The following is an 89378-nucleotide window of genomic DNA, read 5'->3' on the forward strand; positions in this document are numbered from 1 at the left end:
TGCCGAACACGACGATCGCGATGACGGGCACCGCGATCCACTTCACCCACCAGGGCATTCCCGCGAATATCTCCCGCACCGCCATCGTCCCTACCTCGTCTCTGTGAGTTCCTGCTTCGATGCTAGAGGTGTCGCGGCCGGCTGAGGGGGCCGCGATCCCTTGAACTCCCCTGATCGATCCCCTAGGGATCCCCGAGACGCGGCCCTGCCCCCGGGCCGGTGCGGCCCTGCCCTCGTCGCGTGCGGCTCAGCCCTCGGGCGGCGAGAAGACCACCATCACGCGCAGGTCCTCCGTGATGTGATGGAACTTGTGGGCGGTGCCGGCAGGTACGTACACGACACTTCCTCTGCCCACCTGCGTCGTTTCCATGCCCACGGTGATCGAAGCGCGCCCGCTGACGACGAGGTAGACCTCGTCCTGCTGGTGCGGCTGCTGTGGGTCGAGTTCACCGGCGTCCAGTGCGTACAGACCGACAGACATGTTCCGTTCGCGGACGAACTGGAGATAAGCACCGTCGTTGGCGGCCCGTTCCGCCTCCAGTTCGTCCAGTCTGAATGCCTTCATGGCCCGTCCGCCCCTTGCCTCTGTCCAGCCGGTGTCCGCCACCGATCATGTCTGCCACGATCAGACACATGAAGAATTTCGTAGTCAAGACGATCGCCAACGCGGGTGCGCTGGCCGTGGCCATCTGGCTGCTCCACGACATCACGCTGACCGGCGGCAGCACCGGCCGCAAGGTACTGACCCTGATCGTGGTCGCGCTGATCTTCGGCCTGGTCAACTTCGTGGTCAAGCCGGTGGTGAAGCTGCTCACGCTGCCGCTCTTCATCCTCACCCTGGGGCTGATCACCCTCGTGGTGAACGCCCTGATGCTGCTGCTGACCTCATGGCTGGCCGATGTGCTGAATCTGAGTTTCCATGTCGACGGCTTCTGGACCGCCGTCCTCGGCGGCCTGATCATTTCGATCGTGTCCTGGGCGCTGAACGTCGTCCTGCCCGACGAGGACTGACCACCTGGTGCCTGAGACAGTGACGGCAGGACCGGTGACAGACCGGGGAGAGAAGCGAGGACACGTAAATGAGCACGATGGGCGACGGAACCCGGGCGGTACGTGCGGGTCTGCCGGAACCGGAGCAGTACGAGCCCACTCTCCCCGGTCCGGTCTTCGCCGCGCACTTCCACCTGTCCGGCGAGCCGACCGGGCCGTACACCTACGGCCGTGACACCAACCCGACCTGGACCCACCTGGAGCGGGCCATCGGCGAGCTGGAAGCGCCGGGCGAGAACGTCGAGACCACGGTCTTCGCGTCCGGCATGGCGGCGATCTCGGCGGTGCTGCTGTCCCAGGTACGCACCGGCGATGTCGTCGTGCTCCCCGACGACGGCTACCAGGCCCTTCCGCTGGTACGTGCGCAGCTGGAGGCCTACGGCGTCGAGGTGCGCACCGCCCCGACCGGGGGCGATGCCCAGCTGGCCCTTCTTGAGGGGGCGCGGCTGCTGTGGATCGAGACCCCGTCGAACCCCGGGCTCGACGTCTGTGACGTGCGCCGGCTCGTCGAGGCGGCGCACGCGGGCGGCACGCTCGTCGCCGTGGACAACACCCTCGCCACTCCGCTCGGCCAGCGCCCGCTGGAGCTCGGAGCCGACTTCTCGGTGGCCAGCGACACCAAGGGCATGACCGGGCACGGCGACATCCTGCTCGGTCATGTGACCTGCCGGGATTCCGAGCTGGCGGCGGGAGTGCGGCGCTGGCGCAAGGTCGTGGGCGCCATCCCGGGGCCCATGGAGGCCTGGCTCGCTCACCGCTCCCTGGCCACACTGGAGCTGCGGATCGAGCGGCAGTGCGCGAACGCCCTACTGCTGGCCGAGACCCTCGCCAAGCATCCCGAGGTGAGCGGGCTGCGCTACCCCGGGCTGCCGGCCGACGCCTCGTATCCGAACGCGGTGCGGCAGATGCGGCGCTTCGGATCCGTCGTGTCGTTCGTGCTGGCGGACCGCGGCACCGCCGAGCGGTTCCTGTCTGCGCTGCGCCTCGCCGAGGACGCCACGAGCTTCGGCGGCGTGCGTTCCACCGCCGAACGCCGGGCCCGCTGGGGCGGCGACGCCGTACCGGAAGGCTTCATCCGCTTCTCCGTCGGAGCCGAGAACGCCGAGGACCTGGTGGCCGACGTGGAGCGCGCGCTGGCCGCGGCCGTCGCCGGGAGCTGAGGCTTCCGCAACCGGTGCGGTACGGACGGTCCGAGCCTCCCCCCTCGTGGCTCGGACCGTCCCGGTTCCCGCCTTCTCCTCGCGAAGAACCGCCTCGACAAGGCTAGTTGACTCTGCGTCAGTGTCCAATCACAGTAGCGGCAGCGACCTATCGACATATTTATAGTTACCGGAGTCCGACGAGCCGCACGGCGAGAGGGAACGGACATGGACCTGGCCCTGCTGCGCACCTTCGTCACCGTGCACCGCGCGGGCTCGTTCACCCGCGCCGCCGCACTCCTCGGCCTCTCCCAGCCCGCCGTGACCTCGCAGATCCGCACCCTGGAACGTCAGCTGGGCCGACCGCTCTTCCTCCGCCGGGCCCGCGGCGTGACACCCACCACCATCGGCGACGAACTCGCGCACCGGGCCGCGCCGCACCTGGACGCGCTGGTCGAGATCACCGAGACGGAACTCGACGAGGAGTCGGGCGTACGGACGCTCCATCTGGCGGGTCCACCGGAGTTCACCTCGCTGCGGGCCCTCCCCGCACTCACCCCGCTCATCGCCCAAGGGCTCGCCCTGCGCAGCTCGTTCTCCGCCGACACCGACGAGACGCTCGACGGTCTGGCCGCCGGCCACCACGACCTGGCCATCGTGACGGCCCGGCCGCGCGGCGGCCTGCTGACCGCGGCCCCGCTCTGCGACGAGGAGCACGTCCTGGTCGCAGCACCGCGGTGGGCGGGGCGTCTGGGCCCGGGGACCCTGCGCCGCAACGGCCCGGTGGTCCTGGAACAGCTGCCGGTGGTGGAGGTGCACGAGAGCCTGCCCCTCGTCTCCCGGTACTGGGCGGCGGTCTTCGACAGCCGGCCCGCGGCGGCAGGAGCCGTCATCACACCTGACCTGCGGGCGGTCCTGGAATGCGCGGTCGCCGGGGCAGGGCTGGCCGTGCTGCCCCGGTATCTGTGCGAGGACGCGTTGGAGAGGGGAGAGCTGGTGGCACTCCTCGATCCACCGGTCCCACCTCTGCGCACGTACTTCCTGGCAGCGCGGACCGGCACGCTCGCACTGCCGCATCTCGCACGGGCACACGAGGTACTGCTGCGTGCCGCGGCCGCCTGGTGACCGCAGGACGGGCCGGAAGCCGCCAGGTGTTTCAGAACCTGTTCCGCGGGCCACTCTCTTGCCATGACCGAACGTCCTGTGGTCAAGCGCACCGCACGCGCCGTCCTGCTCGACGGCAACGACCTGATCCTCATCAAGCGCACCAAACCCGGGGTGGATCCGTACTGGCTCACGCCCGGCGGCGGGGTGGAGCCCGAGGACGCGACCGTCGTCGACGCCCTGCACCGTGAACTGGACGAGGAACTCGGCGCCAAGATCACTGATGTGGTGCCCTGCTTCGTCGACACCGTGGAACACATCGAGGGCGGCGGCGTGAAGGGCGTCAAGGTCCAGCACTTCTTCGTCTGCCGTCTCGAATCCATGGACCTGTCCCTGCGCCACGGCCCCGAGATCGATGACCCCTGCGGGGAGTACGACGTCGTCCGGGTGCCCTTCAGCCGGGTCGGAATCGCCGCCGTGCACCTCGTACCGCTGTCACTCAGGCATTACCTGGACGGCAACATCGAAGGCGTCCGGGCGATGCACGCACCCGACCTGGGATAACCCCTGCCAGTTCCGGACCCGCGGCCTGTGCCACGTCGAGGGCACAGGCCGCGCGTACGCCGAGGCCAGTACGTCGGGATACTCCCCCCGTCAGATGACCTGCCCCGCGGTTCCCTGCACCGTGTTTCACGTGAAACCACTCAAGCGCCACACCCGCAGAGGCCTCCTGGTCGCCCATGTATCGGTATCCGTCAGCTGGCTCGGTCTCACCGTCGGTCTGCTGGCACTCGGCGTCACCGCCTTCTCGACCGGAGATCCCGCGACCGCCCGGGCCGCCACCCGCGCCATGAAGATCTTCGGCGACTGGCTGGTCATCCCGGTCGCGTTGGCCACTCTGCTCAGCGGCCTGATCCTGTCGCTCGGCACTCCCTGGGGGCTGGCCAGGTACCGCTGGGTCTGGACGAAGTTCTGGCTCACCCTGGTGACGACCGGTCTGTCGGTCTTCTCCTTGCGCCCCGGCATCAACGAAGCCGCGGAACGGGGAGCCGTCGACATCAGCCTGGTCGTCGCTCCCTCGGTCGCCACGGCGGCCTATCTCTTCATGACCGCGATCTCGGTGCTGAAGCCATGGGGGCCGACCCGGCGCGGCCGACGGCTGCGCGTCTCCACCAGATCCGTTAAAGCGGTGGACGAGCGATCACTGCGTCGGACAGCCTGACTCCTATGTCCCGCTCACTGCCCCGCCCGCCCGCCGAACTGCCCCTACGGCGTCTCACCCGGGATGATCTGGTCCCGTGCGCCGATCTCAGCGAGGACCGCGGCTGGCCCCGCGATGAGCACCGGTGGGGCCTGCTGCTGGCCGCGGGCACGGCCTACGGCATCGACGATCCGGAGAGCAAGGGCCTGATGGCGACGTGCGTGGTGACCGCGTACGGCTCCCGCATGGCCGCCGTCGGCATGCTGCTGGTCGCCGGACGCTACGCCCGGCAGGGGGTCGGGCGGTATCTGATGCAGCGGGTGATCGAGTCGACCGAGGGCGTGCCTCTCAGCCTCTACGCGACGGATGCGGGCCGACCGCTCTACGAAGAGCTCGGATTCCTTGCCGTGGGGCGGGCCGAGCGGGTGAGCGGGCTTTTCCGGCCCCTCGCGGAGCCGGGCCGTCCCGGCACGGCCGGTCACCCGGGTACGGCGGCCGGTTCGGGGCTGACGGTTCGCCCGGCCTCGGCGGGAGATCTGCAAGCCATACTCCGCTTGGACGCGGACGCCTTCGGCCTCGACCGAACGCACCTCCTGGTCCGCCTCCCGGCCTTCGCCGATCATCTGCGGGTGGCCGAGGAAGACGGGGAGCTGGTCGGCTACGCCGCGTTGTGGCCCAGCTCGGAGAGCCATGTGGTCGGCCCGCTGATCGCGCGGGACACCGCCACAGCGAAGCGGCTCGTGACCTCACTGGCCGCGGCGACGGACCGGCCGCTGCGTGCGGACATCGACGCGCGCCACGAGGAACTGCTGGACTGGTTCAGGGAGTGCGGGCTGGAGTCCGGACCGGCGACCACGGTGATGAGTCTCGGGGGCCCGGAACAGCCGGGGGACTGGACGCACCGCTTCGCCCCGCTGAGCGTGGCGACGGGCTGACAGCCGGCCGGCCGATCCGAGCCTCCGGGACCACCGCTCCGGCGGACATCCTGCTCAGTTGTCGAACCACACGGTGAGACGGACGTTCTCGTCGCCGTGTACGACGGCGAGGGCTTCCATCACGGACCAGACCGGCTTCCACTCGCCCTCCGCCGGCACTGCCTCGCGCCGGGTCATCCGCTCCACCCGGTAGAGGCGGTCGCCGTCCCGCCACTCGGTGCCTTCCGCCCAGTCATGGCTGCCGTAGCCGGTCGCGGGATCGGGCGGGAGTCCCGCAGCCCGGGCGAAGCGGGGGCTCCAGCCCGCCTTGCCGACGAGGGCCCACGCACCGTTCACCACTTCGTACTCATGGATCCGCCGGTCCGTGGTCTCGGCGTGTTCGTCCCAGTCCACGCGTGTCAGTTCGCTCCAGGAGATCCAGCTGGGGCTGTGCGCGTCGGAGCCCCAGTCATCGAACTCCTCGCGCGCTGCGTCGGAGATCCTCTCGGGCAGCCCGCGCTCCGCCGCGAGCGGTGCGAAGCCTGCGTGATTGCGCACACCGAACAGACAGCCGAACGCGTCGTAGTCCCGGCCCGGATACAGCAGGTCGAGATCAACAGCCGCCGACCAGGCGTCCTCCGGTTCCGCCCACCGCGACCGGCACTCGATGAACCCGTGAATGTCAGCTCCCATGAACGAGAATTCTCCGGCCTCATGAAAGCTGACACCAACGAATTAGCCGCGTGCGCACGGCAGATGGGACTTCAGGCGAGCACGGCGACGGCTGCGGTCGCGAACCCGTGGTCCTGCCCAGGAGCGCCGCCACCGACCCCGATCGCGCCGATCAGCCGTCCGTCGCGGTGCACCGGGACTCCGCCGGCGATGAAGAGCAGCGGCCGGTCCAGTGCGGTCGGCAGGGTGTGGAAGAGCCCGCCAGGCTGCACCGCGTCGACGAGGTCGGCCGTGGGGGCGTTGAGCTGCAGCGCTGTGTACGCCTTGCGGGTGCTGGTTTCGCCGGCGATGAGGACAGCCCGGTCGTCGCGGCGGAAGGCCAGCAGATGACCGCCCGCGTCCAGGACCGTGACGGCTGCCGCGACCCCCGCCGTCTCGGCGGCGGCACGGGCCGCTTCGATCAGCGCCTCCGCGTCCTGCGTGGTCAGCGGGGCTACAGCGGTGGGGAGGGTGCTCATGGGGGATGGCTCCTTGATGGGGTGCAGTGGTGTGGGGGGATCAGGGATGGTCAGCGCCGGACCGCGGGTACGGCGGCCGGCTCCGGTACGTGCGTGGCCACGAGACGGCTCCGGGCGGTCGTGCGGCGCTCCAGGGTGCTGGAGACGACGGCGAGCACCAGGGCGGAGGCGGCGAGCGCCGCGCCGACCCAGTTGGGCGCCGTATAACTGAGACCGGCGGCGATGACCATGCCGCCGAGCCACGCGGACAGGGCGTTACCGAGGTTGAAGGCGCCGATGTTCACCGCGGAGGCGAGCGTCGGGGCGCCGGCTGCCTGGTCGAGCACCCGCTTCTGCAGCGGGGGGACGGTCGCGAAGCCCAGGCCGCCGATCAGGAAGATGGTGACGGCTGCCGCGATCTTGTTGTGGGCGGTGAGAGTGAACAGCGACAGGACGACGGCGAGGCCGCCCAGCGACACGTACAGCAGGGGCATCAGACGGCGGTCGGCGAACTTGCCGCCGAGCAGATTGCCTCCGACCATTCCGAGGCCGAAAAGCACCAGCAGCCAGGTGACGGACGAGGCCGAGTAGCCGGCGATCTCGGTCATCATCGGTGTGATGTACGTGATCGCGGCGAAGACCCCGCCGAACCCCAGCACGGTCATCGCCATAGCGAGCAGGACCTGCACGTTGCGGAACGCGGCGAGCTCGTGGCGGAGCCGGACGCCTTCGGGGCGGGGCTGGTCCGGAACGAGCCTGGCCACACCGAGCAGACCGATGACGCCGAGCGCGGCGACGACGAAGAACGTGCTCCGCCAGCCGACGCTCTGGCCGATGTACGTGCCCAGCGGCACACCGACGACGTTCGCGACGGTGAGGCCCGTGAACATCATGGCGATCGCGCCGGCCTTCTTGTGCGGGGCGACCAGATCGGCTGCCACCACCGACCCGATGCCGAAGAAGGCACCGTGGGCGAGCGAGGCGACCACCCGCCCCGCGAGCATCACTCCGAAGACGGGGGCGGTCGCGGAGACCACGTTGCCGATGACGAACAGGGCCATCAGGATCATCAGCATGCGCTTACGGCTGACCTTGGTGCCGAGGAGGGTCATCAGAGGCGCCCCGATGACGACGCCGAGCGCGTAGCCGGTGACGAGGAAGCCTGCGGTCGGAATCGAGACCTGGAAGTCCGCAGCCACCTCGGGCAGCAGCCCCATGATCACGAACTCGGTCGTTCCGATGCCGAATGCCCCGATGGCGAGGGCGAGGAGCGCGAGCGGCATGGGTTTCACCTTCCCTGGAGATTGCGTCTGCGCCTTACGAGCGTTCACAATAATTGCAGACGCGGGTTAATTGCAAGCGCGGGCTATTGCGTCCGTCGCCTATCCTGGACGCAAGCAGCTCCGGCACGGAGGAGAGACCCATGACAGCGACGGACCCGGCACTGACCGCCCTCTCCCAGGGCTGGTGCGCGCTCTCCCTGCTCCACGGGCAGATCGAGTCCCGTATCGAGCGGGCTCTTCAGGCCGGGCACGGCCTCAGCGTCAGGGAGTACTCCCTGCTGGACGTCCTGAGCCGACAGCACAACGGACCCGGTGGACACCTTCAGATGAAGCAGGTGGCCGACGCCGTCGTGCTCAGCCAGAGCGCCACCACCCGCCTGGTCACCCGCCTCGAAGACCGGGGCCTGCTGACCCGGTACCTCTGCGACACCGACCGGAGGGGCATTTACACCGATGTCACCGAAGCCGGTCTCGCGCTCCTCTCCGAGGCCCGGCCGACCAACGACACCGCTCTGCGCGCCGCCCTGGACGAGGCTGCCGAGAACCCCGAACTGGCCCCGCTCGTCCGTGCGGTCGAGGAGCTGAAGGTTCCCGTATGAGGGACCCGGTCCGAGGGTGCGGCGTAGGCTGCCGATCATGAGCGATCTGGAAATCCGCCCTGCGGCCGTCGGCGATCTCGCCGAGATCGTGGCCATGCTCGCCGACGATCCGCTGGGTGCCGCGCGGGAGTCGCCGTCCGACCTCACCCCGTATCTCGCGGCGTTCCGGCGGCTCGCCGACGATCCCCACCAGCACGTGATGGTCGCCGTACGGACGGACCGCGTCGTCGGGACGCTCCAGCTGACCGTGATCCCCGGTCTCTCCAGGCGCGGCTCCACCCGCTCGGTGATCGAGGGCGTCCGCGTCCACGGGGACGAGCGCGGCAGCGGTCTCGGCACACAGCTGATCCAGTGGGCCGTGGATGAATCACGGCGTCAGGACTGCCAGTTGGTTCAGCTGACCTCCGATGCGACCCGCACCGACGCGCATCGGTTCTACGAACGGCTCGGCTTCGTGGCCAGCCATGTGGGCTTCAAGCTCACCCTCTGACCGCAGCCCGGCGTCCAAGGGAGCGACTGTGCACCGCATCAGCGACGAGCAGCGCCGCATCAGAATCGGTCGACGCCACCTCCTGGCCCCATCGACGCGGTCGGAGTCCCCCGTCGCCGTGGCCGATGCCCTCGTCGCCCTGCATGCCACCGACGCGGCCACCGTGTTCCTGTCGGCGTGCGCTCGGCTGAGGGCGCCCGAGGCCGCCACCGTGGAGAAACACCTCTACGAGGACGTCTCGCTGGTCCGGCTGCTCTCCATGCGCAACACCCTCTTCGTCGTATCGGAGGAGATGGCGCCTCTGGTCGAGGCGTCGAACGCACGCGCCGTCGCCGCCAAGGAACGCCGGACCCTCCTGAAACACCTGGTGGAGGACGGCAACGGGCTGGACGGGCGATGGCTGGCAGCCACCGAGGCATCCGTCCTCACGGCCCTCACGGCCCGGGGCTCCGCCACGGGCAGCGAGCTCTCCGCCGCCGTACCTGCCCTGCGCACCAAGATCACGGTCTTCCCCGGGAAGAAGCAGGAGGCGGTGCAGGGCGTCGCCTCACGGGTCATCCGCGTACTGGCCGCCGAAGGAAAGATCCGGCGGGACCGGCCGCGAGGAACCTGGACCTCCAGCCAGTTTCGGTGGACGGCTTCCGAGCCACGTGCCGGACTCGAAACCGACCGGGCGCAGTCAAAGTTGGCGCTGCGCTGGCTCCGTTCGTACGGCCCCGCAACTGAGGGAGACCTCAAGTGGTGGACGGGCTGGGGAATCGGCCAGGTCCGCAGAGCACTGGCCGAGGTGGGGGCGGAAGAGGTACGGCTCGACAACGGCGCCACGGCCTGGGTCTCGCCCGGGGACCAGGCGCCCGAGCAGGCGCCCGAGCCCTGGGCCGCCCTGCTGCCGGCGCTCGACCCGAGCGCCATGGGATGGGCCGATCGCGGATTCCACCTCCCGGCCGAACACCGTGGGGCGCTCTTCGACCGCTCCGGCAACATCGGCCCCACCGTGTGGTGGAACGGCCGCATCGTGGGCGGATGGGCTCTGCGTGACGGCGGCGAGCCGGTCTGGCGGCTGCTCACCGACGTCGGCCGGGATGCCTCCAAGACGATCGAGGCGGAGGCATCCCGGTTGGCGCGCTGGGTCGGCGAGGCCCGGATCACGCCGCGCTTTCGCACGCCGCTGGAACGGGAGTTGACGGCCTGACCGGCCCCGCACGCCGTTTCACGTGAAACGGCCCGCTCACAACTGCCCACACCACCCCCCGCCGCTCACCTGCCTATCAGGCCCCCGGGCCGCTCAACTCCCCAGGCCTCGCCACCCGTCCTCGTGCACGCCACCCGGAACGGCCGCTGCGGGGTCGTACGGCTCACGGGTGAAGACGAACGACCCGAGATCCAGATGGTTCACGCTGCCGTCGTCATTCCGTACGACCCGCAGGGTCTCCCCCGCGTAGTAGCCGTCCAGCCCGATCCAGGTACCGTCCGGGCGGGCCGTGAAACGGGCACCGCGGCCCTGGCCGTTCAAGGGCTGCAGTTCGAGCCCACGGTCCGATGTCAGCCGCAGAACGTTCGGACGCGTGCCCCAGTACCAAGGTCCGGTCAGCGCCAGAAGCGCGTCGTCCACCTCGGGCAGCGGGCGCCACGGATCCGGGATACGAGGCTCCGACTCGGCGACGATGTCCACGAGTTCGGCAGCCACCTCGCCCACCGCCACCCCGGACGTGACATTGGCGAACACGACAGCGGCCACATCGTCCTCCGTGCTGAACCAGAGCGCTGCCACGAAGCCGGGCAGCGACCCGGTGTGCCCGATGAGCGTACGGCCCTTCCTCCGGACCACCTGAAGGCCCAGGCCGTAGTGGCCGTCCCAGTCTCCCGGCTCGGGCGGCGCGGCCGGCGCCCTCATCTCTGCCACGGACGCGGCCGCGAGCACCCGGTCGTCTCCCGCGGCAAGGAATGCGGCGAACCGGAGAAGATCGGCAGTGGTGGACCAGAGCTGCCCGGCCGGAGCCATCAGGCCCAGGTCCTCGGCCGGCTCGGGCAGCATGACGTCCGCCCACGGGTGCACGGCCCAGCCGCCCGCGTGCGGGGCCTGTGCGTACGGGGTCGTACGGTGCATGCCCAGAGGCTCCAGGATCTCGTTCCGCAGCACCTCCGCCCACGACGCTCCGCGTACCGCTGCGACCAGGGCACCGAGCAGTGTGTAGCCGGGATTGGAATAGTGATGCCGGCGGCCGGCGGGATGCATCCCGATCTGCTCGCCGAGCACGTCCTCAAGTCCGGGACGCAGGCTTCCGGGGGTCCGCTCCCACCAGGGTGCGGGCGACTCGGCACCGAGCCCCGCACTGTGGCCGAGCAGCTGATGAAGGGTGACATCGTCCGCGCCCGTGCCGGGCAGGTGCTTCCCCAGCGGGTCGGCCAGATCCAGCAGGCCTTCGTCCCTCAGGCGCAGGACCAGCACGGCGGTGAACGTCTTGGTCAGCGAGCCGATCCTGAACTGTGTATCCGCATCCGGGGCGTGCCCGTCGACACAGGTGCGAGAACCGTTCCAGGCAACCTGGCCCTGCCGCTGGACGGCAGCGGCCAGAGAAGGCGACCGGCCCTCGGCCTGGGCGGTGGCGATGCGGTGCAGCAATGCGCGCCGGGTACTCGGCAGCAACTGTTCATCAGAAGAAGTCATCGTCAACAACTACCTTCCGCGCAGCCCCTTGGCGACCTCATTCCCGGCGGCCACCGCGTACCCCGGCTGCGGCCGGGCCACCGAACAGGAGTACTGCATGCGAGCTCAGATCACGCACCGATGAGTTTCCCGTGCCGTGTTGGTCTGCAGGCGTGAGACCGACTCGCGGAAGGCTGGCACCATGCGGAAACTGATCTACGGCATGAACCTGACCCTGGACGGCTTCATCGCCGCACCCGGCGACGACATCGGCTGGAGTGAGCCGAGCGATGAGCTGTTCCAGTTCTGGTCCGACCAGTTGCAGGCGACCGCCCTGACCTTGTACGGGCGCAAGCTGTGGCAGACGATGAGCTCCTACTGGCCGACCGGCGACCAACAGCCCGACGCCACCCCCGCGGAGATCGAGTTCGCGCGCCGCTGGCGGGACATGTCGAAGGTGGTGTTCTCCTCGACGATCGACAAGGTCGGCTGGAACGCCCGCCTGGTCACCGGCGACGCCGTCGCCGAGATCGCCCGGCTCAAGGCAGAGGACGGAGGCCCGATGGACATCGGCGGCGCTACGCTCGCCGGGGCAGCCATGCGGGCCGGGCTGATCGACGAGTACGTGCTGGCCACCGCGCCGGTCCTGGTGGGCGGTGGCACGCCGTTCTTCGCCGCGCTGGACAACTGGGTGAACCTGAACCTCGTGGAGACGCGGACGCTTCCCGGCGGCGTGATCCTGAACAGGTACGAGACGAGGCGCTGAGAGGCCCGCGGGGGCAGGCCGGTCAGGTCTGCGCCATGTCCACGAAGCGCGAGTAATGCCCCTGGAAGGCGACGGTGATCGTCGCCGTCGGACCGTTACGGTGCTTGGCCACGATCAGGTCCGCCTCGCCCGCACGCGGTGACTCCTTCTCGTAGGCGTCCTCACGGTGCAGCAGGATCACCATGTCGGCGTCCTGCTCGATCGATCCGGACTCACGGAGGTCGGAGACCATCGGCTTCTTGTCGGTGCGCTGCTCGGGGCCACGGTTCAGCTGGGAGAGCGCGATGACCGGCAGTTGGAGCTCCTTGGCCAGCAGCTTGAGGTTTCGGGACATGTCCGAGACCTCCTGCTGACGGCTCTCGGCCCGCTTGGAGCCACCGGACTGCATCAGCTGCAGATAGTCGATGACCACCAGCTTGAGGTCGTTGCGCTGCTTCAGACGACGGCACTTGGCCCGGATCTCCATCATGGAGAGGTTCGGGGAGTCGTCGATGTAGAGCGGGGCCGCGGAGACGTCGGGCATCCGCCGGGCCAGCCGCGTCCAGTCCTCGTCCGTCATGGTGCCCGAGCGCATGTGGTGCAGCGCCACCCTCGCCTCGGCGGAGAGAAGACGCATGGCGATCTCGTTCCGTCCCATTTCGAGGGAGAAGATCACACTGGGCAGATTGCTCTTGATCGAGCAGGCGCGGGCGAAGTCCAGGGCGAGCGTGGACTTACCCATGGCGGGGCGGGCCGCGATGACGACCATCTGGCCCGGGTGAAGGCCGTTGGTCAGGGCGTCGAGGTCGGTGAAACCGGTCGGCACACCGGTCATCTCACCGCTGCGTGAACCGATCGCCTCGATCTCGTCGAGCGCGCCCTCCATGATGTCGCCCAGCGGCAGGTAGTCCTCACTGGTGCGCTGCTCGGTGACGGCGTAGATCTCGGCCTGGGCGGAGTTGACGATGTCGTCGACATCGCCGTCGGCCGCGTATCCCATCTGCGTGATCTTCGTGCCGGCCTCGACGAGCCGCCGCAGGACGGCGCGCTCATGGACGATCTCCGCGTAGTACGAGGCGTTGGCCGCGGTCGGCACCGACTGGACCAGGGTGTGCAGATACGGGGCGCCACCCACCTTGGTGATCTCGCCGCGCTTGACCAGTTCGGCCGCCACCGTGATCGGGTCGGCCGGTTCGCCCTTGGCATAGAGGTCGAGGATCGCCTGGTAGACGGTCTCGTGCGCGGGCCGGTAGAAGTCGTGTCCCTTGATGATCTCGACGACGTCGGCGATGGCGTCCTTGGACAGGAGCATGCCACCGAGGACGGACTGTTCCGCGTCGAGGTCCTGAGGCGGGACCCGCTCGAACCCGGGCGAACCACCCTCCCAGCCACTGCTCTCGCGGCCGCGCTCATGCTGCTCGCCGCGGTCCCTGCTCTCACCTCGACGCTGGCGGGAAACGGGCAGCCGGTCGCTGGGCCCGGTGTCGGCCCAGGGGTCGTCCAAAGGCTCGGGAATGCTCATCCGGCCACCTCCTCCCGTCCGCTCCGCGGACCTAGCCGTGCCACTCTTTCTTACGGCACGGCACCGACAAACAAGACGCCCGACTCCGGTTCCGGTGTGTCGGGTTCAGCGGGTTTCCAGGGCCGAAACGAGGTGGGGGCGCCGGACCACGGTAGGCGCCCGCGCACCGTCCGCCAATCTGGTTATCCACAGGGCATGTGGACGACGGACCAGATGCTGTGGAGAAGTCCGCAGAACCTGTGCACGGACCGGGGGACAGCACTGTGGACAAACTCATAGCCGCGTCACCATCAGTAGCTTGACCTGCACTTTCTCCATCCACGGGCTGTGGGGGAGAAAAACTTTCCGAGTCAGCGCAAGATCGTGGCAACCGGCACATGCCAGAACGTCACTCAGCAGTATTTGTAAGGATCACAAACCGCTTGCATCCATTACCTGTGGAAGATTAGATTGACTCCCATGATCCAGGCACCGGCGACCCCGCCGTCCCGTCGCAGGCGACACGATCGCGAGATCATCGCGCTCGCCGTCCCCGCCTTCGGCGCCCTCGTGGCCGAGCCCCTTTTCGTGATGGTCGACAGTGCCATCGTCGGCCATCTCGGGACTCCGCAGCTGGCCGGTCTGGCCGTTGCCGCAGCCTTGCTGACGACCGCCGTGAGCATCTTCGTCTTCCTCGCCTACGCCACCACGGCGGCCGTCGCACGACGGGTCGGCGCCGGCGATCTGCCGTCCGCCATCCGCCAGGGCATGGACGGCATCTGGCTGGCGATCCTGCTCGGCATCGCCGTCATCGCCCTCGCGCTCCCCCTGGCCCCCTGGCTCGTCGACGTGTTCGGCGCCTCGGACACCGCAGCGCCCTACGCGACCACCTACCTCCGGATCTCCAGCCTCGGCATCCCCGCGATGCTGGTGGTGATGGCCGCCACCGGTGTGCTCCGGGGGCTGCAGAACACCCGCACCCCGCTCTACGTCGCCATCGGCGGATTCGCCGCCAACGGAGCCCTCAACGCAGGCCTCGTCTACGGCGCCGGGCTCGGCATCGCAGGATCGGCCTGGGGCACGGTGCTCGCCCAGATCGGCATGGCGGTCGCCTATCTCGTGGTCGTGGTCCGCGGCGCCCGGCGCCACGGGGCCTCGCTGCGCCCCGACGCCGCCGGCATCAAGGCCAGCGCCCGGGCAGGCGTGCCGCTTCTCGTCCGTACGCTGTCGCTCCGCGCCGTCCTGCTCATCGCCACCGCCGTCGCCGCCCGGCTGGGCGACACCGACATCGCCGCACACCAGATCATCCTGTCCCTGTGGAGCCTGATGGCTTTCGCGCTGGACGCCATCGCCATCGCGGGCCAGGCCATCATCGGACGGTATCTGGGGGCCGGCGACACCAAGGGCGCCCGTGAGGCCTGCCGCCGCATGGTGGAGTGGGGCATCGTCTCCGGCATCGTGTTCGGAGCGCTGATCGTTCTTGCGCGTCCGCTGTTCGTCCCGCTCTTCACCAGCGACCAGTCCGTGCAGGACACACTGCTCCCCGCCCTGCTGGTGGTTGCGCTGACCCAGCCGGTCGCCGGAGTCGTCTTCGTCCTGGACGGGGTACTGATGGGCGCCGGGGACGGAACCTATCTGGCCTGGGCCATGCTCGTCACCCTGGCGGTATTCGCTCCGGCGGCCCTGCTGGTTCCCGTCCTCGGGGGCGGCCTGACCGCGCTGTGGTGTGCGATGGCCCTCATGATGCTCGTGCGCATGGCGACGCTCTGGCTTCGCGCCCGCTCCGGCAGATGGATGGTCACGGGCGCCACCCGCTGAGCCCCACCGCGCAGGACCCGTCTCATGTGAAGAGCCGTCCTGCTTCTCGTACGCCACGGGCTCCGTTTCACGTGAAACGGAGCCCGGCAACGGCGAAGGGCCGCACCCGGGGGTGCGGCCCTTCACTGTTCTGCTGAGGTGCGGCCCAATCAGGCAGCAACAACCTCGACGCCGAGCTTCGCAGCGACCTCGGGGTGCAGACGCACGGACACCTGGTGTCCGCCGAGCGTCTTGATCGGCGAGCCGAGCTCGACGCGACGCTTGTCGACATCCGGGCCACCGGCAGCCTTGATCGCCGAGGCGATGTCGGCCGGGGTGACAGAGCCGAAGAGACGGCCGGCGTCGCCGGAGCGAACAGCCAGACGGACCTTCACGGCCTCGAGCTTGGACTTGATCTCGTTGGCCTGCTCGATCGTGGCGATCTCGTGGATCTTGCGGGCGCGGCGGATCTGCGCCACGTCCTTCTCGCCACCCTTGGTCCAGCGAATGGCGAAGCCACGCGGAACCAGGTAGTTACGGGCGTACCCGTCCTTGACGTCAACGACGTCGCCAGCAGCACCGAGGCCGGAGACCTCGTGGGTGAGGATGATCTTCATGATTCGGTCACCCTTCCCTTATCGCGCGGTGGACGTGTAGGGCAGCAGCGCCATCTCACGGCTGTTCTTGACAGCCGTGGCGACGTCACGCTGGTGCTGCGTGCAGTTGCCGGTGACGCGGCGGGCACGGATCTTGCCGCGGTCGGAAATGAACTTCCGCAGCATGTTCGTGTCCTTGTAGTCCACGTACTGGGTCTTGTCCTTGCAGAACGCGCAGACCTTCTTCTTAGGCTTGCGCACAGGCGGCTTCGCCATGGTGTTTCTCCTGTGTGATCAAGAAGTGGGGGTACGAGCTGCCCTAGAAGGGAGGCTCGTCCGAGTAGCCGCCGCCAGAACCGCCGGAACCGCCGGAGCTTCCGCCCCAACCGCCTCCGCCGCTCTGCTGGCCCCCGCCCTGCTGGCCGCCGGCCGGCGCGCTCGTGGCCCACGGGTCGTCGGCGGGAGCACCGCCACCACCCTGCTGGCCACCAGCACCGGGACCGCCGCCCCAGTTACCGCCACCCTGCTGGCCGCCGCCGTATCCACCCTGGCCGCCGCCCTGGCCACCGCGACCGGTGGTCTTGGTGACCTTGGCAGTCGCGCTCTTGAGACTGGGGCCGACTTCCTCGACGTCCAGCTCGTAGACCGTGCGCTTGACGCCCTCGCGGTCTTCGTACGACCGCTGCTTCAGCCGGCCCTGCACGACAACGCGCATGCCTCGCGTGAGCGACTCGGCGACGTTCTCCGCCGCCTGACGCCAGACCGAGCAGGTGAGGAACAGGCCTTCGCCGTCCTTCCACTCATTGGTCTGCCGGTCGAAGATGCGGGGTGTGGACGCGACGCGGAACTTCGCGACCGCCGCACCGGACGGGGTGAAGCGCAGCTCGGGGTCGTCGACGAGATTGCCGACGACCGTGATGACGGTCTCGCCTGCCATGGATGAACCTCTCGGCGGGGATTGCTTCTGGCTGCTTGCTGCTACTCGAACCCGATGACCACTGAGCTAGAAGCTCAGTGGATCTCGGGACGGAGGACCTTGGTCCGGAGGACCGACTCGTTCAGGTTCATCTGGCGGTCGAGCTCCTTGACGACCGCAGGCTGGGCCTGCAGGTCGATGACCGAGTAGATGCCCTCGGGCTTCTTCTTGATCTCGTAAGCGAGCCGACGACGGCCCCAGGTGTCGACCTTCTCAACCTTTCCTTCGCCCTCACGGACGACGGAGAGGAAGTTCTCGATCAGCGGGGAGACTGCTCGCTCCTCGAGATCGGGGTCGAGGATGACCATCACCTCGTAGTGACGCATGTGGAACCCACCTCCTTTGGACTCAGCGGCCACGGTCGTTCCGTGGCAGGAGGGTCGTGATGCGTAAGCAACAGTGTCTCCGAGTAAAACAGCCGCCACTGACAACGCCCTCCCTCGAGAGGGGGCTGACTGTGCTGGCCTGGGCAGACACGGGTGCAGACCGTACAGAGTACCCGCAGACAGGCTTCCGGTTGAAATCCGGTGGTCAGGAGACGCAATCTGTACACATCGGGTGTGAGCGGCGCCACGACGCGCCGCCTTTCGGCCAGGAGGTACTCCATGGCACAAGCAATGCGATCCCGCCCCCGCTCCTCCGTCTCCCTCTTCGCGACGGACGGCAGGCCCCACCCGCTCCAGGACATCCTGGTGGCGGTGACGGTGGCGCTCGGCGCCCTCGCGTTCGTGACGGCGATGTTCCACAGCCTGCATCTGATCAGCTCGTGGGCCGGACTCGTCGGAATCATCACAGGCGGATACGGGCTGTACATCTCCGCCACCACGCGGGAGAGGTTCCCCCTGCTGGTCGGCATGGGCGCCGCCGGCCTCGGCTTCTTCCTGGGTATGGCCCACGGCGGACTCTTCGGCGGCGTGATCAGCTGACCGCGGCGTAACAGCGCTCCGGCGGCCTGCGGGGCGGCACCGTCCACGGACGGGGCCGCCCTGTACGCCATCCCGGAACCGCACGGGTACGACGGGGCCAGACCGCCCGCTTCCCGGTCACAGTAGGCTTCGGCGCGAGAGCCGGAGCCCCTGACCCATGGGGACACACCTGCCGAGGAGCGCCCCGCATGAGCCTGACCCTGAGGACCATCAGCCGTGAGCAGCATCTGGCGTACATCCAGAGTCTGCCCGCGGCCAGTCACATGCAGGTCCCGGCATGGGCGGATGTGAAGGCCGAGTGGCGCTCGGAGAGTCTGGGCTGGTTCGACAAGGGCGGTCAGCTCGTCGGTGCCGGTCTGGTGCTCTACCGGCAGCTGCCCAAGATCAAGCGGTACCTCGCGTATCTGCCCGAGGGCCCGGTCATCAACTGGTACGCCCCCAACCTGAACGACTGGCTGCAGCCGATGCTGGCGCACCTCAAGCAGCAGGGCGCCTTCTCGGTGAAGATGGGCCCGCCCGTCGTCATCCGCCGCTGGGACGCCCACGCCATCAAGGCCGGCATCCAGGACCCGGACGTGAAGCGCCTGCGCGATGTCGAGGCCACCCACATCGAGCCCCGCGCCTTCGAAGTGGCGGACCGGCTGCGGAAGATGGGCTGGCAGCAGGGCGAGGACGGCGGCGCCGGATTCGGTGACGTACAGCCTCGCTACATCTTCCAGGTGCCGCTCGCCAACCGCTCCCTCGAAGACGTGCACAAGGGCTTCAACCAGCTCTGGCGGCGCAACATCAAGAAGGCCGAGAAGGCCGGTGTAGAGGTCGTCCAGGGCAGCTACGCGGAGCTCGCCGAGTGGCAGCGCCTGTACGAGATCACGGCGGAGCGCGACCACTTCCGCCCGCGTCCGCTCGGCTACTTCCAGCGCATGTGGACGGCCCTCAACAACGAGGACCCCAACCGCATGCGGCTCTACTTCGCCCGTCACGAGGGCGAGAACGTCGCGGCCGCGACCATGCTGATCGTGGGCGGCCACGTCTGGTACTCGTACGGCGCCTCGGCCAACCACAAGCGCGAGGTCCGGCCCTCGAACGCGATGCAGTGGCGGATGCTGCGCGACGCGTACGCGATGGGCGCCACCGTCTACGACCTGCGCGGCATCTCCGACTCGCTGGACGAGACCGATCACCTCTTCGGCCTGATCCAGTTCAAGGTGGGCACCGGCGGCCAGGCCGCGGAGTACCTCGGTGAGTGGGACTTCCCGCTCAACAAGCTGCTGCACAAGGCCCTCGACATCTACATGTCACGCCGCTGATCCGCCGGGCAAGGCTGACGAAACCGGCTTTATTCGTTGTAATGGGCTCTTCCGGCAGGACCTGAGAAGGCGCTTCCGGAGCACCGCACACCACCGACACCACCGCAGCCACCAGAAAGGTTCCGGACCGGCCATGGCGCTCTCCCTGTACGTCGACACCGCGCGCTGGCGGGCGCACCAGAAATCCGTGCTCGACCAGTTCCCCGGCCTCGTACCGGTCTGCAAGGGCAACGGGTACGGCTTCGGCCACGAGCGGCTGGCCGACGAGGCGATCCGTTTCGGCTCCGACATCCTCGCGGTCGGCACCACCTACGAAGCGGCCCGCATCAAGGACTGGTTCAGCGGTGATCTGCTGGTGCTCACGCCGTTCCGGCGGGGCGAGGAGCCGGTTCCGCTGCCCGACCGGGTCATCCGCTCCGTCTCCTCCGTGGACGGCGTGCACGCCCTGGTGGGCGCTCGAGTCGTCATCGAGTGCATGAGCTCGATGAAGCGCCACGGCGTCAAGGAGGAGGAGCTCGGGCAGCTGCACGCCGCCATCGAGGACGTACGCCTCGAGGGTTTCGCCCTTCACCTGCCGCTGGACCGCACGGACGGCTCCGACGCGGTCGAAGAGGTCATCGCCTGGATGGACCGTCTCCGGGCGGCCCGGCTGCCGCTGCACACGATGTTCGTGAGCCATCTGCGCGCCGAGGAGCTGGGCCGGCTGCAGCAGCAGTTCCCGCAGACCCGCTTCCGCGCCCGCATCGGTACCCGGCTGTGGCTGGGCGACCACGAGGCGACGGAGTACCGGGGCGCGGTGCTCGACGTCACGCGCGTCGTCAAGGGCGACCGGTTCGGATACCGGCAGCAGAAGGCGGCCTCCGACGGCTGGCTGGTCGTGGTCGCGGGCGGCACGTCGCACGGTGTCGGCCTGGAGGCCCCGAAGGCGCTGCACGGTGTGATGCCGCGCGCCAAGGGGGTGGCGCGGGCGGGTCTCGCCACCGTCAACCGCAACCTGTCGCCGTTCGTCTGGGCCGGCAAGCAGCGCTGGTTCGCCGAGCCGCCGCACATGCAGGTGTCGATCCTGTTCGTTCCCTCGGACGCGGAGGAGCCGCGCGTGGGCGACGAACTGGTGGCCCATCTGCGTCACACGACGACCCAGTTCGACCGGCTCGTCGACCGCTGAGGCCCGGCACACCGGTCGCTCAGTCGGCGACCGGTGTGCCCGCCGTACCCCACTCCACCCGCGGGCCTGTCTCGGCGAAGGCGGCATGGCGCGTCGGACGCGCCGCCCCGTGCCCGAGGACGAAGACGTCCTCGGCCCCGTCGAGAACCCCGCCCGACGGGTCGTCCGAGCCGTCACGCCGCACGACGTCGCGCTCCGGCATCAGGATGTCCCGTACGACCACGGCGCAGAGGTAGAGCGTGCCCAGCAGGTGCAGGACGATCGCCAGCTGATAGCCCTCCGTGGGCAGTCCCTGGTGCTTGTCACCGCTCGTCGTGTAGGCGAGGTACATCCAGATGCCCAGGAAGTACATGACCTCGCACGCCTGCCAGATCAGGAAGTCCCGCCAGCGCGGCCTGGCCAGCACGGCGAGCGGGATCAGCCACAGGACGTACTGCGGTGAGTAGACCTTGTTGACGAGGATGAACACCGCGACGACGAGGAAGGCGAGCTGGGCGAAGCGCGGCCGGCGCGGTGCCATCAGCGTCAGCGCCCCGATCGCGGCGCACAGGCCGACCGTCGCCAGCGTGGAGACGGTGTTGACCGTGGAGACCTCGATGGATTCGCCGGTGCGCTGGGTGATGACCAGCCAGAAGGAGCCGAAGTCGATCGAGCGCTCCTGGCTGAAGGTGTAGAACTTCTTCCAGCCCTCGGGCGCGAACACCATCACCGGCAGGTTGACCACCAGCCAGGAGGCGGCGGCGCCGAGCGTCGCCACCGAGAACTCCCGCCATTTCCCGGCCCGCCAGCACAGCACGAAGGCCGGGCCCAGCAGGAACACGGGGTAGAGCTTGGCGGCCGTCGCAAGACCGATCAGGATGCCGAACGCGAGAGGGCGGCTCCGGGACCACATGAGCATCGCCGCGGCCGTGAGGGCGACAGCCAGCAGGTCCCAGTTGATGGTGGCGGTGAGGGCGAACGCGGGCGCCAGCGCCACCAGCAGGCCGTCCCAGGGGCGGCGGCGGTGCGTGCGTGCGACACACACGGCGAGGACGGCGGTGCAGATCATCAGCATGCCCGCGTTGACGAGCCAGTAGGCCTGTTCCTGCTCCTGGAGGGAACCGCCCGGGGTGAACCAGGCGGCGATCTGCATGAACACACCGGTGAGGACCGGATACTCCAGGAACTGCATGTCGCCGGGCAGCCGGTCGAAGTACGGCACCAGTCCCTCGGCGAAGCCGCGTCCGGAGTACAGATGCGGGATGTCGGAGTAGCAGGCATGGGTGTACTGCGAGCCCGCGCCCCTGAACCACGCCCAGTTGTAGCAGGGCAGCTTCTGCACCATGCCGAGCGCGAACATCCCGATCGCCACCAGGGCGACGGCGCCCACGGGGGTGAGTGCGGTGCTGCCGAGCCGGGTCCAGCGCCCCGACCTCCCACCGATCAGCTCGCTGCCGGCCGCGGCGATCTCGTCCTGGTGCGTCGGCCGTACGACGGACCGTTCCTGGTGCACGCTCGTGTCCTCTGCGCTTGGCATGCCGCACATCCTGCCGTACCGGACTGTGGAAACGGTGAGGGCCGCCGCACCTTGGGGTGCGGCGGCCCTCGTCATGCTGCCCGGCTCACCGCGCGCGGACCCGTTCGGGCGCGCGGGTGTCCCGCGGGGGCGCTACCCGCCGCCGCCGATCCAGCCGCCGTTCGCGTTCCCGTTGCCGTTCCCGTTGCCGCCTGTGTCGGGTGACGGGCTGGCGCCGCCGTCGGTCTCGCCCGTCGTGGTCCCGGTGGTGGTCCCGGCATCCGTGCCGCTGGTCCCGCCGTCGGTCGTCCCGGCGTCGGTGCCCCCGTCGGTCCAGCCGGTGGAGTTGCCGCCGTTGTTGTTCTGGCAGTTCAGGTCCCACGTACCGCAGGTGTCGGTCGGCGTGGGCGTCGGGACCACGGGGGTGGTCGGCGACGGTGTGACGGTCGCCGTGTCGGTCGGCGTCGGGGTGGGCGTCGGAGTGGGCGTCGGGGTGGGGCTCTTCGCGCCGCCGCCGTAGACCTTCTCGCCGATCGGCTCAGGCTTCGGGAAGGACAGCTTCTCCTGGCCCTCCAACGCCTCCGCCATGTAGTCGTGCCAGATCTGCGCCGGGAAGGACGCACCGTGGATCGACGTCTCACCACCGGTGCCGTACATCTTCAGGAACTTGCGGTCCTTGTTCTTCTCGTTGTCGTCCAGCCGGTACATGCTGATCGCGGTCGACAACTGCGGTGTGTAGCCCACGAACCAGGCGGACAGGTTGTCGTCCGTCGTACCCGTCTTGCCCGCTACGTCCCGTCCGGGAAGCCTTGCGGGCGTGCCGGTTCCCTTGTCGACGACGTTCTTGAGAACGTCGGTGACGTTGTCGGCGACGATGTTGGAGAAGGCGCTCTTGGCGACCTCCTTGTGCTGGTAGACCACCTCGCCGCCCTTCTTCACCTCCGTCACCGAGAAGGGCTCACGCTGCTGGCCGCTGGCCGCGAAGGTGGCGTACGCCCCCGCCATGCGGGTCGCGCTGGGCGAGGAGGTGCCGATGGAGAACGACGGCACGCTCGCGTTCGCCATGTACTGGTCGTCCTTCAGGCCGGCCGCGATGGCCACGTCCTTCACCTTGTCGGTGCCGACGTCCATGCCCAGCTGCACGTAGGGAGAGTTGGCGGACACCCGCATCGCCTCGCGCAGGGTGACATTGCCCAGCGAGTCGTCCCCGTCGTTGACCTGGAGCCACTCCTTGCCGTTCTCGTCGGTCCAGACGTCACCGTTGTACTTCTTGATCTTCAGCTTGTTGTCGCCGTTGTAGATGCTCTTCGGCGACACCTTCGTACGCTGCGACTCGTCCTGCTCGGGACCGCCCGAGGGGTCCCGCTTGCCGTACTCCATCGCGGCCGCCAGCACGAACGGCTTGAAGGTCGAGCCGACCGCGGCGCCGGTGGGATCGGCGTTGCTGGTGTAGTGCTTCGTCGCGTCCACACCGCCGTAGATCGCCTCGATGGCACCGGTCTTCGGGTTCACCGACGAGCCGCCGAACTGGACGTGGGTGTCCTTCGTGGGGCGCTTCTTGGTGTCGATCTTCTCGTCGTAGACCTTCTTGACGGCCTTGCTGAGCTGGTCGACCTTCTTCTTGTCGAAGGTCGTGTGGATCTCGTAGCCACCCTGGTCGAGCTGGTCGCGGGTGATGTCGTAGTTGCTCAGGAAGTTGGACCGGGCCATCGCGACGAGGTAACCGATCTGGCCGCCCAGCTGGGCGTCCTTCTTCGGCTTGTCGGGCATCGGGAACTCGGTGTACTTGTCGCGTTCCGACTGCTCCATGCGGCCGTCCTTGACCTCCTCGTCAAGGATCCACTTCCAGCGCTTGATCGCCCGGTCCGTGTTCTTCGCCGGCGTCGCCTCCACCGAGTCGACCTCCGTGGCACCCGCGGGGTCGTAGTAGCTGGCCCCCTTGAGCAGGGTGGCCAGGAAGGCACACTCGCTCGGATTCAGCTCCTTGGCGTCCTTGCCGTAGTACGTACGGGCCGCCGCCTGGATGCCGGAGGCACCACGCCCGTAGTACGAGACGTTGAGGTACCCCGCCATGATTTCTTTCTTGTCCATCTCGCTGCCGACCTTCAGCGTGATGAAGAGTTCTTCGAACTTGCGGCTCAGCGTCTGGTCCTGGGAGAGCCGGGAGTTCTTCACGTACTGCTGGGTGATCGTTGATCCACCCTGGGTCTGACCGCCCTTGGCCATGTTGAACACGGCGCGGGCGATGCCCATCGGGTCGATGCCGTGGTCGGTGTCGAAGGTCTTGTTCTCCGCCGAGATGACGGCGTTGCGCATCGCTTCGGGGATCTGGGCGTAGTCGATGATCTGACGGTTGGCGGCACCCCCGGTAGCCACCATCTGCGAGCCGTCTTTCCAGAAGTAGACGTTGTTCTCCGCCTTCGCGGCCGCCTGGACCTCAGGTTTGGCGACCATCGCGTAGGCAAGACCGGCGAGCCCCATCAGAAGGCCGAGGAAGGCGATGCACAGCCCGGAGACCAGCTTCCACGACGGCATCCAGCGCCGTACGCCGTACTTGCCGGCGCGCGGGTAGTCGATGAAGCGCTTCTTGGCCGGACGCTGGCTTCCGCGTCCACGCCCACGGCCGGGGCCCTCGTGGCCACCGTCCCCGCCTCCGCGACGTCGGCCGCCGCCCCCGCCGTCGGAGCCGCCGCGGCCACCGCCGCCGCGCTGTGCGGCCCGTCTGGCCGCGGCGCGCCCGCCGTACGGGGAATCCTCGCCGTACGAATCGGAAGGTGACTCGGACGTCACTCCGCGTGACGGTGCCGCGCGGCGTCCAGGGGACTGCTGGGCGGCTCGTCTGGCCGCGGCACGCCCGCCACCTTGCGGTTGCGGCATCTTGCGACGGTGCTCGCTCATCGAACGACTACTCCTCGGGCAGGCGAGATCGCCTGGAAGCGGCAGTTGAGATCCGGTCCCCCCGAATTACGGACCAGCCCTGCGACAGGCTCATCCGCAGTGCATCCGGTCAGTCCGCGAAAACTGACGCACTCGGACGTCACACGGTTCCCGGTGGTCTGCATGCCGCACAGACTACGCACGGTCAAAACCCTCCTGGGGCCGAACTTCACCCCAAATTACGCAAGTCGGTTGCTACGAATTAGCGATGTGACGCCGCTCACTAAGGCCCCCCTTGTCGCAGCCCCGACTCCGATCTATCGTGCTGATGTATCGAGTCGATACATCAGCTCGGTACATCGACTCGGCACATCGGCTCGGCACACGGCACGTGAGAGCACTCGGAGAAGGAGGAGGCGAGGTTGAGCAGACGCTCAGGCATCCTCGAGTTCGCCGTCCTCGGACTGCTCCGCGAGTCCCCGATGCACGGTTACGAGCTGCGCAAGCGCCTCAACACGTCATTGGGGATCTTCCGTGCCTTCAGCTACGGAACCCTTTACCCCTGCCTCAAGACGCTGGTCGCCAACGGCTGGTTGATCGAGGAACCGGGAAATGTTCCGGCAGACCTTCCGCCCGGCGCCGGCCGTGCGGTCGCCCCCGCCTCCTCACTGGCAGGGCGCCGCGCCAAGATCGTCTACCGGTTGACGGCAGAAGGTAAGGAGCACTTCGAGGAACTGCTCTCGCACACGGGCCCCGACTCCTGGGAGGACGAGCACTTCGCTGCTCGTTTCGCCTTCTTCGGTCAGACGGAGCACGAGGTGCGGATGCGGGTGCTGGAAGGCCGTCGCAGCCGGCTGGAGGAGCGCCTGGAGAAGATGAGCGCCTCTCTGGCCCGCACCCGCGAGCGCCTCGACGACTACACACTTGAGCTTCAGCGACACGGCATGGAGTCCGTGGAGCGCGAAGTGCGCTGGCTGAACGAGCTCATCGAGAGCGAGCGGTCGGGACGGGATCAGCGACGATCCTCGCCCGAGGGCTCAGCTCAGCAGAACACCGCAGGAGAGCCGGACGGCCTGCCCCGGCGGGGTAACAACCCGCCGGATCCGTCCGGCGACACCGCCAAGTGAGCTCCCCGCAGATCCGCGGGGGCCTCATCAGGAACATCCATTACACACAGGGAGCAACCGGAATGGGTTCGGTTCGCGTAGCCATCGTCGGCGTGGGCAACTGCGCCGCCTCGCTGGTCCAGGGCGTCGAGTACTACAAGGACGCCGATCCGGCCGGCAAGGTGCCCGGTCTGATGCACGTCCAGTTCGGCGAGTACCACGTCAGCGACGTCGAGTTCGTCGCCGCCTTCGACGTCGACGCGAAGAAGGTCGGCCTCGACCTCTCGGACGCCATCGGCGCCAGCGAGAACAACACCATCAAGCTCTGCGACGTGCCGAACGCCGGCGTGACGGTCCAGCGTGGCCACACCCACGACGGCCTGGGCAAGTACTACCGCGAGACCATCGAGGAGTCGGCCGAGGCCCCGGTCGACATCGTCCAGATCCTCAAGGACCGCAAGGTCGACGTCCTCGTCTGCTACCTGCCGGTCGGTTCCGAGGTCGCTGCGAAGTTCTACGCGCAGTGCGCCATCGACGCCAAGGTCGCGTTCGTCAACGCTCTCCCGGTCTTCATCGCCGGCACCAAGGAGTGGGCGGACAAGTTCACCGAGGCCGGTGTCCCGATCGTCGGCGACGACATCAAGTCGCAGGTCGGCGCCACCATCACGCACCGCGTGATGGCGAAGCTGTTCGAGGACCGGGGCGTCGTCCTGGACCGCACGATGCAGCTGAACGTCGGCGGCAACATGGACTTCAAGAACATGCTCGAGCGTGAGCGCCTGGAGTCCAAGAAGATCTCGAAGACGCAGGCCGTGACCTCGCAGATCCGCGACCGCGAGCTCGGTGCGGACAACGTCCACATCGGTCCCTCGGACTACGTGGCCTGGCTGGACGACCGCAAGTGGGCGTACGTGCGTCTTGAGGGCCGCGCGTTCGGTGACGTTCCGCTGAACCTGGAGTACAAGCTCGAGGTCTGGGACTCCCCGAACTCGGCCGGTGTCATCATCGACGCCGTCCGCGCTGCGAAGATCGCCAAGGACCGCGGCATCGGCGGCCCGATCCTCTCCGCGTCCTCGTACTTCATGAAGTCCCCGCCGGTTCAGTACTTCGACGACGAGGCCCGCGAGAACGTCGAGAAGTTCATCCGCGGTGAGGTCTCCCAGTAACGTCACCTGACACGGTGCATCGGCGCGGAGCAGTGAGGAGCGGCAACGCTCCTTGACTCACGCACCATTGAGGGTCCCCGGGCAATCCGCCCGGGGACCCTCAACGTGTGTGACCCTTGCTCCCATGCCCGTCGTGCGTGACCTGCGCGTACTCCTGCGCCTTCGGAACTTCCGCCGCCTGCTGGCCGTGCGGATCCTGTCCCAGTCCGCCGACGGCGTCTACCAGGTCGCCCTCGCCGCACATGTCGTCTTCTCCCCGGAGAAGCAGGCCTCCGCCGGTGCGATCGCCTCCGCGATGGCCGTACTCCTGCTGCCCTACTCGCTCATCGGCCCCTTCGCCGGTGTGCTGCTGGACCGTTGGCCACGCAGGCAGGTCTTCCTGTACGGCAATCTGCTGCGCGCCGCACTCGCCTGCTGTACGGCCCTCCTGATCCTCGGCTCAGCCCCTGACTGGCTCTTCTACGCCTCGGCGCTCTGTGTGACCGCGGTCAACCGCTTCGTCCTGGCCGGGCTCTCCGCCGCGCTGCCACGCGTCGTCGACCGGGACCTGCTGGTGCTGGCCAACTCGCTGTCGCCGACTGCGGGCACCCTCGCCGCCACGGCGGGCGGCGGTCTCGCCTTCGCCGTCCGTCTGGTCCTCTCGGACTCCGACGCCGCGGTGGTACTCCTGGGCGCCGGGCTGTATCTCGCCTCGGCACTGGCATCCCTGAGTCTCGCCTCCGGCCTGCTGGGTCCGGACCGGAGCGAAAGCCACCTTCGCCTGCGTGCGGCGCTGACCACCACCGCACGCGGTCTGCGCCGCGGATTGCACCATCTGGCAGAACGAAGGAACGCCGCTCGGGCCCTGGCCGCCATGACGGTGATCCGCTTCTGTTACGGGGCACTCACGGTCATGGTCCTGATGCTGTGCCGGTACGCCTGGACCGACAACGACTCCGACGGGCTGGCCCTGCTCGGTCTCGCCGTCGGGGTATCCGGTGCGGGCTTCTTCGCAGCGGCCGTGCTGACTCCGTGGGCCGCCGGCCGGCTGGGAAGGTTCCGCTGGATGATGGTGTGTGCTGCCGCGGCCGCTGTCCTTGAGCCGGCCCTGGGGCTCTGGTTCAGGCCCGCCCCGATGCTCGTCGCAGCGTTCGTCCTCGGTCTGGTCACCCAGGGAGCGAAGATCGCGACGGACACCGTGGTGCAGACGGCGGTGGACGACTCGTTCCGCGGCAGAGTCTTCTCGCTCTATGACGTGCTGTTCAACGTGGCCTTCGTGGCCGCCGCCGCAGCCTCCGCGCTCCTCCTGCCCGCAGACGGGAGATCGGCAACGGTGGTGATCGGGGTCGCTCTGCTCTACGCCCTCGTGGCCGCGATGCTGTGGCGATGGAGCAGGACCGTCCGAGGGCGCTGATACAACCGAGGACACTGATACATCCGAGGGCGCTGTTTCACGTGAAACAGCGCCCTCGGATGTATCTACTGCTGGTGCATCTACTGCTGGTCATGTTTCACGTGAAACATGACCAGCCGGCACCGTAGGCCGGGCGGGTCTTCGCGACCTCAGCTCTGTGCCGCCCACCACTTCTTCAGCTCTGCCACTGCCGTGTCGTGCTCCATCGGCCCGTTCTCCAGACGCAGTTCAAGCAGGAACGCATACGCCTTGCCGATGACCGGCCCAGGTCCGACGTCAAGGATCTTCATGATCTCGTTGCCGTCCAGGTCCGGCCGGATCGAGTCCAGCTCCTCCTGGTCCTGCAACTGAGCAATGCGCTCCTCGAGCCCGTCATAGGTCCGCGAGAGAGCACTGGCCTTGCGCTTGTTGCGCGTGGTGCAGTCCGAGCGGGTCAGCTTGTGCAGCCGCTCCAGCAAAGGCCCGGCATCGCGCACATAGCGGCGGACAGCCGAGTCGGTCCATTCCCCGTCGCCGTACCCGTGGAAGCGCAGGTGCAGCTCCACCAGCTTGGCAACGTCCTTGACCATGTCGTTGGAGTACTTGAGATCGGTCATGCGCTTCTTGACCATCTTGGCGCCGACCACTTCGTGGTGGTGGAACGAGACGCGCCCGTCCTTCTCGAACCGCCGGGTCCGCGGCTTGCCGATGTCATGGAGGAGAGCGGCGAGACGCAGAACGAGATCCGGCCCGTCCTCCTCCAGGTCGATCGCCTGCTCCAGGACGGTCAGGGAGTGCTCGTAGACATCCTTGTGGCGGTGATGCTCGTCACGTTCCAGCCGGAGCGCGGGGAGCTCGGGAAGGACCCGGTCAGCCAGTCCCGTGTCGACGAGGAGCGCGAGCCCTTTACGAGGGTGCGAGGAGAGCAGCAGCTTGTTGAGCTCCTCCCGGACCCTCTCGGCAGAGACGATCTCGATCCGGCCCGCCATCTCCGTCATCGCGGCGACGACGTCGGGAGCCACCTCGAAGTCGAGCTGCGCAGCGAAGCGCGCGGCGCGGAGCATGCGCAGCGGGTCGTCGGAGAAGGAATCCTCAGGCGTTCCCGGGGTACGCAGCACGCGCTCCGCCAGGTCATCGAGGCCACCGTACGGGTCGACGAACTCCTTCTGTGGCAGCGCGACGGCCATCGCGTTCACCGTGAAATCACGGCGGACGAGGTCCTGCTCGATGGAGTCGCCGTAGGAGACCTCGGGTTTCCGTGAAGTCCTGTCGTACGCCTCGGACCGGTATGTGGTGACTTCGATCTGGTAGCCGTCCTTCTGCGCGCCCACCGTGCCGAAGGCGATCCCGACCTCCCACACCGAGTCCGCCCAGGGCCTGACGATCTTCAGCACGTCCTCGGGGCGTGCGTCGGTCGTGAAGTCCAGGTCGTTCCCCAGCCTGCCGAGGAGCGCGTCCCGGACCGACCCGCCGACCAGGGCGAGACCGAATCCGGCATCCTGGAATCGGCGGGCGAGATCGTCGGCGACCGGGGACACCCGCAGCAGTTCGCTGACTGCGCGGAGCTGCACCTGGGTCAGGGCGCTGGAGTTGTCTTCATTGGCGTTCGGCACAACAGAAAAGGGTACGTGCCCGGACCGGCCCGGGCGTCATGGTTTCCGTTCACCCCGCGAGACGCTCCCCTTCGTGTGACCCACTCCCTGGCACTTGACCGCGGCGCAGATCGTTACCATGCGGGGACGCAGCGACGGAGACAATGATCGACAGCAGCTGACGACGACGAGGGACGGATACGCGTGGCCGAGGCGGCAGACAACCAGGGGACGAGTCCCTCTCCTGCCCGTCGGTGGCTGCGGCGCACAGCCGCCGTGCTCGCCGGGGCCCCGCTCGTTGCCGCTCTGCTCGCCGGGGCTGCCGCTCCACAGGCGCAGGCCGGCGGGACGAGCAAGGCACCCACGGGCTCCAGCACCGTCTCGGTATCCCTGGACACCCTGACACCGAGCGCCCCGGTGAAGGGGGACACGCTCACCGTCTCCGGCACCCTGGTCAACAAGGGCAAGGAAGCCATCACCGACGCCCAGGTCGATCTGCGCGTGGGCCCACGGCTCTACGGCAGGACCTCGGTCGACGCGGCCGCTCAGCGCACGGGGTACGTCCCCGGGGTGGATCCCTACCCGGTCGGCGACAAGTACACCGTCAAGATCGCCAAGCTTCCTTCGGGCATCAGCCAGGACTTCACGCTGTCCGTACCGGTCAACAAACTGGACCTCGGCGACGACGGGGTCTACCAGCTGGGCGTCTCGTTGTCGGGTCAGACGGCGGGCGCTCAGTACGACCACGTGCTCGGCATCAAGCGGACGTTCCTGCCCTGGCAGAACAAGGACAGTGACTCCAAGACCGGCATCAGCTACCTGTGGCCGCTGATCGCGTCGGCACATCTCACCGCGGAGACCGGCTCCGACGAGCAGCAGACCCCGGTGTTCGCCGATGACGATCTGGCCGCCGAGATCGCACCGGGCGGCCGCCTCGAACGGATGGTGTCGCTCGGCAGCCAGCTGCCCGTGACCTGGGTCATCGACCCTGATCTGCTTGCCAGCGTCGACGCCATGACCAAGAGCTATCGCGTCAAGTCGGGTGACACCACGGTCGCCGGGACGAACCAGGCAGTGGCCAAGAAGTGGCTCAGCTCGCTGGAGGCTGCCGTGGCCGACGGCAAGGTCGTCGCGCTGCCCTTCGGGGACCCCGATCTGGCTTCCATCGCGCACCGCGGCAAGAACGTGTCGGGCACGCTCAGCCACCTCCAGACGGCGAGCGAGGTCGCCGGCGTGACGGTGGAGACGATCCTCCACCTGAAGCCGTCGACCGACTTCGCCTGGCCCGTCGACGGTGCGATCGATCCTTCCATCGTGGATGTCGCCACCTCGACGGGTGCCCACAACGTGATCGCCCGCAGCGACAGCCTCCAGGAGACCGCCGGCCTGTTGTACACGCCGAGCGCCGCGCGGCCCATCGGCGGCGGCACCACCGCGGTGGTGTCCGACGCCCGGCTCTCCACTGCCTTCCAGGGCGACATGGCGAAGGCCGGGGACTCCACACTCGCCGTACAGAAGTTCCTGGCCCTCACGCTGGCCCTGTCCGAGCAGGACACGGACAAGGACAGAAGCATCGTCGTGGCTCCCCAGCGGATGCCGACCATCGCCCAGGCCCAGTCGATGGCCGGCGCGCTTCACGCCCTCGACGACGGACGCTGGACCGAGTCCCAGACCCTGATCGAGGCGGCGGCGGCGAAGCCCGACGCCAAGGCGACCACCACGGTCCCCCGGACATCGCAGTACCCGAAGAAGCTGCGCAGCCAGGAGCTGCCCACCCAGGCCTTCCAGGACATCAAGTCCACCCAGGCCTCCCTCGACAACTTCCAGGTCATCCTCACCCAGCCCGAGCGGGTGGTGACCCCCTTCGGTAACGCCGTCAACCGGTCCATGTCGACGTCGTGGCGGGGCAAGCCCCTGAAGGCCCAGCAGTACCGGGACTCGGTGCGCACCTACCTCCAGGGCCTCATCAACGAGGTCCAGCTCATCTCGAAGTCGGACGTCACCCTGTCCGGCCGCAGCGCCACGATTCCCGTGACCGTGCAGAACAGGCTGCTCCAGGACGTCGATCATCTGGTGCTCCGGCTGAAGTCGGAGAACGCGACGCGCCTTGAGCTGAACGACGGCGGCGCCGTGGCGGAGCAGCCGATCCGGATCGGCGCCGGCCACAGCCAGTCCGTGAAGTTCGATGCCGCGGCCAACATCAACGGTCAGGTACAGATGACCGCGCAGCTCTACACGGATGACGGCAGGCCGTACGGCGCTGAGATGGCGTTCACCGTGAAGGTGTCCGAGCTCACCCCCACCGTGCTGCTCGTGATCGCCGGTGGCCTCCTGCTCCTGGTCCTCGCCGGCATCCGGATGTATGCACATCGCAAGCGTGCCAACGCGGGCGGCGCGGCGGGCGACGACGGCAGTGAACCCGAGCAGCCGAGTGACCCGACGCCGGACACCGGTCCCGAAAGCACGGAGCCGTCCGGCACGGGTGAGAAAGTGGACCGTTGAGCGATGTCTGTCGTGGCCGGTCGGCCGGGGACGATGAGGTGGGGTTTCGATGAACGCGCCGTACGACGGTGACCGCGGTCAGGGTACGGGCGGAGCCGGGTATCCCGGGGGGCCACCGGTGCCCACGGGTCCGGAGCAGGTACCCCCGGCCCCGGACCCGTATCTGCAGGACGCGTATGACTACGACCCCTACCGGTCCCAGGACCTCTCCGCCCAGGACCCGGTGAGCGAGGCGCTGTACGACCGCGCCGCGCATCCGCCGCCGCCCCCCGGGACCTACCAGCAGCCACAGCCGCTCTACCAGCAGCCGCCGGCCGCCCAGTACCCGCCCGATCCGCGGATCTGGGCGCAGACACCGCCCCCCGAGCCGGACGGCCCGTCGCGCCACCTGCCGTACGGCGACGACGCCGCGACCACCCAGTTCGTGGGCATCGACGATCTCGTCACCCAGGCATCGACGAGCCGCGAGGAGCCGGACGCTTTCGCGCACCTCTTCCGGGACCAGGAGGGCCCGGCAGGGACCCCGGCCCCGGAACGGCCCGAGCCGGTCCCCGCGCCCGCGCCTCAGAAGTCGGGCGGCGGACGGGCGTCCAGCCTGCTGAAGTCCAGCGCGGTCATGGCCGCCGGCACCCTCGTCTCACGGCTCACCGGCTTCGTCCGCAGCCTGGTGATCACCGCCGCGCTCGGCGCCGCCCTGCTCGGCGACAGCTTCACCATCGCGTACACGTTGCCGACGATGATCTACATCCTCACCGTGGGCGGCGGCCTCAACTCCGTCTTCGTCCCGCAGCTCGTGCGCTCGATGAAGGACGACGAGGACGGCGGCGAGGCCTATGCCAACCGGCTGCTGACCCTGGTGATGGTCGCGCTCGCGCTGATCGTCGCCGTAGCCGTCTTCGCGGCGCCCTTCCTCATCCGCCTGATGTCCTCGACGATCGCCGGCGATCCCGCGGCCAACAACGTGGCCACCACGTTCGCCCGGTACTGCCTGCCCACCATCTTCTTCATGGGTGTGCACGTCGTCATGGGGCAGATCCTCAACGCCCGCGGGAAGTTCGGCGCGATGATGTGGACCCCGGTCCTCAACAACATCGTCATGATCGTCACGTTCGGCCTGTTCATCTGGGTGTACGGCACGTCGCACGAGTCCCAGATGGGTGTCACGACGATTCCGGCGGAGGGCGTCCGGCTGCTGGGCATCGGCACGCTGCTCGGCCTCGTCGTCCAGGCCCTGGCCATGATCCCGTATCTGCGCGAGGCCGGATTCCGCTTCCGTCCGCGCTTCGACTGGAGGGGCCACGGGCTCGGCAAGACGGTCAAGCTGGCCAAGTGGACGGTCCTGTTCGTCCTTGCCAACCAGGCCGGTGTGCTGGTCGTCACCCAGCTCGCGACCTCTGCGGGCAAGGCGTCCGGCCAGAACGGGGCGGGCTTCCTCGCCTACTCCAACGCTCAGCTGATCTGGGGCATGCCGCAGGCGATCATCACCGTGTCGGTCATGGCCGCGCTGCTGCCGCGCATCTCCCGTGCCGCCCACGACAACGACCCGGGCGCGGTCCGCGACGACATCTCGCAGGGCCTGCGCAACTCGGCGGTGGCCATCGTGCCGGTCGCCTTCGGCTTCCTCGCCCTGGGTGTGCCGATGTGCACCCTGCTCTACGCCTCCAGCGGCCCCGAGGCCGCCCGCTCCATGGGATTCATCCTGATGGCCTTCGGCCTCGGCCTGATTCCCTACTCCGTGCAGTACGTGGTGCTGCGCGGGTTCTACGCGTACGAGGACACCCGGACGCCCTTCTACAACACCGTCATCGTCGCCCTCGTCAACGCGGCCGCATCGGCCGTCTGCTACGTCGTGCTGCCCGCCCACTGGGCCGTGGTCGGCATGGCCGCCTCCTACGGGCTGGCCTACGCCGTCGGCGTCGGCATCGCGTGGCGCCGGCTCCGCAACCGCCTGGGCGGGGACCTGGACGGCGCGCACGTCCTGCGTACCTACGCCCGGCTGTGCCTCGCGGCGATCCCTGCGGCAGTGATCGCCGGCGTGGTGGGTTTCGGTCTTCTCCACGTGCTCGGCGATGGCGCCTCGGGCTCGCTCCTGGCCCTGCTCTGCGGCGGGATCGTGCTGCTGGGAGTCTTCGTCGTCGCGGCCAAGCGGATGCGGATCGAAGAGATCAACGGCATGGTCGGCATGATCAGGGGAAGGCTCGGTCGCTGAGGATCACCGGCCCGCACAACCATCGTCGGTTCCCGCGTGTCGTGCATGGTGCCGGAGTGTGGGCACAATTGGCGTGACTGTGCGGGGCTGGCTGGCATCGCCCAACGGATGGGGAGGCAGGAACGACGGTGGCGGAACGTAGCACGGCTGCCGTCGACGTGGCCGACAACAGTGGCGACAAGCCGCTGGCCGCGAAGGCGGACGAGGCCACGAGCGACGGTACGGCAGAAGCTCAGGATTCAACGGGTACAAGCCCTCAGGACGCGGAGACCGAGCCGAACGGCTCCGGAACCACCGTGCCGACCCCTGATCTGCACAGCGGTCACAAGCTTGCCGGGCGCTACCGGCTCGAGGAGTGCGTCACCCGTCTGGACGGGTTCAGCAGCTGGCGCGCTGTCGACGAGAAACTGCGCCGTGCGGTGGGAGTGCACCTCCTGCCCGCCGACCATCCACGGGCCCGCTCCGTGCTGGCTGCGGCCCGTTCATCCGCCCTTCTCGGCGATCCCCGCTTCGTGCAGGTCCTCGACGCCGTGGAGGAGAACGATCTCGTCTACGTCGTCCATGAGTGGCTTCCGGACGCCACCGAGCTGACCGCCCTCCTGGGCGCGGGCCCAATGGACGCGCACGACGCCTACCAGCTCGTCAGCCAGCTCTCCCAGGCCATGGCCGCCGCACACCGCGAGGGCCTGGCCCATCTGAGGCTCACGCCCGGGGCAGTGCTGCGCAGTTCCTCCGGCCAGTACCGCATCCGCGGCCTCGCGGTGAACGCCGCACTGAGGGGGATCACCTCCGATGGCCCCCAGCGCGCCGATACCGAGGCGATCGGGGCCCTGCTGTACGCGGCGCTGACCCGGCGCTGGCCCTACGAGAGCGACGCCTACGGCCTCACCGGGCTTCCCAAGGGCGTCGGGCTGATCGCACCCGACCAGGTGAGGGCCGGAGTCCACCGCGGCCTCTCCGAGATCGCCATGCGGGCGCTCGCCAACGACGGAGCCACGGCCTCCCGCCAGGAGCAGCCGTGCACCACCCCGGACGAGCTCGCCAAGGCCGTCGCGGCGATGCCGCGGATCCGCCCGCCCGAGCCCACGTTCACCGCCCCGCCGGAGTACCAGCGGACCACGTACCAGCAGGGCACGTACGGGCGCCCGGCCGGCCCCGGCAACGGTGTCGTCACCCAGCCCGTCGTCGTGCCTCCCGCCCCCCTCCAGAGCCGCACCGGTAAGGCCCTCAAGTGGGCCGTGTCCGCGCTGCTCATCGCCGCGCTGGGCCTCGGCAGCTGGCAGCTGGCGGAGACGCTCCTGAACCGCGACAAGGGCGCGGAGGACCCGGGGACCACGCAGACCAACCCGGAGAACGGTGACAAGCCGAAACCCCGGACTCCCGTGCCCTTGAAGATCTCCGACGCCACGGAGTTCACACCCAGCGGGTCGGGGATCAGCCAGGACGAGGCTCCGAACACCGTCGACGGCAAGCCGGGCACGTCCTGGATCACTCCGCAGTACAAGGGCTACCCGAATTTCGGCAACCTCGCGCCCCGAAAGGACGGCAGCGGGATCGTCGTCGATCTCGGCAGCGTGCAGGACGTCTCGGGGATCGACATCACCATGTACCGCAGCGGGCAGAAGGCTGAGGTCCTGGCGGCCGAGGAGAACGCCTCCGGGCCTTCGTCCCTCTCCGACTTCTCTCAGCGCCTCACTCAGCTGGGAACGGCGGGAAGCAGCCTCAAGGAGACCCTCGCCGAGCCGGTGCGCACCCGCTACGTCCTGATCCACATCACGGAGCTTCCGCAGGACGACACCGGCAGTGGATATCGCGGAGGAATCTCGGAGATCTCCGTTCTCGGCTGATCGGCCCTCCCCCTCCCGACCTGAACCGTGATAGACAGACGGACCTTGATTCAGAGAGGGAGGGAGGGGGAGGTGGCCGCCGAGCCGTCCGGATCACTCAGCGACTCAGACCTCCTCGCTCGCCATGTAGCCGGCGACCCCGACGCCTTCGGTGAGCTCGTAGGACGTCATCGCGACCGGCTGTGGGCCGTGGCGTTGCGGACGCTGGGCGACCGCGAGGAAGCGGCCGATGCCGTGCAGGACGCACTGATCTCCGCCTTCCGCGCCGCCCACACCTTCCGCGGCCAGTCCGCCGTCACCACCTGGCTGCACCGGATCACGGTCAACGCCTGCCTCGACCGGGTCCGGAAGGCCTCTTCCCGGAAGACCGCCCCGGTCGACGACGCGGAGCGGCTCGACCAGCTCATGGAGCCCCACGAGTCCGCCGAGGCCCCTGCCGAGCGCCAGGACCTTCAGCGCGAGCTGTTCGCGGCCCTGGCCACACTCCCTGCCGAACAACGCGCCGCCCTCGTCCTCGTCGATATGCAGGGGTACCCGGTGGCGGAAGCGGCCCGCATCCTCGATGTGCCGGTCGGCACCGTGAAGAGCCGCTGTGCACGGGGACGCGCCAGGCTGGCCCCTCAGCTCACCCATCTCCGCAGCGGGACCGGCGACGGTGAGCGACCAGGGACGGAAGAGGGGCCGGGAACGGAAGGGAACCGGACGCCGAGGGCATCCGTCCCACCGGCGGCAGGACCAAGGGACGCGGACACGAGTGATCCAGCGGCAGCGAAGGGCGGAGGTGGACGCACATGACATCAACGACCGACGCGACCCGGCACCCGGACGTCTCGGAGATCTCCGACCTCACCGAGGACCTGCTCCCTCCGTCCCGTGCCGAGGATGTCCGAGGGCATCTGGCCGGCTGTGGAATCTGCTCCGATGTCCTGTCTTCGCTGGAGGAAATCCGTGGGCTCCTGGGCACCTTGCCCGCCGCGGCACCCATGCCCGCCGATGTCGCGGACCGCATAGACGCCGCCCTAGCGGACGAAGCACGAGAGCGCGCTCCCTTCGAGGCGCCGTCCTCCACGGCAGATGTTTCACGTGAAACAGACCCCACCGTCACTACGAAGGAGCTCGGGGACCGCCCCGCAGGGCGCTCACGCGCCGCCACTGGCCCCGGCCGCCGCACTGTCCGCCGACGGCGCCGAAACGCAGTGCTCGGGGCGGCACTCGGCGCCGCTGTCGTCAGCGTGAGCGTCCTGCTTCTGCAGAACGTCACCTCGTCCGGCAGTTCGGCCGGTCTCAAGTCGGCCGACCAGGGCGTCAGCGCTTCCAGGGACGGGTCACAGGCGTTCTCGCAGTCCACACTGGAAGAACGGGTACACAGCCTGCTGGGCTCCGGCGCGGACTCGGTCGGCCCGCAGGAATCCAGCGGCGAGAAGCAGGATCCTTCCGCCGATACGAAGTCTTCGGCGAAATCCACGTCGCCCACATCCGCATCACCCCAAACGCCACTCCGCGCTCCTTCCGTGACCGTCCCCCCTTGCATCGCTCAGGGCACCGGCCGGAACACCGCCGCCCTCGCCATCGAGCGGGGCACCTACGAAGGTTCCGACGCCTTCCTCGTTGTCCTGCCGCACCCCACCGACTCCGCCAGGGTTCAGGCTTACGTCATCGACGCGGCATGTGTCGATGCCAAGCCTGCGGCCAAGGGGCAGCTCCTGCTGACGCACGTCTACGCACGCCCCTGAGAATCACGCCTGCTGCCGCCCCGGCACGTCGGGAATGCATCCCCCGTAGGATCCGTTGGGTGGGGTGAGAGTCGTTGAACCGACCCCAGTAGGCGTGGACAGTAGGCAGTCTGCAGAGACGAGGAAGAAACCCGTGAGCGACGTGCGTAATGTGATCATCATCGGCTCCGGCCCCGCGGGCTACACAGCCGCCCTGTACACCGCGCGTGCCTCGCTGAAGCCGCTGGTGTTCGAGGGCGCCGTCACCGCCGGTGGCGCGTTGATGAACACCACCGACGTGGAGAACTTCCCCGGTTTCCAGGACGGGATCATGGGCCCGGAGCTCATGGACAACATGCGCGCACAGGCCGAGCGTTTCGGTGCCGAGCTCATCCCGGACGACGTGATCTCCGTGGACCTCACGGGTGACATCAAGACGGTCACCGACACCGCCGGCACGGTGCACCGCGCCAAGGCCGTCATCGTCACCACCGGTTCGCAGCACCGCAAGCTCGGTCTGCCCAACGAGGACGCCCTCTCCGGACGCGGCGTCTCCTGGTGCGCGACCTGCGACGGCTTCTTCTTCAAGGACCAGGACATCGCCGTGGTCGGCGGCGGTGACACCGCGATGGAAGAGGCGACATTCCTCTCCCGCTTCGCCAAGTCGGTCACCATCGTCCACCGCCGTGACTCCCTGCGTGCCTCCAAGGCCATGCAGGATCGCGCGTTCGCCGACCCGAAGATCAAGTTCGCCTGGGACAGCGAGGTCGCCGGTGTCCACGGCGAGCAGAAGCTGTCCGGTCTGACCTTGCGCAACACGAAGACCGGCGAGACCTCCGAGCTCCCCGTGACGGGCCTGTTCATCGCCGTCGGACACGACCCGCGCACGGAACTCTTCAAGGGCCAGCTCGACCTCGACGACGAGGGCTACCTCAAGGTCGCCGCTCCCTCGACGCGCACCAACCTCACTGGTGTCTTCGGCGCCGGCGATGTCGTCGACCACACCTACCGGCAGGCCATCACCGCTGCCGGCACTGGCTGCTCCGCCGCCCTCGACGCCGAGCGCTTCCTGGCCGCGCTCGCCGACGACGAAAAGGCCGCCGCAGCCACCGTCTGATTCACGCCTCACCCCACACCCCGCGAAGTTAAGGAGGCCGCCGTGGCCGGCGCCCTGAAGAACGTGACCGACGACACCTTCGACGAGGTCGTCCTGAAGAGCGACAAGCCCGTGCTGGTGGACTTCTGGGCTGCCTGGTGCGGCCCGTGCCGTCAGATCGCCCCCTCCCTGGAGGCGATCGCCGCCGAGCACGGCGAGATCGAGATCGTCAAGCTCAACATCGACGAGAACCCGGCCACCGCTGCCAAGTACGGCGTCATGTCCATCCCGACGCTGAACGTCTACCAGGGTGGCGAGGTCGCCAAGACCATCGTCGGTGCCAAGCCGAAGGCCGCGATCCTCCGCGACCTCGAAGGCTTCATCGCCGAATAAGGCCGATAGAGCCGGACAGCGGTCCCGCTGTTTCACGTGAAACGGGCCCATCCCTCAGGGGGTGGGCCCGTTTCGCATTCCTGCTCACAGAGGCCGGAGTGCGGGCTCCTTCTGCACAGCCCCCAGCAACCGGTCCAGAGCCATCTCCACGTCTTCCTTCCACGACAACGTCGTGCGCAGCTCCAGTCTCAACCGCGGGTGCGCCGGGTGGGGCCGTACGGTCTTGAAGCCCACGGCCAGCAGATGATCCGCGGGCAGCACACAGGCGGGTTCCTTCCAGCGAGCGTCCCCGAAGGCCTCAATCGCCTTGAATCCCCGGCGGATCAGGTCCTTGGCCACCGTCTGCACCATGACTCGGCCCAGTCCCTGACCTTGATATCCCGGCAGGATCAGGGCAGTCATCAGCTGGACGGCGTCGGGGGAGACAGGGCTCGTCGGAAAGGCCGTTGCTCGCGGCACGTAGGCGGGCGGAGCGTAGAGGACGAAGCCGGCCGGAACGTCGTCCACGTAGACGACGCGGCCACAGGACCCCCACTCCAGCAGAACGGCGGAGATCCAGGACTCCTTCTCCTGTTCGGCTCTGCCGCCCTTGACCGCAGCGTCTCCCCTGACCGGATCGAGCTCCCAGAAGACACACGAGCGGCAGCGCTGGGGGAGATCAGGCAGGTTGTCCAGCGTGAGCGGTACAAGCCGACGCCCCATGAAGGCTTTTCCTCACTTCCCTCACCCACCGCATCGTGACGGCCGGTGCACTCCGTTCGCGGAGGGTGGATCACACGGATGTGCCCTACCAGAACGCATCGTATCCACGGAGGGATCAAGCCGACACCGCGAAAAAGCAAAGGGCAGACGACACCCGCGGAAAGCGAAAGGCGGGCCGTGCTCCGTCATCCGCCGGAGCACGGCCCGCCACTCACCACACGAAACGTCAGCCCTCGTCGTCCTCGGCCGGCTCCTCCGCGGTATCGCGGTCCAGGACACGGCCCTCGCCCGGCGCGAGGCTGCCGAGGATGCGGTCCAGGTCCTCCATCGAGGCGAACTCGACGACGATCTTTCCCTTCTTCTGCCCGAGGTCCACCTTCACCCTGGTCTCGAACCGGTCGGACAGCCGGGACGCCAGGTCCGTGAGCGCCGGCGACAGCCGGCTGCCGGCTCGCGGTCCCTTCGAACGGGCCGTGCTCGTCGGCCTGGAGCTCATGAGCGTCACGATCTCCTCGACCGCGCGCACGGAGAGCCCCTCGGCCACGATGCGATGCGCCAGCTTGTCCTGCTCATCGGAGTCGTCCACCGACAGCAGCGCCCGTGCGTGTCCTGCCGACAGCACGCCGGCTGCGACCCGGCGCTGAACCGGCGGAGACAGCCGCAGCAGACGCAGGGTGTTGGACACCTGCGGCCGGGAACGCCCGATCCGGTCGGCCAGCTGGTCATGGGTGCACTTGAAGTCCTTGAGCAGCTGGTCGTACGCGGCGGCCTCCTCCAAGGGGTTCAGCTGAGCCCGGTGAAGGTTCTCCAGAAGCGCGTCCAGAAGGAGCTTCTCGTCGTCAGTGGCCCGGACGATCGCCGGGATCTGCTTCAGATCGGCCTCACGGCAGGCCCTCCAGCGCCGCTCGCCCATGATGAGCTCGAAGCGCCCGGACGCCGCCTTTCGTACGACGACGGGCTGGAGAAGACCCACCTCCTTGATAGAGGTGACCAACTCGGCGAGCGCGTCCTCGTCGAACACCTCACGCGGCTGACGAGGGTTCGGCGTGATGGAGTCGATGGGAAGCTCGGCGAAGTATGCGCCGGCCACCTCTGCCGGGCCCGCGCTGCCGTCGGACACCGAGACCGGTGCGCTCGGCTCCGGTACCACGGGGCCACCCGAGCCCATGCTGGTCACCTTCGCGACGGCCACACCCCGCTCGGACGTCAGCACCGGCATCGAGCCGGGCGCTCCCGCGCCCATCCCGGCAGGCGGCACCTGCTTCTCCTGCGGAGCGGCGGGGATCAGGGCACCCAGCCCTCGCCCCAAACCTCTGCGACGCTCACTCACTGGATCCCCTCCGAAGTATTCTGCTGGCTGTTCCGGCTGCCCGTCCGGGCGTGCTGGGCCTCGTACTGGATCCCGACCCCGCGCAACGCGATCTCACGGGCTGCTTCGAGGTAGGACAGGGACCCGCTCGAACCGGGGTCGTACGTGAGCACGGTCTGCCCGTAGCTCGGTGCTTCCGAGATCCGCACCGACCGGGGAATGCTGGTCCGCAGCACCTCCTTGCCGAAGTGGCTGCGCACCTCCTCCGCGACCTGCGACGCGAGCCTCGTACGGCCGTCGTACATGGTGAGCAGGATCGTCGACACATGGAGATCGGGGTTGAGATGCCCCCGCACCAGGTCGACGTTGCGCAGCAGCTGCCCCAGCCCTTCCAGCGCGTAGTACTCGCACTGGATCGGGATCAGCACCTCCGCGCCGGCCACCAGAGCATTGACCGTCAGCAGGCCGAGCGAGGGCGGGCAGTCGATCAGGATGTAGTCGAGCGGCTGCTCGTACGCCTGGATCGCTCGCTGAAGCCGACTCTCCCGCGCCACCAGCGACACCAGCTCGATCTCCGCACCGGCGAGATCGATGGTCGCCGGGGCGCAGAAGAGACCTTCGACGTCCGGGACGGGCTGAACCACGTCGGAGAGCGGTTTGCTCTCTACCAGGACGTCATAGATGGAGGGGACTTCGGCATGGTGGTCGATACCCAGAGCCGTGGAGGCGTTCCCCTGCGGGTCGAGGTCGACCACCAGGACACGTGCGCCGTGGAGCGCAAGCGAAGCGGCAAGGTTGACCGTCGAGGTGGTCTTGCCTACCCCGCCCTTCTGGTTGGCCACCACCATGACCCGTGTCTGGTCAGGCCGCGGCAGCCCCTCGCCGGCACGGCCGAGGGCCTCCACCGCCAGCTGGGCCGCACGGCCGATGGGTGTGTCATCCATCGGCGGCGGTGTTTCACGTGAAACACCGTCCCCCGCCGATTCGGTTCGGGGACCGGGGACCGGATCGGTCATCGGTCCCGCGATGTTGGCGTCGGACCGCAAGGATTCACTCTCCTCGACTTCAGGCTCGCAATGAGCAGAGCCTGCCATGGTTTCGGGGTCGCGAACCAGCGAGGCCCGCTCTTCTGTGGATGAATCCACTTCTGTGGACAACTCCGTAGCCCTAACGGGCCTGCGATGGCGAGGGGTGGCGGCCGCACGACCGCGGCCGATGATTCCATGCAGCAGAGAGCGACGTTTCACGTGAAACACGATGCCCCTGCAGCGCAGCTACAGGGGCACGACACTCCGCGCGGGGTACGTACGGCTCCGCCCAGCGACGACAGCAGGTACGTACAGCTGCGCCCAGCGACGACAGCGAGTACGTACGGCCGCGCTCAGCGACGACGACGGGTCCGGCTGACCCGCGCGGCCTTGGCGCGCTTTGCGGCGAACCTCACACCGCCAGGACTCTCGCCCACCACCACACGCACCACGGTGGACATCGGGTCGACGACACCTTCACCCACGTGCAGCACCTCGGTCTCCACGACGCCCAGCTTACTGAGGGCCGCTCGCGCGCCGTTGATCTCCTCCTCGGCGGTATCACCCTTGAGCGCCAGCATCTCCCCGTACGGACGCAGCAGGGGCACTCCCCAGCCCGCCAGGCGATCCAGCGGAGCGACCGCCCGGGCCGTCACCACATGCACCGGCTGCAGCGTGCCCAGAACCTCCTCGGCCCGGCCACGCACGACCGTCACATGATCGAGCCCCAGCAGTTCGACGACCTCCTGGAGGAAGTTCGTACGCCGCAGCAACGGTTCCAGCAGGGTGATCTTCAGATCCGGGCGCACCAGCGCCAGGGGAATCCCCGGAAGGCCCGCGCCGGAGCCCACATCGCAGACCGTGACGCCCTCAGGGACGACCTCGGAGAGCACCGCGCAGTTCAGCAGGTGCCTCTCCCACAGGCGCGGAACCTCGCGCGGACCGATCAGCCCACGCTTGACCCCCGCGTCGGCCAGCAGCTCCGCGTACCGGACGGCCTCGGGAAAGCACTCACCGAACACCTCCCGGGCCTCGTCGGGCGCCTGGGGAAGCGCTACTTCCTCCGTCACGGGAACCGTCCTTCCATACCGCATTACCGCACCATGGGTGGCTGACTATCAGGCTGACAAAGATCGGCCCCGTCTGCGAACAGACGGGGCCGACACGAGAGGATCCGGTCAGGCCGGAAGGACGACGACGAAGCGCTGCGGCTCCTCGCCCTCCGATTCGCTGCGCAGACCGGCGGCCGCGACCGCGTCGTGCACAACCTTGCGCTCGAACGGCGTCATCGGGTCGAGCTTCACCGGCTCACCGGTGCTCTTGACCTCGTCCGCGGCCTTGGCACCCAGCTCGGCGAGTTCCGTGCGCTTCTGGGCGCGGAATCCGGCGATGTCGAGCATCAGACGACTGCGGTCACCGGTCTCCCGGTGCACGGCCAGCCGCGTCAGCTCCTGGAGTGCCTCCAGCACCTCACCGTCGCGGCCCACGAGCTTCTGCAGTTCACGTGCCGATTCACTGATGATCGAGACCGCGGCCCGGTCCGCCTCGACGTCCATGTCGATGTCGCCGTCGAGGTCGGCGATGTCGAGCAGGCCCTCAAGGTAGTCCGCTGCGATCTCCCCTTCCTGCTCAAGGCGGGTCAAGGTGTCGCTGCCCTCAGCGGCCGTGGAGGTGGTGCCTTCCGTCACGGATGGACTCCTTCTTACTTCTTGGACGGGTGCTTGGGCCGCTGTGGGCCCTTGCGCTGTCCGGACTTGGCTTGGCGTGAGGAGCCGGACGCGGGCTTGCCCGCCGGCTTGGGCTTGTCGTCCTGCGGTGCGCTCTTCTGCAGGGAGGTCTTCGAGCCGGACTCGGACTCGCCGGCCTCGGCATCCTTGGCCCCGCCCGGGTGACCCGCGGTGGTCTGGCGCTTCGCCTTCGTCTGGCGCTTGGGCTGCTGGCGCCGCTGTGCGGCTCCGCCCTCGGCCTCGGCGACGGCGGTGTCGCTCTTGGCCACCGTGCCGTCCTCCTGGGGGGCGAGGCCGAGCTTGGCCAGGCCGGTCACGAACTTCCGCTCGATGTCGTTGCGGTCCGTGCCCTTGGCCACGATGCGCTTGACCGTGTTGCGCCGGGTGCGGCCCTTCACCTCACCGTGCGAGGTGACGCTCTTCAGAAGACGCCCGAGGTACTGCTCCTGCGCCTTGCTGCCCGGGGTGGGGTTCTGGTTGATCACGTACATCTGCTGACCCATGGTCCAGACGTTCGTGGTGAGCCAGTAGACGAGGACACCGACGGGGAAGTTGATACCCATGACCGCGAAGATCAGCGGGAAGATGTACATGAGCATCTTCTGCTGCTGCATGTACGGCGTCTTGACCGTGAGGTCGACGTTCTTCGTCATCAGCTGGCGCTGGGTGAAGAACTGCGAGGCCGACATCATCACGATCATGACCGCGGTGACGATCCGGACGTCGGTCAGCGAGGCGCCGAGCGCCTCGACCTTCTCGGCGCTGTCCATGAACTTGGCGGCCAGCGGAGCACCGAAGATGTGAGCCTGACGCGCGCTGTCGAGCAGCGACTGGTCGATGACGCCGATCTTCTTGTTCGACGCGATGGCCGAGAGCACGTGGTACAGGGCGAAGAAGAACGGCGACTGCGCCAGGATGGGAAGGCACGAGGAGAGCGGGTTGGTACCCGTCTCCTTGTACAGCTTCATCATCTCTTCGGACTGACGCTGCTTGTCGCTCTTGTAGCGCTCCTGGATCGCCTTCATCTTCGGCTGGAGCACCTGCATGTTCCGCGTCGACTTGATCTGCTTGACGAACAGCGGGATCAGACAGATACGGATCAGCACCACGAGGGACACGATGGAAAGACCCCAGGCCCATCCCGTGTCGGGGCCGAAGATCGCCCCGTACAACTTGTGGAACTGGACGATGACCCAGGAAACGGGCCACGTGATGAAGCTGAACAGACTGGCAATCGTGTCCACTAATCAGGCTCCTTGAGCATTGGGCGAAGTCTCTGCGGCCGGGGCCGGGAGGTCGGTGGCCGACTTCCCGGAAGGCACATCAGCGGCGGAGTCCCCGCCCTTGCTGCCGCGTACGGCACTACGCAGCAGTTCGTGCCAGCGCGGACGTTTGCGTGGTGGAACGTGATCCACGCCGCCGGGTGACCACGGATTGCATCGCAGGATGCGCCAGGCTGTCAGCGCCGTGCCCTTGATCGCTCCGTGCCGGTCGATCGCCGTATATCCATAGTGGGAACACGACGGGTAGTAACGGCAGACAGGCCCGAGTAGTGGGCTGATCGTCCACTGGTACAGCTTGATGAGAGCCAGCAGCGGGTACTTCATCGCGCGCCCCCTCCCAGCAGCCGCTGGAGAGCGGCATCCAGGTCTCGGGCCAGCTGTTCATGGTCGGCGTCACCCGAGCCGGGCAACGCGCGTACGACAACCAGGCTACCGGGGGGCAGCAGGGCCAGCCGTTCGCGGACCAGATGGCGAAGCCTTCGCTTCACCGCTGTGCGGACGACCGCGCCACCCACTGCTTTGCTGACAACGAAACCCGCACGCGGCGGGGGAGCAGTCTCCCCAGTCACGTGCGGGTCCGTTGCACCGCTGCGTAGATGGACGACGAGTAGCGGGCGGCCTGCCCTGCGTCCTCGTCGTACCGCGGTCGCGAAGTCCTCGCGCCGCCTCAGCCGATTCTCGGTAGGCAGCACGTCATGACGACCTGTACGCGATCAGGCGGACAGGCTGGCGCGGCCCTTGCCACGGCGGGACGCGAGGATCGCGCGGCCGGCACGGGTCCGCATACGCAGACGGAAACCGTGGGTCTTCGCGCGACGACGGTTGTTCGGCTGGAAGGTGCGCTTGCTCACTCGGGGGCTCCAGTAATGATCGTTTGTTGGCGGGACATCGCCTGGCTGTCACCGTGCGCCCACGAGAGACTCGCGTAAACGCTCCAGTTGCACCGCTTCACCATCACAGATCGTGATCTTTGCCCATCGGAGGCAGGCGGCAGCAGCCATCGACAACTCGACCTGGTCACGGTACGCGCGGCTACGCCATCCGGTCAAACCGACCCTGTCGGACCCCCCATTGTGCACAGCCTGTGGACAACGACTTGAACCGCACGGGTCGGCCCGCCTACCGTGGCTGAACTCCGGTTCTTTTTCTTCCCGCCTGCCGGTCCTCACCCATCCCGACCCATACGTCCCGAGAACCACACATTCGTGGGACCTGCGAGAGAGCGTGCCCTGTGGCTGACGTACCTGCCGATCTTGCCGCAGTGTGGCCACGCGTGCTGGAGCAACTCCTCGGGGAGGGCCAGCAGGGCATCGAGCCGAAGGACAAGCAGTGGATCGAGCGCTGCCAGCCGCTCGCCCTGGTCGCCGACACCGCGCTGCTCGCCGTCCCCAATGAATGGGGCAAGCGCGTCCTGGAGGGCCGGCTCGCCCCGCTCATCAGCGAGACCCTGAGCCGCGAGTGCGGGCGGCCGATCCGGATCGCGATCACGGTCGACGACTCCGCGGGCGAACCCCCGAATCCGCCGGCGCCCCCCATGCACCAGTCCCAGCAGCCGCAGCAGCACCGCTACCAGGGGCCGCAGCACGACGACCGGCAGCACAACGACGGCTACGACGGATACGGCCACCGCCCCTCGGACGACGGCATGCCGACGGCCCGGCCCGCCTACCCCGACTATCAGCAGCAGCGACCCGAACCGGGCGCCTGGCCGCGCACCCAGGAGGACCTCTCCTGGCAGCAGCCCCGACTCGGCGGGTTCCAGGACCGCGACCCGTCCCCCGAGCAGTGGCGCGAGCCGTACGGCTCCGGCCGCCCCCCGCAGCAGCCTCAGCACGACTACCGTCCGCAACCGCCCGAGCGCCAGGGGTACGAGTCCCAGCGCCCCGAGCGCCACGACATGCAGGAGCCCCAGCACCGGCAGGGCGGCACCGGCCGGCCCGGCGGCGGCACCGGTCCCATGGGCGCCCAGCCCGCACCGGCACCCGGCCCCGGTGAGCCGCACGCACGGCTGAACCCGAAGTACCTCTTCGACACCTTCGTCATCGGGGCCTCGAACCGGTTCGCGCACGCCGCGGCCGTCGCGGTGGCCGAGGCGCCGGCGAAGGCGTACAACCCGCTCTTCATCTATGGGGAGTCGGGCCTCGGCAAGACCCACCTGCTGCATGCCATCGGGCACTACGCCCGCAGCCTCTATCCGGGCACCCGGGTGCGGTATGTGAGCTCCGAGGAGTTCACCAACGAGTTCATCAACTCGATCCGTGACGGCAAGGGCGACACCTTCCGCAAGCGGTACCGCGACGTGGACATCCTGCTGGTCGACGACATCCAGTTCCTGGCGAGCAAGGAGTCGACGCAGGAGGAGTTCTTCCACACCTTCAATACGCTCCACAACGCCAACAAGCAGATCGTGCTGTCCTCGGACCGCCCGCCCAAGCAGCTGGTGACCCTGGAGGACAGGCTGCGGAATCGTTTCGAGTGGGGTCTGACCACCGATGTGCAGCCGCCGGAGCTGGAGACGCGCATCGCGATCCTGCGCAAGAAGGCGGTACAGGAGCAGCTCAACGCCCCGCCGGAGGTCCTGGAGTTCATCGCCTCACGGATCTCCCGCAACATCCGTGAGCTGGAGGGCGCTCTCATCCGGGTGACGGCCTTCGCCAGCCTCAACCGTCAGCCCGTGGATCTCGGGCTGACCGAGATCGTGCTGAAGGACCTGATCCCCGGCGGCGAAGACTCCGCTCCGGAGATCACGGCGTCGGCCATCATGGCGGCGACCGCTGACTACTTCGGTCTGACGGTGGAGGATCTCTGCGGTTCCTCGCGCAGCCGCGTGCTGGTGACGGCACGCCAGATCGCCATGTATCTGTGCCGCGAGCTGACGGACCTTTCGCTGCCCAAGATCGGCGCGCAGTTCGGCGGCCGGGACCATACGACGGTGATGCACGCCGACCGCAAGATCCGCGCGCTGATGGCGGAGCGGCGCTCCATCTACAACCAGGTCACCGAGCTCACCAACCGCATCAAGAACGGCTGACGGCCCTCCCGCAGCCGGCCACGCACGCGACCGAAGGGCGCTGTGCGGACTCGTCAGGAGTCCGCACAGCGCCCTTCTCCGTTCCCCGTGGAGCGGCCCGGCAACCCCTCTCGGCGCCCCTCACGGCACGTCGTCGCGGCGATGACGAGGGCTTTCGGCCGACCGCGCTGTTCGAATACCTGCCAGGACACGGGTGTTCTCCACAGATCTGGGGAGAATTTCCCCTCCACAGCCTGGGGATCCAAAAGTTGTCCATACTGCTTCCACAGGCGAGGCAGCCGATACTCCATCAGGCCAGCTCAGAGGCCTGGGGATTTGTGGTCAACAATGATCCACAGCCTGTGGACAAGTTTTTCGTCCACAGGGGGCCTCCGGCGTTGTCCACCGTCGGCCCACAGGACGGCGGCTGTTTTCCCCAGGAAGAACGGGCTTCTCCACACCGCTGTCCACTGTTCGGCAACGCAACACCCGCTTTCACCGCCCCGAGTGAAAGGCGTCACACCGAGAGGGTCGGTTGGGCTGTGGGGAACGTGGGTAAAGCTGGGGACAGTCCTGGGGAGAAACCCCCCTGCCCTGTGTACCGGGTGTGCACAACTTTCGGGTGTCCACAGAAACACCGGGTTGTCCACCGGTGCCACCCACAGGGCCGGTGGACAAAAAACTGGGTCTGACCTGCGAAAACGACGTTATCCACCGTTTCCACAGGCCCTACTACTACTGCCACCTATAGTTAGCCCGGAATCCGCTTCGAAGTGGGGCCTGTGCACAACTCGGCGCCGGAGCGCTCCGGACCTCTCGTCGCGACTTGACCCCGAGCAGCACCGAGTGTCGGTGCCGTACGTCAGACTGGTCCCCGGCGTCCTCCCCCCGGCAACGGTGGAGCGACCCGACCAGACGACGAAGGCCAGCAGGGCGAGCGAGCAACAGCAGGAGGCGGTTCCGGTGAAGATCCGGGTGGAGCGCGATGTACTCGCGGAGGCTGTGGCCTGGGTGGCCCGTAGCCTCCCGGCCCGTCCGCCGGCGCCCGTTCTTGCGGGCCTTCTGCTGAAGGCTGAGGACGGCGCCCTCAGCTTCTCGAGCTTCGACTACGAGGTCTCGGCCCGGGTCTCGGTGGATGCCGAGATCGAGGAGGACGGCACGGTGCTCGTCTCCGGTCGGCTGCTCGCCGACATCTGCCGCGCCCTGCCCAACCGGCCGGTGGAGATTTCCACAGACGGTGTACGGGCGACGGTCGCCTGCGGATCCTCGCGGTTCACCCTCCACACCCTTCCTGTGGAGGAGTACCCCGCACTTCCGCAGATGCCGACCGCCACCGGCACCGTGCCCGGCGAGGTCTTCGCCTCCGCCGCCGCCCAGGTCGCCATCGCCGCGGGCCGCGACGACACGCTGCCCGTGCTCACCGGTGTGCGCATCGAGATCGAGGGCGACACCGTCACCCTCGCCTCCACCGACCGCTACCGCTTCGCGGTCCGCGAGTTCCTCTGGAAGCCGGAGAACGCCGACGCCTCCGCCGTCGCGCTGGTGCCCGCCAAGACGCTGCTGGACACCGCCAAGGCGCTGACCAGCGGTGACACCGTGACGCTCGCCCTGTCGGGCTCCGGCGCCGGTGAAGGCCTCATCGGCTTCGAGGGCGCGGGCCGGCGGACCACCACCCGGCTGCTCGAGGGCGACCTGCCGAAGTACCGCACGCTCTTCCCCACCGAGTTCAACTCGGTCGCGGTCATCGAGACGGCCCCGTTCGTCGAGGCCGTCAAGCGCGTGGCCCTGGTGGCCGAGCGCAACACCCCGGTGCGGCTCAGCTTCGAACAGGGCGTCCTGATCCTCGAAGCGGGCTCCAGCGACGACGCACAGGCTGTGGAGCGTGTCGACTCCGTGCTGGAGGGCGACGACATCTCGATCGCCTTCAACCCGACCTTCCTGCTCGACGGCCTGAGCGCCATCGACTCGCCGGTCGCCCAGCTCTCCTTCACGACGTCCACCAAGCCCGCGCTGCTCAGCGGCCGGCCTGCCGTGGACGCCGAGGCGGACGATGCGTACAAGTACCTGATCATGCCGGTCCGCCTCTCCGGCTGATCCGGTCTCCGGTCCTGCCGCCGTGCGAGGAAGCGCGGCAGGACCCGACGGGCATGTTCAGCGCCGAGCATGCCCGGCGTCCTGTCCCCCGCCGGGCGTAGGCTCGGTCCTGGGTACGAATCGGCACAAGGCTTAAGGAATCTCTGATGGAGCTCGGTCTCGTCGGCCTCGGCAAGATGGGCGGCAACATGCGCGAGCGCATTCGCCGCGCCGGCCACACCGTCATCGGTTACGACCGCAACCCGGACGTCGCCGATGTCCACAGCCTCGAAGAGCTTGTGGGCAAGCTGAAGGGCCCCCGCGTCGTGTGGGTCATGGTCCCGGCCGGTGCCGCGACCCAGTCGACGATCGATGAGCTGGCCGAGCTGCTCTCGCCCGGCGACATCGTCGTGGACGGCGGGAACTCCCGCTGGACCGACGACGAGAAGCACGCGGTCGAGCTGGGCATCAAGGGCATCGGCTTCGTGGACTGCGGCGTCTCCGGCGGCGTCTGGGGCCTGGAGAACGGCTACGCGCTGATGTACGGCGGCGCCGCCGAGGACGTCGCGAAGGTCCAGCCGGTCTTCGACGCGCTGAAGCCCGAGGGCGACTTCGGTTCCGTCCACGCGGGCAAGGTCGGCGCCGGCCACTTCGCGAAGATGGTTCACAACGGCATCGAGTACGCCATGATGCAGGCCTACGCCGAGGGCTGGGAGCTCCTGGAGAAGGTCGACTCCGTCACCGACGTGCGCGAGGTCTTCCGCTCCTGGCAGGAGGGCACGGTCATCCGTTCCTGGCTGCTCGACCTGGCGGTCAACGCGCTGGACGACGACGAGCACCTGGACCAGCTCCGTGGCTTCGCCGCCGACTCCGGCGAGGGCCGCTGGACGGTGGAGGCGGCCATCGACAACGCGGTCCCGCTGCCCGCGATCACCGCGTCGCTCTTCGCGCGCTTCGCCTCGCGCCAGGACGACTCCCCGCAGATGAAGATGATCGCCGCACTGCGCAACCAGTTCGGCGGCCACGCGGTGGAGAACAAGAAGTAGCAGCCGCGAACACGCAGTAGCCGCAACGGAGGGCGGGACGGTACCGACGGTCCGACCCGCCCGACGAAGCACGGAGCAGGAAGCCGGAAAGGTCGGCGTACACCATGCATGTCACGCATCTGTCGCTGGCCGACTTCCGCTCGTACGCCCGGGTCGAGGTGCCTCTCGACCCGGGCGTCACCGCGTTCGTGGGTGCCAACGGGCAGGGCAAGACCAATCTCGTCGAGGCCGTCGGCTATCTCGCGACGCTCGGCAGCCACCGTGTCTCCTCCGACGCGCCCCTGGTGCGGATGGGCGCCGACCGGGCTGTCATCAGGGCGGCCGTCACCCAGGGCGAGCGGTCCCAGCTGGTCGAGCTGGAACTGAACCCGGGCAAGGCCAATCGCGCCCGGATCAACAGGTCGTCGCAGGTCAGACCCCGCGATGTGCTGGGGATCGTGCGCACGGTGCTGTTCGCGCCGGAGGATCTCGCGCTGGTCAAGGGCGACCCCGGTGAGCGCCGGCGCTTCCTCGACGAACTGGTCACCGCGCGTTCGCCGCGGATGGCCGGGGTGCGCTCCGACTACGACCGAGTGCTGAAACAGCGCAACACGCTGCTGAAGTCCGCGGCGATGGCGCGCCGCCACGGCGGACGGTCCATGGACCTGTCGACGCTCGACGTGTGGGACCAGCATCTGGGCCGCGTGGGCGCCGAACTACTGGCGCAGCGGCTGGATCTGATCGCCACGCTCCAGCCCCTGGCCGACAAGGCGTACGCGGACGTGGCGCCGGGCGGCGGCCCGGTGACGCTGGAGTACCGGAGCTCGGTGGGCCCCGAGGTGGGCGCCGAGGTCGGCTCGGGAGCGGAGCCCGCGCGCACGCGCGAGGAACTGTACGGGCAGCTGATCGCGGCCCTCGCCGATGTGCGCAAGCAGGAGATCGAGCGCGGGGTGACGCTGGTCGGCCCGCACCGCGACGACCTGGTCCTGGGCCTGCGCTCCATGCCGGCCAAGGGGTACGCCAGCCACGGGGAGTCCTGGTCGTACGCGCTGGCCCTGCGGCTGGCCTCGTACGATCTGCTGCGCTCCGAGGGCAATGAGCCGGTGCTGGTCCTGGACGACGTCTTCGCCGAACTGGACGCGCGGCGCCGGGAGCGGCTGGCCGAACTGGTGGCCCCCGGTGAGCAGGTGCTGGTGACGGCCGCGGTGGACGACGACGTCCCCGGGGTGCTCGCGGGCACGCGGTACGCGGTGTCCGCCGGTGAGGTGGAGCGGCTGTGAACGGCGACGGGGACGGCAAGGACCCGGCCGGCGAGGCGGCGAAGCAGCCGGAGCCCTCGGGCGTGGACCTGGCGCGGGTGGCCCTGCGCGCGGCGAAGGAGCAGGCGAAGGCACGCGGTGCGGCCGCCCAGCAGAAGAAGCAGGCCCGGCGCGGCGGCGGGCTGCGTTCCGGTGCGCGCGCCGACGGCCGGGACCCGCTGCCGCTGGGCGCCGCGATCAACCGTCTGATCACCGAGCGCGGCTGGGAGACGCCGGCCGCGGTGGGCGGTGTGATGGGCCGCTGGCCGCAGATCGTGGGTGACGATCTGGCGAATCACTGTGTGCCGTTGCGTTACGACGAGGACCCCGACGAGCGGGTGCTGACGGTGCAGTGCGACTCCACGGCGTGGGCGACGCAGCTGAGACTGCTGGCGCCGCAGCTCGTGGCCCGGCTGAACGCGGACCTGGGGCACGGCACCGTACGGATGATCAAGGTCCTGGGTCCGGGAGGGCCCGCGCGGAGATACGGTCCGCTGCGCGCACCGGGCAGCACGGGCCCCGGCGACACCTATGGATAACCGGCTCTGACCTGGTCTTTTTCCCCTGTTTCGCGAGGGCTCCGGCGCTGTGCGCGAGGGCCCGGGTGCAGGGTATGCCCCTGTTGCCGTCGATGGCCGGGGTGCCCGTGTTGTGCGGGGGTGTGGTGGTTGACACCGGGCGGCGGGCGGCGGGCGTCCCTCACCGTAGCGGGAGGCTGACAGGCCGAAGCGCTCAATGCCCGTGTGAGCCTCTTGAGGCCCCTTCCCGGATATGGGGAGTCGTCAGGCACTCATTCAGGGCGGCACATGTGGACTCAGGTACCGGCAAACCCCCATTCGGGTCGGCGCTACCGGTAGACTGGTGGACAATCCCGCGTCCTTGCGGGATTCGTCGATACAAGCCGAACGACGCAGCCGCTCCCGCCTGCCCGGAGAACGGCCTGTGCTGTGCCAGAAAGGGCGCTTCGTGGCCGATTCCGGCAACCCCAACGAGAACATTCCGTCCACCCCCGGTGAGAGCAGCGCTGCTCCCGCCCCGGCCGAGGTGAAGGCTTCGGGTGAGGTGAAAGCCTCGTACGACGCCAACGCGATCACCGTGCTCGAGGGTCTGGACGCGGTCCGCAAGCGACCTGGCATGTACATCGGCTCGACCGGTGAGCGCGGTCTCCACCACCTCGTGCAGGAGGTCGTCGACAACTCGGTCGACGAGGCCATGGCCGGGCACGCGGACACCATCGACGTCACGATCCTCGCCGACGGCGGGGTCCGTGTGATCGACAACGGCCGTGGCATCCCGGTCGGCATCGTCCCCTCCGAGGGCAAGCCGGCCGTCGAGGTCGTCCTCACCGTCCTGCACGCGGGCGGAAAGTTCGGCGGCGGCGGCTACGCCGTCTCCGGCGGTCTGCACGGCGTCGGTGTCTCCGTCGTCAACGCCCTGTCCACGCGGGTGGCCGTCGAGGTCAGGACGGACGGCTACCGCTGGACCCAGGACTACAAGTTCGGCGTGCCGACGGCCCCGCTGGCGCGTAACGAGGCCACCGAGGAGACGGGCACGACGGTCACCTTCTGGGCCGACGGCGACATCTTCGAGACGACCGAGTACTCCTTCGAGACCCTCGCGCGGCGCTTCCAGGAGATGGCCTTCCTCAACAAGGGCCTCACCCTGAAGCTGACGGACGAACGCGAGTCGGCGAAGGCGACGGCCGGTGCGGACAGCGCGGAGGCGGTGGACGTCCCCGAGGAGGAGACGACGCGCTCGGTCACGTACCACTACGAGAACGGCATCGTCGACTTCGTCAAGTACCTCAACTCCCGCAAGGGCGACGTCATTCACCAGTCGGTGATCGACATCGAGGCCGAGGACAAGGAGCGTCTCCTCTCGGCCGAGATCGCCATGCAGTGGAACACGCAGTACAGCGAGGGTGTCTACTCCTTCGCCAACGCGATCCACACGCATGAGGGCGGTGCGCACGAGGAGGGCTTCCGTGCGGCGCTGACCTCGCTGGTCAACCGGTACGCGCGCGACAAGAAGCTGCTGCGCGAGAAGGACGACAACCTCACCGGTGAGGACGTCCGCGAGGGTCTGACGGCGATCATCTCGGTGAAGCTGGGCGAGCCGCAGTTCGAGGGGCAGACGAAGACCAAGCTGGGCAACACGGAGGCCAAGACCTTCGTGCAGAAGGTCGTCCACGAGCAGCTGACGGACTGGTTCGACCGGAACCCCAACGAGGCTGCCGACATCATCCGCAAGGGCATCGCCGCCTCGACCGCCCGTGTGGCGGCCCGCAAGGCGCGTGACCTGACCCGCCGCAAGGGGCTCCTGGAGAGCGCCTCACTGCCGGGCAAGCTGAGCGACTGCCAGTCCAACGACCCGACGAAGTGCGAGATCTTCATCGTCGAGGGTGACTCCGCCGGTGGTTCGGCGAAGTCCGGCCGTAACCCGATGTACCAGGCCATCCTGCCGATCCGCGGCAAGATCCTGAACGTCGAGAAGGCCCGCATCGACAAGATCCTGCAGAACACCGAGGTCCAGGCGTTGATCTCGGCCTTCGGCACCGGGGTCCACGAGGACTTCGACATCGAGAAGCTCCGCTATCACAAGATCATTCTGATGGCGGACGCCGATGTCGACGGTCAGCACATCAACACCCTCCTGCTGACGTTCCTCTTCCGCTTCATGCGGCCGCTGGTGGAGGCCGGGCACGTCTACCTGTCGCGCCCGCCGCTCTACAAGATCAAGTGGGGCCGGGACGACTTCGAGTACGCGTACTCGGACCGCGAGCGCGACGCCCTCGTGGTGCTCGGCAAGGAGAACGGCAAGCGGATCAAGGAAGACTCGATCCAGCGCTTCAAGGGCCTCGGCGAGATGAACGCCGAGGAGCTGCGTGTCACCACGATGGACGTCGACCACCGTGTGCTCGGCCAGGTCACGCTCGACGACGCGGCGCAGGCCGACGACCTGTTCTCGGTGCTGATGGGTGAGGACGTCGAGGCGCGGCGCTCGTTCATCCAGCGCAACGCCAAGGACGTCCGCTTCCTCGACATCTGAGTCGGCCGTACAAGCAAGCCGCAGCCGCAGCGCGAAAGGACTTTGACCAGCAATGGCCGACGAGAACACCCCTGCCCCCGTGACGCCCGAAGAGGTCCCGCCCGTCGAGGGCGTGGGCATGCGTGTCGAGCCCGTCGGGCTCGAGACGGAGATGCAGCGCTCCTACCTCGACTACGCGATGTCCGTCATCGTGTCGCGTGCCCTGCCCGACGTGCGGGACGGCCTCAAGCCCGTCCACCGCCGGGTGCTGTACGCGATGTACGACGGTGGCTACCGGCCCGAGAAGGGCTTCTACAAGTGCGCCCGCGTCGTCGGTGACGTCATGGGTACGTACCACCCGCACGGTGACTCCTCCATCTACGACGCCCTGGTGCGCCTGGCGCAGCACTGGTCGATGCGCATGCCGCTGGTGGACTCCAACGGCAACTTCGGTTCCCCGGGCAACGACCCGGCCGCCGCCATGCGGTACACCGAGTGCAAGATGATGCCGCTGTCCATGGAGATGGTCCGTGACATCGACGAGGAGACCGTCGACTTCAAGGACAACTACGACGGCCGCAACCAGGAGCCGGTGGTCCTGCCGGCGCGCTTCCCGAACCTGCTGATCAACGGTTCGGCGGGCATCGCGGTCGGCATGGCGACCAACATCCCTCCGCACAACCTGCGCGAGGTCGCGTCCGGCGCCCAGTGGTACCTGGAGCACCCGGAGGCGTCCCAGGAGGAGCTGCTCGACGCCCTCCTGGAGCGGATCAAGGGCCCGGACTTCCCGACGGGCGCGCTCGTCGTGGGCCGCAAGGGCATCGAGGAGGCGTACCGCACGGGCCGTGGCTCGATCACGATGCGCGCGGTCGTGGCGGTCGAGGAGATCCAGAACCGCCAGTGCCTGGTCGTGACGGAGCTTCCGTACCAGACCAACCCCGACAACCTCGCGCAGAAGATCGCCGACCTGGTCAAGGACGGCAAGGTCGGCGGCATCGCGGACGTCCGTGACGAGACCTCGTCGCGTACCGGCCAGCGCCTGGTCGTCGTGCTGAAGCGGGACGCGGTCGCCAAGGTCGTCCTGAACAACCTGTACAAGCACACCGATCTGCAGACCAACTTCGGCGCCAACATGCTGGCGCTGGTGGACGGCGTGCCACGGACCCTGTCGATCGACGCGTTCATCCGCCACTGGGTGACGCACCAGATCGAGGTCATCGTCCGGCGTACGAGGTTCCGGCTGCGCAAGGCCGAGGAGCGCGCGCACATCCTGCGCGGCCTGCTCAAGGCCCTGGACGCCATCGACGAGGTCATCGCCCTCATCCGGCGCAGCAACACCGTGGAGATCGCGCGCGAGGGCCTGATGGGCCTCCTGGAGATCGACGACATCCAGGCGAACGCGATCCTGGAGATGCAGCTGCGCCGGCTGGCCGCGCTGGAGCACCAGAAGATCACCGCCGAGCACGACGAGCTCCAGGCGAAGATCAACGAGTACAACGCGATCCTCGCCTCGCCGGAGCGGCAGCGGCAGATCGTCAGCGAGGAGCTGGCGGCGATCGTCGAGAAGTTCGGCGACGACCGTCGCTCCAAGCTGGTGCCCTTCGACGGTGACATGTCCATCGAGGACCTGATCGCCGAGGAGGACATCGTCGTCACGATCTCCCGCAGCGGCTATGTGAAGCGTACGAAGACGGACGACTACCGCTCGCAGAAGCGCGGCGGCAAGGGCGTGCGCGGCACGAAGCTCAGGGAAGACGACATCGTCGACCACTTCTTCGTGTCGACGACGCACCACTGGCTGCTGTTCTTCACCAACAAGGGCCGCGTCTACCGGGCGAAGGCCTACGAGCTCCCGGACGCCGGCCGCGACGCCCGCGGTCAGCACGTGGCGAACCTGCTGGCCTTCCAGCCGGACGAGCAGATCGCGCAGATCCTGGCGATCCGCGACTACGACGCGGCGCCGTATCTGATCCTGGCCACGAAGGGCGGTCTGGTGAAGAAGACCGCGCTGAAGGACTACGACTCGCCGCGTTCCGGCGGCGTCATCGCCATCAACCTGCGCGAGACGGCCGACGGATCGGACGACGAGCTGATCGGCGCCGAGCTGGTGTCGTCCGAGGACGATCTGCTGCTCATCAGCAGGAAGGCCCAGTCGATCAGGTTCACCGCTACGGACGACGCGCTGCGCCCGATGGGCCGCGCCACTTCGGGTGTCAAGGGCATGAGTTTCCGTGAGGGAGACGAACTGCTCTCGATGAATGTCGTCAGGCCCGGTACTTTCGTGTTCACTGCCACTGACGGCGGGTACGCGAAGCGGACCCCTGTCGACGAGTACCGCGTCCAGGGTCGCGGCGGCCTGGGTATCAAGGCCGCCAAGATCGTGGAGGACCGGGGCTCGCTGGTCGGTGCGCTGGTGGTCGAGGAGACGGACGAGATCCTCGCCATCACGCTCGGCGGTGGTGTGATTCGTACGCGAGTCAATGAAGTCAGGGAGACGGGCCGTGACACCATGGGCGTCCAACTGATCAATCTGGGCAAGCGAGACGCCGTTGTCGGCATCGCTCGCAACGCCGAGGCAGGCCGCGAGGCCGAAGAGGTCGACGGAGACGTCGACACCGATGCCGAAGGCGGGACGACCGAGGCAGTGTCAGCGGAGGCCACCACGGCCGACGCGACTGCCGGGAGCACGGACGACGGCACAGTCGAGGGCAACACGTCCTCGACCGGGGAGCACGAGGAGTAGAGCGTGAGTGGAGCCACGGGCGCAGGTTCGGCCGCTTCAGGAGCCGGCGGGAACGGTGCCCGTGGCTCTGCCACGGACTCCCAAGGGGGCACTGTGACGGATACCCGGGGCCCTCAGCCCCAGTACGAGGGTTACGCGACCGGGCCGTTGCCCGGTGAGCGGGAACCCGCACCGGGCCAGGCGGGCCCGTACCACCCGCCGCAGGCCTACCCCTCGCCTCCGGGCGGGACCCAGGGCGGCGGCCGGTCCCACGGGGGCCAGCAGGGCGCCGTACCGGGCATGGGAGCGGCCCAGGCGGCCCGCAGACCCCGCACGGGCGCGCGGACGACTCCGCGCACCCGCAAGGCGCGTCTGAGGGTGGCCAAGGCGGATCCGTGGTCGGTGATGAAGGTCAGCTTCCTGCTGTCCATCGCGCTCGGCATCTGCACGGTGGTCGCCTCCGCGGTGCTGTGGATGGTCATGGACGCCATGGGCGTCTTCGAGACCGTCGGCGGCACCATCAGCGAGGCGACCGGTTCCAACGAGGGCAACGGCTTCGACCTGCAGTCGTTCCTCTCGCTGCCGCGCGTGCTGATCTTCACCTCGGTCATCGCGGTGATCGACGTGGTGCTGGCGACCGCGCTGGCGACGCTGGGCTCGTTCATCTACAACCTGTCGGCGGGCTTCGTGGGCGGAGTCGAGCTCACGCTGGCCGAGGACGAGTAGCGGTACGGGTATCGATTTTGGGACTGGCCCCGACGTGCGCTAATCTTCTTCACGTCAGCGCGACACAAAAGCGCGGCGGGGCTATAGCTCAGTTGGTTAGAGCGCATCCCTGATAAGGATGAGGCCACAGGTTCAAATCCTGTTAGCCCCACAGCGGCGTAACGCCAGGTCAGAAGGCCGGTAGATCCTCAGGATCTACCGGCCTTCTACATGTGTGGATCTTGGTACCCCGCTACTGCCCCGTAACTTCTTTTCCGCCCCTTCCTGGGAGCGGTCAGGCGTAGCTCATATATCGAACAGGCTATCGAATTCAGTTCAAGGGTCGTAATGTACGTGCAGGGCGCACTCGCACACGTTGTCACGAGTCTGTGAGCATCGGTCTACACCCTGTAGAAGTGCGATGGCCGTGCGTAGAGTGCCTGGTGGGGAGACGGTGCCCCCCTTCATGCGAAGCCGTCTGACGCACAACCCCATACGAGCCCGCCTGGTGAGCTCGGGAGGCAAGCCAGGCGGAACAGGGACGCCCCCTGCCGAATAGGTCGGCAGGGGGCGTCTTGGTGCACACAGTAAACCGCCCCACCCCGAGACGGGATGGGGCGGCGACAGCCCGGCCAAAAATGGCCGAGCCGGTGCGGTCGATGTCGGACGCACATCACAACCCGACCGCACGTATCCATGATCGCCAAATTTCCCTGGCCAGGTAAAGACTTACGATCATGATCGAATCAGCGTTGAAGTTGTGTCGGCCGACCCAACCCCGGACTGGGTACTCCCCCTCCGCCAGCAGATCGGCACAACCCTGCGCGCAGCCCGCATCGAAGCAGGCCTCACCCAGATACAGCTCGCCGAGCTCGCCGGCATGGACCACAAGACCGTGCACCGCATCGAGTACGCGGCGTCCGACCCCAGCCTCACGATGCTGCTCCGCCTCGCCTCAGCCCTCGGCAAACCGCTCTCCGATCTCCTGCGGGCTTGACGTTCCCCGCGACACGGGGCTGTCAGCCGTGGGCGCGGACGATCAGGGTGCCGATCTTGCGGCGGCCGGGCGGCGCTGGCACGAGACGGGCAGTGGCTGCGGTGAAGCCGTGCTTGGTGAGGATCTCCACCCAGCGATCCGGCTCGTAGTCCCAGCGCTTCACGACGAGGGGGTCCTCGTCCTCGGACCGGTTGATGTACGAGGCCTGGCACCCGTAACAGCCCTCGATCGGCGGGCGATGGGAGAAGGCGAAGACCCCGCCCGGTCGCAGGCGCCGACGGAGGGCGGGCAGCAGCACAGCCGGGTCGGTGAACCAGGCGGCTCCGAACACCGAGAACACCGAGTCGAAGTGCTCGCCGCTTTCCTCGAGGAACCGGGTCGCGTCCGTGCGGTGGAGAACCATCCCGGTGTCGGACCAGCGGGCTTCGGCGGCCTTGATCTGGGCGAGCGAGATGTCGACACCCACGCCGCGGGCGCCGAGGGCAGTGATGTGGGCGAGGTTTCCACCCTTGCCACAGCCCAGGTCGAGGACGGACGCTCCCGGACCCACGCCGAGGAGCTCGGCGCCGGGGCCATGGTCGGGGTACTGGGTCCAGTTGAACCAGGTGGTCTCGCCCGCCGCGTTCGCGGGACGGCGCTCCGGCTTCTGCTTCGAGTAGGTGTCCCAGGCCTGGGTCTCGGTCATGCCGCTCCGTTCATGAGGCCGACCGCCCGGTGTCGAACCCGGGCGGCCGGCTACGGGGGAACTGCTACTACTTCTTGCCGCCGTTCGGGCTGTCGGTGCAACCCGCGTGGCACTGGGAGCACTCGCCCATCCTGGCGGCTTCGGGCCACAGATCGTGGTCGATACGGAATCCTGCGGCTGCCAGCGCGTCGAGGGTCCGTTGGCGCTCCGCCTTGGGCCCGTGCTCGCTGCTCTCGCCCTCAGGGGCAGGGACGTGGTGGATGAACCGTCCGGCGATGCGGTCGCAGAACGCGGCGTAGTCGACGGTGTGGAGGATCCAGGTGTGCCAGCCGACATCGACGGGCTTGCTCGGCGCCAGTGCGACGCTGGGCAGCGCCGTGCTGGCGGCGAGGAACGCCGCGGTCTGACCGATGATGCGACGGGCCGTGGGCAGATCGGTGTCGGTGTGGTCCTTGGTGATGCGGGCGGCGAGCCGCTCCATCATGGCGGGGTCGACGAGCGTCGCCGGGTCGGTGGTGCCCACGGGATGCTCTAACGCGATGGTCATGTGCTTCCTCCTGTTGTGGGGCGATGCCCTCGGCCGAGGGCGGGCCCGTCCGCACCGGGGTGACGGGGTGCACCGGTACGGACGGGAGTCATTGGGTACTGCTCGCGCAGCAGGGTCCGGCCCAGACCTCGGTGTCGAGGTTGTGGGCGCCGAGCTGGTCGCGGATGATGCCGACGCGGACCGCGCCGGAGGTGAGCGGGCGGCGGCACCAGATGCAGGCGCGGCCAGCGGACTGATCCCAGGTGAGCTCGCCCGGCGCTGGAAGCGGGCGAGGTAGGGCGCTCACTTCGGCGGGCGGACGCACTGCGAGCACTCGCAGTCAGGGAAGGCGGACGTCTCATCCACGGTCTCCACGGGCACGACCTCGACCTCCGGGCGCAGGACGCGTGTCAGGCCCTGCCGGTCGACCTCGTACACCTTGAGCGTCATTGTCATGGGTTGCCCCTGCCGTCGGTTGTCATCGCTTCAATAGCGTCGTCCTGCGGCGGTAACTGCGGGATGACCAGCGGGGGTTACCGAAGCGGTAATACACTCGTTGCTCCTCCAGCAAGGCGCCTGCGTGTGCATAGGATCGCGACGGAAGTCAGCCCATGGATGCCACCACCCCCGGCCTGCTCAGCCCCGACGTGCTCGACAGAGCAGACGTCCGGGCAGCGCTCATCGAGCACGACTTCGCCGCCGTCTTCACCCTGATCAAGAAGTGGGGCGGCCTCTCCCAGAACCGCATCGCGTCCGCCTGCCAACTCACCCCCGGCAAGGTGTCCACGATCATCAACGGGTCCCAGCGCGTCACCAGCTTCGAGGTCGTCTGCCGGATCGCCGACGGCCTCCGCATTCCCGGCAGCCTGCTCGGGCTCGCACCACGCCCCTGGGAGGGCGCACACGACCCAGCACAGCAGGACCAGCCAGACGCTCCAGGTGACCGGCCAGACGCAGACGAGATCCCGTGGCGGCCCGACGCCACCGTGGACCTGGCCACCCACCTCACCAGGAGTGATCTCGTGATGGACCGCAGGGCCCTTACCCGCGCCCTCGCTGGCGCCGCGGTAACCGGCGCCGCCCTCCTCGACAGCCTCGAAGGCTGGCTCGTCCCGGCCGCCACCGTCCCAGGACAACGCCGGCCAGGCCGACTCGGCATGCGCGAAGTCGCGGAACTGGAAACCACCGCGCGGGCCTTCCGCCAGTGGGACCACCAATACGGCGGCGGCCTCCGAAGGAAAGCAGTCCTCGGCCAGCTTGCCGAAGTCTCCGGTGCCCTCGATGACCACCAGGCCCCGGCCGTCGCCGCCCGGCTGTACCGCGTCATGGCGCAACTGGCCGGCACCGCCGCGACCATGGCGTGGGACTCCGGACTGCACCGGCGAGCCCAGGACTACTACCGCCTCGCCCTCCGCGCCGCCCACGCCGGAGGCGACGTCGTCTTCGGGGCCAACGTCCTGGCCGGAATGGCCCGGCAGATGCTCTACCGCGACCGGCCGGACGACGCGCTCCAGCTGATCCACCTTGCCCAGGAAGGCGCCCGCGACGTGATCGGCCCCCGGGCCCGAGCCATGCTTCACACCCGCGAAGCCTGGGCCTACGCCGCCCAAGGGCGCGTCGCCGGATTTCACCGGGCCACCACCAAGGCGGCCGAGGACCTCGCCGCAGCGGGCGAGGATGGCGACGAGCCGTACTGGATCGCCTACTTCGACGAAGCAGAACTCGCAGGCGTCACCGGGGGACGGCTCCTCGACCTCGCCCGCACCGACCCGCGCCAGCACGCCACCAAGGCGGCCGACGAGATCCGGACCGCCCTCGCGCACCGCGGCCCCGAGGCTGGGCGCTCCCACGCGCTCGACCGCATCGGCCTGGCGGAATGCCAGTTTCTTGCCGGCGACATCAGGGCGGCCGCTGCCGAAACAACCCTCGCCGTGCAGGCCGCGCGAGGCACACAGTCGGGGCGTGTCCGTACGCAGCTCGGGCAGCTGTACCCCTACACCGTGGGACACAGCGCCTCGCGCCCGGTGCGCGAGGCGCGGGATAGTATCCGCGACCTGCTGTCGAGCTGAGGAGCGCGCATGACGACACTTGCCGTGACCGGGCACATGGACCTGACCGACGAGAGTGTGCCCCTGGTACGCGCCGCGCTGCGCGAGCTGCTCTCCAAGTACAGCGAAGACCTGACCGGGGTCTCGTGCATCGCGGCCGGGGCCGACAGCCTCTTCGCGGAGGAAGTCACCGCGATCGGTGGCCGCCTAATCGCTGTGATCCCCTCCCAGGACTACCGCGCCGCGAAGGTGAAGCCTGAGCATGCGGCCGTCTTCGACCACCTGGTGGAGACAGCCGAGGACGTCGTAACGCTGCCGCACGAGACTGCGAATCGAGCGGCCTACGAGGCGGCGAACGACGAGCTCCTGCGCCGTGCCGATCGCCTCGTCGCCGTGTGGGACGGAACGCCCCCGTCCGGCAAGGGCGGAGGCACGGCGGACACTGTGGTGCAGGCCCAGGAGGCGGGCCTGACGGTTGACGTGATCTGGCCAGCTGGAGCAGCCCGCCGCGGATAGCCTGCGAACGCACGAAGGTGCCCCCTGCCCCGGCCGCAGCCGGAGCAGGGGGCACGTCTATCCGCCGAGGAGGGTGGCGAGGAATGCCCCGCCGGAGCCGAGCGCGGCCGCGATCCCGGACGCCGTCCACACCCGACGCTCCAGCGCCGTCACCCGGACGGCGAGCGCGGTGGCCGCGGTCTCCGCCGCGAGCAACCTCTCGCCGGTGTGCATGTTCCGCTCGACCAGGACGTCCAACTTCCCGTCGAGCTGCGTCAGCCCCTTATCGAAGGTCCCGCGCATCCGCTCCAGCTCAACCGCCACAGAGGTACCAGCAGGCGGCTCCGCCGGCATCACTCCCGGACCCGCACGGTCTCGGTGAGGCCCGGCCCCTCCGCCCCGCCCGACGTCGCCAGGGCGGTGAGCACGGCCAGGACCGCGGCGCCCCCAGCCAGCGATAGGCCATCACCCCAGTTCGCGTTCAGCACCCCGAGGGTGTCCAGCCCGAGCGCCGCGACGAGCGTCTGCGCAGCGGTACGTACGGCGCGCTCAGACGTCGCGCGCCAGAAGGCGAGAGTCAGCATGATCAATCAGTCCTTCAGCCGGGTGGCGAGGGTGTTCGCGATGGCGGTCGCCAGCGCGGGGTGAGACGCGACCGCCATCGCGATCGCGGCGACCTGGTCGGCCGTGAGCGGCTGCTTCGCCAGCGCGGCAATCCGGCCGTCGAGCTTCTTCACCGCGGCCTCGGTGTCGCGCAGGTAGGCGTAGGCGTCGCGCGGGTCGGGCTTGCCGTTGAGCTTCCCGTGGTAGCCCCAGACTTCGAGCGGTGTCGGCATGTTGTCCTCCTCGGACGGGGGGTCGGGGTTCTTCCAGGTGGGGTCGGCGGATCGGATCCCGCCGGGGTAGTCGGGGTAGCCGTAGCCGTGCACGTACGAGTCGCGCCGCTGGCGGGTCTTGCGGTACACGCCATCGCCCTCGGCCGACCCGGAGACGTTCGTGTTGCCCTCGATCGTCGTGATCGTGTCGCTGTCGTAGGCGATGACGATCCCGGTGTGCGATCCGCCGCCGGGGCCGAACAGCACCTGCGCGCCGATCGCCGGGTACTCCGACCACCGGCCCCGCTGCTTCCACCAGTTGGTCGCCGTCGCGCACGACGCGGTCACCGGGTAAGACCCCTTCGCCAGTCCAGCCGTCTGGAACACCCAGCTGACGAACGTCGCACACCATGCCTGGTAGTCGGACCACTCCAGCCCCGGGACGCTGCCGCTGTACTTCTGCTTGTTGTTCCAGTGGCCGGCGGACTTGCCTTCGTGGTAGCCGGTCTCGCCCTTGGCGACGCGCGCCACATCGGCGGCGGTGCCGGCCATCAGACGCGCTCCGGCCAGTGCCAGGATCCGCCGCGGTGGCCGTCCTCGTCCTGCTCGCATGAGGTGGCCCAGTGGGTGTCCGCGCCGTCCAGGAGCACGCGGAGGTTGCACGTGACCGTGCTCTCGTCCCACACGCGGACGATGATGGCGGGGTAGACGTCGCCCGCCGCAGCGTGGTTGCCGACGTGGCCGACCAAACCGGTGCTCTCGTGGGCGCTCTTGCTCTCGTGGTAGTTCCGGCGCTGGCGGTTGATGGCAGCGGCCTCGTGCTCGGTGAGCGTGTACAGAACGATGCGTCCAGGTGATGGCTGCATGGGTGTCTCCAGACATGACGAAGCCCCGGGCCGGATCGGCGCGGGGCGGAAAGAACGGGGTCGGTCAGATGGCGCTGGTTCAGGCGGAGCGGTAGCGGATGTTCGCGCAGACCCACCCGGTAGACGCCATCGTGATCCCGGCCGCGGCGAACGTGCCTACTCCACCCCCCACCGGATCGACAGCACCGACCGCGATGCTCGTGCTGTTGTGATACAGCCAGCTCTTGCCGTGGCGGAACGTTCCGGGCGGGTTGATCAGCGCCTCCCCGGTCCACCTCATGTTGTTGTTCCGCGGCGCCACCGGAAAGCTGAAGCCGAGTACTCCGGTGACCACGGTCGATGACCCGAAGTTGAGGAGAAGCGACACGCCGACCTCGTCGCCCTGCTGGTTGTACTCGCCGCTGACGCTGCCGTTGCCGAGGGTGACGCCGGTCAGTGTCGGGGTGTACGAGACCCAGCCCAGCGACAAGATCTGGTCGCGGATCTCCGTGTTGAACTGGGCCGCGGTCGCCGTCTCGCCGACGGACCATGTGCGGGGTGAGAACGTCATCGCTTGGGCGGCCCTCCCTCGACCGGGGTGGCCGGCGGCGGATGCGGATTGGCCGGGTCGTCGAGCGACCACCAGTTCCGCAGGTACGTCTGCGGGATCGCGACCATCTCCGCCTCGATCGCCTCGTAGTCGGCCGGCACGATGAGGACGACCCAGTCGCGCAGGCATTCGGTGCACCCGAACCGCGGGTCGACCAGGGACACGATGCACGCGTTGCCGCAGTCCGGGCAGTCGCCCAACCACCGGTTCTGGTTGATGCGCGCGTAGACCGGGGCCGCGTCCGGGACGAACTCCGTGGGAATCGGGGTGCGTCTCCCCATGCGGTAGTTGAGCCAGTGGTAGACGAGTTCGGCCCCGGGGATCTGGGACCAGTCCGCCGGGGTCTGGCCGCGGCSGGGCGGCGGCGGCAAGTAGTACGCCTCGGCGCGAACAACAGGGATGTCCGTCACGAGATCTCCTTCAGTAGGCGAGTCGAGTGGTGGAACCGAGGACCGAGTAGATCGGGTCGTCGAGGATCCAGACCGAGTCGCGGCTGGACGCGCTCGTGCGGAACTGGATCAGGTGGCTGTTCTCCTTGAGCGTCTCGCTGTAGCCCTCGACGGTGCAGCGGATCTCCGAGGCGCTGCTCTGTGCCGGCAGGTCGTACACCGTGAAGTAGTTGCTGATGTCGGCGTCGAGGATGTCGAGGAAGGCACGACCCATGGTGGCGGCCTCGATGGGTACCTCGCGCAGCTCGGGCCCGGGGTCGGCGTACCGGGACACGATCCAGCTGGCCGCATCCAGCACCGAGTTGTCCGAGGCTTTGATCAGGTTGAGCTGCTTCCCGTACACCCCGTTCTCGTCGATGCTCGCGGTGTCCGAGACCAGCTGCACCGCGCCGCCCGGCCGCGACCCCTCCACCTGGTTGCAGAGCTTCTGATCGTCGTCAGCCAGCTGCACATCCCCGGTCTCCAAGTCGGCGTACGAGACCGTGAACGTCTCTGCCGCCGTTGACGGGTTGTACCGCAGGTCACGCGACTGGTAGCTGAGGCCGTAGTAGTCCCGCTCGGCGAACAACCTCGCCGACTCCGAGGACTCGACCTCCCGCAGCCGCGCCATCACGGCTGTGCCAGCCGGGCCCTGCCCAGCGAGGGGATCGTGCAGGCTCCCCCACACAGTCACGGACGTGACGCCCGCGTACGAGGCCAGGCGCGGGATACGGTCCCAGGCGAGCTCGCCCTCGTACCCGGTGGCTCCAGCTCCGTAGTGTTCGACCAGCTCGTAACCGAACGGCCCGTCCCCAGTGTCGGCGTAGATCGCCACGTGGGCCACGGAACCCGCCCACAACCCGGTGCCCTTGTAGCTGCCGACGTGCAGCAGCCGCACGTCCACCGTTGCGCCGGACGCCAGGGCGTAGGACACACCGTCGACCCACGCCGTCTGTACGGCGGGCAGGTTGCTGTAGACCAGGTGATGCCAGGACCCGTCCGCAAGGTTCGGCGTGGTAGCCACCGATGTGGTCGTCACGTTGTTGACGATCGAGGTCAGCTTGAGCTTGCCGGTGCCGGCCTCCAGGCTGAACGCGAGCGAGTTCTCGAATGCGAGCGGCTCGCCATCGAGGACCGAGAGCAGGACGCGGCCCTGGGTGCTGGTCTGGAACCAGCACTCGTAGAGGGTGTCGCCGCTCCCGCCGCCGTGGCCCGGCTCGCTCGGAGGGATAGTCGCCACGAGGTCAACGGACAGGTATTTCCCTGCCGTCGCCGAGACGGGGGTAAACAGCGGGACCCGCTCACCAGTCGCGGGTGGTCCATCCGCAGCGCCGAGTTCAAGGGTGCCGCCCGCTCCGACCTGCGTGACCACGAGGGCCGGCCGGGCGGTAGCCGCAAGGTTCCCCGCGCTGCTCGCCTCAGCCTCGGTCAGCGGGTAGAACGCCTGCGGGCTGTCGAGGAGGATCTCGTGCGTCGCCATCGACCGCAGGATCGGCAACCTGTTGATCCGCTTGAACAAGTCCGTCGCGGAGATGCTGACGTAGCTGAGCATCCCTTCCCATTGGACCGGCCACTCATTGACCACACCCCAGAAGCGGGGCCGCACTACGCCGCCGAGGAGATCCCACTCGATGACGTCCGCCGTACCGCCCGTGCGCGTCGCGACGAAATCCATCTGTACCTGCTCAGTGCCGACCCAGGCCGGTGTGGTGACGGTGCGCTGCACCGCCCAATCCCATCCGTCACCCGACGTCTCGAAGTACACCGTCCCCGATGACTCCCGAATTCGTAGCCACGCGTGCTCGCTCGGGCTGTAGTCGAACCACAGCCCTCCAGCGTCGACACCAGCCGTTTCTGAGGTGGGGCGCAGTTGATTGGTGAGCCCGTTGTACGACCACCGCATCCGGGTGCCCACAGTGTTGGAGTTCAGGTACCAGTTGACCGACATGGACGACGATCCGCCGCCCGCCGGAACCGTCACCAGTTTCACCGTGGACTGCGACCCAGCCAGTACCCATGACCGCGCCGATGTCAGGCGTGCTACCGCACCGGAGGCGACAGGCTGGCGTAGTCGACCATTGACCTCGGCCGAGCCACCCGACGCCGTCCACAGAGACGAGTCCAACGTCCCGTCATCGAACGTATCCGTCAGCATGGCCAGCGGGTACGGGGCCGATCCGGACCGGGCCGGCATGACCACCTGGCTGATGCGGATCGGTGCGTTGCGCCGCACATGCGGCGCGTACGGAGAGTCCGGATTCCCGGGGGTAAGCGCACCGTCGAGATTGTCCAGCCGCATGGTGGCCGACCCGGGCTGTGTCTCCGACAGTTCGTCCGACGCACCCCGGTCGATCCGCACCCCCTGGACCTGGTCCACCCTGCGGGTGATGTCGGTCCACACGATGTTCCACGGCTCCTGGACTCGGCCGCCCCACCCCATCTCCACCAGCAACGGCATCAGCGATTCACCGCCACAGCCAGGCCCTGCGACCGACCAAACCGAACCATGATTCGCTCCACTTCCCGGCCAACCGCGACCGGATCCATAGCGCCACGCGCATCCACGTTGACCGTGATCGACGAACCGCCGCCCGCGCCGTGCACGGCAGGCCGGCCAAGGACGGGGCGCGTACCGGCAATTCGTCCGGTGACCGCGGCGATCGCCCTGTCGATCGCGGGCAGCCCCTCGACCATGCCGACGGCCAGGCCCTCGGTGGACTGCCTGCCGGGGACCGCCATGACCCGGCTCGGGCTCTTGATGCCGAGAGCCTTGCGGATCGCCTTCTGCATCCCCTTCGCGATCTTCAGCATCTGCGCCTCGATCGCGTCCTGCTGCGACTCCAACCCGGCGAGGAACCCCTTCCCCGCGTTCTTCCCGGAGTCGTACAGGAGGTCCGCGCCGTTCCGGCCCAGCGTCGTCGTGGCCTTGTCGATCGACGACTGGGTGGCGTTGATGCTCTTCAGCGTCGTGCTCGATGCACCGGCCAGAGCAGAGGCATACGCGTATCCCGCCTCCGGCCCCATATCGAGGATCTGCCTGATCAGCGACTTCGACAGCCCACGCTTCGCCAAGATCCCGATGTAGTTGGTGAACGTTTTGATCTTCGCGAGCTTGGCGGTGAGCCCGGCCTTGATGCTGCTGGCCGTCACCTGCTCGTCGTCGAGGCCGAGCTGGCCGAGCGACGCGCCCTGCCGGGCGCTGGCCGTCAAGTCGCCGGCGTACTTCTTCGCCGCCGCGATCTTCGACGCGAGGGCATCCCGCTGCTTCGCCAGCTTCTGCAACTTCACGTTGTCCGCGTTCAACAACTTCACCAGGGCCGAGTCCTTGGTGGACTTCTTGCCCTGCCACGCCGCCCAGATCTTCGCCGTCAACGACTTCACCGTAGACGTGATCTGCGACGTCGAGCCCGTGAGCCCCTTGATCAGATCCGTGCCGGCAGCGGCCGCCAGGGCGGCGATGCGCTTCGCCTCCGCAGCGACCTCGGCCTTGGTCTTCTTCAGCCCCTTCGCTACACCCTTGCCCGCCTGCTGACCGCTCTTCGTCGTCCTCTTCGACGGCGACGCGATCTCCAGCTCGTCCTCGATGCCCCGGACCACAGCGGCACCAATGGCGTGACCGCCCGCCTCGACCTCACCGGTCGATACGGCCATGCCCTGCCGAAGCCCCATCCCCGCATCCCGGCCGGCCTTCGCCGCGTCCGAGACCATCGCCATGCTGTCGCCGTGCGAGTAGATCTCCGTACCGCCCCCGCCGAACCTCATCAGCTCGGGGCCCTGCTCACCGACCCACGCGAGCTCGCCGGGCCGGGGCTTACCGCCCGAGGCGTAACCCCCGATGCTCTTGGCGAAGTCGGACGCACCAGAGTTCTGCGTCCGGTACTGGATCATGACGCTGACGGTCTTGTTGCGTAGGGAGGAGAGGTCGTACTTCGCCTGCGCGATCTTCGCCTTGAGGTCGGAGATCTCGCCCCGGATGCGCGCCGTTTTCGACGATGGCGCCGCGGCCAGCCGGCGCTTCGCGTCCGCGAGCTTCGCCGCCAGGTCCTCCAGGTTGCCCCGGAGCCTGGCCGTCTTGTCCGGGGTTTTCAGGATCTGGTCCGCCAGCTGCCGGGCCTGGGTGGTGTTCAGCCCCATGACGTCGGCCGACGCGAGCAGCTTCTCCCGGCCCTGGTCGTAGATGCCGTTGACCGTGGACCACGACGCCCCAGACTCCCGGGCCTGCGCCGCCGCCTCGTCCGTCTTCGCGGCGAGGTCGTTCAGCGCGGTGGCCGCATTCCTGGCCTTCTCCGAGTTGAGGTTGAGCTTGCCGCCGGACATGTCGAGCGCGCCGGCGTTGTCGCGGGCGGCCTTCGCTGCGGCGTCGATCGCCGCCTCGAACCCGATCATGCCGCCGAGTCCCTGCCGGTGGGACTCGTTCAGCGCGCTGATGCTCTGCCGCAGCCCATCCGCGCTGGCCTTCTGGGCGTCCAGCTTCTGCTGCACCTGCTGCGACTGCGCACCGAACAGCCCCAGCGACTGAGCAGCGAGCTGCTCCTCGAACGCCTTGTCAGCGAGGGCTTCCTTGTACTCCGTCAGCTTGTTCCGCAGACCGGACGTGGCGAACCCAGCCTCGCCCATCTGACCCTTGATGCGGTCCAACGCAGCCGCTGCGAGGTCGGCCTTACCGCCAGCCACCAGGCTGGCCAGCGACTTGTCGAGCGCCTCGACGTTCTTCTTCGCCTCCTTGAACCCGACCGGGTTCTTGTCGAACCGCTCGAAAAACTCGTCAGCGTCTTTCGCCCCCATGACACTGAGGCTGGCCATCAGACCGTTCAGGTCCTTACCGAAAACGCGCGCCGCCTCACCAGCGACTTGGCCGTTCTCAGCGAACCGGCCCAGGCTGGCCGACATCTTGTCGATGTCAGGCGGAGCCTTCTGGCCCATCTTCTGTAGTTCCATCAGCCCGATGACCAGCAGACCGATTCCGGCGCCGGCCGCAGCCAGTCGGGCACCGCGCGACATCGCGCCGATCCCCGCAGTCACCCCAGCCAGACGGCTCGGAGCTGCTGCTGCCGCAGCCCGCATCGCCACGATCTCCGCCGTGAACGCAGCCATCGCGGCACGGCCCGCAGCCATCCCGGCCGCTGCGAGCTTGGCCAGCTTGATGGCGACGACCAGCTGGAGGATGGTGCTGATCGCCTCGGACGGTACAGCGGACGCAATGCCGGACAGCCCGTTGACGATGTCGAGCATGCTGACGCCAACACCGGAGGCTCCGACGAGGATGTTGCCCAGCGCCTCGCCCACGTTGCCCAGCGTGTCGGCCACCACGGGGCCCTGCGCGCGGGCGTAGTCCATGAACTCGCCCAGGTTGCCGCCGACCTCGCCGGTGTCCATCGTCCGCATCAGGTGAATCAGCTGGTTGTCGACCTTGCGCAGCGTGCCGTTCGCGAACGTTGTGAACCGGGAGTTCAAGCGGTCGAACCCGGGAGACTCCATGGCGCCGCCGAGGACCGTCATCATCCGGTCGAGTTCAGCGCCCGTGCCCTTGACCAGGCCCTTGGTCTTCGGCAGCAGGTTGTTGGCCAGGGCCAACCCCTTGGTGAACGCGGGCATCGTGTCGCCCGCGAGCGAGTCCGACCACTCCTTGCTGGCATCCTTCAGTAGCCCGAGCGCAACCGCGGCCTCGCGAGTCTCCGGCGGCAGGTCCGCCATCACCCGCTGGTACGCCAGCTGTGCCGTGATCGCGGCCTCGGACGTACGGCCGCTCTTGCTGACCGCGTCCTCGTACTTCTGCTGCGCCTCGCCCGCCTTCGACAACGCGGAAATCTGAGGGACCAGCGCGCCCGTGAAGGCGAGCGCCGCGACCGCCACCGCACCAGCTCCGGCGGCGAGCGGCGCCAGGGACGCGGCGGCTGGGATCGCTGCGGGGGCCAGGCTCATGAGCGAAGCCGCAAGCTTCTCGCCCACACCAGACGCCCGGTCTGCGACTGCCGACCAGTCCGCAGTGCTGCGGCGGGCCCCAGTGATCGTGAGGCCATTGAGCCGGGCCGCATCCGACGTCGTGAGGAAGCGGCCGCGGAGGTCCCGCAGCCGACCATCCGCGTCCCGAGTGAACGCCTGCAAGTCGGAACTGGCACCGCCCGTCACCCGCTGAAGACGGCGGCGGAAATCCTCGCTCGACTCACCGGCGCGCCGCATCACCGGAGTCAGACCGTCACGGCCATCGAGAACAAAAGTCAGCCGCTGGGACGCCATCACTCACCTCCGGATTGTTGTGCCTGCTGGTGGGCGTCCATCCAGACGACGAGCGCGTAGAAGTCGTCGACGATCAGCTGGTCGACGTCGCGGGGCCCGAGGTGGAGGAGATGAGCGAAGAGCCCGAGGTACTGGGCTCGGAGGGCGCGGATGTCCGCGTCGCAGAGGTCGTCTGCTCGGGTGCGGACTCCATCGGCGCCGGCGCTTCCTCCACCTGGGACTGGTCTTTTCCCCCGGCCTCTGCCTCGACCGCCTCGACCCGGCACCGCTCGATGTAGGCCCGTGCGTGCTCCGGGTCAGCTGCAGACTCTGGCACCTCGGCGAGCGCCAGGACGACCTGCTCGATCGTCACGGTCGGATCGGTGGCCCGGTAGGCGAACCCGTTGTTCACCCACTCCTCGATCTCCGTCTTGTCGTAGCGGGTGGTCAGCTCCTCGACGCCCGGGTCGAACTCGGCGAAGCGCAGGGTCGGAGCGTGGCGCTTCCGCAGGACCCACACGACCCCGCGCATCGCGTCGAGGTCGTCGCGGGTCAGCCCTTCCTTGATGGCCGGCCACTTCTGGTCGATGGTGCGGCCGACGATGGCGGCCTCGGACGACAGCAGGGTCCGGGCGTCGTACTGCTCGGGCTCCCCGTCGGCAGGGGTGTAGACGATGATCATGGTGGGGTTCCCTACTCAAGGCGGCGACGTACGTCGTCCAGGACGCGCGTCACCTCGGCGGTCATGCGGGGTGTGTGGTGACGGACGGTCTTGTCCCACCACAGGGGGGTTGCGGTCTGGGTAGCCCAGCGGCGGCGGTTCCCGAACACGGGGTGCCGGATCCGGCCTTCGTTGATCACCTGCGGCATGTTCCGCAGGTCAGGCGGAAGACGGCCCTTGTCGACGTACACCCGGGCGCCGGGGTTGCCAGCCGTCCGGACGCTGATCCGGATGGCGTCGGCGAGCGTTGCGCGGAGCGGCCTGGTGGTCGGCGACGGACCGCCGCGGCTCCCGGACCCGCGACCGGCCGAGCGGATCGGCAGGCTGCGGATCGTGGACTGGAGGTCGTCGCGCAGGGGCTCGGCCGCGCGCCGGATACGGCGCTGCATGCTGCTGCGGATGGACTCGCCACCGGCCGCCCTGAGCCTGCGTTGCAGCTCCAGGAGCTGGCCGGTGCCGAGGATCCGTACGGAGGAGACAGCCATCGGGCCACCTCCAGATCAGAGCGTGACGTCCGTGGACATGTACTCGATCGACGGGACGTTGGTGCCGTTGGACAGCCCGGTGAAGTTGAAGCTGGGCTTGACCAGGTCGAAGCCCTCGACCGTCGGCGGCGCGTCATCCAACTTGATGACCGGAACCTTGATCGTGAACCGCTCGGGGTTGGCGGCGGCGATCAGCGGGCCGGTGAAATCCCAGACGAACGACATGCCGCCGTCGCTGGTGTGCAGGTCATCGAGAACGGTGTCGACGTAGTCACCTTCGAGGCTGCCGGTGATCTTCACCTGGTCGTTGGTGATGGGCTCGGCTTTCAGCCCGGACGCTCCGGCGTAGTAGCGCTCGGTGGCCTGCGGGCGCTCGATCTTCACGGAGACCTTGCGGATGCCGTCGCGTGCCACCTCCGAGGCGAGGGTGCCGGTTTTCACCGCCATCTGCCCGAAGTGGAACGGCGACATTGCCGGGTACGTGGCGACCGCCAGCACGGACGTCTCCTCGACGTCCTTGCAGTCGAGCTCGAACGAGACGGTCAGCATGCCGCCGACCTCGCACGAGAACTCAGCCGAGATCACCTTGCAGCCCAGGAAGTTCTTCCGCGTCACGACGCCGGTCGTGAGCGGGAGGCCCTTCTGCAGGGTGAGCGACTTGCCCGCGACGTCGGCCAGGAGGTGAGTCTGCAGGTACGCCGACGTGGCGGCCTGCTGCACCGGCGTCACCGTCGTACCCATCAAGCTCTGAAACAGGACGCCCATCGCCTTGTTGGTGACCTCCATCTCCAGGCTGCCGGCCGCCGAGCGCTGGGTGACTACCCGCCGGGACGACAGCGGCATCAGGCGCCCGGCCGCGATCCCTGCGGACTGCGCCGTCACCTTCTTCAGCTGGAGGGACTCCTTCGTGAACTCCACGAACTTGCTGGGCGCCACGTAGGTGCCGTACGTGGTCTCGGCCGCGATGCCGACCTGTGCGCCGAGCCCGGATCCGATCGCCATGTCAGGCCCCCTTCGTGGTGTCGGCGGCCTTCGCCGCGCTGATCTTCTTCAGCCCAGGCGCCGGGGCCTCGGAGACCTTGGGCTCCTCGACTCCCTCCCACACCTGGGGCTGGCAGACGTAGCCCTCGAAGCGGTCGTCAGGGACCTGAACGACCTCGTCCGGCTGGATGACGCGGCTGCCGAGCTCCGGCACGGTGACCGGCTCGGCGCCGATGTAGCGCACTCGCGCCATGGCGTAACTCCTCATGTGGGGATGGTCAGATGCGGGCTCGGCAGGTCACCGTGAAGGCGAGGCCCGCGCGAATGCCCTGGTCGGTGTTGGACTGGTGGAGCACGCCGCGGGTGAGGTGCGCCCACTGCACCGCGCCGTTGAGCGTCGGGGCGTCCGGGTTGGGCCCGGTCGCGCGGATCGCGTCCTCGACGACGGCCAGGAGCTCGAAGGCCCGCAGCCGGCAGACGCTCACGTCGGAGTCGCCGGACCAGGTATCGATCCAGCCCGCGATCGTGAAGTCCTCATCGCGCCGCCGCGCGCCCGCGTCCGCGAAGTCCTGCACGGTCTCGGCCGCGGTGTCCCCATCGGGGGACCAGCCGACCGCGAGCAGGTCCTCGTCGGACATGTCGCCGACCGGGGGCCCGTCGATGACGTTCACCTCGGCCAGGGCCGGGGCTGCCCGGAGGACGGCCAGCAGAGCAGCGATCGCACCGGGTACTGCGGAGGTCGCCATCACGCCATCCCCGGGGGAAGCTGGTCCGGGTTGAGCAGCTGCACAGCCCGGTTCGGAACCGCGTAACCCAGGCCCGGGATCGGCTCGGTGACGTCGAAGTCACTCGTGCCGAGCTGTGGCCGGCCGGGCCCCTGCTGAGTTCTCCACAGGTGTTGAAGGATGATCCGGGCGGCCGCGGTGATGTTCGCGTCGATGACGCGGCGCCCCGCCTCGTACGTAACCCGCAGCGGCCCGGTGAAGCAGCCGCCAGCGCGCAGCCGCACGATGCCGGTCGACTCGTCGAGGTCGAGGTCAGCGACCTCATACGACGTGCCACCGGACAGCACCGAGGCCACCGAGGTCAGCGCCAGGGCGGGGACCTGGCGCAGGGCCAGGGCCTCGACCAGGCGCACCGGGTGAACCTCGGTGACCGTACGGACAACGACCGGACCGACGAACCACTCCACGGCCCGCGTCGTTGCCTCGACCCAGAACCGCACCTCATCCCGATCCGCTGAGCTCCTCTTGTTGAGGTGGTCCATAGCGTCGGACAGCGACAGGATCGACGGAGGAACTGCATCTCGAACGTCGAACGAGTCGGTGTACGCGGCGCCAGGACCGGTGAAGAGCCAGCGGACGGTGTGCCGCCCTGCCTGCGCCGTGGGGTAGTCGGCCTGGTACTGGCCGGTGGCTGTCTCCTCGACAGCCGGTGATGTGCTCGTGCCGTCGGGGAGTCCGACGGTGAGTACCGCCGTGGCGGCGGTAGTGAGGGTGCCGCCCGGGTCTCGGCACTCAGCGGTCAGGCGCGCTGTCGCGCCGAGGTCGTACGGCACCCTCGCCCCTCCTACCGGGTCTCGATGCCGTCGCGCAGGTCGCCGCCGTGCGACGCCTCGGCAGCCAGCTCGGCGTCCTCCTGATCGGCGGCGGCGCGCGCCTCGTCGTTCGCCCGTGCCTGCGTGAGGACGGTGTCCCGCTCCTTCGCGATGCCCGCCCGGTTCTGCCCCGCGGCCTCGACGTCGAGCACCCGCACCGCCTCCTCCTCGCCAACGTCCGCGAGGTACGCGAGCACCTCGCGGCTCACGTGCTCGTCGGGGTCGTACGCCACGGACTCGACGGGCGGAGCGTCATCAGGCCAGACCACCGTGACGGACCAGCGGCCAGCTGCCGGCATTCCGTCGGGAGTGCCGTCCGGGTCCGCTTCGACCAGCACGGCGTCGAGCACAGCCAGCTCCACGCCGTCGGCCGTGAAGACCACCGGGGCAACCTCGGGCCACCGCCCCTCGCCGCCGGCAGGCCCGAGGTCCTCGACCCGTTCCGCCCGATGCCCATCCGCCCACACCGCAGCCTGCTTTTCGGGCAGGTCGACCAGGTCGCCCGGCTGCCAGGAGAAGTCCGCGCCGGAGATTGCCTCCAGGATTCGGATGCTCGGCATCAGGCGTGCACCACCGGCGCGACCCGCGGGTTCGCCAGGAGCACCGTCGCGCCGAGCGTTCCGCCCGACGTCGTACCCGCCGCGGTAAGCGCGACCCGCAGGTAGCGCTTCAGCCCCTTGTAGCCGATCACGAAGACCTTGTTGTCGTCGGCCGCAGCGATGACCGGCTCCGCGCCCTGGAGCTCAGACGCGGCCACAGAGGTCCACGTCGAGTTGTCGTCCGACTCCTGGACGTCGATGGTGTGGGTGCCGTCGGTGATGACACCGGTGTGCACCACGACCATCGCGTCCTGGAACATCGAGCCGTTCGTGGACCGGTCCACGCCGGTGCCGTTCGCGGATGCGGTGCGGGTGGCGATCGCCAGGGTCTCCCGCAGGGTGACGTTGTTGTACGCGTCCCTCATGACGCGCTCCTCTCAGGTCATGCCGGGCCCGGGGCCGTGCTGGCCCCGGGCCGGTCGGGTGGGGTCAGCTGGCGGCGTGCTGGTACAGGCGGATCGCCGAGGAGTCCTGGATCATCCCGTCCATGCGGGCGAACCCGAGGAAGCCCACCTGGAGGTACTCGGCGTACCGCTCGACCAGGCGCATCGTCTGCACGTCCTGGACCTGGCGGATCACGTAGCCCGCCTTGAAGTCACCGAACGCGATCGTCTTCGCGTTGGCGGCCGGGGTCGGCATGGAGTTGTCGAGAGTGAACTCGAACCCGTTGATGGTGGACGGGAAGCCGGGGGCCGGGATCGGCACCCACAGCGGCCGGCCCTGGGAGTCCTTGAGCTTGCGGATGACCTTGAGCGTGGCGTCGTTCATCAGGTACCGGGCGTTGCCGCGGTACGCGGAATCGACGGAGTGCTCCAGGTCGACCAGGTCGTCGTAGATGACCGCGGTGGTCTGGCCGCTCGCGCCCTGCTTGCCGACGGCGCCGTTGGTGGTGAGGCCCTCGGGCTGGTCAACGCCCGTGCCGGTGATCCAGGACCGGGCCGCGCGGCGGCCGATGCGCTCACCGAGCTTCTTCGGCACCCAGGAGTCCAGGTTGAACGCGCTGTCCTGGAGCAGCTGGAGCGCGACCTTCACCTGCTTGGAGCTGAACGTGGTCGCCTTCAGCTTGCGGCCGCCGAGGATCAGGTCCTGCTCGCCGGCAGGCTGGTTCTCGCCGAGGATCTCGCCCTCGTTGCCGGTGTCGTCGTTCGTCGGCCACGGCAGGTCCGCACCGGTGCTGGTCGTGATGACGTCGGCCAGGCCGAGGAGACCGCCGAACGCCTTCATGGTCTCGGTCATGATGTTGCGGAACTCGTCCGGGACGAGGAAGCCGCCGGTGGTGTCCACGTTGGTGCCCTGCGCGCGCAGGTCGACCTGGTGGTCCATGAGCATGACGCGCTGCTCGCCGGTGAGGCGGTCCATGCCGCCGCGCAGGTAGAGGCCGAACGCCTCGCTGTACCGGTGGGCCTGGTCCTCGTCGGTGCCGCGGGGTTCCCCGGTCGGGCCGGACGTGGTGACGATCTGCGACCGGTCGATCTTGTCGAGGGCGGCCATCTTGTTCATGCGGTCGATGTCGCCGGACACCTCGGTCAGGCGGGCCTCCGCCTGGTCCCAGTTGCCGCGCTCCTCGGCCGTGAGGTCACGGCCCTCGGACTCGGCCGCGTCCTGGATCTCCTGCATCCGCTGCCAGGTGCGGTTCTGCTCGTCGATGAGGCGCTTCAGTCGCTCGCTCATGGGGTGCTGTCTCGCTTTCGGGCATGCCAGAAAGCCCGGCGCGAGGCCGGGCTGGCGGGTGAGTGTGGGTGGTGCTACTTGCGGGGGAGGCTGAACCGTGCGGCCAGTGCCCGCATGCGGAGGTCCCGCGCGGCGCGCTCATCCCGAGTGGCATCAGCCGGCTCGGGCGCCTCGTCGGCGGTGTCCTCGGTGGTGCTCTCGCGAGTGGACTCACCCGGCTCGCGATCGTCTGTGGTCAGCATGTCGAGCAGCTCGGGCCGGTACTGGGCCCGCTGCTCGATCGCGGCGAGGTCTCCGCGGTGCGCCAGGGCGGTGGCCACGGCGCGGAGAGATGCCTCGGTGTCGGTGTAGGCCGGGAAGGTCACGGCCGACACCTCGAACAACTTGACCTCCTGGATGGTCCGGAGTTCCGCCTGCACGGTCTGGCCGTCCGTCGTCTCGACGTCGATCAACGACCACACGTCCTTGACCACCTGGAACCCGAAGGACATCCCGGTGATGTTCCCGTTCCGCAGGTTGGCCTTCAGGTCCTGGACGTACGACAGGGCCGGATCCAGGGCGGAGTCGACCGGGAGGCCGTAGGCGTCCTGGGCCAGGGCCAGGCTGCCGGCGGACACCCGCGACACCACGTAGTAGGTGTTGTGGTCGATCAGCATCCGGGCGTCGCCCTCGCTGATCGTCTTGGTGAAAGTGCCTGGCGCGACTTCCTCGTAGAAGCCCCACCTCAGCGGGTTGCCGATCGAAGTTCGCGAGTTGAACTTTGCGGCGTATCCGTAGAACCGCTCGGCCGCCGCGCCGTCCTCGCCCGCCCGGACCGCCACCTCAGCCGTGGACAACGGCAGATGGCGGCGCTCCTCCAGGGCCGTTGCCCGCGTCAGGGTCCTCATGTGGTCTCTCCGGTTTCGTCGGGGGTGTGCATGAGGCGCTGCGCCTCGGCCATGAGCGCGGCCGCGCGGGCCGCGTTGCTGCCGGAGGTGGGAGCCTGTGCGGCGTCCTGACCGGCCAGCGGGTTGAATCCGAGCGGCGCCATGTACATCGGCTGGAGATGCAGATCGCCCTCCGGGCCGGTGAGCGGCGGCCGGTCCTCCAGCGCCAAGATGTCGTTCGCGCTGTAGGCGCCGACGTCTCGCATCGCCCGGTAGAACGTGGCTCGCGCTGCGCTGTCCCCGCGGAGAAGGCCGGCCAGCTGGTACTTCGCGTACAGGTCTTTCGGCAGGAGCTCCTTCGTGACGCGCTGCTCCGTCGGGGCCAGCCATGTCGGGGAGAGGTCCCATGTCACGAAGCCGTCGGCCTGCTGCTCCAGCCCCGTGCCCCAGCTGGTGCTCTTCGAGGTCTCCATCAGCAGGAAGAGCGGGACGCCGAACATCCTCGCGACTTCGCTGACCTGGAACTCACGGCTCTCCAGGAACTGCGCGTCGACGTTCGGCATCGCGACCGGGCTGAAGCTCGCCCCGCTGTCGAGGACGGCCACCTCGTGGGCGTTCCCGACGCCGGACATCTTGGCCTTCCAGCGTTCCTTCAGCGCGTTGGCCTGGTCCGGGTTGAGCCGCTGCTCGGTCTGGAGTACGCCGCCGATCATGTTGCCCGAGCTGAACAGCCGGGCTGCGGACATCTCGGCGGCCTGCGCCAGGCTGATGCCCTGCGCCGCCAGCCGCACCGGCGAGCAGCCGGTGAGCCCGTCGTAGCCCACACCGGGAATGTGGAGGATCTCGTGTGGCGTGAGGATGTGCTGAGCGCCCCAGTCGTCCGTGACCTGGAACAATTTCCCGGACGGCAGGTCCTCGTCCGGCCGTACGCGCTCGACCTGGACCCGGTCCGGGGTGATCGGCCACAACTCCCGGACCGCGCCCGAAGGGCTGCGGATCTTCTGCACGTAGGTGTTGCCCCACAGCACCCGGTGTACGTAGCCGAGCCGCATCAGCTCCAGCAGCGTCAGGTCCGGGTGCGGATCCGTGAGCAGCTCGAACTGCTTCTTCTCCTTCGTTCCGGCCACGTACGTCGGCAGCGGCAGGGCCGCGGATACGTTCGAGATGACGTTCACCGACCGCCACACCGCCGGCATGTGCAGGCTGGTGCGCTCGTTCACCGCCACCCCGGCCGCCGTCGCCCGACCGCCGAGGAACTCTGCGAGCGACGCGGAGGTGAGCGGCGTCGCCGGGTTCTCTACGCTCCGCCGATCGAAGAGCCCGAACAGACCTGTCACTGCCGCTCACCCCCTGCCCCGCTACCACCGTGCTGCCCACCAGCAGCACGTCCCACTGACGCGCGTTCGCACGCCAGCACTCCCAGCACCCCGCCCACCAGCAGGGCCGCCGGGACGCTCCACAGGCCGATGCCCACCACGGCCACCAGCACAAAGACCACCTCCGCGGCGAACAGCACACGCTCAGTCACCACAGGTTCGGCGCTCCTTCAGGCTCGATATCCGCTCGCTCTGCGTAGCCCCACGCCGCATGCGTGGCCGCGACCAAGGGCGTGATGTCCACCGACACTCCGCGCCTCGACCAACCCCACCCGTCACCGATCGGGCGTTTGTCCGCACCGGCCAACGCGGTGGCGAGCGGCGCCTGGTCCAGGTGCACGAGCGTCTGGTCCGCGACCGCGTCGAAGAACTGACCGCTGGCGGCGGCGACCTGCCGCGTCGTCATCTCCAGCAGCAGGTCCTCATCACCGACGGTCTCGCGGCCGGCCTTCTCCAGGGCCTTCTTGATGGCGGGGATCAGCGACGCGGCCGGACCGCCCGAGTCGATGACGACCGCACACGGCTGCCACTTCTCCACCAGCTCGACCAGGCGCTCGACGACCCAGCCCGTACCGGGCCGGTGGTCGATGACCTCGACGTGGCGTGACTCCCCGTTCGCCCCGGCCGCGCAGATCGCACTGTGCGACCGCTCGGGAGTCGTGTCGACGGCGAACGCCACCGTGCCGCCGATCGCGGAAGTTCCGTCGCCCAGCGCCCGCCACGTCTCCTCGTCGATGACCCGCCACGTGTCGCCCTCCTCCGACGGGTAGTCCCCGACGCCGAGGCGCTCACGAGCGAAGATCTCCGGACTCATCGTCAGCCGCTCCCGCTCTGTGTGCGCCAGCGTCAGGCGATAGCCCAGCGCTGGATTCGCTTTCGCCACGGAGAGTGGCGACAGGGGGTCGTCGTGGTCGGTGCAGTCGGGGCCGCACTCGCGCACGTGGGGGTTGATCGACCACTCCAGGTAAGCCAGCGACGGGTCCGGAGTACCGGACTCCATGGCCGCGAGCGCACGGCGTCGCAGCCGGGCTAGCTGTACGGAGGGTGAGCCGATCCCGGCCGACCCCAGATACCAGACCTGCGGGTTTTTCACGGCCGCCATGGTCGGCATCAGCGCGCCCATCGCGTCATCGCCGAGGATCATGTCCTCGTCCAACATGTTGCAGTCGCCCGTGAAGCCGCGGCCGCTGCCCCCACTACGGGCCAGGAAGCGGAGACGCTGCCCGGTCAGAAGCTCGATGGCCTCCTCGCCGGTAGTCCGCCGCACCGCCTTGACGCGTTTCCGCAAGCTGTCACAGTTAGTGACCAGCGCGACGATCCGCCGGAACGCCTCCACCGAGGTCTTGAACTCGTGCGCGCTGTGAATGATCAGCCGCTCGCCGAGGAGGAAAAGCCCGGCCAACTCTCTGGCCTCGATGATCCCGCCCTTGCCGTTCTGGCGAGCGACGTTGATCGCCACCTCGAACGCAGACCAGTTCCCGTCCGGCCGCTCACCGAGCCCGACGTGCATCGCGAACTGCTGCCAGTCGTCGAGCATGAGCCCAGCCACAGCGGCCAGCTCAACGGCCTCCTGGCCCGCTGACGACGTGTACGCGGGGGCGGTGAAGATGCGGGGCCGCTGCTCTCCCCGGGCGTCAGGGACGGGTACCAGGTCATGCGCCACGACGCTGGGCCCGTCGAGCAGCGAGGTCATCGAGCGCGTCCCCCTCAGTCTGGACGGGGGCGAGTTTCCGCAGGTCAGCGAGGGTGGCGCGAAGCTCACGCGCTGCTACGGCGATCGCGGTCGGGGCGTCACTTTCGTCGATCGCCTGCGCGAGCTGGATCGCAAGATCAGCAAGGCCCGGCGCGATCTCTCCGACTCCGAGCTGAGCGATCTCGTCGCGCGTTCCGTCCTCGACCACGACCGCACCCCCGATCACAAAGCTGACGCAGTGTCAAACAAATCGGGAGGTAACTTTTAGTGACGGAGGAAATGTCACTTAAAGTGATGTCGATCTTGGTGACGGAAAGTGACTTTTTTGGAAGATCATTTTCATTTCGGCCCGCGCAAAAATCACGGCGACAAGGGCGTTTGGGTCGCCCGCCTCCGGGTTGAACTTTTGATCCACTCTCTCCCCCGGGCCCGTGATCGTCGGCCGTGATGATCACGGGCAGCGGTCGAGTCCGCGCCTCGGTGGTGATCAGTGAGCGGTCACCAGTCGCGGGAGGCCTGGGTGGTCACCGGGCGTGATCCGCCCTTGCGGCGGTCCCGGTACCAGCGGGTGACGACGCCCTCCATGGCGGGCTGGCGCATGTCTTTGACTCGCTGTCGAACGATCGCTTCGCCTGGATCGACTGTGATGATCCGTGCGCCGAGCCGCTTGTATCGGGTGCGCGCCTTGGCCCCGGGCATGGTGTGGATCAGGTAGACGTCGGCCCGGTCGAGTAGCTGCTCGGCCTCGGCGATGGCGGCTTGGCGGGCGCGGTAGACGACGCGGAGGAGCTCGGGGCTGTGGTCGTGGTGGTCTGCGCCGGGGCCGGCCATGGCGAGGGCGATGAGGTCGAGGTCGATGACGATGTCGCGGGGCTTGGCCTTGGCTCTGATCCAGCTGGACTTGCCGGCGGCGGGTGGCCCGGTGATGACGTAGAGCACGGCGTCACAGGGCGTTCGGCTGGATGTCGAAGTCGCTGAAGCCCCACTTCGAGAGGAGGTCGGCGCTCGCAAGGGTCACGGTCCGTTCGGTCATGGTCGCCACTCCGGCCGGTAGTCGGGGTGGTCGGCGTAGACGGCGGCGAAGGCCGTCAGGACGGGCGAGGGCTCGGGGTAGCTGTCCCAGCCGCCCATCATGCTTCGGCGCTCGGCAACGAACCGCTCGTAGTCGGCGAGCAGCACACGCTTGGCGTCGACCTCGCGGAGGGTGCGGGCCGGGTCGTGGCGGGCGATGTGCTCGCCGCGCCAGGACCGCGTGCAGGCCACGACACGTTCAAAGGAGTGGTCGACGTCCACTCGCCGGGTGCCCTGGGTGCTCTCGTCGAACGCGGACCAGGTCTCACCGCTCGTCGCAAGCGCGGCGTCTTCGTCGAGGCGGGCGCGGAGGAAGGCGATCAGGTCGTCCATGTCGCTCATGCTGTCACTGTCACTGTGGCCGAGGGCTCGAAGGTGAACCCTGGGACGTGGGTCTGCAGGTGTGCGCGTACGGGGTCGAGGTCGAAGGCCATGGTCGCGTCGCGGCCGCGTTGGTAGGTGACCTGGACGGTGGTGGTGATCCGTTCGTCGCAGGCGGGGCAGCGGACGAGTGTGGTGGTCTGGTTGCTGGCCATGGTGGGCACCTCCAGTGGGTCGGTGCCGGCGTCACCAGCAGCGAGGCGCTCGGGTTGGCGGCAGGCGTCCCAGTCGCAGGGGGTGCCGGGCTCGGTGTGCCAGCATTGCACCTCGTCGCTCATGGCCGCGGCCTCCAAGTGGCGGCAGCGACGGGCGGCGAGGTGAGGTCGTCAGAGCAGTTGTGCCCGTGGTCGGGATGCCCAGCGTGGAAGATGCAGCGCATGGGGTCGCCTGCTGTCTTGAGGGTGAAGCGGCAACGCTTCGGGGTGGTGCGCTCAAGGCGCAGTCGCCATCCGGGCCAGATACGCATGGTCACCAACTCCGCGGGTGCGGTGCCGGGAGGCCCCGGCAAGTGACGTTGTGCCAGCTGAAGAGGCGGCAGGCGATCCGTCGCGGAATGCAGTAGGCCGCCTCGCGCGGCTCGCTGAGAAGGTAGTTCAGCCAGCGGGCGGGGCCTGTGAGGTCGTAGCGGTAGGTGGGCGTGGTCACCACCTCCGGGAGCCTCGGGGCTGCTTGATGGTGGTGCGGTTGCCGCGCGCTGAGTTGCAGCGGCGGTGTGCGCTGCGGGCGTTGGCGGGGTCGAGGAGGTCGCCGCCGCGGCTGAGCGGGATCAAGTGGTCGAGGGTGAAGGCGTCGCGGTGCTTGCCCGCCTCGGGGCCGGTGATCTCGTACGCGATGTTGTGGCCGCACAGCCAGCAGGGAAGGCCGAGGGAGCGCTGCCGGACGCAGAGGTCGCGGTAGCGGCGCCCGTTGCGGGGGTTGCCGGCCACGGGCGCCACCCCCTGGTTACTCAGTGTCGGCGCTGGCCGCGTCCTCTATCTGCTTCTCCAGGTCGTCGCGGCCGTTCTCGTTGACCTGCTGAGTGACCGCCAGGAGCGTGTCGAGGTAGTCGGCTTCGGGGATGCTGGCGCAGGCGTCGGGGCGCGGTTCGTCGGCGCCGAGCTGGTTGCCGGCGCTGATGTGGGCGTACACCTCGTCCGAACAGGCTTGGGCGGCAGCTTCGGGGTCGGCGGACGCCGAGCTGGTGACGCGGCTGGGCTTGGTCTCGGGCTTGTCGTCGGGCTCGCTGGAGCAGCCGACGAGTGCGAGGAGCAGGGCGGCGCCGGTGATGGCGGCCGCGGTGGTTCTGGTGCGCATGGTCCCCCCAGGACGTTGCGTGATGAGGGCGACATCATCTGGTGCGCGATGGGGGGTTCGGGGGGAAGTGGCCGGTCTGTGACATGGAAGAGCCCCAGCAGCCCCACGGTGGGCGTGTGAGCTGGGGCTAGGTCTTGGTCCGGTGACAGGGGTGCCGTGCCTGCTCGGTGGACCTCCAGGGCTTCGGCTCAGGGCCGGAGCAGCTTCTGCGTCCGGGCACGCCGGACTTGGGGACAGGATGGGGCATTGATCACGAATGTGCAAGTGGTGAGCTGCTGGCTGGCGCGCCTTGATTTCACGGAAATGCTCGATGAGGAAAGCCGCAGGCAGATCCATGATGGAGCAAGCAAGTGAGGTGTTTTTGAGGGACGGTGGTGTACTTACACCACTTCGTGGTTGAGGAAATGCCTGGTCAGGGGCATGGTGCGAGTGTAGTTGTCGCTGACTGGGGATCGGGCCCGCGCGTACCAGTAGACTGGCGAGCGCCAAACGAAGTCCTCCATAACTTGCTTCGCTGCGGGGCAAGTTCGAAGAATCCGGTCTCCTCTGTGGGGCCGGTACGGCGCCACACGGGTGCCGGTGGAGGATGACCGGAGGTGGGGGGTTGAGTTCCGATCTGGAGAAGCCCCGCAGGAAGTGGACGAGTGCCGAGCGGGCGCAGGTCTGGTTGGCTGCGGTGGGCATCCTGGTGGCGATCATCGCCCTAGCGGGGCAGTTCGCTCAGTACAGCTGAGCGCCCGCGCATGAGAACGGTCGGAACCGGCAGCTGGAACACGCAGCGAGCCCGGTCTCCTGCTAGGCGACCGGGCTCGTGAACTGCGATGAGGGGCCCTGCTCTGGCCGGAGTGGGGCTCCTCGTCGTTGGTGTCCAACATCGGGATGTGTACACCAGGTCCGGTCAGTCTACTGGTTCCGCGAATCTGCTTGACGAATTGCCAGCGGATTACATTCGGCATTGTTCGTGCGTAATGACGCAACAGTCACACTATTGGTCATTCGTTGGCGTCAGCATTGCTTGGTGTCATCGGTGGTCGTGGTGGGGGTCGGGTCGGGCGTCGGCGCCTGGGCGGCGGCCTGCTCGGCGGCGCGCTGCGCCTGGCTGGCCTCGTTCTTCGCCTGGAGGCCGGAGAGGCTGATCGACTTCAGCAGTGCCATGATGCGGGTCCTGTCTCTGATGGGGATGGGTGACCGGGGCCGGCCGTTCGCCTGGCAGTGATGCGGTCGGCCCCAGGGTTGGTGTTGGGCTCAGCGCTCCTCGCCGTGGGCGAGGCCCTCCCACGGTTCCTCGTCGTCGGGGTCGGCGGCGGCACGGGTCTCGGCGGCGGCTTCCTCGGCGGCCCACCGCTCCTCGTCCTGCGCGTCGAGCAGGGCCTCGGCCGCCTGGTCGTACTCGTGCATCTCCTCGCCGCTCATCACGTCGGCGTTCGTCATCTCGTTGTAGTCGGCGGTCATCTGGGTCCTCTCGGTGGTAGGGAAACCGGCGGTAGATCCGTCGGAAGATCATGGGTAGATGCCGGTAGACGGCGTGGAAGACATGCAGGTCAGACGGCGGTAGACGGGGTGGGAGACGGCCCTGTCTCCCTGGGCTGGGAGAGGGGCGGCAGGGCGGCCTTGAGGATCCCCCGCGTCGGCCCCTTCCGGCCCACCTTGAGCTTCAGCTCGACGGGGATCCCGAGGGCCTCCAAGCGGGCGCGCAGGTGCTGCACCTTCCAGCCCTTCCCCTGCCCCTTCGACTGGAGGTGCTGGAGGACCTCGGAGAGGTGCACCGCGTCGCGGTCGCCGAGGACCTCGTGGAGGAGCAGGAGAACAGCGTCGCGGGAGGGGAGCTGCGCGGGCTGCTTGGGCTCCTCCTCGTCGCCCTTGCCGGGGATGGCCCGGATGGCGGCCCAGCACCAGAGCGGTACCGCGGCCCAGAGGACGACGGGCCAGCGGCGGATCAGCCACCACGCTCCGTACGCTCCGGCGCCGAGCAGGACCAGGCGCAGGGCGCACCCGAGGATCGCGGCGACCCCGTCCAGGTCGTCGCGACGGCCGGCACGGACCCAGGCCGCGGCGCGCTCGGCCAGGCGGCGGACGAGGACGCGCTGCCCGGCCGTGAGGGTGCGGGCACGGCGCTGCACGGCGGCGCTCTTGGGCTGGCTCATCAGGCCCTCCGGTTCAGGATGTTGCTGCCGGACAGGCCAAGGCCGTTGAGCAGGTCGGGAAGGCCGTCGAGCATTCCCGCGACGCCAGCAGTGGCGCAGAGGATCATCCCCGCGGCCATGGCGGCGAGGAGGCGGCCCTTCTCTTCCTTGGACGCGGACATGTATCCGACGATGACCAGGACGAAGAGGATGCAGACGACGACGGCGCCTTCCTCGGAGAGCTGGCCGAGCGAGGCGGTGGTGACGGACGAGCTGGAGGGTGCGCCGGTCACCCCGGTCACGATCTTTCCGCCGCCACCGTTCGCGATCTGGCGGGTGCACCCGGCGAGCCAGCCGCCGAGGCCTCCGACGCAGACGGTGGCGATTCCTCCCATGAGGAAGCCCTGGACGGTGTGGATCAGGTCCTTGGGTGCGCGGCCGCCGCGCCACCACTTTCGGAGCTGGACGGCGAGGATGACAACGGCGAAGGCGCACGCGGCGAGGCTGGCGCCGGTGGTGGCGGTGTTCACGGGCGGACTCCGGTGATCCAGGTGACGGGGTCGTAGAGGTGCATGGCGCCGGTGACGCCGACAAGGGCGATGGCGAGGAGCAGCAGTCGAGGCAGGGTGCCGCCGTGGCTGATGCGGACCAGGGCGACGACGAGCGGTGTAACGGCCAGGGCGTAGCCGCTGCTCTGGCCCCACGCTTCGCGGGCCTGGCCGACGGCGTACGCCCACGTCGTGGCGGCGCTGTACCCGATGCCGGGGATGGGCATCAGGGCGAGGGTGAGGGCGGCGCAGATCTTCCACGGGCGGCCGAGCATCACGCGCAGGGCCGCGGCGAGGCGCTGGCGGCGGGTGAGTTCCGGCTCGGGCTCGTACGACATGACGACGTGAACGTGGACCTGCGGTGCAGGAAGCGGCGGGGGCGCGGGGACGGGCCCCCGCCGCTTCCTGCCCGCCGCTTCCTGC

At 68.5% G+C, this 89378-nt stretch carries 95 protein-coding genes and 1 tRNA gene; 37 read left to right on the plus strand and 59 right to left on the minus strand.

Going from position 1 to position 89378, the window contains the following annotated elements:
- Positions 1 to 79: DUF5326 family protein (locus EAO72_RS42190; protein WP_187285395.1), on the minus strand; the 79-nt coding region annotated here is incomplete at its 3' end.
- A gap of 168 nt (positions 80 to 247) precedes the next feature.
- Positions 248 to 565: a cupin domain-containing protein gene (locus tag EAO72_RS26010; protein ID WP_148019621.1), complete on the minus strand. Its 318-nt coding sequence runs from the start codon at positions 563 to 565 to the stop codon at positions 248 to 250.
- A 68-nt stretch (positions 566 to 633) separates the two neighbouring features.
- On the opposite strand from EAO72_RS26010, the gene EAO72_RS26015 reads away from it, so the two are divergent.
- The 6 genes from EAO72_RS26015 to EAO72_RS26040 all read left to right on the plus strand — a co-directional run bounded on the left by EAO72_RS26015 (position 634) and on the right by EAO72_RS26040 (position 5429).
- Complete coding sequence (locus EAO72_RS26015; protein WP_148019622.1) at positions 634 to 1011, plus strand: phage holin family protein; 378 nt, start codon at positions 634 to 636, stop codon at positions 1009 to 1011.
- A gap of 68 nt (positions 1012 to 1079) precedes the next feature.
- On the plus strand, positions 1080 to 2210 hold the full coding sequence (locus tag EAO72_RS26020; protein ID WP_148019623.1) for a cystathionine gamma-lyase: 1131 nt from the start codon (positions 1080 to 1082) through the stop codon (positions 2208 to 2210).
- Between the two features lie 207 nt (positions 2211 to 2417).
- On the plus strand, positions 2418 to 3314 hold the full coding sequence (locus tag EAO72_RS26025) for a LysR family transcriptional regulator (protein WP_148019624.1): 897 nt from the start codon (positions 2418 to 2420) through the stop codon (positions 3312 to 3314).
- A 63-nt stretch (positions 3315 to 3377) separates the two neighbouring features.
- The gene (locus EAO72_RS26030) at positions 3378 to 3857 is read left to right on the plus strand and encodes an NUDIX domain-containing protein (RefSeq protein WP_148019625.1); all 480 of its coding nucleotides are present in this window, start codon (positions 3378 to 3380) and stop codon (positions 3855 to 3857) included.
- A gap of 130 nt (positions 3858 to 3987) precedes the next feature.
- Complete coding sequence (locus EAO72_RS26035; RefSeq protein ID WP_148019626.1) at positions 3988 to 4515, plus strand: DUF2269 domain-containing protein; 528 nt, start codon at positions 3988 to 3990, stop codon at positions 4513 to 4515.
- A 5-nt stretch (positions 4516 to 4520) separates the two neighbouring features.
- Positions 4521 to 5429, plus strand: a complete 909-nt coding sequence (locus EAO72_RS26040) for a GNAT family N-acetyltransferase (RefSeq protein ID WP_148019627.1) — start codon at positions 4521 to 4523, stop codon at positions 5427 to 5429.
- A 54-nt stretch (positions 5430 to 5483) separates the two neighbouring features.
- Here the strand turns inward: EAO72_RS26040 and EAO72_RS26045 are convergent, their stop codons facing one another.
- The 3 genes from EAO72_RS26045 to EAO72_RS26055 form a co-directional block, all read right to left on the minus strand.
- Complete coding sequence (locus tag EAO72_RS26045; RefSeq protein ID WP_148019628.1) at positions 5484 to 6101, minus strand: hypothetical protein; 618 nt, start codon at positions 6099 to 6101, stop codon at positions 5484 to 5486.
- 71 nt (positions 6102 to 6172) lie between these two features.
- Positions 6173 to 6598, minus strand: coding sequence for a GlcG/HbpS family heme-binding protein (locus EAO72_RS26050; RefSeq protein WP_148019629.1), 426 nt, complete (start codon positions 6596 to 6598; stop codon positions 6173 to 6175).
- A 50-nt stretch (positions 6599 to 6648) separates the two neighbouring features.
- Positions 6649 to 7860: an MFS transporter gene (locus EAO72_RS26055; protein ID WP_148019630.1), complete on the minus strand. Its 1212-nt coding sequence runs from the start codon at positions 7858 to 7860 to the stop codon at positions 6649 to 6651.
- Between the two features lie 140 nt (positions 7861 to 8000).
- Here EAO72_RS26055 and EAO72_RS26060 point away from each other — a divergent pair, with 140 nt between their 5' ends.
- Genes EAO72_RS26060 through EAO72_RS26070 form a run of 3 tightly spaced genes read left to right on the plus strand, consistent with a single transcriptional unit; the run spans position 8001 to position 10141 of the window.
- Positions 8001 to 8459 carry a MarR family winged helix-turn-helix transcriptional regulator gene (locus EAO72_RS26060; RefSeq protein WP_148019631.1) on the plus strand — a complete coding sequence of 153 codons (459 nt, stop codon included), beginning with the start codon at positions 8001 to 8003 and terminating at the stop codon, positions 8457 to 8459.
- 37 nt (positions 8460 to 8496) lie between these two features.
- Positions 8497 to 8949: a GNAT family N-acetyltransferase gene (locus EAO72_RS26065; RefSeq protein ID WP_148019632.1), complete on the plus strand. Its 453-nt coding sequence runs from the start codon at positions 8497 to 8499 to the stop codon at positions 8947 to 8949.
- A gap of 28 nt (positions 8950 to 8977) precedes the next feature.
- Complete coding sequence (locus tag EAO72_RS26070; RefSeq protein WP_148019633.1) at positions 8978 to 10141, plus strand: winged helix DNA-binding domain-containing protein; 1164 nt, start codon at positions 8978 to 8980, stop codon at positions 10139 to 10141.
- Between the two features lie 93 nt (positions 10142 to 10234).
- On the opposite strand, the gene EAO72_RS26075 is transcribed toward EAO72_RS26070, so the two are convergent.
- A complete protein-coding gene (locus EAO72_RS26075) occupies positions 10235 to 11617 on the minus strand; it encodes a serine hydrolase domain-containing protein (protein WP_148019634.1) in 1383 nt (460 codons plus the stop codon).
- Positions 11618 to 11798: 181 nt separating this feature from the next.
- Between EAO72_RS26075 and EAO72_RS26080 the strand changes: the two genes are divergently transcribed.
- Positions 11799 to 12362, plus strand: a complete 564-nt coding sequence (locus EAO72_RS26080) for a dihydrofolate reductase family protein (protein WP_148019635.1) — start codon at positions 11799 to 11801, stop codon at positions 12360 to 12362.
- A 22-nt stretch (positions 12363 to 12384) separates the two neighbouring features.
- Here the strand turns inward: EAO72_RS26080 and dnaB are convergent, their stop codons facing one another.
- The gene (dnaB, locus tag EAO72_RS26085; RefSeq protein WP_148019636.1) at positions 12385 to 13863 is read right to left on the minus strand and encodes a replicative DNA helicase; all 1479 of its coding nucleotides are present in this window, start codon (positions 13861 to 13863) and stop codon (positions 12385 to 12387) included.
- Positions 13864 to 14322: 459 nt separating this feature from the next.
- Between dnaB and EAO72_RS26090 the strand changes: the two genes are divergently transcribed.
- Positions 14323 to 15660 (plus strand): MATE family efflux transporter, encoded by a 1338-nt coding sequence (locus EAO72_RS26090; protein WP_148019637.1) that lies wholly within the window; start codon positions 14323 to 14325, stop codon positions 15658 to 15660.
- Between the two features lie 149 nt (positions 15661 to 15809).
- On the opposite strand, the gene rplI is transcribed toward EAO72_RS26090, so the two are convergent.
- The 4 genes from rplI to rpsF form a co-directional block, all read right to left on the minus strand.
- Positions 15810 to 16256 (minus strand): 50S ribosomal protein L9, encoded by a 447-nt coding sequence (gene rplI / locus EAO72_RS26095; RefSeq protein WP_073733221.1) that lies wholly within the window; start codon positions 16254 to 16256, stop codon positions 15810 to 15812.
- Positions 16257 to 16274: 18 nt separating this feature from the next.
- Positions 16275 to 16511, minus strand: a complete 237-nt coding sequence (gene rpsR / locus EAO72_RS26100; RefSeq protein ID WP_003967857.1) for a 30S ribosomal protein S18 — start codon at positions 16509 to 16511, stop codon at positions 16275 to 16277.
- Between the two features lie 43 nt (positions 16512 to 16554).
- Complete coding sequence (locus tag EAO72_RS26105) at positions 16555 to 17172, minus strand: single-stranded DNA-binding protein (protein ID WP_148019638.1); 618 nt, start codon at positions 17170 to 17172, stop codon at positions 16555 to 16557.
- Between the two features lie 74 nt (positions 17173 to 17246).
- The gene (rpsF, locus tag EAO72_RS26110; protein ID WP_148019639.1) at positions 17247 to 17537 is read right to left on the minus strand and encodes a 30S ribosomal protein S6; all 291 of its coding nucleotides are present in this window, start codon (positions 17535 to 17537) and stop codon (positions 17247 to 17249) included.
- 279 nt (positions 17538 to 17816) lie between these two features.
- Between rpsF and EAO72_RS26115 the strand changes: the two genes are divergently transcribed.
- The 3 genes from EAO72_RS26115 to EAO72_RS26125 all read left to right on the plus strand — a co-directional run bounded on the left by EAO72_RS26115 (position 17817) and on the right by EAO72_RS26125 (position 20609).
- Positions 17817 to 18137 (plus strand): hypothetical protein, encoded by a 321-nt coding sequence (locus EAO72_RS26115; protein ID WP_148019640.1) that lies wholly within the window; start codon positions 17817 to 17819, stop codon positions 18135 to 18137.
- 188 nt (positions 18138 to 18325) lie between these two features.
- The gene (locus EAO72_RS26120; protein WP_148019641.1) at positions 18326 to 19444 is read left to right on the plus strand and encodes a lipid II:glycine glycyltransferase FemX; all 1119 of its coding nucleotides are present in this window, start codon (positions 18326 to 18328) and stop codon (positions 19442 to 19444) included.
- A 133-nt stretch (positions 19445 to 19577) separates the two neighbouring features.
- Positions 19578 to 20609 (plus strand): alanine racemase, encoded by a 1032-nt coding sequence (locus EAO72_RS26125; protein WP_136330867.1) that lies wholly within the window; start codon positions 19578 to 19580, stop codon positions 20607 to 20609.
- Between the two features lie 19 nt (positions 20610 to 20628).
- Here the strand turns inward: EAO72_RS26125 and EAO72_RS26130 are convergent, their stop codons facing one another.
- Both EAO72_RS26130 and EAO72_RS26135 read right to left on the minus strand, forming a co-directional pair.
- Entirely contained in the window at positions 20629 to 22125 is a 1497-nt protein-coding gene (locus tag EAO72_RS26130) for a glycosyltransferase family 87 protein (RefSeq protein ID WP_187285215.1), read from the minus strand.
- Positions 22126 to 22257: 132 nt separating this feature from the next.
- The gene (locus tag EAO72_RS26135; protein WP_187285216.1) at positions 22258 to 25002 is read right to left on the minus strand and encodes a transglycosylase domain-containing protein; all 2745 of its coding nucleotides are present in this window, start codon (positions 25000 to 25002) and stop codon (positions 22258 to 22260) included.
- Positions 25003 to 25403: 401 nt separating this feature from the next.
- On the opposite strand from EAO72_RS26135, the gene EAO72_RS26140 reads away from it, so the two are divergent.
- The 3 genes from EAO72_RS26140 (at position 25404) to EAO72_RS26150 (ending at position 28646) form a co-directional block, all read left to right on the plus strand.
- Positions 25404 to 26108 (plus strand): PadR family transcriptional regulator, encoded by a 705-nt coding sequence (locus EAO72_RS26140; protein ID WP_148019642.1) that lies wholly within the window; start codon positions 25404 to 25406, stop codon positions 26106 to 26108.
- A gap of 62 nt (positions 26109 to 26170) precedes the next feature.
- Positions 26171 to 27253 (plus strand): inositol-3-phosphate synthase, encoded by a 1083-nt coding sequence (locus EAO72_RS26145; RefSeq protein ID WP_148019643.1) that lies wholly within the window; start codon positions 26171 to 26173, stop codon positions 27251 to 27253.
- A 124-nt stretch (positions 27254 to 27377) separates the two neighbouring features.
- Positions 27378 to 28646 carry an MFS transporter gene (locus tag EAO72_RS26150; RefSeq protein ID WP_148019644.1) on the plus strand — a complete coding sequence of 423 codons (1269 nt, stop codon included), beginning with the start codon at positions 27378 to 27380 and terminating at the stop codon, positions 28644 to 28646.
- A gap of 149 nt (positions 28647 to 28795) precedes the next feature.
- On the opposite strand, the gene EAO72_RS26155 is transcribed toward EAO72_RS26150, so the two are convergent.
- Complete coding sequence (locus tag EAO72_RS26155) at positions 28796 to 30238, minus strand: CCA tRNA nucleotidyltransferase (protein WP_148019645.1); 1443 nt, start codon at positions 30236 to 30238, stop codon at positions 28796 to 28798.
- A 183-nt stretch (positions 30239 to 30421) separates the two neighbouring features.
- Between EAO72_RS26155 and EAO72_RS26160 the strand changes: the two genes are divergently transcribed.
- The 7 genes from EAO72_RS26160 to trxA all read left to right on the plus strand — a co-directional run bounded on the left by EAO72_RS26160 (position 30422) and on the right by trxA (position 39976).
- On the plus strand, positions 30422 to 32719 hold the full coding sequence (locus EAO72_RS26160) for a DUF6049 family protein (RefSeq protein WP_187285217.1): 2298 nt from the start codon (positions 30422 to 30424) through the stop codon (positions 32717 to 32719).
- Between the two features lie 49 nt (positions 32720 to 32768).
- A complete protein-coding gene (murJ, locus tag EAO72_RS26165) occupies positions 32769 to 34928 on the plus strand; it encodes a murein biosynthesis integral membrane protein MurJ (RefSeq protein ID WP_148019646.1) in 2160 nt (719 codons plus the stop codon).
- Between the two features lie 128 nt (positions 34929 to 35056).
- Positions 35057 to 36775: a protein kinase family protein gene (locus EAO72_RS26170; RefSeq protein ID WP_148019647.1), complete on the plus strand. Its 1719-nt coding sequence runs from the start codon at positions 35057 to 35059 to the stop codon at positions 36773 to 36775.
- Positions 36776 to 36847: 72 nt separating this feature from the next.
- Complete coding sequence (gene sigM / locus EAO72_RS26175; protein WP_148019648.1) at positions 36848 to 37570, plus strand: RNA polymerase sigma factor SigM; 723 nt, start codon at positions 36848 to 36850, stop codon at positions 37568 to 37570.
- A gap of 716 nt (positions 37571 to 38286) precedes the next feature.
- Positions 38287 to 38508, plus strand: coding sequence for a hypothetical protein (locus EAO72_RS43850; protein ID WP_315986314.1), 222 nt, complete (start codon positions 38287 to 38289; stop codon positions 38506 to 38508).
- Between the two features lie 133 nt (positions 38509 to 38641).
- Positions 38642 to 39604 carry a thioredoxin-disulfide reductase gene (gene trxB, locus EAO72_RS26185; protein ID WP_148019650.1) on the plus strand — a complete coding sequence of 321 codons (963 nt, stop codon included), beginning with the start codon at positions 38642 to 38644 and terminating at the stop codon, positions 39602 to 39604.
- Positions 39605 to 39646: 42 nt separating this feature from the next.
- On the plus strand, positions 39647 to 39976 hold the full coding sequence (trxA, locus tag EAO72_RS26190) for a thioredoxin (RefSeq protein WP_148019651.1): 330 nt from the start codon (positions 39647 to 39649) through the stop codon (positions 39974 to 39976).
- 84 nt (positions 39977 to 40060) lie between these two features.
- Here the strand turns inward: trxA and EAO72_RS26195 are convergent, their stop codons facing one another.
- The 9 genes from EAO72_RS26195 to rpmH all read right to left on the minus strand — a co-directional run bounded on the left by EAO72_RS26195 (position 40061) and on the right by rpmH (position 46876).
- Positions 40061 to 40678 carry a GNAT family N-acetyltransferase gene (locus EAO72_RS26195; protein ID WP_148019652.1) on the minus strand — a complete coding sequence of 206 codons (618 nt, stop codon included), beginning with the start codon at positions 40676 to 40678 and terminating at the stop codon, positions 40061 to 40063.
- 226 nt (positions 40679 to 40904) lie between these two features.
- Entirely contained in the window at positions 40905 to 42008 is a 1104-nt protein-coding gene (locus EAO72_RS26200; protein WP_148019653.1) for a ParB/RepB/Spo0J family partition protein, read from the minus strand.
- Positions 42005 to 43081 (minus strand): ParA family protein, encoded by a 1077-nt coding sequence (locus tag EAO72_RS26205; protein ID WP_148019654.1) that lies wholly within the window; start codon positions 43079 to 43081, stop codon positions 42005 to 42007. The genes EAO72_RS26200 and EAO72_RS26205 overlap by 4 nt, the downstream gene beginning before the upstream one ends.
- 287 nt (positions 43082 to 43368) lie before the next feature.
- Entirely contained in the window at positions 43369 to 44109 is a 741-nt protein-coding gene (rsmG, locus tag EAO72_RS26210) for a 16S rRNA (guanine(527)-N(7))-methyltransferase RsmG (RefSeq protein ID WP_148019655.1), read from the minus strand.
- An 84-nt stretch (positions 44110 to 44193) separates the two neighbouring features.
- Positions 44194 to 44703 (minus strand): Jag family protein, encoded by a 510-nt coding sequence (locus tag EAO72_RS26215; RefSeq protein ID WP_148019656.1) that lies wholly within the window; start codon positions 44701 to 44703, stop codon positions 44194 to 44196.
- A gap of 14 nt (positions 44704 to 44717) precedes the next feature.
- Positions 44718 to 45986 carry a membrane protein insertase YidC gene (gene yidC, locus EAO72_RS26220; protein ID WP_148019657.1) on the minus strand — a complete coding sequence of 423 codons (1269 nt, stop codon included), beginning with the start codon at positions 45984 to 45986 and terminating at the stop codon, positions 44718 to 44720.
- A gap of 3 nt (positions 45987 to 45989) precedes the next feature.
- Entirely contained in the window at positions 45990 to 46349 is a 360-nt protein-coding gene (gene yidD / locus EAO72_RS26225; RefSeq protein WP_148019658.1) for a membrane protein insertion efficiency factor YidD, read from the minus strand.
- Positions 46346 to 46717 (minus strand): ribonuclease P protein component, encoded by a 372-nt coding sequence (gene rnpA, locus EAO72_RS26230; RefSeq protein WP_148019659.1) that lies wholly within the window; start codon positions 46715 to 46717, stop codon positions 46346 to 46348. The genes yidD and rnpA overlap by 4 nt, the downstream gene beginning before the upstream one ends.
- 21 nt (positions 46718 to 46738) lie before the next feature.
- Positions 46739 to 46876, minus strand: a complete 138-nt coding sequence (gene rpmH / locus EAO72_RS26235; protein WP_010985740.1) for a 50S ribosomal protein L34 — start codon at positions 46874 to 46876, stop codon at positions 46739 to 46741.
- Positions 46877 to 47256: 380 nt separating this feature from the next.
- On the opposite strand from rpmH, the gene dnaA reads away from it, so the two are divergent.
- The 10 genes from dnaA to EAO72_RS26290 all read left to right on the plus strand — a co-directional run bounded on the left by dnaA (position 47257) and on the right by EAO72_RS26290 (position 60882).
- Entirely contained in the window at positions 47257 to 49056 is a 1800-nt protein-coding gene (gene dnaA, locus EAO72_RS26240) for a chromosomal replication initiator protein DnaA (protein WP_148019660.1), read from the plus strand.
- A gap of 942 nt (positions 49057 to 49998) precedes the next feature.
- Positions 49999 to 51129 (plus strand): DNA polymerase III subunit beta, encoded by a 1131-nt coding sequence (dnaN, locus tag EAO72_RS26250; protein ID WP_148022051.1) that lies wholly within the window; start codon positions 49999 to 50001, stop codon positions 51127 to 51129.
- 146 nt (positions 51130 to 51275) lie between these two features.
- Entirely contained in the window at positions 51276 to 52154 is an 879-nt protein-coding gene (gnd, locus tag EAO72_RS26255) for a phosphogluconate dehydrogenase (NAD(+)-dependent, decarboxylating) (RefSeq protein WP_148019661.1), read from the plus strand.
- 104 nt (positions 52155 to 52258) lie between these two features.
- On the plus strand, positions 52259 to 53413 hold the full coding sequence (gene recF, locus EAO72_RS26260; protein ID WP_148019662.1) for a DNA replication/repair protein RecF: 1155 nt from the start codon (positions 52259 to 52261) through the stop codon (positions 53411 to 53413).
- Positions 53410 to 53970, plus strand: coding sequence for a DciA family protein (locus EAO72_RS26265; protein ID WP_148019663.1), 561 nt, complete (start codon positions 53410 to 53412; stop codon positions 53968 to 53970). The genes recF and EAO72_RS26265 overlap by 4 nt, the downstream gene beginning before the upstream one ends.
- Positions 53971 to 54373: 403 nt before the next feature.
- Complete coding sequence (gene gyrB / locus EAO72_RS26270; RefSeq protein WP_148019664.1) at positions 54374 to 56479, plus strand: DNA topoisomerase (ATP-hydrolyzing) subunit B; 2106 nt, start codon at positions 54374 to 54376, stop codon at positions 56477 to 56479.
- Positions 56480 to 56531: 52 nt separating this feature from the next.
- Positions 56532 to 59201, plus strand: a complete 2670-nt coding sequence (gyrA, locus tag EAO72_RS26275; RefSeq protein WP_148019665.1) for a DNA gyrase subunit A — start codon at positions 56532 to 56534, stop codon at positions 59199 to 59201.
- A 93-nt stretch (positions 59202 to 59294) separates the two neighbouring features.
- The gene (locus EAO72_RS26280; RefSeq protein ID WP_148019666.1) at positions 59295 to 59906 is read left to right on the plus strand and encodes a DUF3566 domain-containing protein; all 612 of its coding nucleotides are present in this window, start codon (positions 59295 to 59297) and stop codon (positions 59904 to 59906) included.
- Positions 59907 to 59983: 77 nt separating this feature from the next.
- Positions 59984 to 60057, plus strand: a tRNA-Ile gene (locus tag EAO72_RS26285).
- A gap of 588 nt (positions 60058 to 60645) precedes the next feature.
- The gene (locus EAO72_RS26290; protein WP_148019667.1) at positions 60646 to 60882 is read left to right on the plus strand and encodes a helix-turn-helix transcriptional regulator; all 237 of its coding nucleotides are present in this window, start codon (positions 60646 to 60648) and stop codon (positions 60880 to 60882) included.
- A gap of 22 nt (positions 60883 to 60904) precedes the next feature.
- Here the strand turns inward: EAO72_RS26290 and EAO72_RS26295 are convergent, their stop codons facing one another.
- From EAO72_RS26295 to EAO72_RS42195, 3 genes are all read right to left on the minus strand, one after another.
- The gene (locus EAO72_RS26295) at positions 60905 to 61567 is read right to left on the minus strand and encodes a class I SAM-dependent methyltransferase (protein WP_148019668.1); all 663 of its coding nucleotides are present in this window, start codon (positions 61565 to 61567) and stop codon (positions 60905 to 60907) included.
- 67 nt (positions 61568 to 61634) lie between these two features.
- Complete coding sequence (locus EAO72_RS26300; protein WP_148019669.1) at positions 61635 to 62114, minus strand: glycine-rich domain-containing protein; 480 nt, start codon at positions 62112 to 62114, stop codon at positions 61635 to 61637.
- A 282-nt stretch (positions 62115 to 62396) separates the two neighbouring features.
- Positions 62397 to 62549, minus strand: a complete 153-nt coding sequence (locus EAO72_RS42195) for a hypothetical protein (RefSeq protein ID WP_187285219.1) — start codon at positions 62547 to 62549, stop codon at positions 62397 to 62399.
- A gap of 155 nt (positions 62550 to 62704) precedes the next feature.
- On the opposite strand from EAO72_RS42195, the gene EAO72_RS26305 reads away from it, so the two are divergent.
- Positions 62705 to 64162, plus strand: a complete 1458-nt coding sequence (locus EAO72_RS26305) for a helix-turn-helix domain-containing protein (protein ID WP_148019670.1) — start codon at positions 62705 to 62707, stop codon at positions 64160 to 64162.
- Positions 64163 to 64171: 9 nt separating this feature from the next.
- Complete coding sequence (locus tag EAO72_RS26310; RefSeq protein ID WP_148019671.1) at positions 64172 to 64657, plus strand: hypothetical protein; 486 nt, start codon at positions 64172 to 64174, stop codon at positions 64655 to 64657.
- Positions 64658 to 64714: 57 nt separating this feature from the next.
- Here EAO72_RS26310 and EAO72_RS26315 read toward each other — a convergent pair whose 3' ends face one another.
- From EAO72_RS26315 to EAO72_RS26450, 28 genes are all read right to left on the minus strand, one after another.
- Positions 64715 to 64960, minus strand: a complete 246-nt coding sequence (locus tag EAO72_RS26315) for a hypothetical protein (protein WP_261991641.1) — start codon at positions 64958 to 64960, stop codon at positions 64715 to 64717.
- A gap of 29 nt (positions 64961 to 64989) precedes the next feature.
- Positions 64990 to 65220: a holin gene (locus EAO72_RS26320; RefSeq protein WP_148019673.1), complete on the minus strand. Its 231-nt coding sequence runs from the start codon at positions 65218 to 65220 to the stop codon at positions 64990 to 64992.
- Positions 65221 to 65226: 6 nt separating this feature from the next.
- A complete protein-coding gene (locus EAO72_RS26325; protein ID WP_148019674.1) occupies positions 65227 to 66003 on the minus strand; it encodes a CHAP domain-containing protein in 777 nt (258 codons plus the stop codon).
- Positions 66003 to 66317, minus strand: coding sequence for a hypothetical protein (locus EAO72_RS26330; protein WP_148019675.1), 315 nt, complete (start codon positions 66315 to 66317; stop codon positions 66003 to 66005). The genes EAO72_RS26325 and EAO72_RS26330 overlap by 1 nt, the downstream gene beginning before the upstream one ends.
- Before the next feature lie 79 nt (positions 66318 to 66396).
- On the minus strand, positions 66397 to 66867 hold the full coding sequence (locus EAO72_RS26335; protein ID WP_148019676.1) for a hypothetical protein: 471 nt from the start codon (positions 66865 to 66867) through the stop codon (positions 66397 to 66399).
- Entirely contained in the window at positions 66864 to 67316 is a 453-nt protein-coding gene (locus EAO72_RS26340; RefSeq protein ID WP_148019677.1) for a hypothetical protein, read from the minus strand. The genes EAO72_RS26335 and EAO72_RS26340 overlap by 4 nt, the downstream gene beginning before the upstream one ends.
- Before the next feature lie 10 nt (positions 67317 to 67326).
- Complete coding sequence (locus tag EAO72_RS26345; protein WP_148019678.1) at positions 67327 to 69792, minus strand: LamG domain-containing protein; 2466 nt, start codon at positions 69790 to 69792, stop codon at positions 67327 to 67329.
- The gene (locus EAO72_RS26350) at positions 69792 to 73571 is read right to left on the minus strand and encodes a hypothetical protein (protein WP_148019679.1); all 3780 of its coding nucleotides are present in this window, start codon (positions 73569 to 73571) and stop codon (positions 69792 to 69794) included. The genes EAO72_RS26345 and EAO72_RS26350 overlap by 1 nt, the downstream gene beginning before the upstream one ends.
- A gap of 73 nt (positions 73572 to 73644) precedes the next feature.
- Positions 73645 to 74232 (minus strand): hypothetical protein, encoded by a 588-nt coding sequence (locus EAO72_RS26355; protein ID WP_148019680.1) that lies wholly within the window; start codon positions 74230 to 74232, stop codon positions 73645 to 73647.
- Positions 74233 to 74243: 11 nt separating this feature from the next.
- Positions 74244 to 74756 carry a hypothetical protein gene (locus EAO72_RS26360; RefSeq protein ID WP_148019681.1) on the minus strand — a complete coding sequence of 171 codons (513 nt, stop codon included), beginning with the start codon at positions 74754 to 74756 and terminating at the stop codon, positions 74244 to 74246.
- A gap of 15 nt (positions 74757 to 74771) precedes the next feature.
- On the minus strand, positions 74772 to 75758 hold the full coding sequence (locus tag EAO72_RS26365; RefSeq protein WP_148019682.1) for a phage tail tube protein: 987 nt from the start codon (positions 75756 to 75758) through the stop codon (positions 74772 to 74774).
- A 1-nt stretch (position 75759) separates the two neighbouring features.
- Positions 75760 to 75990: a hypothetical protein gene (locus tag EAO72_RS26370; protein ID WP_148019683.1), complete on the minus strand. Its 231-nt coding sequence runs from the start codon at positions 75988 to 75990 to the stop codon at positions 75760 to 75762.
- Positions 75991 to 76015: 25 nt separating this feature from the next.
- Complete coding sequence (locus EAO72_RS26375) at positions 76016 to 76483, minus strand: hypothetical protein (RefSeq protein ID WP_148019684.1); 468 nt, start codon at positions 76481 to 76483, stop codon at positions 76016 to 76018.
- Positions 76483 to 77295 (minus strand): hypothetical protein, encoded by an 813-nt coding sequence (locus EAO72_RS26380; protein WP_148019685.1) that lies wholly within the window; start codon positions 77293 to 77295, stop codon positions 76483 to 76485. Before EAO72_RS26380 ends, EAO72_RS26375 begins: the two co-directional genes overlap by 1 nt.
- A gap of 11 nt (positions 77296 to 77306) precedes the next feature.
- Complete coding sequence (locus EAO72_RS26385; protein ID WP_148019686.1) at positions 77307 to 77894, minus strand: hypothetical protein; 588 nt, start codon at positions 77892 to 77894, stop codon at positions 77307 to 77309.
- Positions 77894 to 78298, minus strand: a complete 405-nt coding sequence (locus tag EAO72_RS26390; RefSeq protein ID WP_148019687.1) for a hypothetical protein — start codon at positions 78296 to 78298, stop codon at positions 77894 to 77896. The genes EAO72_RS26385 and EAO72_RS26390 overlap by 1 nt, the downstream gene beginning before the upstream one ends.
- Positions 78299 to 78362: 64 nt before the next feature.
- Positions 78363 to 79604 (minus strand): phage major capsid protein, encoded by a 1242-nt coding sequence (locus EAO72_RS26395; RefSeq protein WP_148019688.1) that lies wholly within the window; start codon positions 79602 to 79604, stop codon positions 78363 to 78365.
- A gap of 74 nt (positions 79605 to 79678) precedes the next feature.
- Positions 79679 to 80491 carry an HK97 family phage prohead protease gene (locus tag EAO72_RS26400; protein WP_148019689.1) on the minus strand — a complete coding sequence of 271 codons (813 nt, stop codon included), beginning with the start codon at positions 80489 to 80491 and terminating at the stop codon, positions 79679 to 79681.
- Positions 80488 to 81807: a phage portal protein gene (locus EAO72_RS26405; protein ID WP_148019690.1), complete on the minus strand. Its 1320-nt coding sequence runs from the start codon at positions 81805 to 81807 to the stop codon at positions 80488 to 80490. The genes EAO72_RS26400 and EAO72_RS26405 overlap by 4 nt, the downstream gene beginning before the upstream one ends.
- Positions 81804 to 82001, minus strand: coding sequence for a hypothetical protein (locus EAO72_RS26410; protein ID WP_148019691.1), 198 nt, complete (start codon positions 81999 to 82001; stop codon positions 81804 to 81806). The genes EAO72_RS26405 and EAO72_RS26410 overlap by 4 nt, the downstream gene beginning before the upstream one ends.
- Complete coding sequence (locus EAO72_RS26415; protein ID WP_261991642.1) at positions 81995 to 83539, minus strand: terminase; 1545 nt, start codon at positions 83537 to 83539, stop codon at positions 81995 to 81997. Before EAO72_RS26415 ends, EAO72_RS26410 begins: the two co-directional genes overlap by 7 nt.
- Positions 83499 to 83747, minus strand: a complete 249-nt coding sequence (locus EAO72_RS26420; protein ID WP_148019692.1) for a hypothetical protein — start codon at positions 83745 to 83747, stop codon at positions 83499 to 83501. The genes EAO72_RS26415 and EAO72_RS26420 overlap by 41 nt, the downstream gene beginning before the upstream one ends.
- A gap of 290 nt (positions 83748 to 84037) precedes the next feature.
- On the minus strand, positions 84038 to 84478 hold the full coding sequence (locus tag EAO72_RS26425; protein WP_148019693.1) for an AAA family ATPase: 441 nt from the start codon (positions 84476 to 84478) through the stop codon (positions 84038 to 84040).
- 90 nt (positions 84479 to 84568) lie between these two features.
- Positions 84569 to 84952, minus strand: a complete 384-nt coding sequence (locus EAO72_RS26430; RefSeq protein ID WP_148019694.1) for a DUF6221 family protein — start codon at positions 84950 to 84952, stop codon at positions 84569 to 84571.
- On the minus strand, positions 84949 to 85269 hold the full coding sequence (locus EAO72_RS26435) for a hypothetical protein (protein WP_148019695.1): 321 nt from the start codon (positions 85267 to 85269) through the stop codon (positions 84949 to 84951). Before EAO72_RS26435 ends, EAO72_RS26430 begins: the two co-directional genes overlap by 4 nt.
- Before the next feature lie 190 nt (positions 85270 to 85459).
- Positions 85460 to 85639 (minus strand): hypothetical protein, encoded by a 180-nt coding sequence (locus tag EAO72_RS26440; protein ID WP_148019696.1) that lies wholly within the window; start codon positions 85637 to 85639, stop codon positions 85460 to 85462.
- A complete protein-coding gene (locus tag EAO72_RS26445; protein ID WP_148019697.1) occupies positions 85633 to 85917 on the minus strand; it encodes an HNH endonuclease in 285 nt (94 codons plus the stop codon). The genes EAO72_RS26440 and EAO72_RS26445 overlap by 7 nt, the downstream gene beginning before the upstream one ends.
- Positions 85918 to 85933: 16 nt before the next feature.
- The gene (locus tag EAO72_RS26450) at positions 85934 to 86284 is read right to left on the minus strand and encodes a hypothetical protein (RefSeq protein WP_148019698.1); all 351 of its coding nucleotides are present in this window, start codon (positions 86282 to 86284) and stop codon (positions 85934 to 85936) included.
- 604 nt (positions 86285 to 86888) lie between these two features.
- Here EAO72_RS26450 and EAO72_RS43340 point away from each other — a divergent pair.
- Entirely contained in the window at positions 86889 to 87017 is a 129-nt protein-coding gene (locus EAO72_RS43340) for a hypothetical protein (protein WP_261991643.1), read from the plus strand.
- A gap of 272 nt (positions 87018 to 87289) precedes the next feature.
- On the opposite strand, the gene EAO72_RS42200 is transcribed toward EAO72_RS43340, so the two are convergent.
- The 5 genes from EAO72_RS42200 to EAO72_RS26470 form a co-directional block, all read right to left on the minus strand.
- Positions 87290 to 87439: a hypothetical protein gene (locus EAO72_RS42200; protein ID WP_187285221.1), complete on the minus strand. Its 150-nt coding sequence runs from the start codon at positions 87437 to 87439 to the stop codon at positions 87290 to 87292.
- Between the two features lie 90 nt (positions 87440 to 87529).
- Entirely contained in the window at positions 87530 to 87736 is a 207-nt protein-coding gene (locus EAO72_RS26455; RefSeq protein ID WP_148019699.1) for a hypothetical protein, read from the minus strand.
- A gap of 89 nt (positions 87737 to 87825) precedes the next feature.
- Positions 87826 to 88428 (minus strand): hypothetical protein, encoded by a 603-nt coding sequence (locus EAO72_RS26460; protein ID WP_148019700.1) that lies wholly within the window; start codon positions 88426 to 88428, stop codon positions 87826 to 87828.
- The gene (locus EAO72_RS26465) at positions 88428 to 88937 is read right to left on the minus strand and encodes a hypothetical protein (protein ID WP_148019701.1); all 510 of its coding nucleotides are present in this window, start codon (positions 88935 to 88937) and stop codon (positions 88428 to 88430) included. Before EAO72_RS26465 ends, EAO72_RS26460 begins: the two co-directional genes overlap by 1 nt.
- Positions 88934 to 89378, minus strand: a 445-nt coding sequence (locus EAO72_RS26470) for a hypothetical protein (protein WP_222724123.1), incomplete at its 5' end; no start/stop codon positions are given. The genes EAO72_RS26465 and EAO72_RS26470, both read right to left, overlap by 4 nt.

Origin of the sequence: Streptomyces sp. OR43 (assembly GCF_008042275.1) — a bacterium.
Taxonomy (GTDB): Bacteria; Actinomycetota; Actinomycetes; order Streptomycetales; family Streptomycetaceae; genus Streptomyces.

Bases quoted from the DNA above. Each gene is read 5' to 3' on its own strand.
- EAO72_RS26010 (WP_148019621.1), bottom strand. From the start codon at position 565: ATGAAGGCATTCAGACTGGACGAACTGGAGGCGGAACGGGCCGCCAAC.
- EAO72_RS26015 (WP_148019622.1), top strand. From the start codon at position 634: ATGAAGAATTTCGTAGTCAAGACGATCGCCAACGCGGGTGCGCTGGCC.
- EAO72_RS26020 (WP_148019623.1), top strand. From the start codon at position 1,080: ATGAGCACGATGGGCGACGGAACCCGGGCGGTACGTGCGGGTCTGCCG.
- EAO72_RS26025 (WP_148019624.1), top strand. From the start codon at position 2,418: ATGGACCTGGCCCTGCTGCGCACCTTCGTCACCGTGCACCGCGCGGGC.
- EAO72_RS26030 (WP_148019625.1), top strand. From the start codon at position 3,378: ATGACCGAACGTCCTGTGGTCAAGCGCACCGCACGCGCCGTCCTGCTC.
- EAO72_RS26040 (WP_148019627.1), top strand. From the start codon at position 4,521: ATGTCCCGCTCACTGCCCCGCCCGCCCGCCGAACTGCCCCTACGGCGT.
- EAO72_RS26045 (WP_148019628.1), bottom strand. From the start codon at position 6,101: ATGGGAGCTGACATTCACGGGTTCATCGAGTGCCGGTCGCGGTGGGCG.
- EAO72_RS26050 (WP_148019629.1), bottom strand. From the start codon at position 6,598: ATGAGCACCCTCCCCACCGCTGTAGCCCCGCTGACCACGCAGGACGCG.
- EAO72_RS26055 (WP_148019630.1), bottom strand. From the start codon at position 7,860: ATGCCGCTCGCGCTCCTCGCCCTCGCCATCGGGGCATTCGGCATCGGA.
- EAO72_RS26060 (WP_148019631.1), top strand. From the start codon at position 8,001: ATGACAGCGACGGACCCGGCACTGACCGCCCTCTCCCAGGGCTGGTGC.
- EAO72_RS26065 (WP_148019632.1), top strand. From the start codon at position 8,497: ATGAGCGATCTGGAAATCCGCCCTGCGGCCGTCGGCGATCTCGCCGAG.
- EAO72_RS26075 (WP_148019634.1), bottom strand. From the start codon at position 11,617: ATGACTTCTTCTGATGAACAGTTGCTGCCGAGTACCCGGCGCGCATTG.
- EAO72_RS26080 (WP_148019635.1), top strand. From the start codon at position 11,799: ATGCGGAAACTGATCTACGGCATGAACCTGACCCTGGACGGCTTCATC.
- dnaB (WP_148019636.1), bottom strand. From the start codon at position 13,863: ATGAGCATTCCCGAGCCTTTGGACGACCCCTGGGCCGACACCGGGCCC.
- EAO72_RS26090 (WP_148019637.1), top strand. From the start codon at position 14,323: ATGATCCAGGCACCGGCGACCCCGCCGTCCCGTCGCAGGCGACACGAT.
- rplI (WP_073733221.1), bottom strand. From the start codon at position 16,256: ATGAAGATCATCCTCACCCACGAGGTCTCCGGCCTCGGTGCTGCTGGC.
- rpsR (WP_003967857.1), bottom strand. From the start codon at position 16,511: ATGGCGAAGCCGCCTGTGCGCAAGCCTAAGAAGAAGGTCTGCGCGTTC.
- EAO72_RS26105 (WP_148019638.1), bottom strand. From the start codon at position 17,172: ATGGCAGGCGAGACCGTCATCACGGTCGTCGGCAATCTCGTCGACGAC.
- rpsF (WP_148019639.1), bottom strand. From the start codon at position 17,537: ATGCGTCACTACGAGGTGATGGTCATCCTCGACCCCGATCTCGAGGAG.
- EAO72_RS26115 (WP_148019640.1), top strand. From the start codon at position 17,817: ATGGCACAAGCAATGCGATCCCGCCCCCGCTCCTCCGTCTCCCTCTTC.
- EAO72_RS26120 (WP_148019641.1), top strand. From the start codon at position 18,326: ATGAGCCTGACCCTGAGGACCATCAGCCGTGAGCAGCATCTGGCGTAC.
- EAO72_RS26125 (WP_136330867.1), top strand. From the start codon at position 19,578: ATGGCGCTCTCCCTGTACGTCGACACCGCGCGCTGGCGGGCGCACCAG.
- EAO72_RS26130 (WP_187285215.1), bottom strand. From the start codon at position 22,125: ATGCCAAGCGCAGAGGACACGAGCGTGCACCAGGAACGGTCCGTCGTA.
- EAO72_RS26135 (WP_187285216.1), bottom strand. From the start codon at position 25,002: ATGAGCGAGCACCGTCGCAAGATGCCGCAACCGCAAGGTGGCGGGCGT.
- EAO72_RS26145 (WP_148019643.1), top strand. From the start codon at position 26,171: ATGGGTTCGGTTCGCGTAGCCATCGTCGGCGTGGGCAACTGCGCCGCC.
- EAO72_RS26150 (WP_148019644.1), top strand. From the start codon at position 27,378: ATGCCCGTCGTGCGTGACCTGCGCGTACTCCTGCGCCTTCGGAACTTC.
- murJ (WP_148019646.1), top strand. From the start codon at position 32,769: ATGAACGCGCCGTACGACGGTGACCGCGGTCAGGGTACGGGCGGAGCC.
- EAO72_RS26195 (WP_148019652.1), bottom strand. From the start codon at position 40,678: ATGGGGCGTCGGCTTGTACCGCTCACGCTGGACAACCTGCCTGATCTC.
- EAO72_RS26205 (WP_148019654.1), bottom strand. From the start codon at position 43,081: ATGGCAGGCTCTGCTCATTGCGAGCCTGAAGTCGAGGAGAGTGAATCC.
- rsmG (WP_148019655.1), bottom strand. From the start codon at position 44,109: ATGCGGTATGGAAGGACGGTTCCCGTGACGGAGGAAGTAGCGCTTCCC.
- yidD (WP_148019658.1), bottom strand. From the start codon at position 46,349: ATGAAGTACCCGCTGCTGGCTCTCATCAAGCTGTACCAGTGGACGATC.
- gnd (WP_148019661.1), top strand. From the start codon at position 51,276: ATGGAGCTCGGTCTCGTCGGCCTCGGCAAGATGGGCGGCAACATGCGC.
- recF (WP_148019662.1), top strand. From the start codon at position 52,259: ATGCATGTCACGCATCTGTCGCTGGCCGACTTCCGCTCGTACGCCCGG.
- gyrA (WP_148019665.1), top strand. From the start codon at position 56,532: ATGGCCGACGAGAACACCCCTGCCCCCGTGACGCCCGAAGAGGTCCCG.
- EAO72_RS26295 (WP_148019668.1), bottom strand. From the start codon at position 61,567: ATGACCGAGACCCAGGCCTGGGACACCTACTCGAAGCAGAAGCCGGAG.
- EAO72_RS26300 (WP_148019669.1), bottom strand. From the start codon at position 62,114: ATGACCATCGCGTTAGAGCATCCCGTGGGCACCACCGACCCGGCGACG.
- EAO72_RS42195 (WP_187285219.1), bottom strand. From the start codon at position 62,549: ATGACAATGACGCTCAAGGTGTACGAGGTCGACCGGCAGGGCCTGACA.
- EAO72_RS26305 (WP_148019670.1), top strand. From the start codon at position 62,705: ATGGATGCCACCACCCCCGGCCTGCTCAGCCCCGACGTGCTCGACAGA.
- EAO72_RS26310 (WP_148019671.1), top strand. From the start codon at position 64,172: ATGACGACACTTGCCGTGACCGGGCACATGGACCTGACCGACGAGAGT.
- EAO72_RS26320 (WP_148019673.1), bottom strand. From the start codon at position 65,220: ATGCTGACTCTCGCCTTCTGGCGCGCGACGTCTGAGCGCGCCGTACGT.
- EAO72_RS26325 (WP_148019674.1), bottom strand. From the start codon at position 66,003: ATGGCCGGCACCGCCGCCGATGTGGCGCGCGTCGCCAAGGGCGAGACC.
- EAO72_RS26330 (WP_148019675.1), bottom strand. From the start codon at position 66,317: ATGCAGCCATCACCTGGACGCATCGTTCTGTACACGCTCACCGAGCAC.
- EAO72_RS26335 (WP_148019676.1), bottom strand. From the start codon at position 66,867: ATGACGTTCTCACCCCGCACATGGTCCGTCGGCGAGACGGCGACCGCG.
- EAO72_RS26345 (WP_148019678.1), bottom strand. From the start codon at position 69,792: ATGCCGTTGCTGGTGGAGATGGGGTGGGGCGGCCGAGTCCAGGAGCCG.
- EAO72_RS26350 (WP_148019679.1), bottom strand. From the start codon at position 73,571: ATGGCGTCCCAGCGGCTGACTTTTGTTCTCGATGGCCGTGACGGTCTG.
- EAO72_RS26355 (WP_148019680.1), bottom strand. From the start codon at position 74,232: ATGATCATCGTCTACACCCCTGCCGACGGGGAGCCCGAGCAGTACGAC.
- EAO72_RS26360 (WP_148019681.1), bottom strand. From the start codon at position 74,756: ATGGCTGTCTCCTCCGTACGGATCCTCGGCACCGGCCAGCTCCTGGAG.
- EAO72_RS26365 (WP_148019682.1), bottom strand. From the start codon at position 75,758: ATGGCGATCGGATCCGGGCTCGGCGCACAGGTCGGCATCGCGGCCGAG.
- EAO72_RS26370 (WP_148019683.1), bottom strand. From the start codon at position 75,990: ATGGCGCGAGTGCGCTACATCGGCGCCGAGCCGGTCACCGTGCCGGAG.
- EAO72_RS26375 (WP_148019684.1), bottom strand. From the start codon at position 76,483: ATGGCGACCTCCGCAGTACCCGGTGCGATCGCTGCTCTGCTGGCCGTC.
- EAO72_RS26385 (WP_148019686.1), bottom strand. From the start codon at position 77,894: ATGCCGAGCATCCGAATCCTGGAGGCAATCTCCGGCGCGGACTTCTCC.
- EAO72_RS26390 (WP_148019687.1), bottom strand. From the start codon at position 78,298: ATGAGGGACGCGTACAACAACGTCACCCTGCGGGAGACCCTGGCGATC.
- EAO72_RS26395 (WP_148019688.1), bottom strand. From the start codon at position 79,604: ATGAGCGAGCGACTGAAGCGCCTCATCGACGAGCAGAACCGCACCTGG.
- EAO72_RS26400 (WP_148019689.1), bottom strand. From the start codon at position 80,491: ATGAGGACCCTGACGCGGGCAACGGCCCTGGAGGAGCGCCGCCATCTG.
- EAO72_RS26415 (WP_261991642.1), bottom strand. From the start codon at position 83,539: ATGACCTCGCTGCTCGACGGGCCCAGCGTCGTGGCGCATGACCTGGTA.
- EAO72_RS26430 (WP_148019694.1), bottom strand. From the start codon at position 84,952: ATGAGCGACATGGACGACCTGATCGCCTTCCTCCGCGCCCGCCTCGAC.
- EAO72_RS26435 (WP_148019695.1), bottom strand. From the start codon at position 85,269: ATGAGCGACGAGGTGCAATGCTGGCACACCGAGCCCGGCACCCCCTGC.
- EAO72_RS26450 (WP_148019698.1), bottom strand. From the start codon at position 86,284: ATGCGCACCAGAACCACCGCGGCCGCCATCACCGGCGCCGCCCTGCTC.
- EAO72_RS42200 (WP_187285221.1), bottom strand. From the start codon at position 87,439: ATGGCACTGCTGAAGTCGATCAGCCTCTCCGGCCTCCAGGCGAAGAAC.
- EAO72_RS26455 (WP_148019699.1), bottom strand. From the start codon at position 87,736: ATGACCGCCGACTACAACGAGATGACGAACGCCGACGTGATGAGCGGC.
- EAO72_RS26460 (WP_148019700.1), bottom strand. From the start codon at position 88,428: ATGAGCCAGCCCAAGAGCGCCGCCGTGCAGCGCCGTGCCCGCACCCTC.